This window comes from Hamadaea sp. NPDC050747 (assembly GCF_040654195.1).
Taxonomy (GTDB): domain Bacteria; phylum Actinomycetota; class Actinomycetes; order Mycobacteriales; family Micromonosporaceae; genus Hamadaea.
Window position 1 is genome coordinate 213,212 of record NZ_JBFAHM010000008.1, and the last position, 112,785, is coordinate 325,996.

Here is a 112,785-nt window from a genome sequence, read left to right on the forward strand (position 1 = left end):
CAGCGGGACCACGAACGGCCGCGCACCCCGCCGATGCACCGCCACGAGCACACCGCCCGCGGCGAGCAGGAATTGCGCTGCGCTGACGGCGTCCTGCAGGCGCAGGAACGCCGAACGCCCGCCCGGCAGCAGGCCCGGACCGAGGTCCAGCAGCCAGGCCAGCCGCACCAGGGCCAGGCCTGCCGCCAGGCAAGCCGCACCCCAGGCCAGCGGCACCTGCACGCCGAAAGTCGCCCCGCGCGGCGAGGTGATCGGTCCGCGGAGCACCGGCCCGAAGCGGCGGTACGCCTCCCGCGTCCACGCGACGGCAAGGGCGATGCCCAGCACGATGAAGCTGCCGTAGACGACGCCGTAGACCCAAGGTCGCAGCGTCGGATCGGTCGAGGCGGACTGCGTCGCCGACGGTTCCCACCAGCCCGCCGCCCAGAAGATGCCCGCCAGCGGGATCACCACCACGAACGGGGCGAGCAGTCCGACACCGACCCACATGGGCACCCCGACCATCCAGGCCGGCAGGCGGCGCCCCCAAGGCCGGACGGCGGCCAGCCCGGCGAGCAGCCCCACGACGCCGATCGCGCCGGTCACCACATTGTCGGTACGCCACTGGGCGCTGGTCACCGAGCCGAAATCGGCCACGCCGACCGGCCACCCCGCGATCCAGAGCGCTTTGAGACCTATATAGACAGTCGCCGCCGTGGCGGCCACGTAACCGGCATACTTCGTCATGCGCCCCTCCGTCTCCTGGCGTTTCGTCCATTCGACGCCGCCGGGAGCGCGGCTGTGACATGGGGATCTCGTCGTGTGCCGTACGTCCCTGCGCTTCAGGGAACGAGATGCGCCCACCCGTCCGGTGGCGCGGCGACGATCCGCAGGGCGCCGAACCGGCGGCTCACTGCGGTCGCCATCGCCGGGTGGTCGATCCCGCTGCTGCTCATCGGCGGATGGGCATGGCGCTTCGGGCGAGGAGGCCGCCGACCGCGCCCAGGCCCGCGCCGATGACGGTCAGTGCGGGGATCAGCCCGTACGCCATCTGCACGACCTGGCGGTGCAGGAATGTCCGCATGTCGTCGCCACCGGCCGCAGCCAGCGCGGCGATCTTCTGCTCCTGCCGGCCGATGATGTCGACGTAGACGGTGTCCAGCACGGCGAACGTCGCGACGATCGACGCTCCGACGAGCAGCCCGGCCAGCGCGCCCGCGACGAGGGGCGCGTACCGGCCACTTGGGCGGCGACCCGCCTGCCAACCGGCCAGGCCGAGGACCCCCAGGACGGCGAGCCAGCCGACCAGCACGTTGAGCCCGTCGGTGTCCTTCGTCGTGGCGAAGGTGATGTTGCTGAGGTAGAAGACGACGGCGAGGATTGCGCCGACGGCCAGACCGTAGAGCATGCCGATACCGGCCGCGAACCGATACGAACGCAGCATGGCGACTCCAGAGTGCAGGTGCGCGTCGGCGGCGCCCCGGACGAGGTCGGCCACGATCCGATGGCGCGGCCGTCCGTCGGCCACCAACTGCGTGACCAGATCGCCGAGTTCGGCGCCGTAGCGGTCGCGCCATCGGCGGGGATACAAACGCAGCAGCAGCCGGATCACGCGTATGCCTCCAACCGCCGCAACCCGCGGCGAGCCACGGACTGGGCATGCTCCAGGTACGCCTTCAGCGCGGCCGCGCCGTCAGTCGTGATGCGGTATGGCCGTCGGCGATCCTCGGCGGGCAGCCCCTGGATCAGTCCACGGTGCTCCAGCCGGCTCAATGCGCCGTAGAGGGTGCCCGGCCCCAAGGTGATCCCGGCGAACTCGGCGACGTCCTGGATCAGCGCGTAGCCGTGCTTCGGCCCTTCCGCCAGGCTGGTCAGGATGAGGACCGCCGGGTCGGCGAACCGTCCGAGGCCGCTCAACTCCGTCACCGAAGTCACCTCATTACGTCGGGCGTTATATCGTGCGACGTAATACTAGGACCCGGCTGTCCGCGAACGCAACGGCGGCGTTCACGCTGTGCGTGTGGACCGGCAGCCGGCTAGACGCAGGTCTGGTCGGCGCTGCGCGGATCGTCGACGCGCCGGCTGCGGTAGATCTCGCCGCGGTTGGCCTCGGCGCGCCACGGTCGAGCGCGCTTCATCGCCATCTCGACCGCCGGAGCGTCGCGATCCAGCGTCACGACGGCGGGCACGTCCGCCGACGCCACCGAGACGAGGTGGCCGCCGTCGGGACCGTAGATCGCCGAGCGCATCAGATCGGCGCTCTGCCCCGGAACGGACAGGCTCAGCCAGTAATTGTTGATCGCGGCGTACGCCTGCGCCTTGATCTGGAAGATCGAGTCGACCGGCCAGGCCGACAGCAGCAGGCAGTCCACCCCGAGGCGCTCGTACTCCGAGAACAGGTGCGGAAAGTTGATCTCCACGCAGATCATGCACCCGAACCGGTAGCCGTCGACGTCGAACACCACCGGCTCGAACCCGGGACTGTAGAACCGGGTGATCTCGGTGTTCGAGCAGAAGCGCTTGTCATACCGGGCGACGACGCGTCCCTCGTCCGAGATCACGTAGAGGCTGTTGTGCGGCCGATGCGGGGCGGTCAGCGGGTGCGCCGAGCCCAGCACCACCCACATTCGCAGCTCCGCCGCCAGCGCTGCGACCTCGCCGACCTCCTCCTGAGCCATCGGCCAGTCGACGTCGTCCCAGTCGGCGATCTGCTCCTTGGCGTACCCGGACAGGAAACCCTCGGGGAAGTGGATCAGCCGGACCCCCTCCGCGGCGGCGGCGCGCATCAGCTCGCGGGCCAGGCGACCGTTCGCGCGCGGGTCGGCGCTGCCGGCGGGTTGAGTCGTGGCGATCCGCAACGTCATCCCGGAATCCTGCCACGCTCGCTGGGCGCGCGATCCGGTTCGGCGGTTCGGTTTCTCCCCGTGCACCGGGCGGCCGACCGACGCTGACGACTCCGTGGTCCAACGGGGCGGGCCGGGTGTCCCTCGACGCCACCCGGCGAACTGTGAGGAAAGGTCTCCTAGCTGCTGTTTCAACTCCCAACGTGCCTCGTCGGCGGCGGCCGCGAAGGTCCCGATTCATCGACAATTGTTGGGGACTTCATCGGCGCCGACGAAAGGCTGACCTCTCATGCAAAGGAAGCAGACGCTGCTGTTCGGCGTCGTCATGGCCATCGTGACGACGCTGAACTTCATTCCGGGCACCTCCGTCGTCCGCGACGGCACCAAGCTGCTGTTCGGCATCTTCCAGGTCGGCCCGGGCCTGGAGGTGCTGCACTACGCCATGGCCGCCGCGCTGATCCTGTTCGGTCTGCTCGCCCGCAGTACGCGGGGCGTACTGGTCACGACGGGCACGATCTTCGGGCTCGCCGCGATCATCGGCTGGATCTCCGGCGATCACGTGTTCGGCCTGATGGACGTCAACGTCGCCGACAACGCCTTGCACACGTTCTTCGCGCTCTTCCTGTTCACCCTCGCATTCGCGCTGCGCGACGCACCCCGCGTGCCCGTCGCGGTCCGCGGGTGACCACCCCTGCCGTGGGCCGGTGGGCGACCGCCGGCCCGCGGGCGAGGCTGCTCGCGGTGAGCGATCTGCACGTCGGGTACGCCGAGAACTGGGCACTGGTGCGGCAGCTGCGGCCGTCGTCCGACGAGGACTGGCTGCTGGTCGCCGGAGACGTCGCCGAGCGGCCCAGTGATCTCGAAGCGGTGCTCGGGATGCTGGCCGGCCGGTTCGCCAAGGTCGTCTGGGTGCCGGGCAACCACGAGTTGTGGTGCCGCAGGAACGATCCCGTGCAACTGCGGGGCGAGCAGCGGTACCGCTTCCTCGTCGACCTCTGCCGGACGCTGGGCGTCGTGACGCCGGAGGACGAGTACCCGATCTTCGAGGGCGAGGACGGGCCGGTCCGGATCGTTCCGCTGTTCCTGCTGTACGACTACACGTTCCGGCCGGAGGGCACGACCGCCGCGCAGGCACTGGCCGCGGCGTACGCCAGTGGGGTGGTCTGCTCCGACGAGTTCTTCCTCGATCCCGAGCCGTACGCCGGGCGCGCCGCCTGGTGCGCCGAGCGGGTCCGGCTGACCGAAGGCCGGCTGGCCGCCCTCGACGACACCCCGATGATCCTGGTCAACCACTTCCCGCTGGTGCGGCAGCCCACCGACGTCCTGCGGTACCCGGTGTTCGCCCAATGGTGCGGCACCGTGCGGACGGCGGACTGGCATCGGCGGTTCCCCGTACGCGCCGTCGTCTACGGCCATCTGCACATTCCCCGCCGGGATCTGTTCGACGGCGTGCCCTTCGAGGAGGTGTCGCTCGGCTATCCGCGTGAGTGGCAGGTCCGGGGGCTCCCGCACGGGTTGCTCCGGGACGTGCTCGCGCCGCATCCCGCGCGTACGCCGTGATCGAGCGGATTCTGCCGCCGGACGTCGTCGCCGTGGAAGCCGTCGTCGACACCGTCGCCCAGCCGCATCCCGACGAGGCCGCTCTCGTGGCCCGAGCGGTGCCGAGAAGGCGGCAGGAGTTCGTCACGACTCGGCGGTGTGCGCGGCAGGCGCTGGCCCGGCTCGGCTGCCCGCCGGTCGCGATCGGCACCGGTCCCCGCGGCGAACCGCTGTGGCCGGACGGCGTCGTGGGGAGTCTGACGCACTGCGCCGGATATCGAGCCGCCGTCGTCGCTCGGGCTGTCCGCGTATCAGCTGTCGGCATCGACGCCGAGCCGAACGAACCGCTCGCCCCCGGTGTGCTGGACGCGGTGTCCTCCTCAGCGGAACGCGCGGACCTCGCGCGGTACGCGGGCGTGTGCGTGGACCGGTTGTTGTTCAGCGCGAAGGAGAGCGTCTACAAGGCGTGGTTCCCCGCCGTCGGCACCTTCCTGGACTTCGGGCAGGCGAGTCTGCGGTTCACCGCGGACGGCGCGTTCACGGCGGAGCTGGCGGTGTCCGCGCCCGAGCGGGAGGCGAGCCGGGCGATCTGGGCGGACGGGCGGCCACGCGGGCGGTGGATGGTAGCGGGTGGACTGGTGCTGACCGCGGTCGTGGCCGGCGGACACGCGACAACTCCGCACTTTTGAAGACGCCGCGCGACATCGCCGTCTGTCTACATTCGATACATGAGTGCGATCGTGTCGCCCGGCCAATGGAGCGCGGTCCGGGCCGCCTATGACGCCGCGGGGCAACGCTTCCTCGATCTCGCGGCCACCGTGCCGCCGCAGGCCATGGCCACAAAAGACTGGTCGGTCGCCGACACGGTGGCGCACCTGATGACGCTGTCGCGGATGGCGGTCGACGTCGCGCGGCGGCAGCCGAACCGGGCCGAGCTGATCGCCGCGACCACGGTCGACACGGTCGCCGGGCTCAACGACGCGCTGATGGGCGACTTCGCGACGCGCGATGTCCCGGTGCTGCTCAAGCAGATCCGAGCGGAGATGGACGAGCTGTTGCGGGTGACCGCCGACGCCACGCCGACCGACACTGTGGCGTGGCTGGGCGGCAGCCGGCTCTCGATCGCCGCCGTGCACGCGCACATGATGAACGAGTTCCACATCCACGGCCGTGACGTCGCGCTCGCCACCGGTACGCCGTGGGCGGTGCCGCCGGCGGAGGCGGTGCTGTTCTTCGACCTCTTCATGATCGGCATCGTCCGCACGGGATACGGGATCCTGCTGGAAAACGGCATCGCCCCGCCCAGCGGCCGGGTCGCCGTGCAGTTCCGGTCGAAGTACTCGCAGCCGGTCACGATGGTGGTCACCGACGGCGTGGTCTCGATCGAGGATCCGGGCTGGGACGTCGACGTCCACGTGCGCTTCGATCCGGCGACCCTCAACCAGATCATGTTCGGCCGGGTCACCAAGGTACGCGCCGCGCTCACCGGGAAGATCCAGGTCTGGGGCCGGCGGCCCTGGCTGCTGCTGCCGTTCCTGACCTATGTGCACATGCCGTCCTGATTGGAGCGGATCTGTCCGTTGCCTCCCCTCCGGCTGACCCGTTGACCAGGGTGCCGGAGTGAGGACGCTGGGTGCGTCCCGCCGGTGTTGTCGTTTTCCAACCCCGGAGGAGGATCACCATGCCGAACGAAGACATCTGGCTCACGGTCGCGACGGACGTCATCGGCGGCGGCAAGCTGGACCTGATCGACGAGTTGTTCGCCAGCGACTTCGTGGAGCACCTGCCGCAGCCGCCCGGCATGCCCACCGGCCGGGACGGGTTCCGCCTGTTCTGCTCGCAACTGCACCAGGCGTTCCCCGACCTGAACCTCGACGTGGTGCACAAGTTCGACTCCGACGACAAGCACATCGGGCACGTGCGGCTGTCGGGCACGATGACCGGCGAGTTCTTCGGCATGCCGCCGGCGAACAAGGCCGCCACCTGGGAGGAGATGCACATCGTCCGGGTGGACGGCGGTCAGGTCAAGGAGCACTGGGGCGTCGTCGACCAGTTCGGGATGCTTCAGCAGCTCGGGTTCGTGCCCGCCCCCGGCGGGCACTGATCCGGACGCCTGCCGGGCCGCGGGCGCTCGAGCTGCTTGCCAGACGCTACGCCGCTGAGGGCCGGGCCGGCGGCCCTCAGCGTACGGTCACCGGATCGACCGGTCGGGACGGCGCATCCGCTGCTGCCCGATCCGTTCGAGGGCGGCGGTGCGTACGTCGAGCAGCGCCATGAGTACTGGTGGGTCCATCGACCCCATCGAGCGCAGCTGGACCTCGACGCCTTCGATGGACGCCTCCTGGCGTACGGCGACGGGGCCGAGCGTGGCGGCGGCGAGCTGGTCAGCGCCGGGGGTGCCCGGCCGGGCCGTCTCGGTTCCGGCCGGCACAGAGTGCACCAGCAGGTACCACATGCCCGGTGGCACCTTCTCCAGCAGGAACGGCCCGGCGCCCGCCAGCACCGTGCAGCTGACCGGCCGGCCTTCGGGGATGCGGTCGCGGAACAACCCCGCGAAGATCAGCTCGTCGCGCTCCGGGGTCGCCGAACGGATGACGCCACGCAGGGATCCGGTCGCGACTCCGACGGCGTGGTTGGGACAGGTCGTCTCGATGTACGGCGTGACGCCCTGTTGCCGGCGATAAGTGGTGGGGGACAGGCCGACGCTGCGGGTGAAGCGGGTGCTGAAGGTGCCGACGCTGGTGTAGCCGACGCGCAGGCTGATGTCCGCGATGTTGTACGAGGTGGACACCAGCAACTGCTTGGCCCGCTGCAGACGCAGCGCCGACAGGAACCGGCCGGGCGACAGCCCGGTCACCCGCTGGAAGATGCGGGAGAAGTGGAACTTGCTGAACATGGCGACCTTGGCCATGTCGTCGATGGTCAGCTGTTCGTCCAAATTGTCGCGCATCACCGCGATCACCCGTTCGACGGCTCTTTCCGCCGCATTATCCATGACGCCTCCTTGGCCTTTTAGGCATCCCGACGTGCGGTACCCGTGTACCGGAAACGGAGCGTCCAGAACCAATTCACCGGCGATTTCCCAGCCGCTCCCACCACGGCTGGACAACGCCATTGAAGGCTCTTCCGAGGTCTTATTCCCACCTCTGTTCCGTGTGTCCCCCCGGTAGTGCGCAAAGGTGACCGCAGTTAACCTGCGAGTAGCTTTCGGATCCCGATCGCCGCTCCGCCATCGGTCCAGTGATGGAACCAGATGTTACGGAGCGCGGGCGCGCTTAAGCAACGAGTCAGTGCTACACAGTGGTACGGATGTCCCGTATCATGGGATGAATCGGTGCGGTACTGCTCTGAACTGCTCACTCATGCCTGGTCGTTTGCTCCGCTCTGGAAAGTGAGCAACATTTTGGAGAGGGGATAGCGGGTATCGCAGTTATCCGTTTTCGTCACGCATCGCATCGGCGAATGGGGACAGGCTCCGCTGAATAGACCATTGTGGCTGGTCGGGAGCGCTCCATTCGCCACGCTGAGTGATCCGCGCAAGATGCATATTGCGAATGTGTTGCGACCGGGATCCACCGACCGCCGGGCGCGCCGCAAAAGCGCCTTCTCGCGGTTGCCCGCGGGCGCGATCCGTGCTCTATTCGGCGGACGAGTCCGCCGCCGCTCACATCTCCAGACCGGACGAACCCATGACCGGCCGCACCTCCACGCCGGCCGTGTACGCGTCGGGAAACCACCCCGCGATCTCCGCCGCCCGATCCCGCGACTCGCAGTCGACCACGACGAAGGCGACCAGATGCTCCAGCCCCTGCGGGAACGGGCCCTCCACCGCGGCGAGCACGCCGTCGTGGAGCCGGATCGTCGACGCGGTGACCGGATCGGCCAGCGCGCGGGCGTCGATCAGCTCACCCGACTCCGCGATCTCGCGCAGCAGCGGATCGAACTCGCCGATCCGGCCGTCCCCGGGATTGCCGTAGATCATGATCACGTACTTCACCGCGCTCCCTCCGGTCCGGCCACTCGCGTGAAGTCCTCCCGTAGATAAGTCGGAGCCGGGCGGCCGATCTCGACATCCGCCGCCGGTCCGGTTTGCGAACCCTTGCGCATTCGCGAAGAAGAGCACCCGCGTCAAGCCGCCTACGCTGGCGGCGAACGAGGGAGACGTCGATGAATCAACCCACGCGGCCGCGCCGCGGCCTGCGCGCGATGGCGGATCTGGCCACCCCGATGGCGCTCCGCGTCGCCGCCACGTTGCGGCTCGCCGACCACGTCGCGGCGGGGCGGCGTACGCCGGAGGCCATCGCCACGGCGTGCGGAGTCCACTCCGGCGCCCTCGACCGGCTGCTACGCCACCTCGTCACCATCGGACTGTTCACCCGGGACGGAAGCGGGGCGTACGCCACTACCGAACTCGGCGACCAGCTGCGCGACGACCACCCGGCCGGGCGACGCAAATGGCTGGACATCACCGGTGCGGTCGGCCGCGGCGACCTGAGCTTCGTCGACCTCGCGTACTCGATCCGGACCGGCGAACCGGCGTACCCGGTCCGCTACGGCACGCCCTTCTGGGACGACCTGGCCGCCGACCCGGCCCTGTCGGGCACCTTCGACGAGCTCATGGACCACCACATCGACCTCGACGACGACGGCGTCGCCGAGGCGTACCCGTGGGCGGACCTGGGGCATGTGGTCGACGTCGGCGGCGGCAACGGCAAACTCCTGAGCACGCTGCTGACCCGCCACGGCGGGCTGCGCGGCACCCTCGTCGACCTGCCCGGCCCCGCCGAGCGCGCGCGCAAGACACTGCACGATCACGGCCTCGCCGACCGCGCCGAGGTACGCCCCGGCAGCTTCTTCGATCCGTTGCCACCGGGAGCGGGCGGTTACATCCTCTCGGCGATCATCCACGACTGGGACGACGATTCGGCCGCCGCCGTTCTCCGCCGGTGTGCCGAGGCCGCCACGCTTTCGGCTGCCGCGCCCGGTGTCGTGCTCGTCATCGAGGCGGTGGGCGCCGACGGCGAAACCCCGGACACGGCGATGGACCTGCGGATGCTCACCTACTACGGCGGCGCGGAACGAGGCGTCACCGCGATCGGCGCGCTCGCCGGCCGGGCCGGACTGGCCGTGCGGCGAGTATGGCCGGTGGAACGCGGCTCGTTCATGTCGATTGTGGAGCTCGGCGTTCGCTGACCCGCTCACGCGGACCCCGCGTTTCCCGGGCCGCGCCCGTTTCCCGGGCCGGGCGCGCGTTTTCCCGGGATAACGTGGTTGTGCGGGCGCCGTAAGCCGCGTTATCCCTGGAAGACGTGGACGGGCGGGCCCGTGGTCGCCTCGCAGGCGGGCGGGCCCGTGGTCGCGGGCTATCCGGTGAGGCGGCGGGCGACGTCGGCCCGCAGGGCCTTCTTGTCCACTTTGCCCACTCCGGTCAGCGGCAAGGCGTCCACCACGATCAACCGCTGGGGCAGCTTGAACTTGGCCGCGCCCGCGTCCAGCATCACCGCGTGGATCTCGGCCAGCTGGACGGGCTGCCCGGCGACGGGGACGACGTAGAGACAGACGACCTCGCCGTACTCCGGATCGGGCAGGGCCACCGCGGCGGCTTCGCGTACGGCTGGGACTTCACGCGCGAAGGACTCCACCTCTTCGGCGCTGATCTTCTCGCCGCCCCGGTTGATGAAGTCCTTCTCCCGGCCGACGACGAGGAGGTTCCCGTCCGGCCGGAGCTGGACGACGTCGCCCGTGACGTACCAGCCGTCGCGGAAGGAGCGCGCGTTCACCTCCGGCAGCCGGTAGTAGTTGCGGATCGTGTAGGGGCCACGGGTCAGCAGAATCCCTGGTTCACCGTCGGCCACCGGTACGCCGTCCTCGTCCACGATGAGCAGTTCGTCGTCCGGGCTGACCGGCCGTCCCTGCGTACCGAGGACGACTTCGGCCGGGTCGTCGAGCCGGGTCAGGCAGAGCAGCCCTTCGCCCATGCCGAAGACCTGCTGCAGCTCGCACCCCAGCTCCGGCTTGATCCGGCGGGCCACCTCGGGTGCGAGCCGGGCCGCGCCGACCTGCATGAACCGCAGTGAGCCGAGATCGTCGCCGGGGTGGGCCGCCCGGTGCTCCAGCCACCGGTGCACGATCGTCGGCACGACCGAGGTGGCGGTGACCCGTTCCCGTTCGATCAGCGGGAACGCCGTCTCCGGCGACGGCGAGCGGCCGATCACGACCCGGCCGCCGCTCAGCAGCGCGCCCAGGATGCCCGGCCCGGTGTTGACGAATCCGTGGCCCACCGGCAGCACCGCCAGGTAGACGGTGTCCGGCCCGAAGCGGCAGATCTCGGCCGCCCGCTTCATGAGGTAGCACAAGTCGTCGTTGGTCCGAGGGATCAGCTTCGGCAGACCCGTCGTCCCGCCGGACAGCAACAGGGTGACCACGGCGTCGCCGCCGGGTGGGGCCGCGTCGAACCGCTCCCCGACGCCGGGGTCGTCGGCCTCGGCGATCAGCTCCCGCAGACTCAGGTGCCCTGGCCAGACGTCGTCGCCGGCGACGATGACGTGCTGCGCCGTCCGGGCGGCGGCGACGGCCTTGGCCGCCAGCGCCTGATGGTCGAATCCCCGGTGCGTGTCCGGCACGACGACCGCACGAGCTTCGGTGTGCGCGAGGAGCCCGGAGATCTCGTGCTCCCGATGCTCGGTCAGCGCCCACACCGGCAGTGCGCCGAGCCGGAAACAGGCCACCGTGAAGACCACGAACTCCCAGCAGTTCGGCAACTGGATCAGGATCCGGTCGTCGGGGCGTACGCCGAGCGCCTGCAGCCGCTCGGCGGCGCCGTCGGCGCGCGACAGCAGCTCGCGGAAGGTCAGCCGGACCGAGCCGTCGACGAGGCAGACCGCGTCCGGCGTACGCCGAGCGGTGTCGGCGAGGTGAGAGCCGAGCGAACGGCCCTCCCAGTACCCCTTCGCGACATATCGAGCGGCGGCCTCGGCGGGCCAGGGCACGATCGCGTGACTGGTGGGGGTGACCGTTGGGTCGGGCATGGAGCGCTCCTGACGTCTCGGTGACCGCGAGAGCCCGGCGGGCGCCCGAGGTCGCCGGCGGAAAGACAAAGGCGTGGCGAAGCACGGCCACGAGGGGATTGTCGACGTATTCGAATGCGCCCGGCATCTTCCAGGGTGCGGTGTGCCGAATCGTGCTCGGAACTCGCTGGGAATGTTCGTTTCGGCGTACGGCAGTCATCCTCGCCGCTATCCATTCGGCGGCGCTCCCACGGAGCCGCCCCGGACGGATACGACACGTTGAGAGATGCCCGCACCGGCGGGAACGCGCCAACCTGCTGGAGTGCGGTCGTGCCGTCCATGCCCGCGCGCCGAGAACTCAGCGGATCTGAGAAGGAGCGAGGACTTGAACGAGAATGCGGCATCCAACGAGGCCATCGCCATTGTCGGAATGAGTTGCCGGTTCGCCCCGGACTTGAACTCTCCCGAGAAGTTCTGGGAGTTTCTCGCCGCGGGCCGGAGCTCGGTCCGGGAGATGCCGGAGAAGCGGTGGAAGCCCTATGCGGCCACCAGCCCGCAGGCGACCGCCATCATGCGCGAGACCACCCTGCTCGGCTCGTTCCTCGACGACATCGAGGGATTCGACGCCGACTTCTTCGGCATCTCGCCGCGTGAGGCCGACTATCTCGACCCTCAGCAGCGGTTCATGCTGGAGATGTCGTGGGAGGCGCTGGTCGACGCCGGCATCGCCCCCATGTCGTTGCGGGGCACCGACGCGGGCGTGTTCATCGCCGCGAACTCCAACGACTACGGCCGACGGCTGCTGGAGGACATGCCCACGACCGGCGCCTACGCCGTCAACGGCACGACCTACTACGGCATCGCCAACCGCGTCTCCTACTTCCTCGACCTGCACGGCCCCAGCCTCGCGGTCGACACCGCCTGCGCGGGGTCGCTGACCGCCCTGCACCTGGCGGTGCAGAGTCTGCGCGACGGCGAGACGCCGGTCGCGATCGTCGGCGGGCTCAACCTGATGGCCACGCCCGCCCTCAACGTCGCGCTCGAGGCCACCGGCGCGCTCGCGCCCGACGGGCGCAGCAAGGCGTTCGACGCCGAGGCGAACGGTTACGGCCGCGGCGAGGGCGCCGGCGTCGTCGTGCTCAAGCGTCTCTCCGACGCGGTACGCGACCAGGACCCGATCCAGGCGGTGATCCGGGGCACCGGGGTGTTCCAGGACGGCCGGTCCGACGGGATGATGGCGCCGAACGCCGACGCCCAGGCGCACATGCTGCGTACGGTGTATGACCGGGCCGGGATCGATCCGGCCACTGTGGACTACGTCGAGGCGCACGGCACCGGTACGCCGACCGGCGACGGCAAGGAGATCGAGGCGCTCGCGCAGGTCTTCGGCGCGGTGCGTACGCCGGGCGACGCCTGCCTGATCGGCTCGGTCAAGCCCAACATCGGCCACGTCGAGGGCGGGTCCGGCATCGCCGGCGTCATCAAGACGGTGCTGGCGTTGCGGCACGAACAGCTGCCGCCGAGTCTGCACAGCGAACCGAATCCGGCCGTCGACTGGGCGGGCGCCCGGCTGCGGCTGGTCGAACCGGGGACCACCTGGCCGGCCGCCGAAGGGCGTACGCGTCGAGCCGGCGTCTCCAGCTACGGCGTCGGCGGCACCATCGCGCACCTGATCCTCGAGGAGGGCCCGGCGCCGATCGTCACGGAGGTCGCGGCCGACACCGGCCGGCCCGGCGTCTTCCCGGTCTCGGCGATGTCCGAGGCGGGCACGCTCGCCCTGGCCGACGCGGTGGCGACCTGGGTCGGCGAGCACCCGCAGACCGCGGTGGCGTCCGCTGGGCATACCCTCACCCAGCGGCGGTCGCACCTGCCGCAGCGGGCCGCCGTGGTGGCCCGGTCCGCCACGGAACTCGGCGAGCGGATGCGGGCCGTGGCGGACGGCGTATCCCTGCCGGGCACCGCCAAGGGCCGGGTCGTCTCCGGTGACACCGGCGTGGTGTGGGTCTTCTCGGGCCACGGCGCCCAGTGGTCGGGCATGGGCCGGCAGCTGTTGACCCAGGAACCGGCGTTCGCCGCGATGATCGACCGGCTGGCCGGAGTGTTCGGCGCCGAACTCGGCTGGACGCCGCGCGAGGCGATCGAGGCCGGTGGCCCGTGGACGGCCGCCCACGTCCAGGCACTGACCTTCGCGATGCAGGTGGCCCTGGCCGAAGTGTGGCGGGAGAAGGGCCTCGAGCCGGCCGCCGTCATCGGGCACTCGGTCGGCGAGATCGCGGCCGCCGTCGTGGCCGGGTCGCTGGACCTGCTCGACGCGGCCCGATTCGCCTGCCGCCGCGCCGCCGCCCTGCAGCGGTTGGAGGGCATGGGTCGCATGGCCATGGCCGGGCTTCCGTTCGCCGAGACGAGTCTGCGGCTCGCCGGTCGGGCCGACGTCGAGGCCGCCATCTCGGCGAGCCCGTCGTCGACGGTGATCTCCGGGGACAAGGCCGCGATCGAGGAACTGGTCGCCAAGTGGCGCGAGGACGGCGTCGCCATGTGGATGGTCGACACCGAGATCGCCTTCCACAGCCGCCACGTCGATCACGTGGTGTCCGACGTCGCCGCGGCGGCGGCCGACCTGACGCCGCGCCCGGCCACGCTGCCGCTCTACTCGACGGCGCTGGTCGATCCGCGGTCGACCGCGGCCCGCGACAGCGACTACTGGGCGACGAACCTGCGCAACCCGGTCCGGTTCGCCGAAGCCGTCGAGGCGGCCATCGCCGACGGCCACCGGCTGTTCGTCGAGGTCTCCTCGCATCGGGTGGTGGCCCACTCGATCGGCGAGACGGCCCGCCATCTCGACTCCGACGACGTCACCGTGGTGGGCACGCTCACCCGCAACGCCGACGAACTCGACACCCTGCTGACCAACCTCGCGAAGATCTACTGCGCCGGCGCCGACGTCGACTGGTCCCGGCAGTATCCGGCCGGCGAGCTGCTGCCGATGCCGGGCGCGGTGTGGCAGCACCGTCCTTACTGGATCTTCCCGGAGACGCCGGCCAGCGCCCTCGGCGGCGGCCACGACCCGGCCCGCCACAGTCTGCTCGGCGGGCGGATGACCGTCAGCGGCTCGCCCACCCGGCAGGTCTGGCAGACCTACCTCGACGTGGCCAGCCGCCCTTACCCGCTCTTCCATGGCCTGGTGGGAGTCGAGGTGACGCCGGCCGCGTCCATCCTCAACACGTTCGCCGAAGCCGCCGGGGACAGCAGCAGCGCCTCGCTGAGCGACATCGTGCTGCGTACGCCGCTGGCCGTCGAACCACCGCGCGTCGTGCAGATCGTCCGCGAAGGCCGGAACCTGGCGCTGTCCACGCGGGTGGCCGCCGAGATGTCCGACTCCGACGACGAGTGGCTCACCCACACCACCGCCACCATCGACGTCGGCGTACCGCTGCCGTCGGGTCGCATCGACGTCGACGGGCTGCGTGCTCGCCTCGGCGAGGGCTCTCCGTCGCGGGTCGCCGAGATGTTCGAGCGCATGGGCGTCGGCGGGTACGCCTTCCCCTGGGACCTCGTCGAATTCAAGCGCGACGACGAGGAGCAGCTCGCCATCCTCGACATCGTGCCGCCCCCGGCGACCAGGGCGACGAGCTGGGCGCACCTGATCGACGGCGCGTTGACGATCAGCGCGGTCGTGGTCGCCCCCGGCGACGCCACCACCCTGTGGATGTCCAAGTCCATCGAACGCGTCGCGTTCAGCGGGGAGCCGCCGGCCCAGATCGTCGTGCACAGCAAGCGTTCCCCGCGTTCGCCCCACGACACCGTGGACGTCTGGGTCTCCGGGCTCGACGGCGAGATCATCGCCACCTGCGTCGGGCTGCGGTTCGCCGCGGTCGAGCACCTGGGCAGCGCCGTCCTGCCGCGCGAACTCGTGCACGAGATCGACTGGCGTACGCTGCCCGGCGGCGAGCGCAGCGAATCGGCGGAGTTGCAGAGCGCCGAGCTGCAGCAGGTCGTCCTCCTCGGCGACGCCCAGGTGGCGGCGGTGCTGGCGCAGCAGTTCGAGGCGTCCGGCGTACCGTGCGTGCAGCTCGGCTCCGACCCTGAGGCGCTCACCGCCGACCTGCTGACCCGGCGCGGGGCGGTCGTCGCGATCCCGCCGGTGGCCCGGCCGGGCGAACCGCTGGAGCAGGCCGCCGAGCGGTCCGCCTGGACCCTTGTCCGCACCGTCCAGCGTCTCGTCGCCGTCCGTGACGATTCGGCCGGAAGTATTGCGCCGCAACGCGTCTGGGCCGTGACTCGAGGCGTGCGCTCGGCGTCGCGCGAGCGGGCCGTCGCGCACGGCTCGGTCTGGGGCGTCTCGCGGATCATCGCCGGTGAGCACCCCGAGCTGTGGGGTGGCACGGCCGACGTCGACGACCTCGACCCGCGTGCCATCGCCGGACTGCTCGGATTGCTCCGGGAGTCGGCGGGCAAGGAGGACATCGTCTCGCTGACCCGCGACGGAGTCGTGCAGGCGCCGCGCCTGACCCGCATCGAGCGCAGCGCCGACGGCACGCCGTTGCAGTGCTCGCCGTCCGGCACGGTGCTCATCACCGGCGGCCTCGGAGCGCTGGGCCTGGAAGTCGCCCGCTGGCTGGTCGACCAGGGCGCCCGGCGGCTGCTGCTGACCAGCCGGCGTGGGCTGCCGCCGCGTACGGCGTGGGGGACCGCGACCGATCCGGTGGTCCGCCGCCAGATCGACGGAGTCCTCGCGCTGGAGGCCCTCGGGGTGACGGTGGCCGTCGCCGCTCTCGACATCACCGACGCCGACGCGGTCGCCGAGACGCTGACCCCTGGAAAGCTGGGCCTGCCGCCGATCCGGGGCATCGTCCACGCCGCCGGAGTCGTCAACGACGCCCTCGTGGACAAGGTGGACGTCGCCGGACTGCGGGAGGTGCTCGCGCCGAAGGCCAAGGGTGCGATGATCCTGCACCACCTCTTCCCGCCGGGCAGCCTCGACTTCTTCGTGCTGTTCTCCTCCTGTGGCCAGTTCGCCCGGCTCACCGGCCAGACGAGCTACGCGGCCGCGAACTCGTTCATGGACACGCTCGCGGCATATCGGAACTCCACCGGGCACACCGAGACGCGCAGCCTCGGCTGGACCGCGTGGGAGGGCATCGGCTTGTCCGCCGACATCGGCACCACGATGCTGGAGGGCAACTCGCGCGGACTCGCGGCGGTCACCGCCGCCGAGGCGTTCCAGGCGTGGTCGTTCGGCGACCGCTTCGCCGCCAGTTACCAGGCGATCCTGCGGGTGCTGCCGACCCCGGCCAACTCCCGCCCGCCGATGTTCCGGGACCTGGTGGTCAGCGAGGAGAGCACTGGCACGGCGTCCGGTCAGGGCTTCAGCCTCGACTTCACCGCCCTCAGCGCGGAGGAGGCCCAGCAGAAGATCCTCCTCGACGTACGCGAGCAGGTGGCGGCCGAGCTGAACCTGGATCCGGCGGATGTCGAGATCAAACGACCCCTCGTCGAACTCGGCGTGGACTCCGTCATGACCGTCGCCTTGCGCGTACGCCTTCAGCGCCGCTACGGGCTGGACCTGCCGCCGACGATCCTGTGGGCCAAGCCGACCGTTGCGGCGCTGTCCGACCACATCCTCGAAACCCTGCGGGGCTGAACCGGACAGGGAGGCCGATGATGGCCAACACCGACCGCGCCGCCGTCGCCGGGCTGGCCCAGCGCACCATCGCCGCCTGGTGCCGGCACGACGCCGACGCCTTCGCCGACCTGTTCGTCCCGGACGGCACCATGATCCTGCCCGGCGTCTACTGCTCGGGCCGGGAGGAGATCCGGGCGTACATGACGGCGGCGTTCGACGGGCCGCTGCGCGGGAGCCAGGTCACCGGGCAGCCGCTGCAGTTGAAGTTCCTGTGCGGCGACGTGGCGCTGCTGCTGACCGAAGGCGGCATCGTCGGCCCCGGCGACATCGAGGTCAAGGGCGACCTCGCCATCCGGGGCAGCTGGATCGCCGTACGCGACGAAGCCGAGTGGCGGCTGGCGGCGTACCAGAACAGTCCACGCTCGTAGCAGGCCTGCCGGGAGTGCGCCGCGACGGACCGCACTCCCGGCGGCTCGGGCAAGCCCTCCGGGGCACATGTCGAAATCCGGGCCGTGGTTCCGACTACCCAGATGAAGGTTCCGTTCAGGCAGCTCACATCGAGGAGTAGACGTGACCACGGCAAGTTCGAGCGCTAGCTCGGTGCACGACGCAGCTCAGCCGGCCGATCCGCGGCGCTGGAAGGCCCTCGGCCTGCTCGGTCTGCTCCAGTTCATGCTGGTGTTGGACATCACGATCGTCAATGTCGCCCTGCCGAAGATCGAGGACCGGCTCGGCTTCACCCAGTCCGGCTTGGCCTGGGTGGTCAGCGCGTACGTGCTGATGGCCGGCGGCTTCCTCATGCTCGGCGGGCGGCTGGCCGACCTGTTCGGCCGCCGTCGCCTGCTCGTCATCGGAGTCGTCCTGTTCGCGACGGCCTCGGCGGTCTGCGGCACCGCGATGGCGCCCGGCGTACTGGTCGCCGGCCGGTTCGGCCAGGGTCTCGGCGAGGCGCTCGCCGCACCCGCCGCGCTCGGCCTGATCGCCCTGCTGTTCACCGATCCGGTCGAGCGCACCAAGGCGCTGGGCATCTGGGGCGGGCTGACCGGCATCGGCGGCATCCTCGGCTACATCATCTCCGGCGTGCTCACCACCTGGGTGGAGTGGCGCTGGATCTTCTACATCAACGTCCCGATCGCGATCGTCGTCCTCGCGATCCTGCCCCGGCTGGTGTCGGAGAGCCGGATGGTCCGCGAGAAGGGCCAGCACGTGGACTTCACCGGCGCGGTCACCGCGACGGCCGGCCTGATCGCCATCGTCTACGGTCTGCTGCAGGCGGCCCAGCGGTCGTGGAGCGACGCGCAGGTGGCGATCCCGCTCATCGCGGGCGTTCTGCTGCTCGTCGTGACGGCGATCGTCGAGAGCCGCTCGAAGGCTCCGCTGATCCCGCTGCAGTTCTTCGCCAACCGCACCCGGACCGTCGCCAACGTGGTGGCCCTGCTGTTCATGGCGGCGTTCATCCCGTACACGTTCATGCTGACCCTGTTCGAGCAGCAGGTGCTGCACTTCTCGCCGATGCAGAGCGGGCTGTCCTACCTGCCGCTGGGCATCGGCATCGGCATGGGCATCGGCATCTCGACCGGGCTGACGCCCAAGGTCGGGGTCAAGGCGGTCGGCACCGTCGGCTTCCTGGTCTCGGGGGTCGGCCTGTTCCTCGCGAGCATGCTCGGCCCGGACACGGCGTACTGGGGCGGCATCCTGCCGGGCCTGCTGCTGTTCGGCGTGTTCTCCGGCGCGACCATGCCCGCGATGACCAACGCCGCACTGCACAACGTCACCGGTCAGGACTCCGGGCTCGCGTCCGGCGTGCAGACCACCATGCAGCAGGTCGGCAGCGCGCTCGGCCTGGCCACGCTGGTCACGCTCGCCGTCCGGTACGCCGCCGACCAGACCGCGGCGGGCAGCAGCGCGGCGTCGGCCATGGCCGACGGGTTCGCGCTGTCGTTCCGCATCGGCGCGATCCTGCTCGTCGTGTGTGGTCTGCTCGTGGCGCTCGTCATGGAGAAGGGCATCGCCACCGCGCCGCAGGGTCAGGAGCAGGGCCAAGGTCCAGCCCAGCCCGCTCAGCTCGCCACCGAGGCCGGCTGAGTCACCGAGCCGGCCAAGGCCGGCTGAGCGCGTCCGTCATCGTTCGACCGGTAAGGAGTCCACAGTGGGCAAGTCGTTCGTCGTCAGCTACCAGATGCGTCCCGAGACCGCGGACGAGAACCAGCGCCTCATCGAGGACGTGTTCGCGGAACTGGCCGGGGCGAGCCCCGACGGGCTGCGGTACGCCTCGTTCCGGCTCGCCGACGGCGTGACCTTCGTCCACGTGGGAACCGTCACGGACGAGGCCAACCCGCTGGCCGAGTCGGCCGCCTTCCGGGAGTTCCAGCGCGCGTTCGGTGACCGGGCGGCGACCCCGCCGAAGTTCGAGGACGCCCGGCTGCTGGGCGCGTACGGGTTCGACACATGACCGGCCTGGATCCCGGCGCCTCCCACACGGCGGCGCCGGGATCGAGGCTGTCCGAGGCGGTGCCGCCGGCCGAGGTGGCCCAGCTCGGTGACGCCCTGCGGACCGGGGCGGTCGACGTCGCCTCGGTCGCCGGGGACTTCGGCAATCGCGTACGCCGAGTGCCGTCGGCCGTGCTGCGGCCGCGTACGCCTGCCGACATCGCGACGGCGGTCAGGTTCGGGGCGCGACTGGGGATCCCGGTCGTACCCCGGGGCGCCGGGCACGCCGTCGACGGGCAGGCGCAGACCGGCCGGGGCGTCGTGGTGGACCTGACCGCGTTGGCCGACGTCGGCGTACCCGGATCGGATCGGATCTCGGTCGGCGCGGGCGCTCGATGGGGCGCCGTCCTCGACGCCACACTGCCCGCCGGACTGGTGCCACCGGTGTTGCCCGACTTCCTCGAACTCACCGTCGGCGGAACGATCTCCGCCGGGGGCGTCGGCGGCGCCAGCCACCACCACGGCAGTGTCAGCGACAACGTGCTCGACCTCGACGTGATCACCCCGGCCGGGGACCTCGTCACCTGCTCGCCCGACCGAGACGGGGAGCTGTTCGACCGCGTACGCGGGACGCAGGGCGAACACGGCATCATCGCGCGCGCGACATTGCGCCTGACCGCAGCGCCCGCCAGCGCCCGGCGCTACCTGCTCCGGTACGCCGACCTGGCCGCTTTCGTCGCCGACCAGCGGCGGCTGGCCGCTGAAGGCCGGTTCGCCCATGTTCTCGGTCAGATCGTGTTCGACGCGACCGGCCGGCTGAGCTTCGTCCTGGAAGCGGCCGCCACGTTCACGGCGTCGTCCGCGGCCGACGAGCCGGACGACGAGGCGCTGCTGCGCGACCTGCGCCTGCAGGGCATCGAGGCGATCCAGACCCTCGGCCTGCGGGATTTCCTCGGCCGCCTAGCGCCGCTGACGGCCCAGTTGCGGGCGACCGGCTCCTGGCAGGCCGATCCACATCCCCGGTGCAACGTGATGCTGCCCGGCGACGCGGTCGAGGCGATCGCGGGCGACGTCCTCGCCGGGCTTACGCCGGAACTGCTCGGGCCGGGCGGCAGCATTCTGTTCATCCCCATTCCGAGTGCCAAGACAGCGGCGCCGAATGTGCCCAAGGCGGCGGCCGATGCGTTGACTGTCCTGTTCGGAATCCAGCGCACGGCGCCCGCCGGGGAATGGGACCTCGTCGCGCGTATGCGAGCGGCCAATTCGGCCCTTTACACGGCGGCGGAAGCGGCCGGGGGGACGGCATACACGGCTCTTTCGGCGTACCACCGGATCCGCGCGCGGGGCGACCACGACGACGAGTGAGTGCCGCAGTCTCAGAGATGCGCTCCTACCTGCAGGAATGAACGATGGTAGATAGCCCGATCTCCTCGAGAAAGTGAGCACCGATGACCGCAACCACCACTCCCGCCGCGCCGCCCTCGGCCCAGGACCAGATGGCCATCGCGGCCGTGCCCGCCAAGCTGATCGCGGCCTGGGCGGCCCAGGACGCCGCGGCCTTCGCGGACCTGTTCACCGACGACGGCACGATGATGCTGCCCGGCGTCTACCAGAAGGGCAAGGAGGCCATCCAGGAGTACATGGCGGGCGAGTACGCGGGCCGGTTCGCCGGCACCCGCGTCACCGGCCAGCCCCTGGAGATCAAGCCGCTGGCCGGCGGCGCCGTGGCGCTGCTGACCGAGGGCGGCGTGCTGGCGCCGGGCGAGACCCAGGTGTCGGCCGAGCGGGCCATCCGCGCCTCGTGGATCCTCGTCAAGCAGGGCGGCGACTGGAAGCTCGCGGTCTACCACAACTGCCAGCGCGACTGACCACGAGACAAAGGGGGAGGCGGTCCGATCGGACCGCCTCCCCCTTTGAGGACCCTCGATTACGCGGAGACCGTCACCGGCTTGCTGCTGGTACGCACACCGGTCGGCAGTCCGCCGACGTAGGTGACCGCGACCCCGCGTTCCTGCGCCGCCCGGACGATTCCCGGCATGGCGCGTTCGGCGAGCGCGGAGATGGTCAGCGCGGGGTTCACCGTCAGCGCGCCCGGCACCGCCGAGCCGTCGGTGACGAAGATCCCGGGATGCCCGCGCAGCTCGTGGCGGTCGTCCAGGGCGGAGGTCGCCGGATCGTCACCGATGCGGCAGGACGCCAGCGGATGCACCGTGTACGCCCCGACGAGGTCGTTCGTCCACGGCGCGGCCCGGCCGAGCCCGTCGCGTTCGACGATGTCCTTCACGTCCGCGTCGGACAGCTCCCAGCCCCGCCGGGTGCTGGCGGTCGGCTTGTACTGCAACGTGTTGTGGCCCAGCATCTGCTGCGAGAACCGGGTGGCCGCGCCGGTCTCCGGTGGCGGTCCGAAGACTCCCTCGTTGTCGTCCTCGGACATCGTGAAGATCGTCAGCCACGACTTCCAGCTCCGCAGCATCTCCTTCTTCGCCACCCCGAACCAGCTCGGCGACGGCTCGCCCGGCACCTGCGCCAGGATCGTGCCCAGGCCGGGTGGGAAGTAAAGCTGCTCCAGCGAGTACCGCTCGAACTCCGGCAGGCTGCCGTCGAGCTTGTCCCAGCACGCCACCACCGGACCTCGGCCGATCTGGTAGCCCTCGTAGGGAATCCCGTCCGCCCGAGTGAGACCCAGGACGTCCCGGATCTTGTCCTCGTCGAACAGGACGGTGTTCAGGCGTTCGCCGTTGCCGGAGAAGTAGCGGCCGACCGCGTGCGGCATCGTGCCGAGGGTGGCCTCCGACCGTTGCAGGATCACCGGCGTGGCCGCGGTGCCCGCCGCCAGCACGACGATCTTCGCGTCGATCTCGCCGCTGTCGTGGAGGACCCGGTAGTCCTCCTCGTCGACGATCCGGTAGTGCACGCGGTAACTGCCGTCGTCGTTGCGGGTCAGGTGCTGCACCTCGTGCAGCGGCCGGATCTGCGCACCGTGCTCCAGCGCGCCGGGCAGATAGTTCAGCAGCAGCGACCGCTTGGCGTCGAACTTGCAGCCGGCGTACATCCAGTTGCAGTTCGTGCACATCGACACGTCGACGGCGCTCGGCGCAGCGTTGGCCGTACGCCCGGCGTGGTCGCACGCGGCCCCCCAGAGGCCGCCGCCGTACGGGACCTTGTCCCAGCTCTGCTGGGTGACGGGCAGTGCCTGACTCACCCGGTCGTACCACGGGTCCAGGGCGGCCCGGGTGATCGCGGCCGGCCACATCCGCCGGCCCAGCCCGCCCCGCCGCTCGAACACGAACTCCGGCGCCCGCGGCATGGTCGCGAAGTACACGACGCTGCCGCCGCCGACACAGTTGCCGGCCAGCACGCTCATGCCGTCGCCGACGGTGAAGTCGAAGACCCGGGTGAACGACTTGCCCAGCATGAAGTCGTGATCGAACTCCTCGGCGGTCAGCCAGGGGCCGCGTTCCAGGACGACGACGCGGGCGCCCCCGGCGGCGAGGTGGTACGCCGCGATCGCGCCGCCGAACCCGCTGCCGATCACGACGACGTCGGTGCTCTCCGGTTTCGCTGAGCTCATGCTGGACTCCCGGTGGAGGTGGTGTTCGGGTGCGGCTTGGCCAGCTGCCGCCCGTAGGAGAACTGGGGGAACCGCCACACCCCGTCGGCCTCCGGCGCGGCGTACCCCATCAGGGTCAGGCCGGGATGCCCGGCGGCGAGGGCGTCGGTCGTGGTGAGGTGGGCCGCCGCGTCGAACGCCATGGTGGCGAACATCGCCAGGCCCACCCACATCGCCTTCTCGGCGTGGCCGGGCGCGGTGAGCCGGGTGACCAGGGCGGCCCGATGCTCGTAGGGCAGCGCCACGAAGGCGGGCAGGATCGGATCCAGCTGCAACGCCTGCTCGGCCGCGTACTGCCCGGCGTGCAGGTTCAGCATGAACATGAGCGAACCCAGCGAGTCGGCGAACCCGCCGGAGGGGTGCTCGAGCAGCTCGACGGCGCCGGCGGCGACGGCTCCGCCGCCTTCGGACACCCCGGCGATCGCCAGGTCGTCCGGGTGGCGTTTCTCGCCGGGCAGGATCGTGTCGGCGAACGCCTCCAGGGTCATCGTCCTGGCCTCGTCGGGTCCGGGGGGAGCGGGTGGCACGATGTCGCCTCCTTCGCGGGATAGGCATGCGTAGCGACATCGTGCGCGGGACCGGATACGCCCCGCATCTTCTGCAATGCGTTGCGGAGAGCTATTCGAGAGCGCATTCGAATAGCGCACCGACTTATTCTCTGAGCGTGATCATTGCGCCAGCCATGTCGTTTCGGGTGGCGAAATGTCCGTTGATACAGCATGGCTGACGCGATGATCATGCAGCCGGAGCTGTCAGCTTTCTTCCAGATTGCGGGACTTGCTCCCGATCATCCGTGGTATGCGTCGAAAGATTGTGATATAGCTATATCGACTGTCGGCGACGGCGCCGTCCGGCCAGGCCGAAACACTTCGCGACTTGCCCGCGGTCCATCCTGCGGTCTTCGATTGGTTGGGACAACATGAGAATGGTCAATCCGGGGTCCGGGACCGTCCGATGAAGATCTCCAGTCTCAGCCGCCGCAGCGGCGTCTCCGTCCCGACGATCAAGTTCTACCTTCGCGAGCAGCTGTTGCCGCCGGGTGCGCTGACCGCTCGCAATCAAGCCGAGTACGACGAGACGCACCTGAGCCGGCTGCGGTTGATCCGGCTGCTCACGGGCATCGGCATGATGAGCCTAGCCTCGGTCCGCGAGGTGCTCGCCGCGATCGACAGCAACTGCCTCTCGCCGCACGGTCTGGCGCAGGTGGTGAACCGGGCGCTCATGCCGGAGCATCCCGTGCTGTCGACCGACGCGAAGGCGCGGCTCGACGCAGCCGAACGGGTCGACCGGTTCCTCGACGAGATCGGCTGGGACGTCCAGCCCGAAACGCCCGAACGCGAGAACCTGGTCGCCGTGCTGAGCGCGTTGGCCGGCCTCGGCGTCGCCGACACCCCCGACGTCCTGCGCCCCTATGTCGAGGCCGCCGAACGGCTGGCGACCCGGGAGATCGACGCTCAGACGACCGCCGCCGGCGCGGCCGCCGTCGTCGCGCAGGTGGTCCTCTTCGAGGTGGCGTTCGCCGTCATGCGGCGCATGGCGTACACGCATTATCTGGGCGCGCGGGCCGAGCGGGACGCCGCCTGAGACCCGTCCATCGGGGTACTCCGAAATTGCCGAGGCCCGCCGACCTCGGGCGCAGCGCACGAATTGAGAAGACTTTTCCGCTCGACGGCCGCCACGATATCGAGAGTCGAGATCGACAGCACCCGATAAGCGAGCCACCGCTTATGGGTCGACGGCCCACCGCATTCCTCGTTCTCCGGCGACCCGCTCCGGTCGTCGGACGATGAGACGTGCCTCGATCGAGGGGAACCTATGACATCGAAACCAGGCGCACTCCGCCGACTCCTGCCAGCCACGGTCGTGCTGGTCGTGGTCGCCACGCTGTTCGGCGTCGCGCAGCTACCGGAGGCCTCGGCCGCGGAACGAGCCTCGCTCGCGTCGCGGTTCCACTTCACGAACATGACCATCGCCCTGCCGCCCGGCCTCCCGATGCGGGAGGTACGCCAGGTGAATCCGGCGTACGAGCACATCCGCTCCTGGATCTCCTCGGTCGGCGCGGCGGTGGCGATCAACGATCTCGACGGCCAGAACGTCGCCAACGACCTGTGCCTCGTGGACACCCGCAGCGATTCGGCGGTCGTCACCCCGGCCCCGGGTACGGGCAGCTACGCGCCGTTCGTGCTCAACCCGGCGCCGTTGCCGATGAGCGACACCATGGCGCCGATGGGCTGCACGCCCGGCGACTTCAACCTCGACGGCTGGACCGACCTGCTCGTCTACTACTGGGGGCGTACGCCGGTGGTGTTCCTCAACAACCACGCGTCCGCCACGCTCGCCCTGTCGAACTTCACCCCGACCGAGCTGATCTGGCAGGCGACCGCCCCCGACGGGCGGTACCACGGCCCGGCCTGGAACACCAACGCCGTGGCGGTCGCCGACTTCGACGGTGACGGCAAGCCCGACATCGGCGTGTTCAACTACTTCCCGGACACGGAGGTCCTCAACCCGCAGGGCCAGCCGACCGTCCAGATGAACGACTCGATGTCGTCGGCGAAGAACGCCGGCGGCGCCCACGTCCTGCACTGGAAGTCGGCCACCGACAAGGCGGTCGTCTACGAGGAGCAGTACGCCATCGCGCCCAAGTACGCCACGGGCTGGACGCTCGGCGCGGGCTCCGGTGACCTCGACGGCGACCTGCTGCCCGAGCTCTACCTCGCCAACGACTTCGGCAACGACCGGTTCTTCCACAACGTGTCCACGCCGGGGCAGATCAAGTTCTCCCTCGACCAGGGCACCCGGGGACCGTTCGATCCCAAGTCGCTGGTGGTCGGGCACGACTCGTTCAAGGGCATGAGCATCGAGTTCGGCGACCTGATGTCGACCGGCCGGTTCGACATGTTCGTCAGCAACATCACGACGAGCTGGGGCCTCGAGGAAAGCAACATGGTCTGGTGCAACACCGCCACCAGCCCGGCCGACGCCAAGGCCATGATGGCCGGCGGCGACGCGCCGTTCGAGAACAAGGCCGCCGCGATGAACATGGCCTGGATCGGCTGGGGCTGGGACGCGAAGATGGCCGACTTCGACAACAGCGGGCAGCTGGCCGTGGTGCAGGCGGCCGGCTTCGTCAAGGGCAAGATCAACCGATTCAACTGGCTGCAGGAACTGGCCGCCGCCAACGACCTCATGCTCCAGCAGCCGCAGATGTGGCCGAAGGCCGAACCCGGTGACGACATCGCGGGCTCGCAGCCGTTCGGCTTCTGGGTCAAGGAGACCGACGACGAGCGCTTCGTCAATCTGAGCGCCGATCTCGGGTTTACCGACAGCACCCCGAGCCGGGGAGTCGCCGTCGGCGACGCGGACGGCGACGGCCGTCAGGACTTCGTCGTCGCACGGCAGTGGGGCGCGCCGTCCTACTACCGGAACGACGGCCCGATCGGGAACAACGACTACGTCGGGCTGCGGCTCTACCGGCCGGCGACGTCGGCCGGCGCCACCGCCACCGGCGGCCCGATCGGCACCCCGGCGTACGGGGCGGTCGTGACGGTCACCACCGCCGACGGCAAGAAGCATCTGGCCCAACTCGACGGCGGCGGCGGCCACTCCGGCAAGCGCAGCTTCGACCTGTTCTTCGGGCTGGGGGGCAACGCCGGCAAGCCGGTCTCGGCGCAGGTCCACTGGCGCGACCTCACCGGCGCGGTCCACGTCCAGGCACTGGACCTGACCGCCGGCTGGCACGACATCCTGCTGACCACCGAGGCCAAGGAGGTGCAGGCGCGATGACCCACGTCGAACGGATCAGCACGCCTCCCGTCATCACCAAGACCCCGACCGTCACGACCGCACCGGCGACCGCCGCCGGCTGGGAGCGGCGTACCACGGCCGAACGCCCGCCCAGGGTGGACAACACCGACCCCCGCTACAAGGCGCTGCGCAACTTCGCCATCTCCATGTCCGTCTTCAACATCCTCGGCTACGCCCTCCTCGGCTTCGAACAGCCGTGGACCTGGCCGCTGCTGGCCCTGCTCACCGGCTACACCGCCGAGTTCGTCTTCGAGGCCATCGCGGCCTGGGCGCAACGCCGCGCGCCGGCGTACTCGGGCAACGGCTTCTGGGGCGTCTACACCTTCCTGCTGCCCACGCACATCACCTCGCTCGCGGCCAACATGCTGTTGTACGCGAACACGAAGTTCTGGCCCATCGCGTTCGCCGTCGTGGTCGCGATCGGGCAGAAGTACGTGCTGCAGGCGCCGATCAAGGGCCGGATGCGGCACTTCATGAACCCGTCGAACTTCGGCATCACGATGACGCTGCTGGCGTTCTCGTGGGTCAACGTCGCTCCGCCGTATCACTTCACCGAGAACGTGCCCGACGTGATCCGGGTGATGATCCCGATCATCATCGTCACGGCCGGCACGGTCCTCAACGCGGCGCTGACGAAGAAGGTCGGCCTGATCATGGGCTGGATGGGCTCGTTCGTCATCCAGGCGGTGCTCCGCTGGGCGATCTGGGACGTCGCCATCTGGGGCGCGCTGAGCATCATGACCGGCGTCGCGTTCGTCCTGTTCACCAACTACATGATCACTGACCCGGGTACGACGCCGGGGCCGTTCCGCAACCAGTTCATGTTCGGGGCGAGCGTCGGCACCGTCTACGGCATCCTCATGGTGTTCAACGTCGTCTACACCTTGTTCTTCGCCGTCACCATCGTCTGCCTGCTGCGGGGGGCGTACTGGTGGATCAAGGCGTTGCGGGACAAGCGATCCGGCCGGATGACCTCGATCACCGGCGCCGCGTCCGCCACGGTCTGACACCGGCGATCCCGCGAGCCTGGGTCTGGTCGTCGCCCACGACCAGACCCAGGCCGTACGACTAGTGAGGTTTGGCGAACCGCCACGACAGCCGTCGCGTCACCTCGAGCATGACCAGTGAGCCGACCATCGCGAAGACGGCGATCCACCCGCAGAGGGCGGTCACGATCAGCGTCCCGACCCAGACCGCGGCCAGCGCGGCCGCCGGAATCGAGACGTGCTTTCGCGATCGCATTCGGGTCACGAATTGCGGATCACTGGCGACCAGCTCGTGCTCGATGTCGGCGAGCTGCTGCGCGTCTTTTTCGCTGAGCACTGTGATCACCTCGGTCGGTTGTCCAGTTCGGATAGGCGACTGCGGACTGAAAGAAGCGACGGCACGGCGCCCCTCGCACGGGCGCGGCGCGGTCGACACGGCTCGGTGACCGCATCGAGGCGGTACCAGGGCAACAAACCGTGTTTCCTTATCTGTGCATCATTCCTTTCCGGGGCGTACGCCGTGGTCCATGGAGACCGCAATTACGAAGAAGACCACACCGATTGCGATGCGTATCGTCAGCCGCACCGTGTGGCCTAGTGGAAGGGGAGGGAACGTCATGTCGAACGTGGCCCTGAGTCAGACGGCGCCGGCGGGTGGATTCCTCGCCACACTCAATAGCCGCTATCACCGGATCGGCCTCAACCTGTTCATGGCGATCGTGCTGGCGCACTGGGCAGAACATCTGGTGCAGGCGTACCAGATCTGGGTGCTCGGCTGGCCCCGGCCGCAGTCGCGCGGCGTCCTCGGGCAGTACTTCCCGTGGCTGGTCACCTCGGAGTGGCTGCACTACGGGTACGCGATCGTGATGCTCGTCTTCCTGTTCCTGCTGCGCCCCGGCTTCACCGGCCGGTCGCGTACCTGGTGGACGATCGCGCTGGCGATCCAGTTCTGGCACCACATCGAGCACTTCCTGCTGCTCATCCAAGCGCAGACGCACACGCCGTTCTTCGGCCAGAAGGTGCCGACCAGCATCCTGCAGCTGGTCCTGCCCCGCGTCGAGCTGCACCTGTTCTACAACTCCGTCGTCTTCATCCCGATGATCATCGCGATGTACTTCCACCTCCGGCCCAACCGTGCCGAGCTGGACCGGATGACGTGTACCTGCGCCGTCGAGAAGCGCCGCCCGCGCCGGCTCGCCGAGGTGGGCGCGGCGTGAGGTTCGCCCACCGCGTACGCCGTTTCGCCGTGGTGCTGTCAGCGGGCCTGCTCGTCCTGGCGGCCGCGGGCGGTCCGGCGTACGCGCAGGGACGCCTGACGACGAGCGATCCGCCGGACGGAGCGGCGCTGGCCAGTGCGCCGCGGCAGGTGACCCTGCGCTTCGATGCGCCACCGTCGGCCCCCGATTCCCACGTCGCCGTACGCACCACCGCCGGAACCGATGTGGGCGGCGGCGACCTCGTCGCCACCGGCGACGAGCTGACCCTGCCGGTCTCGATCACCACCGCCGGGGATTACCTGGTCGCCTTCCACGTCGTGTTCGCCGACGGCGGCGAGACCTTCGACGTGGTCCAGTTCAGCGTCGGCACCGGCGCGCCGCCGTCGCCGGCCGCGGCCGCCGTCGTCGAGCAGGCCCGCTACGACGCGTCGGCGCACCAGCACACGGTGGATCCGGTGGGCGCCACGTTTCTGTTCGTGGATCTGCTCGTTCTGTGCTCGGTGCTCGGTCTGCTGTATCTGAAGCGGCCGGGCGCCGTGGGCCGGATCACCGGCCGTGCCAGTGAATCGCCATCGACGCAAGGAGCACACGAATCGTGACCAGTCCCGGAAGAGGCCCGGCGATCAGCTATCCGGCCATCGAGAAGAAGTACGGCAAGTCGATCGACGAATGGATGAAGATCATCGGCACCTCCCCTTTGACGAAGACCGGCGAACTCGTGAACTGGCTCAAGTCGGACCACCAGGTCGGGCACGGCCATGCGATGGCGCTCGTGCACCGCTATCAGCAGGAGACCGCCGGCGCCTAGTGGACGCGGGCCAGACCCGTGCCGCCGGCGGCAGGCTCAAGCCGCTGGCGGCACGGGCAGGCTCGGCACGACCAGTCGCGCAGTCTGCTCGAAGGCGCGGATTCGGGCGGTCTCGCGTACGCGGAGCCAGACCAGCCCCCACTGGAGCGGCGGCGCGTCGTTGAACGGGACGTAGGTGATGTCGGGGCGGGCGTAGTACCGCATCGCCCGGCCACCCTCCGGGTATACGCCCTTTCCCGCGCCGACGAGTGCGAGCATTCCCAGGAAGGTGTCGGCGCCCGGCACGTGAGGGATGGGCCGCCCGCTCGGGGTGTGCCGAGGCGAATGGAACTCGTCCCAACTGTCCAGCATGGCACTGGGGTTTCGCAGCATCCGCACCTCGGCCAAGTCCTCCAAAGACACCGACTCGCGGCGAGCGAAGGGGTGCGCCGCCGGCACTGCGAGCACCTTCGGCTCGGTGAACAGCACTGGACCACCGACGATCTCGGGATGGACGGCCGGCAGGCGGGTCAGCTCCAGATCCACCTGGCCGGTCTGCATCGCCAGGAGGCCGTTGTTGAGCTGAAGCTCCACGATCTCCACGTCGCAGTCGGGGTATCGCAGGCGGAACGTGTCACTCACGGCATGCAGGACGTGGGCCGCGTCGGAGCCGAAATATCCGGCGCGGAGGACTCCGGTGACACCGCGGCCGGCGGCGACGGCGTTCTGGAAGCTCTGCCGGACCAGGTCGTACGCGGGTCGCAGGTCGTCACGCAATTGCCGGCCGATCGGAGTGAGCGTCACTCGGCGGCTGGTGCGGTCGAACAACGGCGCGCCGACCGCGCGCTCCACCTTCCGGATCGTCTGGCTGATCCGGGTGGTGGAGACCGTCAGCCGCTCGGCGGTCCGGCCGAAATGCAGCTCCTCGGCCAGCGTCAGGAATGCCTCGATCTCGTGCCGCTCCAGCATCGGTCACACCTCCCCGCATCGTGAACCATGGCTTCACGATCGTTACACAGGTTCGAGTTGATCAACGACCAGGCCGCGATGGAGAGTAGTGGGGTATTCGTGCGTCTAGGGAGGTTTCATGCCCATCGGCTATGTATTCACCGTGTTCTGCGTCGCGGTGGGCACACTCTTCGCGCTCGCGCCGGTACGCCGCCCGCGGCCGGTCTCCACGGTGAGCTACTTCCTCGGCCTCGCCGTCAACGAGCTGCCGTTCTTTGCCGGCATCTACTGGCTGGGCGTCTCGACGGCGCTGGCGTTCGCCGAGGGGGACATCACCTCGCCGATCGCCTGGGCTGCGGTCGCGTTGGCCGCCATCGCCGCGCTCGGGCTGACCGTCGTCGCGTACCAGGGATGGCGCGACCGCAGCCGCGTCCGGCGCGCGGTGGCCGACGGGCTGGGCGCCGACTGGCGTACGACGATCGACCCCGACCTGGCCGCCAGGCTGCGGCACCGCCTCCCCTGGGCCCGCATCCTGTTCCTGCCCTTCTTCCGGCGCCGGCCGGACGTGCGCCGCGTGGCCAACCTCTCCTACGGCGACGCGGGCCGCCACAACCTGCTCGACGTCTACCATCACCGTTCGCGCCCCACCGGTGCGCCCATCCTGATCCATATGCACGGCGGCCACTACTCCGGCGGCCACAAGAACAGCCAGTCGCTGCCGCTGCTCTACCGGCTCGCCGGCAACGGTTGGGTGTGCATCAGTGCGAACTACCGGCTCCAGCCCCAGCACAAGCACCCGGATCACCTGATCGACTTCAAGAAGGTCATAGCGTGGGCCCGGGAGCACGGCCAGGAGTACGGAGCGGACCCGTCGACGGTGTTCGTCGCGGGCAGCTCGGCCGGCGGGCACATGGCGGCGCTGGCCGCGCTCACCCAGAACGATCCCGCCTACCAGCCCGGCTTCGAGCAGGCCGACACCTCCGTCAGCGCCGCCGTCCTCCTCAATGCCTGGTACGGCACATATTTCGACGATTCGCCGGAGTCCGGACCGGCGAACCACATCACCGCCGACGCGCCGCCGTTCTTCCTGGCCCACGGCGACAAAGACACCCTCGTGCCGCAGGCGGACGCCCGGGAGTTCGCCGACCGTCTGCGCCAAGTGTCGACCGCCCCCATCGTCTACGCCGAGATGAAGGGCGCGCACCACGCCTTCGACTTGTACCACTCACTCCGCTTCGAGGCGGTCGTCGACGCGATCGAGGCGTTCGCGGCCACGGTGAGATCACGGCAGCGGACGCTCCACCGCTGAAGACGACAACCCTGCGCAATCACAGAGATGAAGGCCCGCCGAACCCCCCGCTAGCGTGACAGAGCGATCTTAGTCAATCACTCTGGGAGGCTGTCGATGGTGGAGCGGCGCATTCACACCGAGGATGAGCACGGAATCGCCCCCGACGGGCTCGGTCTCGACGACGACTACGCCGGCGAGCGTGATCTGCCGGTTCAGCAGGTGCGGTCGGCCGACGGCACGCTCATCGCCTATGAGAGGTCGGGCCGGGGTGAGCCGGTCGTCGTCCTCGGCGGGGGCCTGAACGACCGGGGGATGTTCTACCCGTTCGCGAACCTCATGTCCGAGAACTTCACCGTGTACAACTGCGACCGGCGCGGGCGCGGCGACAGTGGCATGGGCGACCTCGACGGCTATGTGATCGAGCGCGAGGTCGAGGACCTCGCGGCGGTGGTCGAGGCGGTCGAGAAGGACACTGGGCAGACGCCGTACGTGTTCGCCAACTGCACCGGCGGTCAGATCGTCATCCTCGCCGCCGCGGCCGGGGTGCCGATGAAGAAGCTGGGCCTTTACGAGCCCCCGTACTGGTCGCGTCCGGCCACCACCGAGCAGATCGAGGAGATCCGGCGGCTCAACGAGGCCGGGGACCACGACGGCGCGGTGGCCTTGTTCGGCCGCGACGTCGTCGGCTTCGTCACCGACGAGACGATCGACGGCTTCCGTCAGCATCCGGCGTGGCAGGCGTTCCTGGCCAACGCGCCGTCGACCTACTACGACGCGATCATCAGCCGCGACCACACGCAGATACCGCACGAGGCACTGGCGAAGATCAGCGCGCCGACCCTCATCATCCGGGGCGAGCTGACCGTGCGCGGCATCTTCGACGCGATGGAGAAGGTCGTCGACGAGCTGGCCGACGCGAAGCTCGTCACGATGGAGGAGGTCGGGCACCTCTACGACCAGAAGCGGGTCGCGCCGATCATGACCGAGTTCTTCCAGTCCTGAGGCGAAGCGATGACCGACACGACTGCAGAGCCGGCGATCCGCTGCCCGATGGCCCTGTCCCGGACCCGGTCCGGGCTGGACGTCTCCGACGAGCTGTCCCGCGTCCGCGACTCGGGCGAACTCGCGCAGGTCACCACCGCCTTCGGTCAGGAGGCGACGCTGATCAGCCGGTACGCCGAAGTCCGCGCGCAGCTCGCCGACACCGAGGGGTTCTTCGTCGGCACCGTGCCGCCGCCGCCGGCGTTGACCGACGCCGGATTCGACCCGGAGAAGATCCGCCGCCGGCGCAAGGTCGGCAACCTGATCTTCCTCGACCCGCCGGAGCACACCCGGCTGCGCAAGATGGTCCACGCCTGGTTCACCACCCGCCGCGTCGAGCGACTGCGACCGCGGGTCGTCGAGATCATCCACACCGCCCTGGACGCCATGGAGAAGGCCGGTCCGCCGGTCGACCTCGTGACCATGTTCGCCAAGACCGTGCCGGTCATGGTGATCTGCGAGCTGATCGGCGTGCCGGAGGCCGACCGGGAACGCTTCCGCAGCAAGGCCTCCCGGGTCTCCGACGACTCGTCGCCGCTGGCCGAGCTGCGCCGGCTCGGCGACGCCGGCTGGGTGACCCGGGAACTCATCAACCACCATCGGGCCAACCCGAGCGACGACATCCTCGGCATGCTCCTTCGTGAGCACGGTGCGGGCAGCGAGGCCGACGACATCACCGACGACGAACTCGTCGGCCTGGCCAACGCGCTGCTCATCGCCGGGCACGAGACGACGACGCAGATGCTGTCCCTGGGTACGCTCGCCCTCCTGCGCCATCCCGACCAGCTGGCCATGATGCGGGACGACCCCGACGTCGTGCCCGGCGCGGTCGAGGAACTGCTGCGCTACCTGGGCGTGCTCCACGGTGGCTTCGTCCGTCAGGCCACCCGCGACACCGTCATCGGCGAGCACACCTTCCGCGAAGGCGACCTCGTCGTCCCGGCCCTTGCGGCGGCGAACCGGGATCCGGAGTACATCCAGGACGGTGACCGGCTCGACATCACCCGGGTGCCGTCGGGTCACCTCGCCTTCGGCCACGGCGTGCACTTCTGCATCGGTGCGCCGCTGGCCCGGATGGAGCTGCGGGAGGCGTACCCGGCGTTGCTCAACCGGTTCCCGGGGCTGCGCCTGGCGGTGCCCGAGTCCGAACTCCAGTTCAGCGACGACACCACCGTGTACGCCTTGAAAAGCCTGCCCGTCACCTGGTGAAGAAGGGGGAACCATGTCGGAGTACGACAACCAAGTGGGGGAGGGCGTGCAGCCCCCGGCGAAGGTGCTCGTCATCGGCGCCGCCGGGTACGCCGGCACGCATACCGCGCGCGCCTTCCTCCAGGCCGGTTACCAGGTCACGTGCCTGCAGCGGCCAGGCGGCAAGACCATCCCCAGCCGTTATCCGACGGTGCCTGGGGATCTGACCGACCCGGCGTCGCTGACCGAGGCCGCACGCGGCTTCGACCTCGTCGTCAACCTCGGCGCGATCCTCGACGAGGACCAGGATCTCGCCTCGGTCGACGGCCTGCTCGCGTCGGGCGTACCGCTGATCTACACCTCCGGCTCGGACGTCTCCGGTGAGGGCTACACCACCGAGGACACCGTCCCGATCCCGCATCCGTTCGTCGGCTGGCGGGACAAGGTGGAACGGCGCGTCATCGACGGCGGCGGCATCATCGTGCGGCCGGGCCTCATCTACGGCAACGGCGGCGGCGTCGTGGGCGATCGCTGGATCCCGCTGCGTGACCGGGTCGGCGCCGGCGTCTACCTCGGTGAGCCCGGCGTACGCTGGGGCGCCGTCCACGTCGAGGACCTGGCCTGGTTGTACGTGGCGATCGCCAAGCGGGCCGCGCCGCGCACCTACTGGTACGGCGTGTCCGAGAACATCGAGGTCGACGTCATCGCCGACGTCGTCGGCGGAGGCAAGACGATGTCCTGGTCGCTTGACGAGGAACCGCCGCCGGAGATCGCGATCTTCGCCGGGCTGTTCCGGCTCGACCAGGAATGCTCGGCGGTGAAGACGCGGCACGCGCTCGGCTGGAATCCGGTGCACACCTCGCTCGTCGAGGCGCTGCGCCACGAACTGCGCCGCGAGCCGAAGACGGACTGGCGCCGGGAGATGCTCGACGCGTGACCGCCCGGCTCACTGTGTCCGATCGCGATATCCGGGATAACGTTGCCTTCCCGCCCGTCGAGGGGACGTTATCCCGGATATCGCGAGACACGAGCGCCGTCAGGCCGGGTAGCGGTCGTGGTAGCGCACCGCGACGCTGTCCGGGCCGTCCATCTGCCGCCCCAGCGGCGTCAGGTCCAGGTAGTTGAACGTGTTGTGCAGGATGTCGTTCTCCCACCCGTACGACGAATAGGTGTGGAACACGTCCGCGCCGTCGCGCAGGAACACGCTGACCGCGCCCTGCTCGCCCTCGGTGAAGAAGGACTGGCCCTCGGCGAGCAGCGTCGCCTTGTCCTTGTAGTTGTACTCGACCGGGGCGATCGCCTCGTCGAGGGTGACGTGGAAGTCGTAGTTGAAGTCCGAGCCGAACGACGAGTACCACGGCATCGGCCAGCCCATGCGCTCGCGATGCCGCTGCAACTTCTCCAGCGGCGCGCGGGACACGATGGCGAACGTCGTGTTCCGCGCGTGCAGATGCGCGAGGTGTCCGACGTTGTCCATGAGGAATGAGCAGAACCGGCAGCCCTCGTCCCAGGCCGGGTCGAACATCATGTGGTAGACGATCAGCTGCCGCCGGCCGTCGAACAGCTCGGCCAGCGACACGGTGCCCTGGTCGCCCTCGAAGACGTATTTCTTGTCGACCCGCACCATCGGCAGCTGCTGCCGTTCGGCGGTCGCGGCCCGCCGGGCCTCGTTCGCCGCCGTCTCGGCGGCCAGCAGAGCCTTGCGGGCGGTCAGCCACTTCTCGGGGCTGACGACAGTCGGTAGACGCATGAAACCTTCCCTTTGGTTCGGCCCGATGATCCGGTTTTCCGCCTCATTAGTGAGTCGGAGCCGGATGCCGGATTTCGACATCCGGGCGGATCCATCGACCCGCGTGGCACCGTTGCCCACCCCTGGAGGATGCTCTAGCCTCGGTCGGGTGGCCGGACCCGTGGAGGGTCAGCTCGCTGGATGTCGAAATCCGCCTCTTTGTTCCGACTTATTTGATGAGAGGCGCCGACACCGGCGCCGGAGCGTAGGGGTGAAGCATGAAGTATGTCGTCCTGATCCACAGCAACCCGGCCAGCTGGGTCCACCCGATGTTCCTGCACCAGCACGAGCCGCTGGAGCCGGAGGCGCGCGAGACCAAGCTCAAGGAGTTCGCCGCCCTCATGACGGAGATCCACCAGTCCGGCGAACTGGTCGAGTCGGCCGCCCTCGACGCGCCGTCGACCACCAAGACGCTGCGTATCCGCGACGAGCAGCTCACCGTCACCGACGGCCCGTTCGTCGACGTCAAGGAGCACCTGGCCGGATTCTTCCTGATCGACGTGGCCAGCGAGGAGCGGGCGATCGAGATCGCGTCGCGGATGCCCGACGCCCGGTACGGGACCGTCGAACTGCGGCCGCTCGCGGATCTGTCCGACATGGAGAGGTGATGGTCCCGGAGGACCTGCTGCGCGGACTCGTGCCGCAGGTCCTCAGCGTACTCGTCCGTCGGTACGGCAACTTCGACGCGTGCGAGGACGCGGTCCAGGAGGCCCTGCTCGCGGCCGTGGTGCAATGGCCGGAGCAGGGCATACCCGACTCTCCGGCGGCCTGGCTGATCACCGTCGCCGGCCGCCGCCTCACCGACCTCCAGCGCAGTGAGGCCGCGCGCCAGCATCGCGAGGCGACCTCAGCCGCGTTGACGCCCCGCGACGAGTTCGTCACCATCGGCCCGGGTGACGACCAGTCCCGCGGCGACGACACGCTCGTCCTGCTGCTGCTCTGCTGCCATCCGGCGCTGTCCCGGCCGTCGGCGATGGCGCTCACCCTCCGGGCCGTCGGCGGCCTCACCACCACCCAGATCGCCCACGCGTTCATGGTCCCGGACGCCACCATGGGCCAGCGGATCAGCCGGGCCAAGCAGCAGATCAAGGCGGCCGGGGCGAGCTTCCGCCTGCCGACCGGCCCCGATCTGCACGACCGGCTCCGCGTGGTGCGCCACGTCCTGTACCTCATCTTCAACGAGGGCTACACCGCCACCTCCGGCCCCGACCTGCGCCGGCCCGACCTGACCGCCGAAGCCATCCGGCTCACCCGCGAACTGCACCGGCTGCTGCCCGACGACGGCGAAGTCGCCGGGCTCCTCGCGCTCATGCTGCTCACCGACGCGCGCAGCTCCGCGCGTACCGGGCCGGACGGCACCCTGATCGCGCTGGCCGACCAGGACCGGACAAAGTGGAATCAGGACCAGATCGCCGAGGGCACGGCACTGGTCACGCAGACCCTCAGCGCGGCGCCCATCGGCCCCTACCAGCTCCAAGCCGCGATCGCCGCGGTCCACGACGAGGCGGCGCGCGCCGAGGACACCGACTGGCCCCAGATCCTCGTCCTCTACGAACTGCTCGAACAGGTCTGGCCCAACCCCATGGTCCGGCTCAACAAGGCGGTCGCCCTGGCGATGGCCGACGGCCCCGCGGCCGGCCTCGAGCTGCTGGCCACGCTCGACTCCGACGAGCGCATCGCGGGTGGTCACCGTCTTCAAGCGGTACGCGCACATCTGCTGGAACTGGCCGGCGACGTGCCGGCGGCGCTGACGGCGTACGAGGAGGCCGCCCGGCGCGCGACGAGTCTGCCGGAGCGCCGCTATCTGGAGGACCGAGCCGCCCGCCTCCACGAATGAGCCCCGGCCGACGGAGATGGCCGGGGCTGGAGAAGCAGATCAGAAGTGGGTGAGGACGGGGGTCTGCTGCTGCTGTTCGGCCCGCAGCCCCGCCTCGGTGGCCTGCTTGCTGCGCATCATCGCGAGCGTGAAGACGAAGCCGACGACGGCGAACACGACGCAGGCGACGAACGCGGACTGGAAGCCGCCGGTGCCCGAGCCTGTGTAGGACGCCAGCACGGTCAGCACGACGGCGACGCCGAGACCGCCGCCGACTTGCTGCGCGGCCGTGTTGAAGCCGGAGGCGAGGCCGGATTCGGACGCGGCGACTCCGGACAGGGCGGCGGCTGACGCCGCGGTGGTGCCGAGTCCGATGCCGACGCCGAAGGGGATCAGCGCGACGAAGGTGGCGCCGTAGGAGAGCGAACCGGTCGCGGTCAGCGCCATGATGAGGCTGCCCGCGCCGAGCATGACCAGGCAGGCCGCGGCCACCGGGCGGAACCCGAGCCGGGTCACGAACGCCTGCCCCACGTACGCGCCGACGAACGCCATCGCGGGCATGATGGCCTGGCGTACGCCGAACTCGAAGGGCGTGAGCCCGAGCACGATCTGCGAGTACTGCGAGATCGTGACGGAGAAGCCGAAGGCCAGCATGCCCATGGTCACCATGGCGAGGTTGCCGCCGTTGAGGTTGGGCTTACGGAAGATGCGCAGCGGCACCAGGGGGGCGCTCGACCGGCGTTCGATGGCGACGAAGACCACGAACAGCAGGATCGAGCCGGCGAACAGGCCCAGCGTGATCGGGCTGAGCCAGCCCGCCATCGGGGCGATCGCGACGGCGTACACCAGGAGGACCAGGGCGACGGTGCTGCTGAGCGCGCCCGCGACGTCGTATTTGCGGGGCAGGCCGGCGTCCCGGCTCTCGCGCAGGAGACTCGGGCTGATCACCAGCATCAGCAGGGCGACCGGCACGTTCACGAAGAACACCCACTGCCAGCCGAGGTTGGCCAGCGCGCCGCCGATCAGCAGTGCGGTGACCGCGCCGATGCCGGCGATGCCCGCCCAGCCCGCCAGCGCCTTGTTGCGTTCGGAGCCCTCAGGGAACGTCGTGGTGAGAATCGACAGTGCGGTCGGCGCCATCAGCGCGGCGGACACTCCGTGCAGCGCTCGGGCGGCGATCAGGACCTCGGCGTTCGGCGCGAGCCCGGAGGCGATCGACACCAGCAGGAACAGCGCGGTGCCCAGCATGAACATGCGCCGGCGGCCGAGCAGGTCGGCCGCGCGCCCGCCGAGCAGCAGCAGGCCGCCGAAGGTGAGCAGGTTGGCGCTGAGCACCCATTGCGCGGCTTCGGGCGACAGGTGCAGCGCCTCCGACATCTTCGGCAACGCGAGGATGACGATCTGCGAGTCCAGGATGACCATGAAGTTCGCGGTGCACAGGAGGATGAGGGCCAGCCAGCGCCGAGGATCGAGCGCCTGGGCCGACGGAGGGGCCGACAGGGTAGACGGAGAGGCCATGACGGGTCCTTTGACGACGTTGAGGGGTGAGGGGTAAACAGAGGGCTCTCCCGGCTGAGCGGAAGAGCCCGAGGGCGGAGCGCGGCGTCAGGCCGCAGCCGGCACGGGCGCCTTCAGGTACACGGGCAGCGCCGCGTGGCCGTTCATGATGAACGTCCCCTGCGGTTCCAGGTCTTCGCGGCTGACCGCGAGTCGCATGTCGGGGAAGCGCTCGAAGATCGCCGGGAGGGCGATCGCCGCCTCCAGCCGGGCCAGCGGCGCGCCGAGGCAGTAGTGCACGCCGTGGCCGAACGACAGGTGCGTCTTGTCGGCCCGGGTGATGTCGAACTCCGCCCGGGTCTCGCCGTGCACCTCCGGGTCGCGGCCGATCCCGGCGAAGCCGATCATCACCGGATCGCCCTTCTGGATCAGGACGTCGCCGAGCTGGACGTCCTCGGTGGGGAACCGGAACGGCAGCTGGGCCACCGGCGACTGGACCCGCAGCGTCTCCTCGACGACCGCGTCCCAGCTGATCTGGCCGCTGCGGACCAGGGCCAGCTGGTCGGGGTGGGTGAGCAGGTTGAGGATCGCGTGGCTCAGGACGTTCATCAGCGTCTCCGAGCCCGCACCGAGCATCAGGTGCAGCGTGCCGACCATCTCCTCGTCGGTGAGGATCTCGTCGTCGACGCTCTTCTTGGCGATCAGGAGGCTGGTGAGGTCGTCGCCGGGGCGTACGTGCTTCTCGGCGACCAGGTCCTCCATCGCCTTGTGCCACTGCTCGACGTTGGCCTCGGCCTCTTCCGGGCTGATCGTGGTGCTGACGTTGACCTCGCCGCCCTTGAGCGCGTCGGCCCGGGCCTCCTCCGGCACACCGAACAGGTCGCACACGACCGACGCGGGCAGCGGATAGCAGTACGCCTTCTTCAGGTCGATCGCCGTACCCGCCGGAACCTGCTCCAGCCCGTCGAGGAGCCGCTTGGCGATGCCTTCGATGAGCGTACGGGCGGACTCGATGCGCCGAGCCGAGAAGCCCTGCGAGATGACCCGGCGCAGCCGGTCGTGGTCGGGGTTGTCGCGGGTGGTCATGTTGTCCATGACGACCCAGGTGATCATCGGCCAGTCCGGCGGGATCTCGCCGTTGATCAGCGCCGGCCAGTGCTGCCGCGGGTCCTTGGCGAACCGCTCGTCGCCGAGCACCTGCTTGGCCAGTTCGTAGCTGGTGATCGACCAGGCCAGCACCCCGCCGGGCAGCTCGACCTGGGCGACCGGGCCCTGCTTGCGCAGCTCCTCGGTCTCGGCGTGGATGTCTTGACCGGTGCGGTCCATCAGATGCGGACAGCGCCTCTCCATGGGATGCCTCCTTCTTGTCGATCGATGGCGACGGGTCACCGCTTGCCGCGGAACACCCGGGAGATCACGCCCGGCTTCATCAGCGCCGTGAGCGGATCGACGAGCCCGGCGGTACGCAGGAAGGCGGCGGACAGCACGCCGTCGTGGGCGGCCGCCGCCTGGAGCCGGGGGATGTAGGTGTTGCCGATCTTGGTCTTGAGCGACCGTTTGCCCTCGACGCCGGGGAACCCGAGGTCGGCGCCGGCCGCCATGTCCCACGGCCCGTCCACGACCTTGGCCAGATCCCGGAAGTACGCCTGCGGCTGCGGCACGCCCATCGCGAGGTGCTTGCCCAGCACGGTCGCGCCGATCGCGGCGACCGTCATGCCCTGGCCGTAAACGGGGTTGAAGACCGCGGCGGCGTCGCCGACGACCAGCAGCCCGTCCGGGAACCGGCTCATCCGCTCGTAGCGACGGCGGATGCTGGCAGGGAAGTGGAAGGTCTGCGGCTGCCCCATCGGCTTGGCGTCGCGTACCGCCTTGTAGATCTCGGGCACCGGCAGGGTCTTCACGTACTCCATGAACCCGTGCATGTCCGTCGGCGGCTTGTCGCCGAGGATGCCGGTCAGGGAGATGGCGTACCGGTCGGGCAGGCGGGCGAAGATCGCGCCGCGCGGCATGTCCGGTGTGGCCACCGGCAGCAGCGCGATGTCGTCGCCGATCGGGTCGAACGTCAGCGGGCCGTAGAAGTCGCAGGTGGTGTAGGTCAGCTCCATCTTGACCCGCTCCTCCGGCACGCGCGGGTAGCCCAGCTGCTCCAGCCACTTGGGCGTACGCGTGCCGCGGCCGGTCGCGTCGACGACGAGGTCGGCCTGCAGCACTTCGGGTTCGCCGGCGTCGTGCCCCTGGACGCGTACGCCGACGATCCGGCCGTTGTCAGGCGAGGGGACCAGATCGAGGATGTCCGTCCGCTCCCGGTAGGTCACATTGGGCAGCGCGTTGACCCGGCCGCGCAGCCTGGCCTCCAGCAGCGGCCGTCCCGCCGCGACACAGATCAGGCCGGTCTCCGCCTTCTGGATCATTTCGCCGTTGAAATACCAGCTCAGGCTCGTGCCGAAGTCGCCGATCGGCACTCCGATCGAGACGAGCTCGTCGGTGAACCCGGGAAACAGCTCGTCGAGGATCTGCTGACCACGGGCCAGGAGGGCATGGATGTGGTGGCCCTGGGGCACGGCGTGCCGGGGACCATCCGGACCGAAGAGGGTGTCGCGGTCGATCAGCGTCACCTTCCGGTAGTGGTCCGACAGCTGGCGGGCGGCCAGCGAACCGGCGACGCTGCCCCCCAGAATGACCGCGTGGTCACCGAGTTGATTGGCCATCCACGTGTCTCCCATCGGGAAATGAATTGAGGGAATGATCGGGGCCATCGTATCGATTTGCCATTGATGAACTTCTCGTAGATTGCTCGATCTCTGCAGCCAGTGAGCGCTAGCATCGGCGTACGACATGCTTTGCGGCGCGCTGCGGCAAAGCATGTCGCGGCCTATTCGGCAACTCCGAAATTGCGCAGTCATAGAAGAGGTCCAGAGTGGACGAAGCAAAGGAGACCCCCGTGGACGTCAGCCAGAAACCCACCCGTGACGAGCTGCGCCGGCGCGCGGCCGACCTCGTCCCGGTCCTGCGGGCCAACGCCCAGGCGTCGGAGAAGAACCGGCGCCTCGCCGACGAGACCGTGCAGGCGATGACCGACGCCGGGATCTTCCGGCTGCGGACCCCGGAACGCTTCGGCGGCTACGCCTGCGACACCGGGACCCTGGTCGACGTCGGCATCGAACTCGGCCGCGGCGACGGTTCGGCCGCCTTCAACACGGCCGCCTGGTGGATCATGTCCTGGAACATCGGGATGTTCCCCGACGAGGTGCAGGAGGAGGTCTTCACGACTCCGGACGTGCGCATCTGCGGCACCCTCGCGCCGACGGCGATGGCGGTGCCCAAGGACGGCGGCGTCGTGGTCTCCGGGCAGTGGAACTTCAACAGCGGCGCCGCGCACAGCCAGTGGAAGCTGCTGTCGGCGATCCTGCCCGACGGCGAGGGCGGCGCCGAGCCGATCCTGGCGCTGGCGCCGATCAGCGCCTTCGAGGTCGTCGACGACTGGGACGTCTCGGGGTTGCGAGCGACCGGCAGCGTCACGCTCCGGGTGCAGGACCTGTTCATCCCGACCGTCAAGTACCTCAAGATCAGCGCGCTCATGCAGCAGCAGTACGCCTCCGAGACCAACCGGGACCTGCCGATCTACCGTGGTCCCATGGTCGGCGCGGTCTCCGCCTCCACCACGGGCAAGATCGTCGGCCTGGCCCGGGCCGCCCGGGAGGCGTTCTTCGAGCGGCTGCCCGGACGGGCCATCACCAACACCGCGTACGCGAGCCAGATCGAGGCGCCGGTGACGCATCTGCAGGTCGCCGACGCGTCGTTGAAGATCGACGAGATGGAGTACCACGCCCGCCGGCTCGCCGAGATGGTCGACGGCAAGGGAGTGCGGAACGAGGAGTGGAGCCTGCCGGACCGGGCGTACGCGCGCATGGCGGTCGGCCGGATCTGCCAGCTCGGCCTCGACGCGGTCAACACGTTCACCATGGCCAGCGGAGCGTCGTCGATCTACTCGTCGATCCCGATCCAGCGGATTCAGCGGGACATGCAGACGATCGCCCTGCACGCGCTCAACCTGCCGAGCACCAACCTCGAGCTCTACGGCCGGATCCTGTGCGGTCTGGAGCCCAACACCTTCTTCGTCTGACGAGCGCACGAAGCGGCCGCCCGTCCAGCTGCGACGGGCGGCCGATCGTCGTGCCGGTCAGGCCGCGGCCGTGGCGAACTGGCCCGGACGGCGGCCCGGCCCGGCCGGACCCCGGTACGCCTGCGCGACGGTGAGCCACTCGGTGGCCTCCTTGCCGACGGCGGTCAGCTGAAGGTCGTCGGAGTGCCGGCGGCGTGTCACGAGCAGGCAGAAGTCGACGGCCGGACCGGAGATCGTCTGCGCGGCGTCGGCCGGGCCGAAGACCCACTCGCGGCCCGACGGGGCGGTGAGCACGAATCGGAAGGCGACGTCGGGGGTGGCCAGCCCGCGCGCCTGATACCCGAAGTCCCACGTACGCGTCCCGAAGAACGCCACATGCCCGACGCGATCGGTGTACTGCCGCTGGACGCCCAGGCCGTCGTAGACGTCCTGGCCGTGGCCGAACAGCTCCATCATGCCGGCCGCCGCGAGCACGGTTGCGGGCAGCGGACGGACCAGCCACGGCACCGGCTGCCCCTCGGGGACGGCGGCGAGCGCCTTGTCGGCCGCGACCCGCTCCTCGTGGAACCGTGCGAGCAGGGCGGCCGGGGTCAGCGCCAGATAGGGCGCCATCGCCAGGTCGACATTGGTCTGGAAGTCCGGGCTGAGCCGGGACTTGAGCGCCTCGAAGCGCTCGGCGTCCGCGGCGGCCAGACCGGCGAGTTTGAAGGTGGCGGCCAGGTGGGCGATCTGATGCGCCACCGTCCAGCCCTCCGCCGGGGTCGGCGTGTCCCACGCCTGGTCCGGCAGGGTGGCCAGGAGGTTCTCGAGTTCCTCGCCGTCGGCCGTGAGGTCGGTGAAGGCGTCGCTGATGGTCACGGGCTGGTCCTTTCGGTCGTCATCGGAATCGGAATCGGAGTCGAAGTCGAGGTGGCGCTGCGGGCGGAGGCGGCGTGCAGGCGGGCTCCTAAGTGCCGAGCGGCCAGCAGGGCGGCCCACGCGGTGACCTCGATCAGGGCGGCGTCACTGGGCCGGCCGTCGCGGAACTCGGCGATCACCTTGGGCGTCACCCGATACGGGGCGAACATCGTCAGGAGGACGAGCCGGCCGGCCGGCCGATCGACCTCGGGCAACGGCGCGACCGCCGCCGCCAGCCAGTCCGACGTGGCCCAGCCCGGGTCGCCGCCGCCCAACTCGACCGCCTTGGCCCGCGCCATTCGGCGTACCCCTGGGGGCAGAAAGGTCTGGTCCACGGCGCGGACGGCGGCCCCGAAAGCCGCAGCGACGGCGGGACTGCCCGCGGCCCACGACAGGTCGGCGGGCAGCGGCGCGGCGGGCAGGAGCCCGGCCGACAGACCGGGCGTGACGGTACGGCGGGCCAGCGAGCCCAGCAGCCGCGACGCGACGCGCTTGGCGGTCGGCGCGGCCGCCCCGCGCAGAAACGGCGGCAGCGGCGACTCGGGCAGGAAGATCGTGACCATCCGATTGAGATAGTGGAAGGCGACCGCGACCCCGATCAGCTCGGCCGCCGCCCGATCGCCGAACGGGGCGGGCAGCGGATCGGCGGTCGCGCTGGAGCGCGCCCAGGCCGACAACGCGGGCATCTCGTCGCGGGTGAGCCCGGCGAGCGCGGCGCCGTGCACATCGACGCAGTAGGGACAGGCGTTGGCCGCCGAGACCGCCGCGGCGACCGCCTCGCGCTCCGCACGGCCGGTCGTGTCGGCGGCGAGCAGCGTCTCGCGCAGCATGACCCAGGCCGCGGCCAGCGCGCGGGGCGCGGGGGAGTGCAGGCTGACCGGCGGCGCGAGCATGCCGAAATCCCGCTCGACCTGGTGGTAGACCTCGGCGACCAGCCCGCGGGCCGACCGGGGTGCGACGGGGGTGACGTGACGGATCTGGCGGAGCGTGCCGGCACGCGTGCCGCGCGCGATGAGGTCGGCCATGCGCTCATCGTCAAGAGCGGCCCATCGGGTACGCATCTTCCGCGATGCGCTGCCTCAGGTCCTTTATGGACCTAATGTGGACGGAGCTGCTGAGACGATATCGGGGCTCTTTGATATTGCGCTTCCGCCGTCGCCATCGCCGCTCCGGCCGCCGCCGGATCAATACTGAGGAACATGGGAATCAGGCGTATCGCGTCATCGGTCGCACAACGTCAGATCAAATACGTGACCCCGGTGCCGGTCAACGCGGCGCGCGGCGTCCTGGCCGAGGTCTACGACCAGGTGCTCGACGAGATGGGCCTCGTCGTCCCGCCGGTGCAGCTGCACTCGCCCGTCCCCGACCTGGCGGCGGCATACTGGACGCTGCTCCGCGAGCCGCTCCTGCCGACGGCCAACGTGAACCGGACGGTGAAGGAAGCGGTCGCCACCGCCGTGTCGGTGGCCAACGTCTGCCCCTACTGCGTGGACATGCACAGCGTCGGGATGTACGACCTCGCCTCGGAGTCCGCCGCCGAGGCGCTGATCGCCGACCGGCCGTCGGACATCGGCGACCCGGAGCTGGCCGCGGTCGCCACGTGGGCGCGGCACGCTGCCTTCCCTGCGGCCTCGTCGGAGCGGGTCGCGTCGGAGCGGGTCGCGTTGGAGGGGGTCGCGTCGGAGCGGCTCGTGTCGCGGCCGCTCCTGTCGGAGCCGTTCGCTGAGGCGGAGCGGGCCGAGCTGGTGGGCGTCGTCGTCGCGCTGCACTACCTGACCCGCATGGTCAATGTGTTCCTGTCGAGCTTCCTGCTGCCGCCGGGGCTCGGCCCGGCCTCCCGCCGCCGGTTCAAGCACGGCGTCGCCCGGATCCTGCGGCCCACCCTGCGCGATCCGCGTACGCCGGGCCGAGCGCTCCCGTTGCTGCCGGAGGCGGCGCTGCCGGCGGACGCCGCGTGGGCGCAGGGCAACCCGTCGATCGCCGCGGCCATCGGCCGGGCGTACGCCGCCTTCGAAGCCGCCGGTGCGCGGTCGGTTCCCGTCGGCGTCCGGGAGCTGCTGGCCTCTCGTCTGCACAGCTGGCAGGGCGAGGACACCGGGCTCAGCCGAGCCTGGTGCGAACGGCTGGTCGCCCGGCTCCCCGAAGCGCAGCAGCCGATGGCCCGGCTCGTGCTGCTGACCGCGATCGCCTCCTACCAGGTCGACGACGAGGTCATCGGGGCGTTCCAGGCGGTTCACCCGGACGACCGGACGCTGGTCGACGCCGCTTCGTGGGCGAGCTACCAGGCCGCGCGGAAGATCGGGAGCCGGCACCTGCCCGTCGCCGCCGTCGCCGCGCGCTGAACTCGGCGGCTGCTCCCCCCGCGCTTTCGGGTAGTGCTGCGCCTTCGGCCGTGCTGCGCCTTCGGCGGGTGCCGCCGGCTCGGTGGAACACCATGGACCTGATCTTGTGTCGGTGACGTCCGTGACGTTCCACCCGTGCGTCTGGATCCGGCGGGCGCCCGGACTCCGCACGCTCGGAGACGCGCCGCCGCCCATCGACAGATCACGATAGGGGTGCGCCCGGCCCCGGGCGCGGCGAGGAGCGGAGGACTCCATGGCGACCCTGACCGGTGCGGTGCGGAACCTGCTGATGACGCCCAAGCTGGCCGACGTCAGCTTCGCCGGGCGCGGCTTTCCCGTACGCGAGACCGAGGCGACCCGCCGGCTCGAGGCGATCCCGCAAGCGGTGATCTGCGGGTTCGAGTGGGCCATCGACGCCAGGTCGCTGTGGGAGGTCGAACGGCGGCTGGAGCTCGTCGAGGCGGAGCACCGGGGCTTCGCGTACGAGGGGGCGACGATGGCCTACACCGTGCGCGACGCGATGGCCGGCGGCCGGGGCGTACGCGCCAAGGAGTTGCTCAGCGGCTCGGGCCAGCCGCACATCTTCCTGACCTACATCGGCATCGGCTTCGCGATGGCCCGGTTGCCCCGGCCCTTGTGGCGCACCGTGTTGCCAGACCTCCCCGGTACGCCCTACTACCCGACGATGAGCTGGCTCGCCGTCGACGGCCTCGGGTTCGACCGGGCGTACTTCCACACGCGCAAGTGGGTCACTGAGCAGGCCCGTCCCAAGCCGTACCCGTGGCAGGGTTATCCGAAGTACTTCGCCCGAGCGTGGGATCAGGGCGTCGGCCGGGCGCTGTGGTTCATCCACGGTGGACAGGTGTCCGACGTCGCGGCGGCGGTCGACCGGTTCGCCGCCGACCGGCAGTCCGACCTGTGGAGCGGGGTCGGGCTGGCCGCCACCTTCGCCGGGGGCACCGACGGCAACGGGTACGCCCAGCTCCGGGCGTTCGCCGGGCCGTTCGCAGCCGACGTCGCGCAGGGCGCAGTCTTCGCCGCCAAGGCCCGGTCCTTCTCCGGCTGCGAACCGGCGCACACCCAGCTCGCCGTCAAGACGCTGGCCGAACTGGACATCGCCGCGGCCGCCGCCCTCGCCGACGACGTGGCCGCCGACGGGCTCCCGGCCAGTGCCGAACCCGATTACGAGACCTGGCGGCGGCTGGTCCGCGACTCAGTCCCCGTCTCCTGAAACGCACACCCAGTCGGCCCACCCGCTTCCCGGCGCTGGCCCCTGTCCGGCGCTGGCCCCGTTGTGCGGCGCTGGCCCCGTTGTGCGGCGCTGGCCCCGTTGCGCGGCGCTGGCCCCGTTGTGCGGCGCTGGCCCCGCGGCGCTGGCCCCCTGTCCGGCGCTGGCCCCGTTGCGCGGCGCTGGATCACGGATCCGGGTCGAATCTTGACTCAAGATTCGACCGGCATCTCTGATCCAGCGGTGTCGAGCGAGTCGCAATGCATGCGCATATGTAGGCACGCCAGAAGAAGAATCCGGGCCATCGCGCTGAGACGATTCCAGCAGCGCCGCCCGTGGCATCCCGAGACGATTCGGAGCGCTTTCATGAGCCTTTACCGAGCAATGCGACGCCGTATCCTGACGCCGTCGGTCGCCGAGACGCGGATGGACGTCCGCGGCTTCCACGTCAAGTCCGACGCCGGCCGCGAACTGCTGGAGACCGTCGGCGCCAGCTTCCTCGCCGGGTACGCGTACGCCGCCGAAGCGCGTACCGGACGGGACGCCGAACCTCGGCTGGAGCAGGTCCCGACACGGTTTCGCGGCTTCGCGTACGAGGGGGCCGCGATGGCTCTCGCGGTCCGGGAGGGGCTGCCGATCGGGCGGAAGACCTTGGTCGCCGAGTTTCTGAGCGGGCGCGGCGACGACCACGTCTACATGGCGTACGTCGGGGTCGGCTGGGCGATGGCGCGGCTGCCCCGGTTCCGCTGGGGCACCCTGCACGCGCCCGATCCGTTGCTTCGCTGGCTCGTTCTGGACGGCTACGGCTTCCACCAGGCGTACTTCCGCACCGAGAAGTACGTGGGCCGGCACTTCCAGGAGCTCGACTTCCCGTGGCCGGCGGGTCCGGCGGGCGGCCAGTTCCAGTGGTACGCCAACCACGCCATCGACCAGGGCATCGGCCGGGCGATGTGGTTCGTCGGCGGCACGGATCCCGAGGAGGTCGTCCGGTTGATCAACCGGTTCCCGGCCGAGCGTCACGCCGACCTGTACGCCGGAGCCGGGCTGGCCGCCACCTACGCCGGTGGCGTGGACGAGTCCGAACTGCGCCGCTTCTGGGAGCTGGGAGCGCACTTCCGGCCGCAGATCGCGCAGGGCGCGGCCTTCGCCGCCGGCGCCCGCGCCCGGGCCGGGCTGACCGTGCCGCACAACGAACTGGCCACCCAGATCTTCTGCGGCACCTCCGTCGACGCCGCCCGGAAGGTCACCGACGAGGCGCTCGTGGGGCTGACCGACTCCGGACGCCTGCCGGCCTGGGAGGTCTGGCGCCGCCGCATCTCGGCCGCCTTCGCGGCCCACATCACCGCTTGACCAGCCGATCCCGCCCACCTCATGGAGGCCGCTGAGCATGACCAGAATCGCCATAGTCGGGATGGCCTGCCGCTACCCGGACGCCACCTCGCCGAGAGAGCTGTGGGAGAACGCGGTCTCGGGTAGGAGGGCCTTCCGCCGCCTGCCCGACGTCCGGATGCGGCTGGCCGACTACTACGACCCCGATCCCTCCACCCCTGACCGGTTCTACGCCCGCAACGCCGCGGTCATCGAGGGTTACGAGTTCAACCGGGTCGCGTACAAGGTCGCGGGCAGCACCTACCGGTCCACCGACCTGACGCACTGGCTCGCGCTGGACGTGGCCGCGATGGCGCTGGCCGACGCCGGTTTCCCGATGGCCGAAGGGCTGCCGCGGGAGCGTACCGGTGTCGTCGTCGGCAACAGCCTCACCGGCGAGTTCTCGCGGGCCAACCAGCTGCGCCTGCGCTGGCCGTTCGTCCGCCGCATGGTCGCCGCGGCGTTGAAGGAGCAGGACTGGAACGACGACCAGCTGGGCACCTTCCTGGACGAGTTCGAGGCGACCTTCAAGAGTCCGTTCCCCGAGATCGACGAGGACACCCTCGCGGGCGGTCTGTCGAACACCATCGCCGGGCGTATCTGCAACCACTTCGACCTCAAGGGCGGCGGCTACACCGTGGACGGCGCGTGCTCGTCGTCGCTGCTGTCGGTCGCCACCGCCTGCAAGGGCCTGGTCGACGGCGAACTGGACGTCGTCGTCGCGGGCGGCGTCGACCTGTCCATCGACCCGTTCGAGATCATCGGCTTCGCCAAGACCGGCGCGCTCGCCACCGGCGAGATGAAGGTCTACGACAAGGGCTCCAACGGCTTCTGGCCGGGCGAGGGCTGCGGCATGGTCGTGCTGATGCGGGAGGACGACGCCCGCAAGGCCGGCCACCGGATCTACGCCACCGTCGCCGGGTGGGGCATCTCCTCCGACGGTAAGGGCGGCATCACCCGGCCCGAGGTGAGCGGCTACCAGCTGGCGCTGCGCCGGGCGTACGCGCGGGCCGGGTTCGGCATCGAGACCGTTCCGCTGTTCGAGGGGCACGGTACCGGCACCGCCGTCGGCGACTCCACCGAGCTGCGGGCGCTCACCCTGGCCCGGGACACCGCCGGTGCGACCGGTCAGCCGGCCGCCATCAGCTCCATCAAGGCGATGATCGGGCACACGAAGGCGGCCGCCGGAGTCGCCGGGCTCATCAAGGCGGCCATGGCGGTCCACCACCACGTGCTGCCGCCCGCGATCGGCTGCCCCGACCCGCACGAGCTGCTCGTCGAGGACGGTGCCCAGTTGCGCGTACTGCGCAAGGCGGAGCCGTTCCCCGAGGGCTCGGCCATCCGAGCCGGCATCACGGCGATGGGCTTCGGCGGGATCAACACCCACATCGTCCTGGAGAACGACGGCCACCGTCGCCGCCGGGTCGGGCTCGACACGCGTACCAAGGCTTTGGCGTCGTCGTTGCAGGACGCGGAGCTGCTCACCGTGGACGCCGCGTCCGCCGCCGAGCTGCGCGACCGGCTCGTCCAGCTCGCCGAGTTCGTGCCCACCGTCGCGTACGCCCAGCTGGCCGACGTCGCCGTGACCCTCCACAAGGAACTCCGCGAGTTGCCCTACCGCGCGGCGGTCGTGACCTCGTCGCCGGAGGACGCGGAGCGGCGGTTGCGGGGCCTGATCGAGAAGCTGGACGCGGGGGAGACCACGGTGTTCGCCGCGGACGGCCGGTCTTTCCTGGGCCACGCCGCCGGGCCGGGCCGGATCGGCTACCTGTTCCCTGGCCAGGGTTCGGGCCGCACGATGGGCGGCGGCGCGTTGCGGCGCCGGTTCGCCGAGGCCGACGAGGTGTACGCGCGATCAGGGCTCCCGGAGGCGGCCGACCTCGTCGCCACCGAGGTGGCCCAGCCGCGCATCGCCACCGGCACGCTGGCGGGTCTGCGGGTCCTCGCCACGCTGGGGCTGGACGCGACCGTCGCGGTCGGGCACAGCCTCGGTGAGCTGAGCGCCCTGCACTGGGCGGGGGCGTTCGACGAGCAGACGCTGCTCGACGTCGCCAAGGTACGCGGCGCGGCGATGTCCCAGCACAGTCAGCGCGGCACGATGGCGAGCGTCGAGGCCGGGGCCGAGACGGTGGAGCGGCTGATGGCCGACCTGCCTGTCGTCGTCGCCGGATTCAACGGGCCGAAGCAGACCGTGATCGCCGGTACGCATGACGCCGTCGACGAGGTGTGCTCGCGCGCCCGCGACGCCGGCTTCGCCGCCGCGCGCCTGCGCGTCTCGCACGCGTTCCACTCCCCGCTCGTGGCGCCGTCGGCCGAGGCGTTCGCCACGGCGATCGCCGAGGAGACCTTCGCTCCGCTCGGCCGCCGAGTCGTCTCCACCGTCACGGGGGAGCCGCTGGCCGCCGACGCCGACCTGCGGGCGCTGCTCGGCCGGCAGATCACCGAGCCGGTGCAGTTCAGCCAGGCGGTGGCGATCGCGGCCAAGGAGGTCGACCTGTTCGTCGAGGTCGGGCCGGGCCGGGTGCTCAGCGGGTTGGCTTCGTCCGCTGTGGACGTACCGGCCGTCGCGCTCGACACCGACGACGAGTCGCTGGCGGGCGTACTGCGGGTGGTGGCCGCCGCCTTCGTGGTCAACGCCGCTCCGGTGGACGCCGCTCTCTTCCACGGCCGGCTGAGCCGTCCGCTGAAGATCGGGGCGGAGTTCTCGTTCTTCGCCAGCCCGTGCGAGTCGGCGCCCCAGGTCTCGATCACCGCCACCAAGCGTGCGGCCGTGGTGGAGCGGGCCCCGGTGGAGCAGGTCGAGGGCGAGTCCATTATGGACATGCTGCGGCGGATGGCCTCCGAACGCGCCGAACTGCCGCTGGACCTGGTCCGTGAGGACAGCCGGCTGCTGGACGACCTGCACCTCAGCTCGATCACCGTCGGGCAGGTCGTCAACCAGGTCGCCGGGCAGCTCGGCATCGCCGCCGCGCAGACCCCGACCAACTTCGCCACCGCCACCGTCAAGGAACTGGCCGAGGCACTGGCCGAGCTGGAGCAGACCGCGTTGTCCGGAGACGCCGCCGCTCCCGTCGTCGCCGGAGCCGCGCCCTGGTCCCGGCCGTGGGCGGTGGACCTCGACGAACTGGTCCGGCCTGCGCGTACGGCGGTGGAGGAGAACGGTTCGTGGCGGGTCTACTCCGACGCGGACCACCGGCTCGCCGAACCTCTCCGGTACCGGCTCGAACGGGCCGGCGTCGGCGGCGGCGTCCTGGTCTGCCTGCCGGAGAACTGCACGGAACAGCAGCTCGAACTGGCTCTGCTCGGGGCCAAGGCGGTGTTGTCCGGCAAGCTCGGCAACCGCTTCGTCCTCGTCCAGCACGACCGCGGCGCGGCCGGGCTGGCCAAGACGCTGCGGCTGGAGGCGCCCGACCTCCGCGTGACGATCGTCCACGTGCCGGCCGCCGCGGAGCTGTCGGAGCAGACCGTCGACTGGATCGTGGCCGAGGTCGCCTCGACCGCCCGGTTCGCGGAGGCGTTCTACGACGAGCAAGGGGTACGCCGGGTGCCGACGCTGCGCGTCCTCCCGTACGCCCCCGAGCGTACGCACCAGCTCCTGGGCGAGCCGGACGTGCTGCTCGTGACGGGTGGTGGCAAGGGCATCACCGCCGAGTGCGCCCTGGCCCTCGCCGGGGACAGCGGGGCGAAGCTGGCTCTGCTCGGCCGCTCCGATCCGGCGCAGGACGCCGAACTCGCCGCCAACCTCGACCGGATGCGGAGCCAGGGCGTCACCGTCGAGTACGCCCGGGCCGACGTCACCGACGCCGGTCAGGTCGCAGCGGCGGTGGCGGAGCTGACGGAGAAGCTGGGACAGGTCACCGCGGTGCTGCACGGCGCCGGCCGGAATGAACCGGCGTCGCTGACCACTGTGGAGATGAGCCACTTCGAGTCCACGTTCGCGCCGAAACTCGGCGGTCTGCGCGCGGTGCTGGCCGCCGTCGACCCGGCGAAGCTGAAGCTGCTGGTCACGCTCGGCAGCATCATCGGCCGGGCCGGGCTGCGGGGCGAGGCGCACTACGCGACCGCGAACGACTGGCTGGCCGAGCTGACCCGCCAAGTCGGCCGCGACAACCCGGGGTGCCGTGCGCTCTGTCTGGAGTGGTCGGTCTGGTCCGGCGTCGGCATGGGTGAACGGCTGTCCGTCGTCGAGTCGCTGGCCCGCGACGGAGTCACCCCGATCACGCCGGAGCAGGGGATCGCCATCCTGCGGCGGCTCGTCGCCGACCCGGACGCGCCGACGGTGACCGTCATCTCCGGGCGTACCCAGGGCATCGACACCGTGCGCTACGACCTGCCGGACCTGCCCCTGCTGCGGTTCCTCGACCGGCCGCTGGTCCGGTACCACGGCGCCGAGCTGGTCAGCGAGGCCGAGCTGAGCGCCGGGTCGGACCTCTACCTGGCCGATCACCTGCTGGACGGCAACCTGCTGTTCCCGGCGGTGTTCGGGATGGAGGCGATGGCCCAGGTCGCCGCGGCTGTGACCGGACGGACCGGTACGCCGGCCTTCGAGCAGGCCGAGTTCCTGCGGCCGATCGTGGTGCCCCCGTCGGGCCGTACGCGGATCCGCGTCGCGGCCGTCGTGACCGGACCGGACATCGTGGAAGTCGCCATCCACAGCGAGGAGACTGGGTTCGCCGCCGACCACTTCCGGGCCCGATTGCGCTATGACGCGCCGCCCATCCCGGACGGGCCGCCCGAGCAGGTCACCGGACTGCCGGTGGTGCCGCTCGACCCGGCGTCGGAGTTGTACGGGCCGGTGCTGTTCCAGGGCGACCGGTTCCAGCGGCTGCGGGCGTACCACCGGGCCGCCGCCCGGCACGTCGACGCGGATGTCGCCGCCGACCGCGGTACGCCGTGGTTCGCCGGGTTCCTCCCGGCCGACCTCCTGCTCGGCGATCCCGGCGTACGCGACGCGCTGATGCACGGCAACCAGGTGTGCGTACCGGATGCGACTCTGTTGCCGCAGGGCATCGAGCGGATCTGGTCGGCCGGGCCGGTGATGTTCGACGCCGAGGCGTTGCGGTTCGCCGCGACCGAGCGGTCGCGCGACGGCGACACCTACGTCTACGACATCGCCCTGCGGACGCCCGACGGCACGGTGATCGAGCGGTGGGAGGGCTTGCGCCTGCGCGCCGTACGCAAGAACGACGGCTCCGGGCCGTGGGTCGCGCCCCTGCTCGGCCCGTACTTGGAGCGGTCGCTCGGTGACCTGCTGGGGGCCGAGATCGCGGTGACCGTCGAACCTGACGAGGCCGACGCCTACCCCGGCGATCTGATCGCCCAGCGGCGAGCCCGGACGGCGTTGGCGGCGAGCCGGTCGCTGGGCCGCCCCGTCAAGATCGCTTATCGCACGGACGGTCGTCCGGAACTGGCCGGCGGCGACCGGGTCTCCAGCGCGCACAAGGCCGGTCTGACCCTGTGCGTCAGCGGCAGCGGCCCGCTCGGTTGCGACGTCGACCTCGCCTCGGCCCGGTCCGACGAGGACTGGCAGCGGCTGCTCGGCTCGCTGAAGATGCTGGCCGACCTCGTCGCCCAGGAGCCGGGGGAGACCGCCGACACCGCGGGCGTCCGCGTCTGGGCGGCGATCGAGTGCCTGCAGAAGGCGGGGCAGCCGCCACGCGGCCCGCTGACCCTGCTGCACGCGCAGCGGTCCGGGTGGGTCGTCTTCTCCTACGGCGAGCTGCGGATCGCGACGTTTGTCACCAAGGTGCGCGGCGTCACCGAGCCGGTGGTGTTCGCCGTGCTGACGGAAGGGCGGAACTGAGGTGGAGCGCTACTACGAGTACAGGCACGTCGTCGGGTTCGAGGAGACCAACCTCGTCGGCAACGTGTACTACGTGAACTACTTGCGCTGGCAGGGCCGCTGCCGGGAGATGTTCCTCAAGGAGCGCGCCCCCGCGGTGCTGGCCGACGTGCGCGACGACCTGAAGCTGTTCACGTTGAAGGTCGACTGCGAGTTCTTCGCGGAGATCACCGCGTTCGACGAGCTGTCGATCCGGATGCACCTGCTCGAACTCGCCCAGACGCAGGTCCACTTCGGATTCGACTACGTCCGGCTGGGACCGGACGGCGCCGAGACCCTCGTGGCCCGCGGATCGCAGCGGGTGGCCTGCATGCGGGGGCCGAACACGCGCACTGTGCCGTCGCGCGTCCCCGAGGCGCTCGTGCAGGCGCTGGAACCGTACCTGCTCGCCTCGGCGCGGAGCTGACGGTGAGCGTACACGCGGGATCGGCCGAGCTGGCCGACACGAAATCGCTGCGGCGGGCCTTCGGGACGTTCGCCACCGGCGTCACGGTCGTGACCGTCGGTGGCGACATCCCCCACGGGATGACCGCCAACTCCTTCACCAGCGTCTCGCTCGACCCGCCGCTCGTGCTGGTCTGCGTCGACCGGGGCGCGGTGATGCACAGTGTCCTGTGCGACGCGGGGCAGTTCGCGGTGTCCGTCCTGGCCGAACGCCAGGCCGGGCTGGCCCGCTACTTCGCCGACAACCACCGGCCGCTCGGCGCCGACCAGTTCGACGCGGTCGACTGGGTCCCCGGCCCGGTCACCGGCGCGCCCCTCATCACGGACGCGTTGTGCCACTTCGAGTGCGAGGTGCAGCGGGCGTACGCCGGCGGGGATCACACGATCTTCCTCGGCCGCCTGGTCTGGCTCAGCCGGACCGACGAGGAGGAGGCCCTGCTCTTCCTGCGGGGCCGCTTCCGGCAGCTGGAACCGGCCCGGAACGAGGTGACCTCATGACCGGCCTTCGGCCGGGCATCGGCCAACTCAGTCTTAGTCGTGCGAGCGCCGGCCGCAGGTCGGTGATCGCATGACCACCGCCGCCGTGCATCCGCCGACCTCGCCGTGGCATCTCGCGATGCGGATGCTGGTCGTGATGACCCAGGACCGGATCGGCATGATGTCGTCGGCCGCCGAACAGTACGGCGACGCGTCCCGGCTGCGGGTCGGGCACAAGACGCTCTACTTCTTCAACCATCCCGACTATGCCAAGCATGTGCTGGCCGACAACGCCGCCAACTATCACAAGGGCATCGGCCTCGTGCACGCCCGGCGGGCGCTCGGCGACGGGCTGCTCACCAGCGAGGGAGACCTCTGGCGCAAGCAGCGCAAGGTCATCCAGCCCGCGTTCCAGAGCCGCCGCATCGCCGCCCAGGCGGGGGTCATCGCCGTCCAGGCTCAGCAGCTCGTCGACCGGCTCAAGGCGTACCAGGGGCGGGGGCCGGTCGACGTCGTCCGCGAGATGACCGGCCTCACCCTCGGCGTCCTCGGTCAGACGCTGCTCGACGCGGATCTGGGGGCGTACGGGGACATCGGGTCGCACTTCAGCGCGGTCCAGGACCAGGCCATGTTCGAGCTGGAGACGCTCAGCATGGTCCCGACCTGGATTCCGCTGCCACGCCAGCGGCGGTTCCGCCGGGCGCGCGGTGCGCTGGAGGAGATCGTCCGCCGGCTGGTCGCGGCCCGCGGCGACACCGTCGACCGCGACGACGTGCTGTCCCGGCTCATCATCTCCACCCGCGCCGAGCCCGACCCCAAGGTCGGTCGCGAGCGCCTGCGCGACGAGCTGGTCACCCTGCTGCTCGCCGGTCATGAGACCACCGCGAGCACGCTCAGCTGGGCGCTCCATCTGATCGACAAGAACCCAGGGGTACGCGAAAAGCTGCACGCGGAGGCGGTGGAGGTCCTCGGCGACCGGCTGCCCGACTTCGACGACCTGGGCCGGCTGCGCTACACAGCAACGGTGGTGGACGAGGTCATGCGCCTGTTCCCGCCGGTGTGGCTGTTGCCGCGCAAGGCGTTGGCCGACGACGTCGTCGGCGGTTATCACGTGCCGGCCGGGGCGGACGTGGTGATCAGCCCGTTCACGATGCACCGCCATCCGGCGTTCTGGCGCGATCCGGAGCGGTTCGATCCCGAACGGTTCGATCCGTCGACGCCGACCGACCGCCCCCGGTACGCGTACATCCCGTTCGGCGCCGGACCCCGGTTCTGCGTCGGCAACCACCTCGGGCTGATGGAGGCCACGATCGTGCTCGCCATGCTGGCCCGGGACCTGCGGCTGGAGCAGGCCCCCGGCTACGAGGTCGTGCCCGAGCCGATGCTGTCGCTGCGGATCCGGGGTGGCCTGCCGATGACCGTCCACAAGCCGGGGAGCCGCTAGGGCGAGCCGCCGGGAGTGCGGTCGGCTCGATGAGCCGGCGGCCTGGGTTCGCCGACCCGGGCCGCCTTCGTCTCAGACCTGTTCCAGCGCGACTTCCAAGGCCGCCGTACGCACGTCCAGCAACGCCAGCAGCACCGGCGGATCGAGGTGCCGGGCCGGTTGCAGCAACGCGTCGCAGCCCTCGACGGCGGCGCCGGGGCGCACGGCGATCGGGCCGCAGGTGGCGACCTCGGTCAGGTCGTCGTTGCGGGCCGTCTCGGCGCCTTTGGGCACCGAGTGCATCAGCAGGTACCACATCCCGGCCGGGACCTGTTCGATGAGGAACGGCCCCGGTTCCCGCAGCACCGCGCAGGCGACCGGACGCCCTTCCGGGAGGCGATCCCGGAAGAGCCCGGCGAAGATGAGCCGCCGGCGCGGGCTCGGCTTGGCGTGCCGGATGATGCCGCTGACCGTGGCCGGCGGGGCGCCCGTGGCGTACCCGGGGGTGCCGGTGCGGATCTCGGCGGTGACCCCGCGCTGCCGCCGATACGTCGTCGGCGACAGCCCGACGCTGCGGGTGAACCGGGAACTGAAGGTGCCGACGCTGGTGTAGCCGACCCGCAGGCTGATGTCCGAGACGTTGTACGACGTCGAGATCAGCAGCCGTTTGGCCTGCTCCAGGCGCAGTGCCGAGAGGAACCGGCCGGGGGAGACCCCGGTGACCCGCTGGAACATGCGGGAGAAGTGGAACTTGCTGAACATCGCCGTCCGGGCCATGTCGTCGACCGTGAGCTGTTCGTCGAGGTTTTCGCGCATCAGCGTGATGACCCGCTCGACTGCTCGCTCCGCGGTGTGGTCCGCCATCGGTGCCTCCCCCTTGGCCGTCGCATCACTGTCCCCGCTGGTCGGTGATGCTAGGGAGGGGGTATCGGCCGATCAATCACGACGCCGACGGCTGGCGTCCACACCGGACGATTGCGGATCAGGGCTGAGCTGCTGTGATGGCGTGCTCACGGACCGGAGTGGGACTGCGGAAAGAGCAACAATATGGAAAGGGGCGGGTGGTGATTTCCACTATCCATGTGCGGGGAGATTATCCCGGAATTCCCGCGATCGTCGTCCTGTTCCTGACACTACACTTGCGATCGTCGAGCGGTCGAGCTATGGCCGGACAATAGAATTCTCCGGGCCGGGATCTGCTTGCCGGAAAAAGATCAAGCATGCAACTATGAGGCATGGCTCAGCGGACACCGATGGCACCGTAAGTATGAAGATCTCGCACCTCAGCCGGCGCAGCGGAGTCCCGGTCCCGACGATCAAGTTCTATCTGCGGGAGCAGCTGCTGCCACCGGGCATCCCGACCGCCCGCAACCAGGCCGAGTACGACGAGACCCACCTCAACCGCCTGCGCCTGATCCGGCTGCTGGCCGGGGCCGGCATGATGAGCCTGGCCTCGGTGCGCGAAGTGCTCGCCGCCATCGACAGCCGCTGCCTGTCGCCGCATCACCTGGCCCAGATCGTCAGCCGGGCGCTGCTGCCCGAGCAGTCGGTGCCGCCGAGCTGCATCGAGGCCGAGGACTTCGCCGCCCGCCAGGTCGACCGGATCATCACCGACGCCGGCTGGTGCATCCGCGGCGAGGCGCCGGAGCGCGAGAGCCTCGTGCGCGTCGTCGCGGCGCTGGAGGCGCTGGGTGTGCCGATCCGCTCCGGCTGGTTCCAGCCCTACATGGAGGCCGCCGGGCGGCTGGCGATCCGGGAGATCGACCAGCAGCTTTCCGGGGACAACGGGCCGACGGTGGTCGCCCGCGTCGTCCTCTTCGAAGTCGCGTTCGCCATCATTCGCCGGATGGCTTACACGCATCATCTCGGAATGCGTACGGCAATGGAGGGTCCGGACACTTAGCGAATTGTGGTGGAGCACTTTTCGAGAAGACACGAGAATGGCGTACGCGGGACCATTGCGCTGGCCGGAACGGCGTGTCTTTCGAGAGGACGATCCCCGTGACATCCACCCTCATCCGTCTGTCCGAAGCACCCCAGCCCAGTTCCCTCTTCGTCAACGGCGCGTTCCCGCGCCGCCGCTGGCTGATCGCCGCGATCGGCCTCGTCGTGGGCTTCCTGCTCACCTGGCTCTGGAACGCCGAACTCGTGGACCGGACGATCGGATTCTCGGTCGCCGACTCCGTGCTCGGCCACGACGCCCACAACACTCCGATCGCGAGCATCGGCAGCGGCATCCTGTTCGCTCTCGTGACCGGTGTCGCCGGCTCGTTCACCGCGTGCAACGTCGCCGCGTTCGGTGCGGTCGGACCCATGCTCGGGGCGTCGCACACCCGCCGGGAGCGAATCGTCGCGGTGCTGAAGCCGCTCGGCTGGCTGACCGTCGGCATGGTGACCGTCTCGGCGGTCTACGGGGTCGTCGTCGGCCTCGTCGGCACGAAGATGCCCCAGTTCTCGACCGCCTCCTCAGTGCCGGGTCACCTGTCCGCCCGATCCATCCAGTCGATGATCGCGTTCGGGACGATCGGACTGGTGATGATCGTGCTCGGCCTGGCCGCGCTCGGCATCGTCCCCGACCCGCTGCGGGCGATCTCCCGCCGGCTCCCCAACGCGCCGATGGTCCTGATGGGCGCCCTCATCGGCGGTTTCCTGATCGGCCGGCCCTACCCGCTGTTCCGCGACATGTTCCGGCACGCGGCGTCCACTCACAACCCGTTCTACGGGGCGGCGGCGTTCGTCCTGCAGTCGGTCGGCAACATCCTCATCATGGCCGTGCTCTTCCTCCTGATCGCGCTGCTCTCCGGCGGCCGGCTCCAGCGCTGGCTCGCCGCCAAGCCGTCCCGGGCGGCGACGCTGACCGCGTTGGCCTTCCTGATCGCCGGCGTCTTCACCGTCCTCTACTGGGACGTGCGCCTGCTCAGCCGGATCGGCCTGATCTGGTTCCCGGCCTCTCCCTGGACCTGATCCGCGTAGGGAGTCATAGCGGATCGTCGGGATCCGGCGTACGTGGCGCCGGATCCCGACGAAGCCCGGACCCGGCTCAGTCGTGTGTGGACGTCGCTGACGGGGATCTTGCCGCAGGGGTAGATCGGCACGCCGCGCCAGGCGAGGACCTTGTGCCCGTTCACGATGGGGACGTCGGGATGGATCCGGCGGCGGGTGCATTCGCGGAAGAACGCGGAGATCGCCTTCGCGGAGCGCCTCGACGGTGAGCCGCAGCTGCTGCTCGGTCTGGCTCATCGGATCGTTGTAGAGGTCCGCCATGTGGACGCGTAGCACCGTCTGGGCGACGCTCAGCTCGTACTCCCGAGGGCTCAGCTCGTAGTCGACGAAGGTCGCGGGCGGCATGGGCTCCCCGACATGCCCGCGGCCAGGGCAATCTCGGCCTCACCGTAATGATTCTGGGGCCGTTCGGCGGCGCTTCGTCTCGCCGCCAAGTGGGTGCGCAACGGTTCGGTCTGGTCACGGAATCGGGCGAACTCCTGGGCGGTGAGGACCAGCACGGTCACGGGCGTGACGGCCCGGGCGGTGTAGTCCCAGATGTCGTCGGCTCCGGTGAGGGTCGTCGCCGACCGGATCTGAGCCGCCGCCCGGTAGTCCGTAGCGCCCTCCCCGCTGGGTCCCGGCCGGGGGAGGGCGCTACTCGCCGCGCAGCTCCAGGACGATCTCAGCCGACGCCGCGAGGTCGTGGTCGATCCAGGACAGATAGGCCAGCGCCGCCTGGTCCACTCGCGACTTGTCCGGGCACAGAAGCGTGAACAGCCAGATGTGGGCCGACCGATGCCGTTCCGACAGCGTCGCCCAGTCGGCGGCGCACGCCGCGGCCAAGGCTTTCACGCTGTACGCCAAGGCGAGCGCCTCGTCGCCGGCGAAGTCGAGCCGGACCCACTGTTCGAAGTTCGCCTGCACCCGGCTGAGGTCCTCGGCCGTCGCCTGACCCTTCAGGGCACGATCGACGATGGCGAATTGGGACTCCGGCATCCGGACATTGTCATGGTCGACTACCGGGCCGGGCAATGTCGTAGATGCGACTGACGGTCGCGTTCGGTGCGACTGATCTCCCGGAGCCCAGCCCCAGCCCTAGCCCGTAGGCTGTCCGGCCATGGGAGACCTCGTCAGCACGGTCGCGGTGGCCGCCGGGCTCTTCGCCGGCACCAACGTCGACGACCTCGTCGTGCTGACGGTGTTGAACCTGTCGGCCAACGCCCTGGGCCGCCCTCGTCCGTGGCAGATCTGGACCGGTCAGTACCTCGGCGTAGGGGCGCTGGTGGCGATCTCGGCGGTGGCGGCGCTGGGGCTCGCCGTCGTCCCCGACCGCTGGGTCGGGCTGGCCGGGCTCGTGCCGTTCGCGATGGGCGTACGCGGGCTGGTGAAGGCGGTTCGCGGTGGCGACCGGGAGGGGCCGGTGATCGCCGCCGGGCTGGCCGCCATCGTGGGAGTGACAGTCGCCAACGGCGCGGACAACATCTCCGTTTACACGCCGCTGTTTCGCACCATCGGCGTCGGCGACAGCCTCGTCACGGTGACCGTGTTCGCCGTCGGCATCGCGGTGTGGTGTGTGGCCGCCCGCTGGCTCGGCTCACACAAGAAGATCATCGCCGTCGTCGAACGGTGGGGTCATTGGATCGTGCCCGTGGTATTCATGACGATCGGGGCGGTGATCCTCGTCGAGTCCGGCCTGTTCGGGTGACCGGCTCAGTGGGACGCCGACTTCAGCAGCGCCGCCGCCTCCCCCGTACGCTGCATGCGCTGCCACCGCAGCCGGTTGCCGAGCAACGCGGTCACCGTGGACTGCACCACCACGAGATACATGAGCTGCCGGTACACGATCTGCTGGAACGCGATGCTCCACAGCGGCCCGTACTTCTCCCGGTCCAGGCGTAAGGCGTACCAGGCGGTGAAGATCTGGATGGCGAGCAAGCCGCACCAGGCCACCAGCATCTGGATCCACGGCAGGAAGATGAACCCGTAGACCGCGAAGATGTCGACGGCCGGTGCCGCGAGCGGCAGCGCGATCTGGAAGATCAGCAGATAGGGCAGCCCCCGGCGGCCGAGTCGCCCGCCGCCGCCGCGCTCGGCGACCGCGTGGCGGTGCTTCCACATCGCCTGCATCGTGCCGTAGCACCAGCGGTAGCGCTGGCGCCAGAGCTGGCGGAGCGACGACGGCGCCTCGGTCCAGGCGATGGCGTGCTCGGCGTAGACGACCTGCCAGCCCGCCCGCAGGACCGCCATGGTCAGGTCGGTGTCCTCGGCGAGCGTGTCGGGGGAGACGATCCCGGCGGCGGAGGCGACGTCCTGGAGCACTTCGCGGCGGAAGGCGCCGATCGCGCCGGGGATGGTCGGCATGCAGCCGGCGAGGTCGAACAGGCGGCGGTCGAGGTTGAAGCCGATCACGTATTCGAGGTGCTGCCAGCGGCCGAGCAGGCCCTTGCGGTTGGCCACCTTGGTGTTGCCGGCGATCGCCCCGACGCGCGGGTCGGTGAAGCCCTGCACGAGGTTGTAGACGGTGTCGCGCTGGAAGACGGTGTCGCCGTCGACGAGGACCAGCAGGTTCGCGCGAGCGGCCCGGATGCCGGTGGTCAGCGCGGCCGGCTTGCCCGCGTTGGCCTGCCGGATGACCCGTACGCCACGCAGCCGCAGCCCTTCGACGATGTCGGCGGTGCGGTCGGTGGAGCCGTCGTCGACGACGATGACCTCGAGGTACGGATAGTCGCTGGTGACCAGGGAGCGAACAGTCGCGGCGATGTTGGCCTCTTCGTTGTACGCCGGGACGATGATCGACACCGGATCGAGCACTTCGAAGGGTCGTTCCCGCCACCGTCGCCGGGCGACGCGGACGTGCCGTTGCGCGGCGACGATCTGGACGAGCAGCCGGACGATCGCCAGCACCAGCGCGACGGCCATGAGGAAGCCCATCGCCTCGGTCGCGAAGCCGCTCGCCGTCTGCACCGTACGCAGCACGTCGCCCCGGAGTTGTACCGAGCGCGGAGCGGGCGCCGCGGCGGGCAGTCCGAGCCCCTCGGAGATCGTGGTGAACTTGTAGCCCTTCGCCTGCAACGCCGGGATGAGCTTGTCCAGCGCCTGCACCGTCTGGCTGCGATCGCCGCCGCTGTCGTGCATCAGCACGATCGCCCCGGCGGCGCCCTTCGGCTGGACGGCCCGGACGATCGCGTCCACGCCCGGCCGCCGCCAGTCCTCGGTGTCCAGGTCGTTGAGGACGATCAAGGCGTCCGAGGGCAGGACGGCCACCTCGTACTCGTGCAGCGCGTCGGCCGTCGACGAGAAAGGCGGCCGGAACAGGGTCGTCTCGCGCCCGGTCGCGCCGGCGATCGCGTTCCGCGTCATGCCCAGTTCCAGGTCGCGCCGCCAGCCGGGGACGCGGGCGATCTCCACGTGGGTGAAGGTGTGCGAGCCGACCTCGTGACCCTCCGCCGTCATGCGGCGTACCAGGTCGGGGTATTCGTTCACCCGGGAGCCGATTGGGAAGAACGTCGCGTGCGCCCGGTACTTCGCCAAGATGTCCAGGACCTTCGGCGTCCACTCCGGGTCCGGCCCGTCGTCGAAGGTCAACGCGATCGTCTTGGCCGGCATCCGCCGCGACTCGACCTTGCCGTCGTCCGCCCGGAGCACGGGTCCGCCGTTCAGCACCTGCTCCGGGGCGGCGGCCGCGCCGGCGATGGGCCGTGGCAGTTCCGCGCCGCCCGCGATGCCGTGCGCGTACCCGTTGAACGCCAGCGCCGCCAGCAGGAACACGAGCGACAGCAGCAGGAGGATCCAGTGCGCCCGCGGCTCGCGAGCCGGTGCGCGACGGGTGCCGCTCATTTGCGGGACCGGCTCGGCTTCGCGGTCGGTCGATGCGTGTTGGTCTGCCCCGGCGGCGCCGAGGTCGCCGCGGTCCGCGGGGTCGCGCTGGGCGAGACGCTCCCGGTCGGGACACTCGTCCGGGTGGTCGCGGTGCTCGAACTCGGCTCACCGCTCGGCTCGGCCACCACCGACGGCTTGGGCTCCGCGGCCCCGCCATGCCCGGGCCACCCGGGTAGTTGCGCGGGTCCGCCGCCCAGCAGGCTCGCGCCCAGTCCGATCAGCCCCAGCAGCAGGGATACGCCGAGAGCAGCGCCGAGCACGGTGATCAGCCGACGGCGGCGCCCCGACCGGTCGACGAAGACGGGCCGGGTGCTCGGGTCGGTGTGCTCCCGGCCGGGCTCGCCGGGCGGGCGCAGACTGTGCGAGGGCATCGGCAGCGAGGTTACCCACCGCCATCTGTGCTGGTCGAGTCGAGTCGCCCCCGTCACAATCCATGACAAGGCATCGGCCGAACGGTCAGTCGTGGCCCGGGAGACCGGGGGGCCCGGCCCGGCGGTTCAGCCGGATCGGGCCCCCCGGTGCGATCGGGGTCGGCTCGAACGGGGTCGATCAGAGGATAGTCACGCCGTACTTGTTCGCCGCTTCGCGGACCGGCTGGAAGAAAGTGGTGCCGCCGGTGGAGCAGTTGCCGCTGCCGCCCGAGGTCAGGCCCAGCGCCTTGTTCCCGTCGTACAGCGGGCCGCCGGAGTCGCCGCCCTCGGCGCAGACGGTGGTCTGGATCAGGCCGCTGACCTTGCCGCCCGGGTGGCCGGAGTAGCGGACCGACACGTTGAGCGCGGTGACCTTGCCGGAGTGCACGCCGGTGGTCGAGCCGTCGCGGGTCACCGACTCCCCGACGAACGCGTCGGCGAGGGTGTAGCCGCCCGAGTGCGACAACGAGGTGTTGTCGTAGCGGACCAGCGCGTAGTCGTCGCCCGGGAAGCTGTAGCCGACGTTGCCGCCGATCAGCGTCGTGTGCGACGAATTGGTGTACCACGTGCTCGCCAGGGACGCGCAGTGCCCGGCGGTCAGGAAGTAGTAGGTGCTGCCGCTGACGACGTTGAACCCGAGCGAACAGCGGTAGCTGCCGCCGTAGATCGCGTCACCGGCCGCCAGCAGCGGGCTGAAGACGCCCGAAGTACGTTCGATCTTCAGGGCCGACGCGTTGACGCCGGCCGCCCGCTTGAGCGTCGCCAGTTCGGCGGCGTCGACGGACTTGTCGGCGGTGACGACGACGCGGCCGGAGGTCTCGTCGACATACCAGGAGATGCCGTCGACTCCCGAGGCGTCGACCGCGGCGTACGCCGAAGCCAGCTGAGCTGCGCTGAAGTGTGGCGCGGCCGAGGCGGCCGCCGGGATCGCGACCACGCCGAGCGCGAGCGCGCCGATCATCGCGGCCAGCCGCCGGGCGGCCTGGTCGAGCTGGATTCTCATGTTTCCTCCCCACGAGGCGATCGGATCTGTAGACCCGCTGGGGCCAGTATTTAGATCAATCGATCACTGTTCAAGGGGTGGGGGTTCGTCCGAAAGGCCGCATCTGTTCACCGCCGGAGACAGCCGCAGCGTGACATCGATGCCGTTGTATCGTCAGCCGACCGGGCTCGGGCGGCAGAAGCTGACGAGGACGCCTTGCCAGACGCTGCGGGTCAGGCGGCGAAGGCGCCGACGACCCAGGTGACGGCGATGATGAGCGCGGCGGCGAGTTCGATCAGCATCGAGAGGCCGACGGCTTTGACGGCGTGCCAGGTCGCGGTCCACGCGGGCTTGAAGTCGCGTTGACGTGCCCACTCGGCGAGCAGGATGCCGACGACGAAGCCGAGCGGCAGGCCCACGATGGGGACGACGAAGAAGCCGACGATCCCGAGCAGGCCACCCACCACCAGCGACCAGTTCGGCACACCGCTCTGCTTGAGGCGGCGGCCGGGCCAGGCGTACTTGGCGGCGGTGCCGGCCAGGGCGACGAAGGTGGCGATGAACAGCACCAGCCAGCGTCCCCAGCCCGCGTCGGAGAACAGCGCCCAGACGAGGACGGCGCCCCAGCTCAGGATCAGGCCGGGCACGACGGGGACACCCGTTGCGGGATTGTGACACATACCGACTTCGTGCTCTTCGAATCGGCCCTAGATCCCGGCTGCTAGCCGTTAGGAGCTGCTTGCAATTCCGGAATGTCACGCCGACCCCGAGCTATTCCGCGAGCGGGTCTGTCCGAGTAGCTGCGCTCGATGACCCCAATGCGTAGGTGGGCTCGCTAGATACTGTTATCTATTTGAGACCGTTACGTGCTGTGCGCCAGGTTCACGATACGCGCTCGCGCCCTAATCCAAGTGGGCTGCCTGAGCAGCCACGAAGCTTGGCCGTTAGTGACACACAGTATGAAGGAGGTACGCGTGAAACGCAGGACAGTCTGGCTCGGCGGCGGTGTCGTCTTGGTGCTCGTCGCTGCCGCGACAGGAGCAGCCATCGCGCGGGGCTGGTTTGGCTGCCGGCCACCGGCCGATCAGCGTTCGGCGCTGCACGCGTACCTCGACGATCCCATGATGGCGTCCGCGCCGAGCGATGCCCGGCTGCTTCAGGAGATCACCAGAACCGCGGCGTGCGACTCGCACGAACCGCAGACCAGGGAGGACAGCGGCGGACCGGACTTCGTGGACGTCAGCCGGATCTACGCAGTCGGCCAGGCGTACTCCGAGAGCGAGCTGACTTCGATGTTTCGGTCGAAGGCAGAGGCGGCGGGCTGGCGCTTCGAGCAGGCAGGCTCCGGTGAACAGCCGGGCAGCTTGTGGTTCTGCCGCCGGTATGGTGACACCGTCGCCGTGCTGTCGATCCAGAGTACGGTGCAGCCGCAGAACCAGGGCGATCCCAGATTGGCCCTGACGATCCGGGGCGTGCCGAGCCGGTCGAGCTGCTGATCAGGCGGCGATCACGCCGACCACCCAAACGACGGCGACGCCCAGGGCGGCACTCAGCTCGATGAGCATGGACAAGCCGACGGCCTTCACAGCGTGCCAGGTCGCGGCCCACGCCGCTCGCATCTGCTTGAGCCGGGCCAATTCGGCGAGCAAGATGCCGAGGACGAACCCGAGCGGCAGCCCCACGACGGGTACGACGAAGAAGCCGACGATGCCGAGCAGGCCACCCGCGATCAACGACCAGTTCGGCACGCCGCTCTGCTTGAGGCGGCGGCCGGGCCAGGCGTACTTGGCGGCGGTGCCGGCCAGGGCGACGAAGGTGGCGATGAACAGCACCAGCCAGCGTCCCCAGCCCGCGTCGGAGAACAGCGCCCAGACGAGGACGGCGCCCCAGCTCAGGATCAGGCCGGGCACGACGGGGACGACGACGCCGACCGTCCCGACCAGGATCGCCAGCGCGCAGACGAAGACGAGGGTGCTCTGCGTGTCGGTCAGGTCCACGCCGTCCAGGTTCGCACGTTCCCGCCACCCCCGCTCGCGGCGACCGTGATCACGTTGCCCACGGCGGCGGGAACTGGCTCACGTACGCGCTGGCCCGGGGACGCGGGTCCTGCCAGTACTGATGCGGCATCCGATGGATGTGCGCCCGGCAGAACTCCGCCAGCTCCACCGAGACTTCGACGCGACGCACCGGGCGGCCCTCGAAGTCCGCGTTGACCTTCAGGAGGTCCGCCTCCGGATGCCAGCCCGAGGAGTCGAACGCCCAGCCGTCCCAGCAGGCGTAGACGTGCAGCGGATGCTCCTCGCCCGCCAGGAACATCGCCGCCAGGTCGATCGATCGCTCCGGGTACGCCTCGCGGCACGCCCAGGCGAGGATGTGGCAAGCGCCCGAGGCGAAGAAGGCCCGATCCGTGCGCTCCCATGAGACACGCTGGTCTGATCGTTCGATCGGCGTCCGGCGGAACACTCCGGAGGCCGTCAGCGGCAACTGCATGCCCGACAGGGTCTCACGCGGATGCCGGGGCGGCATCCGCGTGAGAGACCGTCAACGGTTCGGCCGCTCCGGGATCGCCATGCACGACGGCAGGGTCCGCACGACCGCCGGTACGACGATGGTGGTCGGCCCGTCGGGGTCGGAACGCATGGCGTATCCGAAGGAGAGGGTGTCGGCGGCCGGGATCTTCTCCGGCCGGATCGTGATGATCACGGTGCCGTCGGCGACTCTGAAGGTGACCGGGTAGCGTTCCAGGTCCTCGGGCGTGGCCGTGGTGAGGAACGGGAACGCCGGATCCATGTCGAGCTGCTCCGCGCAGCGGGCGGCCGAGACCATCCGCATGACGACGGTACGCGCTCCAGCCCGGTTGAGCTCGGCGTTGAGCTTGGCCGTGTCCTTCAGCCGTTCGGCGCGGAACGAGACCGCCACCGACCCGTCGGCACGTTTGTCCACAGTGAACGCCGCCGCTGGGGTGGCGACGAAGAAGGCGGCCCCGGTGGCGGCCACGGCCACGGCGGCCAGTCCGGCGACGAGGCGACGCCGGCTGCGCTTGCGTGCGGGATGAGCCGGTGCCGGATCAGCCGGTGTGTCGAGGATCCGCTCCAAGAGCGCGAGCGCCTGTGGGCTACGCGGATCGGGGTCGGTGTGCGTACGGGCGGGATCGGCGGCGCGCAGCCGGTCCAGGGGATCGGTCATGAGGTGGTGCTCCCTCCGGGAACGATGGTCGACCGGGGGCGCCGGGTCGGCGTGGCGTCTCGTTCCTCCGTCGCCAGCAGCCGCTGGGCGAACCGCTTCCGGGCACGGTGCAGCCGCACCTTGAGCGCGGTACGCGTACAACGCAGGACGAGCGCCGCCTCGGCCACGTCCAGCCCCTCCCACTCGACGAGCCGCAGGACTTCCTGGTCGGCCGGGGACAGTTCGGCGAGCACCGCGCGTACGCGAAGTCGCTCGTCGACGAGTCCCGACGGGTCCGCCCCCTCGGCGTCGTGGCCGGTAGCCGCCTTGGCGGCCAGCTTCTCCCGGCGCGTACGCCCCCGCAGTTCATTGGCGATGACGTGCCTCGCCGTCGAGTAGAGCCAGGCTCGGGCGTGATCGGGCGGTAGTTCGGCGAACCGGCGCCAGGCGATCAGGAACGTGTGGGCGACGATGTCGCCTGCCGCGTCGGCGCCTACCCGACGGGTCGCGAAACGCGTCAACTCCGCGTAGTGGGCGTCGAAGAGAGCTTCGAAGCGCCTTCGAGCGGTCGCGTCGTGAAGTTCCATACCTAGGAGATGTCCGCCTGACGGCTGCCGGTTACCGCCGTCGGCGAGCATAACGGCCGGGGGAGACCCCGACGTGCCGGACGAAGTGCCGGTGCAGGTGCGCCTGGTCGAAGAAGCCGGCCTCGATCGCCGCCTCCGCCGGCCGGCGGCCGTCCAGCAGCAGCGTCCGGGCCAGCGCGATCCGCCGCCCCATCAGGTACGCGTGCGGCGGCAGGCCGAACGCGCCGGTGAAACTGCGTACCAGATGGGTCGGATGCGCGAACAGCGCCGCCGACGCCTCCTGGAGCGTCACCCCGGCCGTGACCCGGCTGTCGAGCAGTTCCCGCAGGTCGGCCGCGAGCCTCGGGGGCGCGGGCCCCGCCGGCGCGGGCGCGCCCAGATGGCTGAGCAGCCGCTCGGCGACGAACGCCAGCCGGCTCTCCGCCTCCAGCGTCTCCGGCCCGGACAGGCTGCGGTGCAATTGATCCAGCCGCGCCCGCAGCAGCGGATCGCCGAACTCCGGCCGGCCGACGGCCGCCCCGATCAGCTCGTCGCCCAGGACCGCCCGATCGAGGTAGAGGACCCGTTTGCGGAAACCGCCCTCGGTCGCGGACTGGCCGTCGTGCGGCACGTCCGGCGGCAGCAGCGTCACCGTCGCGCCGACCGCACCGTGCTCGCTGCGGTCCAGGTCGTAACGGATCGCGCCGTCGTCCACGATCAGCAGCGTCCAGGTCTCGTGCGTGTGCATCGGGTACGCGTGCCGCTCGAACCGGGCGTGGAAGACCTCCGCGATCCCCGGCACCGGTGGGCGCCACGCCGACACCGCCTGCATGCCAAGAACGTACAAGACCGACGTCGTGCGGTCCGACAGCCTGTAGGCATGAAGTTCGACACGAAGATCGCCGTTCTGCTGCGGGACGAACTCGCCACCTGGCAACGGCTGAACGTCACGGCGTTCCTGGTGAGCGGTGTCGCGGCGCACGAGCCGTCGCTGATCGGCGAGGCGTACGCCGACGCAGACGGAACGCCGTATCTGCCGATGTTCCGGCAGCCGGTGCTGGTCTACGCCGGTTCGGCCGCGCTGATGAGTCAAGCCCACCGCCGGGCGCTGGAACGCGGTGTGGCGATCACGGTCTTCACCGAGGACCTCTTCAAGACCGGCAACGACGTGGACAACCGGGCCGCCGTCGCCGCGGTGCCGCGCGAGGAGCTGCGTTTGGTCGGCATCGGCATGCACGGGCCGCGGTCGGTTGTGGACAAGATCCTCAAGGGGGCGGCCCTCCACCCGTGAGCTGCGGTCGGGTAGGTTTCGCCCATGGCCGAGGTGAATGCGCGAATCGTCGAGATCTACACCGACGGCGCTTGCAGCGGCAACCCCGGCCCCGGGGGCTGGGGAGCGATCCTGCGCTGGGGCGACCACGAGAAGGAGATCTGGGGCGGCGACGGCGGCCAGACCACCAACAACCGGATGGAGCTGATGGCGGCTATCCAAGCGCTGGAACTGCTGTCCCGGCCGGTGACCGTACGCCTCCACACCGACAGCTCCTACCTGCGCAACGGCATCCTGTCCTGGCTGCCGAACTGGAAACGCAACGGGTGGCAGACCTCGGACAAGAAACCCGTGAAGAACGCCGACCTGTGGCAGCGCCTCGACTCGGCGGTCAAGGCGCACCAGATCGAATGGGTCTGGGTGAAGGGCCACGCCGGCGACCCGGGCAACGAGCGGGCGGACGCGCTCGCCAACCGAGGCATGGCGGAGTCCCGCGCCAGCTGACCCGCCTCACCTCGCCGCCGCTGATCAGCCGGGCGTTGGCACCGCGGGACATCCGCTGATCATGGTCAATTTCGTGGTGCCATGGCAACGCAGAATTGACCCTGATCATGGAGCGCTCCTGAAGCGCCCCGTTAGGTCCAGTGGGCGGGGTGGTGGAGGGCGGCGGGGAGTCGCGTACGGGCGTCGCCGCGGGCGGCGTCGAGCTGGGCCTGGGTGAGGTAGAGCGCCCCGGTCAGGTCGGCTCCGCGCAGGTCGGCTCCGCGGAAGTCCGCCCCGATGACGTCTGCTTCCCGGAGGTCGGCTTGCCGGAGGTCGGCCCCGACCAGCGTCGCCCCGCGCAGCGACGCCCGCCGGAGGGAAGCACCTCGAAGTGAGGCGCCGAACAGCGCGGCGCCCCGGTGGTCCGGCCCGGCCGGGCGGCGTACGAGTGAGCTGGCTTCGAGCAGCAAGGGATTCGCCTCGGCCCGCAGCGCGCCCGGGTCCACGCCGGCGACGTCACCCGACGCGATCGCGTCGATCTTGTCGGACATCGCGGTGAGCTGGGCGTACAGCGGCGCGGCGGCGGGCATGCTCCGGGCTTCGGCGAGGAAGTAGAGCAATTCGTGCAGGTCTCGCATGATCGGGAAGGCGGCGAGCATCCCGGGTTCCTCCCGCCAGCTCCGGCCGCCGAAGGCCGCGGTGATGCGCTGACCGGCGCCGAAGCAGTCGAACACCGTACAGCCGGGGAAGCCCGATTCCCGCAGCCGCGAATGGATGCCACAGCGGGAGTCGGCGCGCAGGTTCGGGCAGGGTTTGCCGGCCGGCTTGGTGATCGCGAAGTCCGCCGACTTGGCGAAGGCGGGTGCGACGCAGCAGAGGCCGACGCACGAGGCGCAGTCGGCGTGCAGACGCTCCCGGAAACTCATTCCGACCAGCGTAGCGGGCCGGAGATCATGGGCGGGCTAGGGTGGGTGCGTGACTGCGCTCGACGGCCCCTGGACCATGCATGGAGACGCGCTCGATGGGCCGGTTCCGGCGACCGTGCCGGGGTGCGTACACACGGATCTGCTCGCGGCGGGCCGCATCGACGATCCGTTCGTCGGGGAGAACGAGGCGAAGACCGCCTGGATCGGGCGCAGCGAGTGGGCGTACCAGCTGGATTTCGCCTGGAGCGAGGCCGGTGACCAGCGCGCGGACCTGGTGTGCGCGGGACTGGACACGGTCGCGACGGTGATCCTGAACGGCGTCACGCTGGGTGACACCCGGAACATGCACCGGTCCTACCGGTTCGACGCTCGTGCGGCGCTGCGCGACGGGCCCAACCGCCTGGAGGTGCGCTTCGGCGACGTCTACCGGTACACCGACGAACTGCGTGAACAGCTCGGCGATCGGCCCAACTCGTATCCGGAGCCGTTCAACTTCGTCCGCAAGATGGCCTGCAACTTCGGTTGGGACTGGGGTCCGACGCTGGTCACCGCCGGGATCTGGCGGCCGATCGAGCTGCAGACCTGGTCGGTCGCGCGGTTGGCCGAGGTCCGCCCGCTGGTTACGCTGCGTGACGGCGTCGGCGTCGTCGAGGTCCATGTTCGCGCCGACCGGGCGGCCGACGCGCCGCTCACGGTGACCGCCGCCGTGGGCGGCCACCGCGCCGAGGTCCAGCTGATCGACTCCGATCAAGGACTTGTACGCCTGGAGGTGCCGGACCCGGCCCGGTGGTGGCCCCGCGGCTACGGCGAGCCGACGCTGCACGACCTCACGGTCACGCTCGCCGCCGACGGCCGGGAGCTGGACGTGTGGCAGCGGCGGATCGGTTTCCGGGACATCCGCCTCGACACCACGCCGGACGCCTCGGGCAGCGCGTTCACCCTGGTCGTGAACGACGTGCCGGTCTTCGTGCGGGGCGTCAACTGGATCCCGGAGGACGCGTTCGTCACCCGCCTCGACCGTTCCCGGTACGCCGATCGCCTGGCCGACGCGTGCGCGGCGAACGTCAACCTCATCCGGGTGTGGGGTGGCGGGATCTACGAGTCCGAGGGCTTCTACGACGTGTGCGACGAGCTCGGGTTGCTCGTCGAGCAGGATTTCCTGTTCGCGTGCGCGGCGTACCCGGAGGAGGAGCCGCTGCGGAGCGAGGTCGAGGCCGAAGCCCGGGAGCAGGTCGCCCGGCTGACGCCGCACCCCAGTCTGGTGATGTGGGTCGGCAACAACGAGAACGTCTGGGGCTGGCGGGACTGGGGCTGGCAGGCCGACCTCGGTGATCGGACCTGGGGGAGCGGCTACTACTTCGAGCTGCTGCCGTCGATCGTCGCCGACCTCGACCCGACTCGCCCGTACTGGCCGGCCAGCCCGTACTCGGGTGGCCCGTTCACCGGCGCCACCGATCGGCATCCGAACGATCCGGCGTACGGGTCGACGCACATCTGGGACGTGTGGAACACCCACGACTACACGCACTACCGCTCCTACAAACCCCGGTTCGTGGCCGAGTTCGGCTTCCAGGCGCCGGCGGCATACTCCACTTTGGAGCGTGCGGCGGCGCTGAGCGGGTCGGCGCTGGCGGCGCACCAGAAGGCCGGCGGCGGGGACGGCAAACTCCAGCGTGCGTTGGACGAGCACTTCGGCGAGGTGCACGGCTTCGACGACTGGCACTACCTGACACAGGTGAACCAGGCGCGGGCGATCCAGCTCGGGGTGGAGTGGTTCCGCTCGCTGCGGCCTTACTGCATGGGCACGATCGTCTGGCAGCTCAACGACTGCTGGCCGGTCGTCTCCTGGTCGGCCGTCGACGGCGACGGGCGCCGCAAACCGCTCTGGTACGCGCTCCGGCGCTCCTACGCCGATCGGCTGCTGACCTTCCAGCCCGGCGTCCTGGCCGCCGTCAACGAGTCGCCGGCCGAGTGGGCGCTCCGGCTGCCCGTACGCCGCATGTCGTTCGCGGGGGAGCAGCTGGCCTCCTTCGACGTGGACGTCGTGGTGCCCGCAGGTGGTTCGGTGACGATCCCGCTCCCCGGCTCGCTGGGCGAACCGGGGCCGGATGAGTGCCTCGTCGCGGGGAACGCGTGGTGGTTCTCCCGGCGCGACAAGGAGCTGGCCTACCCGCCGGCCGCGTACGAGGCGACCGCGTCGCGGGTGGAGGACGACGTGCTCGTCACGGTCATCGCCGAGACCTTCCTGCGCGACCTGTGCCTGTTCGCCGACCGGGTCGACCCGGCCGCCACCGTGGACGAACAGCTCGTCACGCTGCTGCCCGGCGACAGCTTCACCTTCCGGGTCAGCGGACTGCCGCTGGACGCCCCGCTGGCGGCGCTGACCGCCGCGCCGGTGCTGCGCTGCGTCAACGACCGGCTCGGCTGACGTCAGGCGGCCGCCTCCCACCACCCGTCCACCGGCGGCGGCAGGTCGACGTCGACCCGTTCGCCCGGCCGGGGGACGGCGAGGCGTACGCCCCGGGCCTTGGCCTCCCGCCAGACCCGGTCGACCGGTTCGGACCAGTCGTGGAAGGCGAGGTTGAAGGTCGCCCAGTGCACCGGGATCATCAGGTCGCCCCGGACGTCGAGATGGGCGGCCACGCCCTCCTCCGGGAACATGTGGATGTGCGGCCAGGCGTCGCCGTACGCCCCGATCTGGATCAGCGTCGCGTCGAACGGGCCGTGCCGCTCGCCGATCTCGGCGTACCCGTCGAAGTAGCCGGAGTCGCCGGTGTAGAACACCTTGCGAGCACCCGCCTCGACGACCCACGAGGCCCACAGGGTGCGGTCCCGCTGGAGCCCGCGGCCGGAGAAGTGCCGCGCGGCGGTGCACACCAGACGCACCCGGTCGAGCGTCACCTCCTCGTTCCAGTCCAGCTCGATGATCCGGTCGGCCGGGACGCGCCAGGCCTCCAGGTGCGTGCCCACGCCGAGCGGGACCACGAACGGCGCGTCCTGCGACCGGGTCAGCTCCTGCACGGTGGCCATGTCGAGATGGTCGTAGTGGTCGTGGGAGATGAGGATCGCGTCCAGCTCCGGCAGCATGTCGACCGCGATCGGCGTCCGGTGCAGGCGCTTGGGGCCGATCTCCTGCGAGGGCGAGCAGCGGTCGCTCCAGATGGGATCGATCAGCACCCGGGCGCCCTCGATCTCCACCAGCGTCGAGGCGTGCCCGTACCAGGTGATGTGCAGCCCGCCGGCGTCCGTCGACGGAGCGGCGTCCACGATGGGGATGTCCCGCTTCGGGCGGCGTACCTGGCCGCCGAAGAAGGCGTCGTGCGCCATCTTCGCCGTGCTCGACGGCATCGTCAGGGTCGGGATCGTGTTCTGGAACCGGCCGTCCCGCCACTGCGGCGACCGGCGTACGCGGTCCTGCCGCTCGCCGGAGATCCGGCCGCCCATCGCCCGTGGGACCTCCCGGCCGAACCAGGCCACCGCCGCTCCACCGGCCAGGGCGGCCAGACCGACCAGGCCCCAGCCCTTGCGCGCACCACTCATGGCTCGACCCTACCCAGGCTGGGCCAAGCGCATTCGTGGAAGTCCGGGACTCGGCGCTCGCCGAACGCCGTGACGCCTTCGGCGTACTCAGGACTGTGGTAGGAGGCGGTGTAGAGGTCCCGGGTCCACGAGTCGTCCGTCTCCTGCCCGGCCAGCACCCGGTCGATCAGCGCCTTGGCCCCGGCGACCGAGATCGGCGCCCGGCCCGCCAGCATCCGGGCCAGCGCGTATGCCCGCCGCTCCACCGCGTGCGGGGCGCACACCTCGTCGGCCAGTCCCATCCGGAGCGCCCGCTGGGCGTCCACGACCTCGCCGGTCATCAGCAGGAAGCGCGCGGCCGCGTGGCCGACAGTGTGGACCAGCCGGGCGGTCGAGGTCAGGGGATAGACGATGCCCAGCTTCGCCGGGGTGATCCCGAACGACGCCCCGTCGGCGGCGATCCGGAGGTCGCAGGCGAGCGCGAGCTGGCAGCCGCCCCCGACGCACCAGCCCTCGATCAGCGCCACGACCGGTTTGGACAGCCCCGACACCGCCGCCTCGGCCCGCTGCACGACCTCGGTGTACGCCGCCGCGTCGGCCGGGTCCCGGCGTACGGTGGCGAACTCGTCGATGTCCGCGCCGGTGGAGAACGGGCCGCCCGAGGGACCTCGGATCACCAGTACGCGTACCCCCGGGTCTGCTTCGACGGCGGCGACCGCCTCGGGCAACGCGGCCCACATCTGGAGGGTGAAGGCGTTGAGCCGGTCCGGCCGGTCGACGACCAGGGTCGCTACCGGCCCTTCGGCGCTCAGGCGCAGCTGCGGCGGGAGCGCGGGAATCCTCATGGGATCACGCTAGCGGACCAGGGTTGACCCGGCGCCGATCTTGGTGGCATGCTGAGTCCCGATCGGCGTACGGGCCGGTCCCGATTTCTCCAAGGGAATGAAGTCCATGATCTCGGCGAGCCACAGCGGCCGCCGCGCGCACCTCGCCTGATCGTTCAGGCGCGCGCCTTCATCTGCGGCGGTCCAACGCTCTTCTTCGCGCTTGTGTGCGCGACTTTTCCGCAGAGTCTTTCTCATCAGATGAGGTCTTGAAGTTGATCATGGACATGAACGTTCAGCGTTCCGTCGTCGCCCAACTCTCCGCCCGTCCGCAGGTCGTCGAGGCGGGACCGTTCGTCCTCGGCTGGGATCCCACCAGTCCGAGCAAGTACATCAGCTACGCCACGCCCCGGCCGGGAGCGGCGATCACCTCGGCCGACGTCGCCGCCCTGGTGGCGGCGTTCCGGGAGATCGACCGCATCCCGCGCCTGGAGTATGTGGTCAGCGCCGCCCCGGACCTGGAGCGGCAGCTCCTCGCGGCCGAGTTCACCGTGGAGGCCCGGCACGAGTACCTGGTCTGCACGCCGGACACGTTCGCCGACGTGCCCGCCCCGGACGGCGTCGAGGTCGCCGAACCGGTCAGCGACGCCGACTTCTGGGGCATGATCTCGGCGCAGGGCGCCGCCTTCGGGGACGCCTTCGAGGTCGGGCCGGCCGACGTGGACCGCTCTCGGCGTACCGTCGCCCGCGGCGGCGTGGTGCGGATGGCCCGCAGCCGCCCCGACGACCTGGTGGTCGGCGGCGGCCAGGCGTCACCGCCGAGCGAGGGCGTCGCCGAGGTGGCGGGCATCGCGGTCACCGAGCCGTTCCGGCGGCGCGGCATCGCCGGTGCGATCACCGCGGCGATCACGCGTGAGGTCTTCGCGCGCGGCGTCGAGGGCGCGTGGCTGGAGGCGTCGGGCGACGAGTCCTGGCGCGTCTACGAGCGCGTGGGCTACGTGCCGACCGGCAAGCGCCTCTATATCGCCCTGGACTGACCAGCATGATCATTGCGTCACCCACGCTGTTTCGCGCGGCGAAATGCCCGTTCAAACAGCATGGGTGACGCAATGATCACGTACGGAGCAGTTGGAAGGCGGTCGCCCGCCGTCCGCCGAAGGACGGCGCGACCTGGTCGGCGAGGAACTCCAGGAAGCCGCGGGCCGAGGCCATCGGGTGCTCGCCCAGCCCTTCCAGGTACGCCCGATGCGCCTCCAGCGAGGCGACGGCCCGATCGAGCGTGCCCGTGATGTCGACCGCGTGGGTCGGCTGAGGCGACCCGCCGACGGCGACATAGCGGACGCCGTTCCACGGCTGGAGGCCCGCCTCGGTCAGCTCGGGGAAGATCCAGCGGTTCCCGGCGTCGGCGACCGCGTCCAGCACGGCCCGGCCGACGTGGCGGTGGTCCGGGGTGTTCCAGCCGCCGCCCGGCCAGCTGTCGTGGTAGTTGCCGGTGATCACCAGCTCCGGCTGGTGGCGGCGGATCGCCGCGGCGAGGTCCCGGCGCAGCGGTACGCCGTACTCGATGACGCCGTCGCGATGGTCGAGGAATTCGACGATCTCCACGCCGACCAGGTCGGCGCCGGCCCGTTCCTCGGCCTCCCGCAGGGGAGCGCACTCGGCGGGCGTGATCCCGTCGATCCCCGCCTCGCCCCGCGTCACCATCAGATAGCGGACGTCCTTTCCCACGGCGGTCCACCGGGCGACAGCTCCGGCCGCGCCGTACTCCAGATCGTCGGGGTGCGCCGCGATGGCGAGCGCGCGCGTCCAGTCCTCGGGCATCGGGTCCAGTTGCTCCACAGCGTGAGCCTAACGTGACGTCCACCACCGCCGAGCGAGGCGAGCTGGACCGGCCAGGCATCCTGGAAGGCGTGACCTTGGCCGCGGTGCTCTTCGACATGGACGGAACGCTCATCGAGTCGGAGCAGCTCTGGGCGATCTCCCTGCGACAGCTCGCCGGGGAGTACGGCGGGGTGCTGTCCGACGCCGCCCGGCTGAGCATGGTCGGCACCGACATGCCCACGTCGATGGGGATCTTCCACGCCGACCTGGGTCAGGAGCACCGGGATTACGCGCTCAGCGCCGAACGCCTCGTGCAGCTGACCGGCGAGTTGTTCGCCCAGGGACTGCCCTGGCGGCCCGGCGCGCAGGAACTGCTCGCCGAGGTACGCGCGGCGGGCGTACCGGTGGCCCTGGTGACCTCGACCGAGCGGCGGCTGGTCAAGATCGCGCTGGACACGCTCGGCCCGTTCGACGTGGTCGTCTGCGGCGACGAGGTCGGCCGGGCCAAGCCGCATCCCGAGCCCTATCTGACGGCGGCCCGGCTGCTCGGCGTACCGATCGAGCGGTGCGTCGCGATCGAGGACTCCGCGACCGGCGTACGCAGTGCGATCGCGGCCGGCGCCCGGGTGATCGGCGTACCGTGCGAGGTGGAGCTGCCCGGCGATCTCGGGGCGCACCTGCTGCCGACGCTGTCGGGGGTCGACCTGGCGTACCTGCGGGGCTTCTAGACGGGCTGCCGTTCGCTCAGTTCCGCGCGCAGCTCCCGCAGTTCGGCCCGCAGTGCGCGTACCTCGGCCAGCACCGCCCGGTCCTGGGCCGGGATCGGCGTCGGCCCCTCAACCGATTCCGCGGCCGACTGCTCGGCTCGGTGCTCGGCCTCCATGGCGCTGACCGCGACCGCGATGAACAGGTTGAGCACGGTGAACGCGGAGACCACCAGGAAGCCGACGAAGAAGATCCAGGCGAGCGGCTGCTTGGCCATGACCTCGCGGGCCACTTCGGACCAGCTGTCGCCGGTCATGATCTGGAACAGCGTGAAGATCGACTGCCCGAGCGAGCCGAACCACTCCGGCGCGGTGTGCGCGAACAGCTTCGTGGCCATCACGCCGGCGACGTAGAGCACGAGGACCAGCAACCCGGCGATGGAGACCATGCCCGGCATCGCGGTCAGCAGTGCGGACACGACCCGCCGCATGCTCGGCACCACCGAGACCAGGCGGAGCACCCGCAGGATTCGCATCGCCCGCAGCACCGTGAACGCCGACGACGCCGGGGCCAAGGCGACCGAGACGATCGCGAGGTCGAACACGTTCCATGGATCGCGGAAGAATCGCAGCCCGTGAACGAACAGGCGCAGCAGCAGCTCGACGACGAAGATCGTCAACGCGGTGACGTCGATGACGTGGAGCGCCGAGCCGTACCGCTCGTGCAGAACAGGCGAGGTCTCCAGGCCGAGGGTCGCCGCGTTCCCGAGGATGACGGCGGTGATGAAGTACTGGAAGGCCCGGGACTCGACCAGCTGACGTGATCTCTCCCGCAAACTCACCCGCGGAAAATACCAAACCGGTCCCCGGTGATCCGTGATCAACACGTCACCGGGGACCGGACCCTCCCGTGCAGAGGGGTCTACTGGGGACTCACTCGTAGGCGATCGCCTTGAGCACGTCCGTGCGGGCCGCCTTGATCGAGGGCAGGACCGCGGCGAACACGCCGACCAGCGCCCCGGCCACGAGGTACGCGGTCAGCTGCGACCACGGCACCGCGAAGTCGGTGATGCCCTCGCCCTTGAGCGACCGCACGACCGCCGCGCCCATCCCGACGCCGGTGGCGAGGCCGAGCAGCGTCCCGAAGAGCGTGATGACGACGGCCTCCACTGTGATCATCCGCATGGTGGCCGCCCGGCCGAGCCCGATCGCCCGGAGCAGGCCCAGTTCCCGCGTACGCTCCAGGACCGACAGCCACAGGGTGATGATGACGCCGAGGACCGCGATCAGGATGGCCAGCGCCAGCAGGATCGTGACCATCGTCAGCAGCGTCCCGATCTGGCCCGACGCCTGGTCCAGGTACTCGCCCTTGGTCATCACGCTGACCTCCGGGTTGTCGGCGATTAGCTTGGCGACCTGGTCGCGTACCGCCGACTCGGCAGCGCCGTCGGCCAGCGTGATGGTGGCGATGGCCGGATCGGGGCTCACGAGGTGCTCCAACGCGGCCACACCGAGCAGGTAACCGCCGTAGAAGTCGTTCTCGGCGTAGATCGCGGCGATGCGGAACTCGACCGGATCGCCCTTGGGCAGCACCACGCGGACGGTGTCGCCGACGCGTACGCCTTCCTCGACCGCCGTGTCGGCGTCCACGATGGCGTCGGCCGGGCCGAGGGCGGTGAGCGTGCCCGCGTTCGGGCCGGACGGCTTCAGGCTGAACTGTGCGGCCATCGCCGGCAGGTCGTCCACGATCGACACGCCGTGGCCGTGCTTGCCCACCATCGCCCGCGCGTAGACCTCGCTCGTGGCGCTCGCCACGCCCGGGATCTTGCGGATGTCGTCCATCGTGGACCTCGCGAAGGTCGGCATGACGTCGGTGCTGTTCTGGCCGGTGACCAGCAGATCGGCGTGGACCTCCCGGTTGGCCGCGCCGCGCAGGCTCTCGTCGCCCGAGGTGAGCACCGTGCTCGCCGCGGTGATCAGCGCGATGCCGATCATGAGCGCCGCCGCGGTGATCGCCGTACGCCGTGGGTTGCGGCCGGAGTTGAGCCGGCCCAGCTTGCCCGCGACCGACCAGGAGAAGAGTCGGCCGAGCGCGGCCACCACGGGCTTGCCCACCAGCGGGCTGAGCAGCGCCACCCCGATGAAGGCGAACATCACGCCGCCGAGCATCGGCCACAGGTGACCGTCGCCGGTCAGGCCGTACCCCATGAGGGCCACGCCGGCTGCGGTCACCAGCCCGCCGCTCACCGACAGCTTCGTCAGCGGCCGGTCCGGCGTCGCGACCTCCTGCAGCGCCGCGATCGGCGGCACCCGGCTGGCCCGCAGCGCCGGCAGCAGCGCCGCCAGGACGGTGATCACGAGGCCGACCGAGAACGCCGCGATCACGGCCGAGGCCGGGAGCGCGATGGGGGCGAGGATCAGCCCGGAGACGTTGGCCGCGACCATCGCCAGCACCCAGCCCACGCCGAGGCCGGCGGCCAGGCCCAGCAGCGAGCCGGTCAGGCCGACGACGATCGCCTCGGCCAGCACCGAGCCGATCATCTGGCGGCGGCTGGCGCCGAGCGCCCGGGTCAGCGCCAGCTCCTTGGTCCGCTGGGCGACCGTGATCGAGAAGATGTTGAGGATCAGGAAGGTCCCGACGAACAGGGCGACCGCGCCGAACCCGAGCAGCACCTTGTTCAGCCCGTCCAGCACCGACTTGAACTGGTCGGCGATGGTCTTGGCCAGCTCGGCCCCCGTCTTGACCTCGTACGCCCCGCCGGTCCGGGCGGCGATCGCGTCGCGTACCGCCTCGGGGCTCTGACCGGGCGCGGCGTCCACGTCGAACGAGGTGTACGCCCCGGCCTGGCCCAGCATCAGCTCCTGGGCTACCTTGTCGGTGAACCGGACCTCCAGTACGCCACCGCGCCCGTCGAGGCCGCCGGCGTACCCGAAGGTGCCGGCCAGCTCGAAGGTGCGCTTGCCGCCCGGCGTCAGCACCGTCACCTGGTCGCCGACCTTCAGACCGGCCTTCTTGGCCTGCTCGACGTTGAGCACGACCTGGTTGTCGTTCTGTGGGGCGTGCCCGTCGCGGATCTCCGCGCCGCCGACGCCGTCGAGCCAGTTGCCGCCGAGGCGGGGCGGGCCGACCGTCGTGACGACCTTGCCGTCGCTGCCGACCACGCGAGCACCCTCGCCGTCGGCGATGGCGTGCACGGCGGCGACCCCGGGGATCGCCTCGATCGCCTTCTTGTCGTCGGCCGTCAGCACACCGGGGACGGGCGAGTCGCCACCGGCGATCTGGCCGTCCACCTTCGGCTTCGGCTGGACGACCACGTCGGTGTGCGCGTACGCCGAGTCGAACATGTTCTCGAAGGAGCGCCCGAGCGTGTCGGTGAGCACGAAGGACCCGGCGACGAACATGACGCCGAGGATGACCGCCATGGCGGACAGAGCGAGCCGCAGCTTGCGGGCCAGCAGGCTCTTCAGGGTGGCGCGCAGCATCAGGACTCCGCCCCGGCGGTCTCGGCCACGAGCCGGTCCAGCGACTGCATCGCGTCCAGCACCTTCTGCGGCGTCGGCTCGGTCAGCTCGCTGACGATGCGCCCGTCGGCGAGGAACACGACCCGGTCCGCATAGGACGCGGCGGTCGGGTCGTGCGTGACCATCACGATCGTCTGCCCGTGGTCGCGTACCGACGCCCGGAGGAAGGACAGCACCTCGGCGCCGGAGCGCGAGTCGAGATTGCCCGTCGGCTCGTCCGCGAAGACCACCTCGGGCCGTGACACGAGCGCGCGGGCGCAGGCGACGCGTTGCTGCTGGCCGCCGGAGAGCTGGCTCGGCCGATGGCCGAGCCGGTCACGCAGCCCGACCGTGTCGATCACCGTGTCGAACCATTCGCGGTCGGGCTTGCGCCCGGCGATCGCCAGCGGCAGCAGGATGTTCTCCTCGGCGGTCAGCGTGGGCAGCAGGTTGAACTGCTGGAAGATGAAGCCGACCTGCTCGCGGCGCAGCTTGGTGAGCCCGGCGTCGCCGAGGCCGGTCAGCTTCGTGTCGCCGACGTGGACCTCGCCCCGGGTGACCGCGTCCAGCCCGGCGAGGCAGTGCATCAGCGTCGACTTGCCGGAGCCGGACGGCCCCATGATCGCGGTGAAGCGGCCGGCGGCCACCTCCATGCTGACCCCCCGCAGCGCCACGACCTGAGCCTCGCCGGAGCCGTAGACCTTCCAGACGTCCACCGCCCGCGCGGCGACGGCCACGCGGACGGGCGGGTGTGCGGTGATTGTCATTGGAGTTCCCCCTGCACGGATTCGATGTGGTCCGGCCGGGCAAGGCGGTGCCCGGCCGGCGACTCTCATCGTTCCGGCCGGGCACGTGGGAAACGTCAGACCACGGGTGGAAAGGGACCCCAGATCCGCGCCAGGGGCCGTCCCCGAGACGATCTCGGGGAAGCCCCTGAGTCACGCCTGGCCGGACGCCCCGTTCGTGGGCACCGCACTGGATCAGGGATCTAGGTCGAATCTCGGCCCGAGATTCGACCTAGATCCCTGATCCAGAGCCGAGAACTCACTCGTACGCGATGGCCTGCAGCACGTTGAGGCGGCCGGCCCGGATCGCCGGCAGGACGGCGGCCAGGATGCCGGCCACGATCGCGAGGATCAGCGTCGCGATCAGGTAGCCCCACGGGATCGTGAGCTTCAGGTAGTCGCCGCCGAAGATCTGCACCGCGGCGACGCCGAGGCCCACCCCGACGACCATGCCGAGCAGCGCGCCGAACACGGAGATCAGGATCGACTCGACGGTGATCATCCGCGCGGTGGAGCCGCGGCTGAGCCCGATCGCGCGGATCATGCCGATCTCCCGGGTCCGCTCGTAGATCGACAGCAGCAGGGTGTTCACCACGCCGAGCAGGGCCACGACGATCGCGAGGCCGAGCATGATGTTGAGGATGACCAGGACGATGTCGAGGACGCTGGTGACCGTGTCGAGCAGCTGGCTCTGGTCGACGACCGTGACTTCCTTGTTGTCGGCGAACAGCGACTCCAGCTGCGTACGCACCGGTTCGACCTGATCGTCCGAGGCGACCTGCACATAGGCCGCCTGGGCGTTCGGCGAGGTGAACCCGGCCGCGTCGGCCTCGTTGAGCAGCGGGCCGGACCAGGCGCTGGAGGGTTCCAGGGTGGCGACGACCTTTTCCTGTTTCGGCCCGCCCCGGGCGGTGATGATGTCGACCGTCGACCCGGCCGTCGCGGCGAGCCGCTTCGCGGTCGCGTCGTCGAGGATGATCTCCCCGGCCGCCAGGGGCCGGATGTCGCCCGAGGCCGCCTTCAGCGTGAAGATCTCCGCCGCCGCCACCGGATCGCCGGAGAGCACCTGGGCGGTCTGCCCGCCGACGCGCGCGCCGTCGGCCCGGAACGCGACCGCCTGAGAAACCCCCGGGATCTCCCTGATCTGCTTCTGCATCGCCGGGTCGAATCCGGCGGTGGCCCCGGCCGCGAAGTCGACCTGCACGATCAGCTGCGCCTTGACGTCGTTGGTGAAGACGTCGGTGAGCCCGGCCTTTGCCGACGAGGCGAAGACGCCGCCCGCGGTCGCCAGGGTCACGCCGATCATCAGCGCCGCCGCGGTCAACGCCGTACGCCGAGGGTTGCGCCCGGTGTTGCGGGTGCCGAGCCGGGCCGGGACCGAGGTGCCGAACACCGCGCCGAGCGCCCGGGTCACCGGCCGGCTGAGCACGGGAGCCAGCATGATGACGCCGATGAACACCAGCAGCGCCCCACCGCCGAGGATCAGCCAGAGCGGGTCCTCCCACACCTTGGTCAGCCGCAGCACGAGGAAGGCGGTGCCGGCGAGCAGCACGATCAGTCCGGCGATGGTGAGCTTGCGCAGCGGCTTGTCCGGCACTGCGGCGTCCCGCATCGCCGCGATCGGCGGTACGCGCGACGCCCGCAACGCCGGAACCAAGGCCGAGACCACTGTGACGAGGACGCCCACGAGCAGCGTCACGATGACGACGTAGGGCTTCACCACGATGCCGCTCACGGGAAGGTTGGTGTTGGACGCCGCCTCCAGGCCCTTCTTGCCCAGCCAGCCGACGCCGCAGCCGACGATCAGCCCGACGAGCGCCGCGACCAGGCCCAGCAGCGCCGACTCGGTCAGCACCGAGCGGAGGACCTGCTGCTTCGAGGCGCCGAACGAGCGATAGAGCGCCAGTTCACGCGTACGCTGCGCGACCAGGATCGAGAAGGTGTTGAAGATCAGGAAGATGGCGACGATCAAGGCGATCAGCGCGAAGACGGTGAGCCCGGTCTTGAGGACCGTGATGAAGGGCTGGATGCCGTCGTCGGCCGCGTCCGTCGCCTCCTTGTTGGTGCGTACGTCGTAGCCCGGGCCGACCACCGCAGCGATCCGGTCGCGCAGCTCGGCGTCGCCGACCCCGCTCGCAGCCTTGACGTCGACGCTGGTGTACTCGCCGGGCTTGCCCAGCATGAGCTCCTGGGCGACCGGCATCGTGAAGGCGACCGTCATCTCCCCGGCCAGCGAGTCGCGGCCGCCCTCGTAGCCGAAGATCCCGGCGACGGTGAAGGTCTTCTCCGGCTGCAACGTGATGACCTGGACCTGGTCGCCGACCTTCTTGCCGGCCTGCTCGGCGAGGTTCGCCGACAGTGCGACCTGGTCCGGCCCGGTCGGCCCGGTCCCGTCGCGCAGTTTCAGGAGACCGTCCTCGCCGGTCCAGCCCACGCCCAGGCGCGGCGGCCCGGAGGTCGGGATCACCTTGCCGTTGCTGCCGATCACCCGGGCGCCGTCCGAGGCGACCTGCGGCGTCGCCTTCTCTACCCCGTCGACCTGGCCGACGGCGTCCGCGACGCGCTGCGGCACCGTCGCGGTGACCACTCCGGACTGCTGATCGCCGACCTCCGACTTGCCGGTGACCTGGACGTCGAGGTCGGAGTTGATGGTCGAGAACAGCCCGGTGAAGCCTTGGGCGATGGTGTCCCCGGCGATGAACGCGCCGGACATGAACATCGTGCCGAGGATGATGGCCAGCGCCGACAGCAGCAGCCGCAGTTTGTGCGCGAGCAGGCCGCGCAGCATCGCCTTAAACATCGGCGCCACCGGTCGCGGCGTCCAGATCGGCCCGCCCCGGCGAGTCGGTCTCCGGCCGGGTCGCCAGGAGTTCGGCCGGGTCGAGGCTCTTCATCTTGTCCAGCACGCTGCCCTCGGTCGGCTTGGCCAGCTCATCCACGATGGAGCCGTCGGCGAGGAAGATCACGCGGTCGGCGTACGAGGCGGCCCGCGGATCGTGGGTGACCATCACGATGGTCTGCCCGAAGTCGTGCACCGAGCTGCGCAGGAAGTGCAGGACCTCGCCGCTGGACCGGGAGTCGAGGTTGCCGGTCGGCTCGTCGGCGAAGATCACCTCGGGCCGGGCGACGAGCGCGCGGGCGCACGCCACCCGCTGCTGCTGGCCGCCGGACAACTCGGTGGGCCGGTGACTCAGCCGGTCACCCAGGCCGACCGTCTTGATCACCAGGTCGTACCACTGCGGGTCGGGTTTGCGCCCGGAGATCGCCATGGGCAGCAGGATGTTCTCCTCGGCGGTCAGCGTCGGGAGCAGGTTGAACTGCTGGAAGATGAACCCGACCTTCTCTCGCCGCAGCTTGGTCAGCCCGGCGTCGCCCAGTCCGGTCACCTGGGTGTCGCCGATGAACACCTGCCCGGCGTCGACCGTGTCCAGGCCGGCCAGGCAGTGCATCAAGGTCGACTTGCCCGAGCCGGACGGCCCCATGATCGCGGTGAACCGTCCCCGGTCGAACGCTGTGGTCACGCCGCGGAGCGCGTGCACCTGCGCCTCGCCGTGCCCGTACACCTTCCAGATGCCCTCGGCGCGTGCGGCGGCCGGCTGAGTGGGTTCGCTGCTCATAGGCCAGATATTGCCGCAGAAGCCCGGCGAAACGGGCAAACTCCGCTAAATTGCCCGTGCTTCTCGCGGCTCGCGGGCCGGTCGAGCTACTCGCCCGGTTTCACCAAGCCCGACTCGTACGCGTAGACGACCGCCTGGACGCGGTCACGCAACTTGAGCTTGGTGAGCACATGCCCCACATGCGTCTTCACGGTCGTCTCGCTGACGGTGAGAACCCGGGCGATCTCGGCGTTCGACAAGCCCCGGGCGACCTGGGTCAGCACCTCCCGCTCCCGATCGGTCAGCCCCGGCAGTCCCTCCGGTACGCCGTCCGCCGCGGCGACCGGCAGCGCGGCGAACTGGGCCAGCAGTTGCCCCAGCAGCACCGGGGAGATCGCGGCGTGCCCTGCGGCCACCGCGCGTACCGCCCCGACCAGATCCTCGGCCGGAGCGTCCTGTGCCACCAATCCCCGGGCGCCCGCCCGCAAGGCTCCGACCGCGTGATCGCCGACGGGTTCGCCGGTCAGCACGAGCACGCCGACCGGCAGGCGTGCCACGGCGACCTCCCGGGCCACGGCGACTCCGTCGCGCCGGGGCAGCCGCGCCTCGACCAGCAACACGTCCGGCAGAAGTCGCCGGGCCAGCTCGACCGCCTCGACGCCGTCCCCCGCCTCGCCGACGACATGGATGTCGGCGTACGCGCCGAGCACGCTGCGCAGGCCGCTGCGGAGCATCGGCTGATCGTCGGCGAGCAGCACCCGCACCGGCCCGGACGTCACGAGGGCAGACTACCGGGCTCGCGCCAGCGCATTCCCCGTACTCGGGGCGTTACAGGACGTCGGCGAGGCGTTCGCCGTCGACGCCACGCTGGGCCGCCAACCTGGCGGTACGCGCGTCGATGGCGGCGGTGATCGCGGCTTCCTCCGGGAACGGCGGCGGGGTGCCGCCGAACGACGGGCACAGCGCCTGGTGCGAGCACCAGTTGCACAGCCGGCTCGGCTTCGGCCGGAAGTCGCGGGCCTGCGCCGCCTGCTCGATCGCCCGCCACAGGGCGACCAGCGTCTTCTCGAACCGCTCCAGCTCCTCGGAGTCGGGCGTGTAGTCGCAGACCTCCCGGTCCTTCAGGTAGACCAGACGCAGCACGCGCGGCACGATGCCCCGCGTCCGCCACAGCACCAGCGCGTAGAACTTGAGCTGGAACAACGCCCGCGCCTCGAACGCCTCCCGCGGCGCGCCGCCGGTCTTGTAGTCGACCACCCGCAGGTCACCGGCGGGGGAGACGTCGAGCCGGTCCACATAGCCCCGGATGAGCAGCTGGTCGTCCAGGGTGGCCTCGATCAGGGTCTCCCGCTCGGCCGGTTCGAGCCGGGTCGGATCCTCCACTGTGAAGTAGCCCTGCAGCAGCTGGGTGGCCTCGTCGAGGAAGCCGTCGTCGACGGCGAGCGTGCCCAGCTCGGGCGCCTCCGCCAGCAGCGCCTCCCAGGCCGGCCGGACCAGCAGCGCCGCCTCCGCCAGCGTCCGGCTGGTGGCCGGCAGGTCGAACAACCGCTCCAGCACCGCGTGCACCAACGTCCCCCGGGCCTGGTCCACTGTCGGTTGCTCGGGCAGCCGGTCGATGCTGCGGAGCCGGTAGAGCAGGGGACAGGTCTTGAAATCGGCGGCCCGAGAGGGGGAGAGGGTGGGCAGCGGCGTTGTCATGGCCCTCACCGTAAGGCAGGGGTACGACGTTCGGTCGCAGCGGATCTTCGGGCGTGCCGCCCGGCGGTGCGTACGCGGTGCGTAGCATTGCGGCGATGGAGAAGCGCCATGGCCGCGCTGGCGCGGGCATCACGATGCTCAGGACACATGCGGGCGCTGACCGAAGCGAGGTGACCGCATGAGTCAGGAGACAGAGCAGCGCGCGTCCGAGCCGCCGCCGGTGCCGGTACGCCCCGGGGTGAGCCTCGGGCGGTTCTTCGGCTTCCCGGTCCGGCTGAGCCCGTCCTGGTTCCTCATGGCGCTGCTCATCATGGTCAGCTGGGGTTCGCAGCTGGCCGGGACGCACGGGTCGATCGGCTACGCCCTCGCCGCCGCGATGGCGTTCTCGCTGCTGGTCTCGGTGCTCCTGCACGAGCTGGGGCACGCCCTGGTGGCCCGGTGGCGCGGGGTCGGCGTCCGCGGCATCACACTGGACCTGCTCGGCGGCTACACCGAGATGGAGTCCGATCCCCGCAAGCCCTCCACCGAGCTGCTGTTCTCGCTGGCCGGGCCGTTCGTCTCGTTCCTGATCGGCGCCGTCGCCACGGTGGCCGGTCTGCTCATGCCCCCGTCGCTGCTGCGCATCCTGGTCTGGCAGGTGGCCTTCAGCAACCTCGTCGTCGCCGTCTACAACGCGCTGCCCGGGCTCCCGCTCGACGGCGGCCGGGCGCTGCGCGCCGCGGTCTGGGCGATCAACGGCGACAAGACCGCCGGAACGGTCGTCGCCGGCTGGTCCGGCCGGGTCGTGGCGGTGCTGACCGTCGTGGTCGCCTTCGTCCTCTACGCGACCGGTCTCTACAGCGCGGTGGGGCTGATCATCGCGGCGCTGATCGCGTTCACCCTGTGGCAGGGCGCCACCGCCTCCATCAACCAGGCGAAGGTGATGGCCCGATTCCCCCTGATCGACCCGGTACGCCTCGCCCGCCCCTTGTTCGTCGTGCCGACCGGCACCTCCCTGGCCGAGGCGCTGCGCCGGGCGACCGAGCAGGGACGCCCGGCGGCCGCGCTGGGCGTCGCCGACGCCTCCGGCCGGCTCGTCGCCCTCGTCAAGCGGGAGGCCGCCGCGGCCGTCCCCGAGCAGCGCCGGCCCTGGGTGCCGGTGGAGTCGGTCGCCCGCGACATCGACAGCGTCGGCGTCATCCCGGCCGGGCTACGCGGCGAGGATGTGATCCGGGCGGTCCAGCAGCACCCGGCCGACGAGTTCCTCGTGACCACAGGGGAGGATGTCGTGGGGGTCCTGCACCTGGCGGACCTCGTTCAACTGCTCGACCCGCGTGCCCGAAGGAGTGCTCCGTGAGCCAGATGCCCGATTTGAACGTCCCCGCGATGCCCGCCCGCCGCGGGCCGTTCGCCGTGGGCGACCGGGTGCAGCTCACCGACCCCAAGAACCGGATGCACACGATCGTCCTGGAGCCCGGCAAGGCCTTCCACACCCACCGGGGCATCCTGGAGCACGACGCGCTCATCGGGCAGCCCGACGGATCCGTCGTGACCTCGTCCGGGGGGACGGCGTACCTGGCGCTGCGGCCGCTGCTGGCCGACTATGTGCTGTCCATGCCCCGGGGCGCCCAGGTCATCTACCCGAAGGACGCCGCCCAGATCGTCTCCATGGGCGACGTCTTCCCGGGCGCGAAGGTGCTCGAGGCCGGAGTCGGCTCCGGTGCGCTCACCTGTTCGTTGCTGCGCGCTGTCGGCGAGCACGGCGAAGTCCACTCCTACGAACTGCGCGAGGAGTTCGCGGCGGTGGCCAAGAAGAACGTGACCGCGTTCTTCGGCGCGGAGCAGCCCAACTGGCGGCTGACCGTCGGTGACGTCGCCTCCTGCGACCAGACGGGGTTCGACCGGATCATCCTGGACATGCTGACCCCGTGGGAGGCCCTCGACATGGTCGAGAAGGCGCTGCTGCCGGGCGGGGTGTTCATCGGCTACGTCGCGACCACCCCGCAGTTGTCGGAGCTGGTGGAGGCACTGCGGGAGAAGGGCTCCTTCACCGAGCCGTACGCCTGGGAGTCGCTGGTCCGCGACTGGCACGCCGACGGTCTCGCCGTACGCCCGGATCACCGGATGATCGCGCACACCGCCTTCCTCGTGCGATCCCGGAAACTCGCCCCCGGGGTGACACCGCCGCCACGACGTCGCAAGCCCAGTAAGGGCGCTGAGGCGTACCAGTTGAAGAAGGCGGGACGGATCGCGGCCCGGGAGGCGGCGGCGGACGGTGACCCGACGGACGGTGACCTGGCGTGACCGAGGCCGTCTTCCCCGACTGGGCGCCGTTCAAAGAGCTGGACGCGGCCGCGCGAGCCTATCTGCGCGACCCGGAGGTGGCGCTGGACTGTCTGAACAGCGCGCTGGCCGGCGCGCAGATTCTCGGCTTCACCCTGGAACGGTTCGTCAACGAGTACAACGGCGTGTGGCAGGAGGTCGTGGTCTGCGACGGCTCGCGGCTGCTGCTGTGGCACGGCGAGGACACCGCGCCCGGTGAGGGCCCGGCCGGATCCATGATCTCGTCGCTCCGGGTGGTGCCGTTGTCGGCGGTGACGGAGATCGGCTGCCGGCGCCGGCTGATCCGCACCGCCACGAGCCACCGGGTCGACGCGGTGGACGTCTACCTGCTGCTCAGCTCGGTGGAGGAGGCCACGGACGGCCCGGGAATCCGGCACGACGCGTTGCGCTTCGGCAAGACGCTGACCGATGGCGGCGTGGCTCAGATCGGCCGGCTGGAGGAGTTCGCCGAACTCCTCGCCGGATTGATCGGCCGGCCGCTGCTGTGATTTTTCAGACCGCTCCGGCGGCGAGCTGAGACCGGATCTCGTCGCGCTCGTCCTCGGTCAGCGGCTCGGCCGACGCGTCGGCGGCCCGGCGCACGTGGATGCACTCGCCGGGGCATTCCTTGGCCGCGTCGAGGATCTCCAGCCGCAGGTTCGCGGGCACCGCGACGCGGGCGTCCTTGGCCAGCTGCAACTCACCGGCCTCGTCCTTGACGTAGGCCAGCCCGTCGACGTCGAACTCGAAGACCTCCGGGGCGTATTGCACGCACAAGCCGTCACCGGTGCACAGATCCTGATCCACCCAGACCTGAAGTTCGCTGTCTGCCACGCCTCGACGGTACTCCACGGTCGCGGAGGCCGTCGCAGCCGGTGAGATCACGATTGCGTATGGCCGTGTCGGGAGGGTTTCATCGGGGCATACAGCGGCTAGTGTTAAGGCACAACCTGGCTCAACCCCCGGGGAGGTGGGACGTGGCACGCAGCGACGACGCGGATGCGCGCGCCGCACGGTGGGAGAAGGAGGCCAACGATCTCTCCACGCAGGTCGCGTTCCTTCAAGAGGAACTCGCCCTGCTGCGGCGCAAGGTGTCTGAGAGCCCTCGTCATGTTCGCCAGCTGGAGGAGCGGCTCGCCGCGACTCAGGCTCAGCTGGCCAGGCTCACGGAGAACAACGAGCGACTGGTCGCCACGCTCAAGGAGGCGCGGGCCCAGATCGTGACCCTCAAGGAGGAGATCGACCGGCTGGCGCAACCGCCCAGCGGCTATGGGATCTTCCTGACCCGGCATGAGGACGGCACGGTCGACGTCTTCACCGGGGGACGCAAGCTGCGTGTCGCCGTCTCGCCCTCGCTGGACGTGTCGGCCCTGCAGCGTGGTCAAGAGGTGCTGCTCAACGACGCCTTGAACATCGTCGACGCGCTCGGCTTCGAGCGCAGCGGTGAGGTCGTCATGCTCAAGGAGCTGCTCGAGGGCGGCGACCGGGCACTGGTCATCTCGCACGCCGACGAGGAGCGCATCGTCTTCCTGGCGGAGGGTCTCATCGACGCCCCGCTGCGAGCCGGCGACTCGCTCATGATCGAGCCCCGTTCGGCCTACGCGTACGAGCGGATCCCGAAGAGCGAGGTCGAGGAGCTCGTCCTGGAGGAGGTGCCCGACGTCGACTACACCGACATCGGCGGCCTCTCCAACCAGATCGAGCAGATCCGCGACGCCGTCGAGCTGCCCTTCCTGCACGCCGAGCTGTTCCGTGAGCACCACCTGCGCCCGCCGAAGGGCGTGCTGCTCTACGGCCCGCCCGGGTGTGGCAAGACGATGATCGCCAAGGCGGTCGCCAACTCCCTGGCGAAGAAGATCGCGGAGAAGCGGGGCGAGGAGCGGCAGACCAGCTACTTCCTCAACATCAAGGGCCCCGAGCTGCTCAACAAGTATGTCGGCGAGACCGAGCGGCACATCCGGCTGATCTTCCAGCGGGCCCGGGAGAAGGCCTCCGAGGGCACGCCGGTCATCGTGTTCTTCGACGAGATGGACTCCGTGTTCCGCACCCGTGGTTCCGGTGTCTCCTCCGATGTGGAGAACACGATCGTCCCGCAGCTGCTGTCCGAGATCGACGGTGTGGAAGGTCTGGAGAACGTCATCGTCATCGGCGCCTCCAACCGCGAGGACATGATCGACCCGGCGATCCTGCGCCCCGGGCGCCTGGACGTCAAGATCAAGATCGAGCGGCCGGACGCCGAGGCGGCCCGGGACATCTTCACGAAGTACATCGTCGAAGGCCTGCCGTTGCACCCGGACGACCTGGCCGAGCACGGCGGTTCGGCCGAGGCGTGCGTGCACGCGATGATCAGCGCGGTCGTCCTGCGCATGTACTCCGAGACCGAGGAGAACCGCTTCCTCGAGGTCACCTACGCCAACGGTGACAAGGAAGTCCTGTACTTCAAGGACTTCAACTCCGGGGCGATGATCCAGAACATCGTGGACCGGGGCAAGAAGATGGCCATCAAGGAGTTCCTCTCCTCCGGGCGCAAGGGCATGCGGCTCCAGCACCTGCTGGACGCCTGCGTCGACGAGTTCCGGGAGAACGAGGACCTGCCCAATACCACCAACCCCGACGACTGGGCCCGGATCTCCGGCAAGAAGGGCGAGCGGATCGTGTACATCCGCACGCTCGTCTCCGGCGGCAAGGGCACCGAGGCCGGCCGGTCGATCGAGACCGCCACCAACACCGGCCAGTACCTGTAAGGCGCACCTGTCCGGCCCGGCCGCCCGCGTGGCGGCCGGGCCGGATTTTTTGCGTGCGCAGTGCCACGGACCGGTAGCGGGGAGTGCGATCGCCTGGACACCGTCTAGGCTCAGTCATATGACAGTGCGCCGGATCATGGGGACTGAGGTCGAGTACGGCATCAGCGTGCCCGGACAGCCTCAAGCCAACCCGATGGTGACCTCCTCTCAGGTAGTCAACGCCTACGGCGCACGACCCGAGCTGACCAAGGGCGGCCGCGCCCGCTGGGACTACGAGGAGGAGTCGCCGCTGCGCGACGCCCGCGGCTTCACCTACACCGGCGCCGTCTTCGACCCTGCCGAGGCGCTCGCCGACGAGGACCTGGGCCTGGCGAACGTCATCCTCACCAATGGCGCCCGCCTCTACGTCGACCACGCCCACCCGGAGTACTCCACGCCCGAGGTGACCAACCCGCTCGACGTCGTCCTCTGGGACAAGGCCGGTGAGCGCGTGATGGCCGAGGGCGCCCGCCGGGCCGGCACGATCCCCGGCGCGCCGCCGATCCATCTCTACAAGCACAACACCGACAACAAGGGCGCGAGCTTCGGCGCGCACGAGAACTACCTCATGAAGCGGCAGACGCCGTTCGCCGAGATCGTCACCTACCTGACGCCGTTCTTCGTCACCCGGCAGGTGGTCTGCGGCGCCGGTCGGGTGGGCATCGGCGCCGATGGCTCGCAGGCCGGCTACCAGGTCTCCCAGCGCGCCGACTTCTTCGAGGTCGAGGTCGGTCTGGAGACCACCCTCAAGCGGCCGATCATCAACACCCGCGACGAGCCGCACGCCGACGCCGACAAGTACCGGCGGCTGCACGTGATCATCGGTGACGCCAACCTCTCGGAGATCTCCACCTACCTGAAGGTCGGCACGACCGCCCTCATCCTCACGATGATCGAGGAGAAGGCGCTCACCCCGGACCTCAGCATCGCCGACCCGGTGGCCGAGCTGCGCGCGGTCAGTCACGACCCGTCGCTGACCCATCGCGTACGCCTGCGCGACGGCCGTCGTCTCACCGCCCTGGACGTCCAGTGGGCGTACTACGAGCGGGCACGGGCCTTCATGGACAGCCGCGGCCTGGACGACCAGACGGCGGACGTCCTGGACCGGTGGGAAGCCGTGCTGGACAAGCTCGGCCGCGATCCGATGCTGTGCGCCGACGAACTCGACTGGGTCGCCAAGCTCCGGCTCCTGGAGGGCTACCGCGAGCGGGAGAACCTCGGCTGGGCCTCGCCGAAGCTGCACCTCGTCGACCTCCAGTACGCCGACGTCCGCCAGGAGAAGGGTCTCTACCACCGGCTGGTCGCCCGGGGCGCGATGAAGACGTTGCTCCGCGAGGAGGACGTCCGCCGCGCCATGACGGAGCCGCCGGAGGACACCCGGGCCTACTTCCGGGGCCGCTGCCTCGCCCAGTACGCGTCCGAAGTGGTCGCCGCCAGCTGGGACTCCGTCATCTTCGACGTCGGCCGCGAGTCGTTGGTCCGCGTGCCGATGCTCGAGCCCGAGCGGGGCACCAAGCGTGTCGTCGGCCCGCTCTTCGACCGCTGCGCCAGTGCGAAGGATCTGCTCGAGGCGCTGACGGCCGCGTCCTGACACCGAATCGCGTTGAGCTTCCAGCTGATCGCAATTGTCGGTCGGGCGGGGTAGGTTTTACCTAAGACGGACGGCCGGGACCCTACAAGTCCCGGCCTTGCCATCAGGGAGGGGCGCAATGGCCAGCCAGGACACAGGTGGGCAGGGTCAGGCCGGTCGCCGGCGCGAGAACGAGGTCGACGAGGCGGTAGCGCCCGAGGTCGACCCCGAGATCGCCGAGCGGGTCGAACAGATCGGCGAGGACGTGGACGACCTGCTGGACGAGATCGACTCGGTGCTCGAGGAGAACGCCGAGGAGTTCGTCCGGGGATACATTCAAAAGGGCGGCGAATAGTCGCCGATGTCCGTTTCACGCCGCGTCACGGACGCAGGTGTTTCTTTCAGATGCCGTCGAGAGGTGAAGGGGACGACGTGACGTCCGGAGCAGAGTGGAACCGGGGCTTTCCGGCGGCGTACCACGCCGTGGGCATCAGTTCGTTCACGGAGTTCTTGAGCATGGCCGCGCCTGACCTGCTGCCGGGACGTCGCCCGCTGCCGGCCGGGGCGCACGCGGAGATCGCTCCGCACGCCACCACCATCGTCACGCTGAGTTGCAGCGACGGGGTCGTGATGGCCGGTGACCGGCGCGCGACCATGGGCAACCTGATCGCCAGCCGCGACATCGAGAAGGTGCACGAGGCCGATCCCTACTCGCTGATCGGCATCGCGGGCACCGCCGGCATCGGCATCGAGCTGATCCGGCTGTTCCAGGTGGAGCTGGAGCACTACGAGAAGATCGAGGGCGCGATGCTCTCGCTCGACGGCAAGGCCAACCGGCTCGCCGCGATGATCCGGGGCAACCTCGGCGCGGCGCTGCAGGGCCTGGTCGCGATCCCGATCTTCGCGGGCTACGACCTCGACGCGAAGGACCCGGCCAAGGTCGGCCGGATCTTCAGCTTCGACGTGGCCGGCGGGGTCTACGAGGAGACGGGCTACGACGCGATCGGCTCTGGTTCGCTGTTCGCCAAGTCGGCGTTGAAGAAGCGGTTCCGGCCGGGCCTGACCACCACCGAGGCGGTCCGGTTCGCCATCGAGGCGCTCTACGACGCGGCCGACGACGACACCGCGACCGGCGGTCCCGACGTCATCCGGCGCATCTTCCCGGTCGTCATGACGGCGACCGCCGAGGGCACGCATCGGCTGCCCGACGCGGAGACCGGCACGATCGCCGAGGAGATCATCGCGGCGCGCCACGAGAACCCGGGCGGCTGACCGCCGCGGCCAGAGTGCTGTCAGTCCACTGAGGATTCACCTGGAAGGGAGCAGGCCGCGTGGCCATGCAGTTCTACGCCTCGCCCGAGCAGATCATGCGGGATCGCTCGGAATACGCGCGCAAGGGGATCGCGCGCGGCCGCAGCGTGGTCGTGCTCACCTACGAGCAGGGCGTCCTGTTCGTGGCGGAGAACGTCTCGACCACGCTGCACAAGGTGAGCGAGATCTACGACCGGATCGGGTTCGCCGCCGTCGGGCGGTACAACGAGTTCGAGAACCTGCGCTCGGCCGGCGTCCGGATGGCCGACATGCGCGGCTACTCCTACGACCGCCGCGACGTCACCGGGCGGGCCCTGGCCAGCGCATACGCGCAGACCCTGGGCAACCTGTTCGGCGAAAGCGGCAAGCCGCTGGAGGTGGAGATCTGCATCGCCGAGGTGGGCGCCAGCCCGGCCGACGACCAGCTCTACCGGCTCACCTACGACGGCTCCGTCCAGGACGAGCCGGGCTTCCTCGTGATGGGCGGCCAGGCCGACGCGGTGGCGACGGTGCTGAAGGACCGGCACAGTGAGGCGCACTCGCTCGGCCAGGCGTTGACCCTCGCGGTCGAGGCGCTCGGCAGTGTCGGCGGCGAGGGCGGGGCGACCCGGCAGATCTCGGCCGACCAGCTGGAGGTCGCCGTCCTGGAGCGGGCTCGCCGGGGCCGGGCGTTCCGCCGGATCACCGGGAACGCGTTGAAGGCCCTGCTGGCCCCGGCTCCTGCTGCCGCCGCTGCGGCGGCCGAGCCCGAGCCGGCGGCCGAACCGGCCGGCGAGGGTACGCCCGAGGAATCCGGCGACACCGAGAGCTGAGCACTACACGAAAAGCGCCCCGAGCCGGTCGGTTCGGGGCGCTTTCCATTCGCGTCGCCTCCGACGCCGGTTGTTCCCAGCGCTGGATCAGGGATCCGGGTCGAATCATGCACCAAGATTCGACAGAGAACCCTGATCCGGCGGTGAGGAAGGCGAGCGTCAGCGGACGAAGCGGCGTACCAGGCTCCACCAGGCACGCACGAACGCGTTGTAGAGCCCGATCCCGGGCGGAGCCTCGACATTGGACGGGGTGAAGTCCGGCGTGAGCGGCAGCGCCGCGTCGCCGACCACGCGCTCCGCCTGCAACTGCCGCCGCCGCGTACGCAGAAAGCCGCGGTTGCGCCAGATCCAGCCCCAGCCGCGTACCTTGGGCCGCAGCCACCCTCCGGCGACCGCCGTCGCGAGCATGGCGAGTTCGGTCAGGGCCAGGACGGGCAGCAGGAGCAGGATCGTGCGCATCCGGTAGACCGTGAGAACGGTCAGCAGCCGGTTGCGTTCGAGCAGGTAGAACTTGAGGTCGTTGCGGGAGAACTCGTAGTGGTGACCCACGACCGCGTCCGGCACATACGCCGGGGTCAGCCCACGCTGCCACAGCCGGACGCTCAGCTCGGTGTCCTCGTGGTACGCGAAGTACTCGGTGGGGAAGCCGCCGAGTTCCCGCCACAGGTCGGCCCGGATGACGAAGGTGCAGCCGCTGAGGGTCGGCACCGCAGTCCGGGCGGCATGACGGTCGGCGGGCTCCTCGTTGCCGCCCGCCCAGGACAGTCCGGCCAGGTGCAACGGGTTGCCCGAGGTGTTGACGACGTCGAGGCGGTCGGCGTACCGGATCGAGGCCATCGCCGCGCCCACCCCGGGCTCCAGGGCGACCGCCCGCACCTTCGCCAGCGCATCCGGCGTGACGACGGCGTCGGAGTTCACGAAGGCGATCGCGTCGGACTGGGCGTCGGCCGCGCCGAGGTTGCAGCCCCCGGCGAATCCAGTGTTCTCCGTCGGCTTCAGAACGCGCAGCCCCGGCCGAGGTGTGATCGCCGCGACCGACTCGCTGCCGTTGTCGACCAAGGTCAGCGTCACGTCGACGCCGGCGGAGGCGAAGACGGCGTCGACGGCTTCGGCCAGCCACGGCTCCTTGCCGTACGCCAGCATGACGACGTCCAGGCGAGCGCCGCCGGTGGAATCGGTCATGTCAGCGCCGGACCAGGGCGAGCAGGAGCACCGCGAAGGACCGCCCGAGGTAGACCGTCGCCTTGACGGGAGAGTGGCTCGCCTTGCCCGCGACCCGGGCGCGCATGGCGACCGGGACCTGGCGTACGGTCAGCCCACCCCGGACCGCCTGCACGATCGTCTCGACCGTGTCGCCGAGGTACTCGACGGGGAACCACTGGGCGTACAGGTCGATGCCCCTGCGGTTGGCTGCCCGGAACCCCGACGTCGTATCGGTCAACCGGGACTTCGCGACCCGGGAAAGTACCGCCGACAGCAACGACATCGCCCAGGCCCGCGGCCCGCGTACGCGATAGTCGCCTTCTCCGGCGAAGCGGGCGCCGATCACCACGTCGGCGGAGTCGAGGGCGTCGACGAGCTGCGGAATGTAGCGGGGATCGTGCTGGCCGTCGGCGTCGAACTGGATGACCACGTCGTAGTCGTGGTCCAGCCCGTAGCGGAAACCGAGCCGCCGGGCACCCCCGACGCCGAGGTTGTAGGGGAGCCGGGCGACGAGCGCGCCGGCTTTGCGCGCCTCGACGACGGTGGTGTCGGCCGAGCCGTCGTCGACCACGAGGACGTCGATTCCGGGCAGTTCGCCCCGGACTTCGTCGATGACTCCGGCGATGGCCCCCGCCTCGTTGAACGCCGGGATGACGACCAGGACACGCTTACCGCTGATCATCGTGGGCGCCCACCTTCTCGGTGCCGTCGATCTTGATCTTGATCAGGGCGATCTCCTCGGCGAGCGTCCGCGTCTCCTCCTCCAGCCGGCTGACCTCCCAGCTCAGATGCAGGCAGACCAGCAACAGGAAGAGGATCGCGGCGAACAGCACCAGACTGACGCCGCTGGCTACGCCGACGAAACCGGCGACCCGGTCCATCAGGCTCGGGAAGATCGACAACGGCACGATGACCAGCGCCACGCCGATCCACAAGATGCCGTACTTCTCGCGGAGCTGCCGCCGCCGCAGCAACTCGAGGATGCCTACGAGCAGCACCAGCCCGCAGATCATCGTGGTGACATTAAGGCTCATGCGTTCACCGTCCTGCGGCCGGCGACCGCATGAGGGGGACTGTATTTGATGATGATCGACCTGCGGTCGCTCATGCGTTCACCGTCCTCCGGTCAGGACGTCGCGCAGTTCGTCGCGCCAGTCGGGCTGGGAGGTCAGCCCCGCCGATGCCCAGCGGCGGTGACCGAGCACACTGTACGCCGGTCGCGGGGCCGGGCGGGGAAAGCGGTCGGTGGTCGTGGGGCGTACGCGGTCGGGGTCGAGCCCGGCCTCCGCGAAGATCGCCCGCGCGAACCCGAACCAGGTCGTCTCGCCGCCGGCGGTGCCGTGGTAGATCCCGGCCGGGGCCTGTCCCGCGACCGCCGCCCGGGCCAGCTCGACCAGCTGCGCGGCGAGGAAGGGCGCCCCGGTCGGCTGCCCCCGCTGGTCGTCGACCACCTCGAGGGTCTCCCGATCGGCGGCCAGTCGCAGCATCGTGGTCAGGAAGTTCCGGCCGTCTCGGTCGTAGAGCCACGCCGTGCGGACGACATAGCCGCGATCGGGCAGCGCCCCCAGGACGGCCTGCTCACCGGCCAGTTTGCTGCGCCCGTACGCGTTGACGGGTGCGGTGGGGGCGTCTTCCGGATACGGCGAGGTCCCGGTCCCGGCGAAGACGTAGTCGGTGGAGACCTGCAGCAGCGCGGCGCCGCTGGCGGCGCAGGCCGCCGCGAGGTTCGCCGGGCCGGCGCCGTTGAGCGCCGTCGCCTCGGCCTCCCGAGTCTCGGCCCCGTCGACGTCCGTCCACGCCGCCGCGTTGATCACGGCGTCGTAGCCGGTCACGGCGTAGGCGACGGCGGAACGGTCGGTGATGTCCAGGGCAGCCCGGTCCAGCCCGACACAGCCGGGAAGAGCGGACAGGCGCCGGCCGAGCATGCCACCGGCGCCGGTGATCAGGATCTTCACTTGAGCAGCGCGGCCTTCGCCTGCAGCGGCTCCCACCAGGACCGGTTGTCCCGGTACCAGGCCACCGTGGCGGCGAGCCCGTCGGCCAGCGTGACCTGCGGTTCGTAGCCCAGCTCGTCGCGGATCTTCTCGATGGACAGCGAGTAACGCCGGTCGTGGCCCTTGCGGTCGGCGACCGGCTCGACCGACGACCAGTCGCGCCCGGTGGCGGCGAGCAGCATCTCGGTCAGCTCCCGGTTGGTCAGCTCGGTGCCGCCGCCGATGTGGTAGACCTCGCCCGCTCGGCCCTTCTGCAGCGCCAGGTGAATGCCGAGGCAGTGGTCGGAGACGTGCAGCCAGTCGCGGACGTTCAGGCCGTCGCCGTACAGCGGGACCTTCTTGCCGTCGAGCAGGTTCGTCACGAACAGCGGGACGACCTTCTCCGGGAACTGGTAGTGCCCGTAGTTGTTGGAGCACCGGGTGACCACGACGTCCAGCTCGTGCGTCTTGAAGTAGGACAGCGCCAGCAGGTCCGAGCCCGCCTTGGCGGCCGAATACGGCGACCGGGGGGCCAGCGGCCAGTCCTCGGTCCAGGAGCCCTCGTCGATGGAACCGTAGACCTCGTCGGTCGACACGTGCACGAAACGCCCCACCCCGTGCCGGTACGCCGCGTCCAGCAGCACCTGCGTGCCCAGGACGTTCGTCCGGACGAACGCGGCGGACCCGGTGATCGACCGGTCGACGTGCGTCTCGGCGGCGAAGTGCACCACCGCGTCGTGTCCACGCATCAGCTCGTCGACCAGCTCGGCGTCGCAGATGTCGCCGTGCACGAAGGTCAGTGCGGGGTCGCCCGCGACCGGGTCCAGGTTCGCCCGGTTGCCGGAGTAGGTCAGCGCGTCGAGGACCGTGACGGCCGTCTCAGCGGGGCCGTACACGCCTCGGAGGAGGTTCCGGACATATTCCGAGCCGATGAAGCCGGCACCGCCGGTGACGAGGAGTCTCACGGTCCGGGAGTCTAGCCGACACGCTGGCTAGTACCCTGTCCCCTCATGCGCGGAATCCTGCTCGCCGGAGGCACCGGCTCGCGGCTGTGGCCGATCACCCGGGCGGTGTCGAAGCAGCTCATGCCGGTGTACGACAAGCCGATGATCTACTACCCGCTCACCACCCTGGTGATGGCGGGCGTACGCGAGGTCCTCGTCATCACCACTCCGGAGGACTCGACGCAGTTCCAGCGACTGCTCGGCGACGGCGGCCAATGGGGTCTGAGCATCGGATATGCGACACAGCCGAAGCCGGAGGGCATCGCCCAGGCGTTCGTGATCGGGGCCGACTTCATCGGCGACGAGCCGGTGGCGCTCATCCTCGGCGACAACATCTTCCACGGCGTCGGTCTCGGCCGGCAGCTCGCCGAGCACGGGAAGCTGGAAGGCGGCCGGATCTTCGCGTACCAGGTCGCCAATCCGAGCGACTACGGCGTGGTCGAGTTCGCACCGGACGGGCGCGTCCTGTCGATCGAGGAGAAGCCGGTCGAGCCGAAGTCCCGGTACGCCGTCCCCGGCCTGTACTTCTACGACAACCAGGTCGTGGAGATCGCGGCCGGGCTCAAGCCCAGCGACCGCGGCGAACTGGAGATCACCGCGGTCAACGACGCGTACCTGCGAGCCGGTCAGCTGTCGGTCACCGCGCTCGACCGAGGCACCGCCTGGCTCGACACCGGCACCTTCTCGTCGATGATGCAGGCGGCCGAGTTCGTCCGGGTCATCGAGGAACGGCAGGGTCTCAAGATCGGCTGCGTCGAGGAGGCGGCCTGGCGGGCCGGCTTCATCGACGACAACCGTCTCGCCTCGCTCGCCCAGCCGCTGCGCAAGAGCGGCTACGGCGACTACCTGCTGCGGCTGTTGTCCGACCGCTGACCCAGACCCGTCGGACGGCTTATCCCAGACGCCGGCCACCCGCGCGATTCCGGGAAATTGCGGCTTGGACGACGAACGAAGCCGCGCTATCCCGCATGACGCGATGAGCTATCCCGGATAACGCGATGATCAAGGCCGCTCCGGGGAAGAGGTTCAGTCCGCCGCCGCGCGGCGGAGCACGGCGTACATGAATGCGACGGTCGCCACCGCCGACACGAGCTGGGCCGTCAGCCCGGCCGCGACCGGTTCCATCGGGAGCAGGAAGCAGGCCAGGAAACTGACCATGCCCACGGCGTACGCCGCGGTCACCGCCCGGTGTCGGGCCAGCGCCAGCAGGGCCGACTGCAGGACGGCCATCCCCATGCCGAAGACCGCGCTGAGGGCGAGCAGCGCCAGGTCCAGGGCGCCGATCCCATGGGCGTCGCCGAAGATCATCCGCAGCACGAAACCGCCCAGCGCCGCCGTCCCCAGGACGCCCAGCACGCCGAGTCCCGAAACCAGGTAAGCCGCTTGGCGTACCCCTTGGCGCAGGAGACGGTGATCACCGGTGGCCGCGGCCCGCGAGAGGACCGGGAGCAGCACGGTCTGCGCGCTGGTGAAGAGGAATTGCGGGATGCGGGCCAGCACGAAGGCGAACGCGAAGACCCCGGCCCGGCCGGGGTCGTCGCTGAGCAGGGCCTTGACCATGACCGGGCCGAGGTTCGCGAGGCCGAGCGAGAGCAGGTTGGAGGCGGCGAGCCAGCCGACGGCCAGGAGCAGGCCGCGCCACGGCACGTGCTCGCCGACCGGGCCGAGGCGCACCCAGGGCAGGCAGGCGACCGCCGCGAGCAGCAGACCGACGCCGATGCCGATGCCGTAGGCGGAGGCCAGGTGGACTCCGGCGACGACCAGGACGACGCACGGCAGCAACCGCCCCAGCCCTTCCCCGCCGATGGTGGCCGCGTAGCGACGCAGTTGACCACGCCCCGCGAAGGTGCCGCGCGGCAGACTGATCACCGCGTAGCCCACGCAGGCGGCGGCCAGCCCGAGCACCAGCCAGTGGTTGCCGTCGAAGACCCGGTCGGACAGCGGGTTCGCGATGGCGGCCAGCAGGAGCAGCAAGCCGGCGAGCATCCCGGCCGCGATGAGCCGCAGCTGCCGCACGGCGGTGCCGGTCGGTCGCCCCTGAGCGATGCCGCGGCTGACCAGCCGGCTGATCTCCAGCTCGACGCTGTTGAACACGCCCGCGCCGAACACCACGATCAGCAGGTACAGCGAGGCCAGCGTGGCGTATTCCGCCGGGGTGACCATTTTCGCGGTGATGGTGAGGAACGCGTAGCCGGCCGCGCCGAGCACCGCCAGCCCGGCGATGATCGAACTCGCGCCCCGGGCCACGCTCTGCGCGGAGACCGCGGACTCGTCGGCGAGCTGCGTCTGGCTCACCGTTTCACCGCCTGGGGAAGGTAGGGCATAGTAGGCGCCAGCGTAGACGACGCCCGGGGGCCCGGCCGCTGGTCGCCCGCACACCAGGCTCGGCCGCGCGCGAATCGGACATCTCGCGTTCGCTCAGCGGAGACATCATGGCTGACCAGGAGGGGACGACCGGCGATGAAGGTCAACGAGCTGAAGATCGAGGGCGCGTGGGAGTTCGTCCCGGTGCAGCACGGTGATCCGCGCGGGGTCTTCCTGGAGTGGTACCGGTTCGAGGAGGTCGAGGCCGCGGTCGGGCATCCGCTGCGCCTCGCGCAGGCCAACCTCTCGACGTCCGTCGGGGGCACGGTCCGCGGGATCCACTTCGCCCAGGTGCCGCCCGGCCAGGCGAAATACGTCACTTGTGTACGCGGGGCGCTGCTGGACGTCATCGTCGACCTGCGGGTGGGGTCCCCGACGTTCGGCGAGTGGACCTCCGTCCGGCTGGACGAGACCGAACGGAACGCGGTCTATGTCGCCGAAGGCCTGGGACACGGCTTCTGCGCGCTGACCGAGGACGTCACGATCACCTACCTGTGCTCGGAGGTCTACAACCCGGCGCGGGAGTTCGCGGTGAACGCCCTGGACCCGGAGCTGGGCATCGTCTGGCCGGCCGAAACGCCGTTGCTGTCGGCGCGCGATTCCGCCGCGCCGTCGCTCGCCGAAGCCGCCGCTCAGGGCCTGCTTCCGTCCTATGCGGACTACCGAGCGTACGTCGATGCGCTACGTGCGTGACCTTCGCAGGTGATCTCGCGTACTGTTTGGGGATGGACCGGCGCATCTACGGCATCGAGACGGAGTACGGCGTCACCTGCACGTATCGGGGGCAGCGTCGGCTGTCCCCGGACGAGGTGGCCCGTTACCTGTTCCGGCGGGTGGTCTCCTGGGGCCGTTCTAGCAACGTCTTCCTGCGCAACGGCGCCCGCCTCTACCTGGACGTGGGCTCGCACCCCGAGTACGCCACCCCCGAGTGCGACTCGCTGCTCGACCTGGTCGCCCACGACCGGGCCGGCGAGCGCATCCTCGAGGGCCTGCTGGTCGACGCCGAGAAGCGACTGCACGACGAGGGCATCGCGGGCGAGATCTACCTCTTCAAGAACAACACCGACTCCGCCGGCAACTCGTACGGCTGCCACGAGAACTATCTCGTCAGCCGGCACGGCGAATTCGGCCGCCTGGCCGACGTCCTGATTCCGTTCCTGGTCACCCGCCAGCTCATCTGCGGAGCCGGGAAGGTCCTGCAGACGCCGCGCGGAGCGGTCTACTGCCTGTCGCAGCGCGCCGAGCACATCTGGGAGGGCGTGTCCAGCGCGACCACCCGCAGCCGGCCCATCATCAACACCCGGGACGAGCCGCACGCGGACGCCGAGCGCTACCGGCGCCTCCACGTGATCGTCGGCGACTCCAACATGAACGAGATGACGACCCTGCTCAAGGTGGGCTCGGCCGACATCGTCCTGCGGATGATCGAGGCCGGGGTCGCGATGGCCGACCTGTCGCTGGAGAACCCCATCCGGGCTATCCGGGAGGTCTCCCACGACATCACCGGCCGTCGGCGGATCCGGCTGGCCAGTGGCCGGGAAGCCAGCGCGCTGGAGATCCAGCAGGAGTACTTCGCCAAGGCCGCCGAGTTCGTCGCGAAGCGTACGCACGACGACGTCTCCAAGAAGGTGATCGACCTCTGGGGCCGGGTGCTCACAGCGGTCGAGAGCGGCGACCTGGAACCCGTCTCCCGGGAGATCGACTGGGTCACCAAGCTACGCCTGATCGAGCGTTACCAGGCCAAGCACGACCTGCCGCTGGCGCATCCCCGAGTCGCCCAGCTCGACCTCGCATACCACGACCTGCGCCGAGGGCGGGGGCTCTACCCGCTCCTGGAGAAGCGCGGCCAGGTCGAGCGGGCCGTGCACGACCTGCGGATCTACGAGGCCAAGGAGACGCCGCCGCAGACGACCCGCGCCCGGCTGCGGGGCGAGTTCATCCGGCACGCCCAGGAGAAGCGCCGCGACTTCACGGTGGACTGGGTGCACCTCAAGCTGAACGACCAGGCCCAGCGGACCGTCCTCTGCAAGGACCCGTTCCGGGCGCACGACGAGCGGGTGGACCGCCTGATCGCCAGCATGTGATCGGAACACCCGCCCCCCGCATCCCGTTCGGGGTGCGGGCGGCGAGGTGTAGGCTTCGGCGCACCATGAGCGAGAACGAAACCCCGCCCACCGACTCCGAGCGGCGAATCCAGCGTGACCTGTTCGGCCGCCGGATGGACGAAGTCCAGCCCCGGTGGGAGCGCCGCAAGGCCAGGATCCGCGCCGAGATCGAGCGGAACCGGCGCGGCGAATACACGGTGCCGACCTGGGTCCTGGTCGCCCTCCTCGTGGCGATCGTGGTCGGCTTCACCCTTTTCGTCATCCTCGCCTGACCTCCCCACCCTCTCCGCGCGCACCCCGCCCTCTTCCGCGTGATCATGAACTTTATGGTCGTGATCGACCGGCGTGTCGAGGCCGGAAACGCCATGATCAACAGGAGCGGCGTCGGCAGCGTCGGGTAGCGGATCCGGGCGCGACCGGGCGTGATCAAGTGCCCGTGGTCAGCGGGTGGCGGCCCATTTCGAAGATCAAGTGCCGAGGGCATGCGCAAAAGGGCCGCTCCAGCGCATACGACGGGAACTTGATCTCCGAATCGAGCCGTGAATCGCTCACGTAGGGCACTGGATCAAGCCGGATCGGGCGAGCGCGTCAGAGCAGTCCAGCCGCGTGGCGTCCGGCCGCCGCGGCGGCGAGGAAGTACCCATGGTCGGCGTCGAGTCCGCGCCCCATGGTGGACAGCTTGACCGGCGAAGCGCGCAGCGCCTCGTCCAGTCCGGCGCAGTCCACCTCGACGATCCGATGCCGGTCCCGCAATGCCGCCAGCTCGGCGGACAACGATGGCAGCAGGGGAGCGGGGACCGGCAGGTCGGCTGGGACCAGCGCCACCCGCCCGTACGCGGTGAGGCTGTGGTGCGACACACCCCGGTGGCGTTCCCGAGCGTCGGCCTCCGAGATCCGCAGCGACCCGACCGGCCGCCCGCCCAGGGTGGCGACGGCGTTGACCGCCTCGCCGACGGCGACTCCGGAGTACCCCCAGATCGTGCCGGTGCCGAGGTTCCCCGGACCCTGCGCCACGATCGTGAGCTCGGCGTCGAGGGCGTACCGGGCGGCCAGGAGCGCGCTGTGGACGTTGACCGCCTCCAGGTCACCCCCGTACGCCTGCCCGGCGGTCACCGTCCCGAGCAGTCGCCCGCTCAACTCCGACAGCGATCGGGAGAACCAGGCCGGCAGGGCGCCCCCGTCGGTCATGACGTACGCCACGCGAGTCCCCGGCCGGGTGGCGTCGACGCCGGCCAGGATCGCCGGGAGGGCGGAGTGCAGATCCGCCAGGACGACCGGCATACCGCCGAGGTCGTCGGCGCGCTCCAGCGAAGGACGGAAGGGAGAGTCCTCTTCGTCCGCAGCGAGCGTCACCGTCTGTAGCGGGGTGTAGCGGGATTTGACGATGTGCCCGGGGCCGGACGGGTCCGGCGGCAGCCGGTCCGGCAGGGCCACGACCAGGGCGTACCCGCCGGTTCCCAGGCCAAGGGCCAAGGCGTTGGCGTTCAGCAACACTCGGTCACCGGGCTCCGGTTCCCCGACGAGCGCGGGGTACGCCAGCGCCCGCACCGACGAAGGATCGTCCGGCGTGCGCTGGGAGAGGCGTACCGCCAGCTCGACTGCGCCGTGCCACCGCCGGCCCACCGATTCCACCGACCCCTGCCGCCACCTGATCACCACGACACCCTAGCGGCCCAGGAGTCGCTGCGATCGCAGCGCTCGCACACGGATTGTCACTCTTCCGAACGTTAGTTCGATCTTTTCGGGAGCCGGGGGCGACGCCGGACGCGGACGCTGCTAGCGTTGCTCTGTGTCGCGCAGCCGGACCGAACGCCTCGTCAACTTGGTGATCTGCCTGCTCTCTACGCGCAGGTTCCTCACGGCTGCCCAGATCGCCGCGACCGTTCCCGGTTACGAGCACGATTCCGACGATCCCCGCGAGCACGAGGCCTTCCAGCGAAAGTTCGAACGCGACAAGGCTGAGCTGCGGGAGCTGGGCGTACCCCTGGAAATCGGCACGGCGAGCGTGTTCGACGCGGAGCCGGGCTATCGCATCGCCCGCCGGGATTACGGCCTGCCCGAGATCCCGCTGGCGCCGGATGAAGCGGCCGCCGTGGGCGTGGCCGCGCGCCTGTGGCGGCACGCGGGCATGGCCGCCGCGGCCAGCTCGGGCCTCGCCAAGCTGAGAGCCGGCGGCGTCGAGGTCGACGGCGAGGCCACTCTCGGCGTCGAGCCGGTCGTCGCGGTCGACCCGGCGTTCACCCCGCTGGCCAACGCGGCCCGCGAGCGCCGCGCGGTCACCTTCAACTACCGCGTCCCCGAGCAGGACGCGTCCGCGACCCGCCACGTTCAGCCGTGGGGCGTGGTCTGCTGGCGCGGCCGCTGGTACGTGGTCGGTCACGACACCGACCGTGGCGCCACGCGCTGCTTCCGGCTGTCCCGGATCTCCGGCACCGTGCGGCTGGTCGGTCCCGCCGGCGCGTACACGCCGCCGGCCGATCTCAACCTGATCAGCCATGTCGCGCGCTGGTCCGGCCCGCACGAGCGCACCCGGTCCGCGCGGGTCCTGGCCCGTCCAGGACGAGCAGCAGGGGTACGCCGCTGGGCCGAGCAGGTCGAGGAGACGCCGGACGGCGACATCCTGACCCTGCGATACGCGGAGCCGCACGGGCTCGCCGCGTGGCTGGTCCGCTACGGGCCGGACGTCCTCGTGCTCGAGCCCGAGGAGGTCCGCGAGGCGATCGTGTGCCGTCTGCGGGACATGGCCGGACTGGCCGAGAAGCTCGGCGCGACCGAACTGCCCGAGCAGACTCGTTCCGAACAGGGTGTGGCCGCGTGACGCGCCCGGGGACCACTTCGTCGGAGCGGCTGGCGCGGCTGCTCAACCTCGTGCCTTACCTGCTGGCGCGGCCCGGTGTGGAGGTCGCGCAGGCCGCCGCCGACCTGGGCGCCACCGAGGCCCAGGTCCGCGACGACTTGGAACTGCTGTGGGTCTGCGGGCTGCCCGGCTACGGTCCCGGCGACCTGATCGACATGGCGTTCGACGGCGACCGGGTGACCATCACCTATGACGCCGGCATCGACCGCCCGCTGCGGCTGCGGCCCGACGAGGCGACCGCGCTGGTGGTGGCGTTGCGGATGCTGGCCGAGACGCCCGGCATCGCCCAGCGCGACGCCATCTTGCGGGCGCTGGCCAAGATCGAGAGCGCCGCCGGCGATGTCGCCGACGCCCCGATCGCGGTGCAGTCGCCCGACGGCGGTTCGGCCGACGACCGGCTCGCCACCGTACGCGCGGCGGTCGAGCGTGGGCGCGCGCTGCGGATCACGTACTACACGGCGACCCGCGACGAGTCGACCGAGCGGGTCATCGACCCGATGCGCGTCATCGTGGTGGCCGACCGCTCCTATGTAGAGGCATGGTGTCGCCGGGCCGGGGCGGTCCGGCTTTTCAAGATCGATCGCATCGACGCCCTGACCGAATTGGACGAGCCGGCCGCGCCGCCGCCGCAGGCCCAGTCGACCGTCGTCGACGAGCAGGTCTTCCGGCCCTCGCAGGAGCTGCCGAGCATCACCATCCGGATCGGCCGTGGCGACCGGTGGATCACCGAGTACTACCCGGTCGAGTCGGTCGACGAGATCACCCCGGAGGAATGGCTCGTCACCTTGCGGGTGAGCGATCTCGACTGGGCCCGGCGGTTCGTCCTCGGGCTCGGCCCGGGTGTGGACGTCATCGCCCCGAAAGAACTCGCCGAATCGGTACGCGGTGCCGTCCTGGAGGCTCTCGCGGCGTACGCCTGAGTCGCCTAACGTCTGCGCCGTGGAGATCCCCCTCGGCGTTCAGGCGGCCGTTGCCGTCGTTGGGCTTTCGGCGTACCTGGTGCTCTCGATCGTCTACCGGCGACGATGGGACAAGGCTTTGCGCGTGGCCTTGGGCCGCCGGCTCGGGCTGGACGTGCAGTGGCGCCGGGTCGCCGACTCCGGTGACATCCCGATCGACGCCTGGTACGCCGAGACCGACGGCCCGCTCGGCAAGCAGCTCGGCCAGCATCTGGCGATCCGGTTCGCCGACATCGCGGCGCTGGTGGTGATCGGCGTACTGCCCCCGCTCGCGCTGCTGGGCCTGGAGTTCCTCGGCCACTTCCATGGCGCGGTCATCGGCTTGACCGCCTTCGCGGTGATCCCCGTCTTCGGGGTGTACTGGAGCCGGCGGCGCGCCGCCTAGTGAGAGCGCCCCGATCCGGGGGTAAGGTGCGGACGTGGTCGGCTGGATCGTGCTAGCGCTCGTAGTGGTCAGTGTCGCCGTGCTCGCCTTCGCGGCCCGCTCGGTCGTAGGCCGGCTACCCGCTCTTCAGCAGGCCCAGGCCGATCTGCAGGGCCGGGTGGCGGACGCCCAGCGTCTTCAGGAACGTCTCAGCGGGCTCCAAGCGCAATCGGCCGCCTTGCAGCAGAAGATTTCGCTGGTCCAGGCGGGCGTCGCGGAAATAAAGGCCAAACGCGCCCAAAAGGAGCAGGGAGTCGGTTGACGTTGCTGCCGTGATGGTCAACACTTCACCAGCCGGAGCGGACGTGGCCACCGAGGGACGTGGCGATCCGGGGAAACGCACGTAGGATGGGGCCGAAACACCAGCCCCTCAACTTGATCACACTTGGAGCACGACATGGGCGCCCTCAAGCCGTGGCACATCATCCTTCTGGTTGTTGTGATCGTGGTCATCTTCGGCTCGAAGCGGCTGCCGGACGCGGCCCGTTCGCTCGGCCGGTCGATGCGGATCATGAAGGCCGAGACCAAGGGTCTGATGGACGACGACAAGGACAAGGCCAAGGACGACTTGGTCGAGAAGGCCGACGCGCAGTCGGGCCGTGCGCCGCTGACCGGTGAGGTTCAGCAGAACGCCGACCCGGTGCAGCGCGAGCGCGTCGCCGACCGCTGAGGTCGGCACCGGCGTGACTACCCCGGCACGTCGGCAGAAGAAGCCGACCCAATTCGAACGGGCCTCCGACGGCTCGATGACCCTCATCGAGCACATCCGGGAGCTCCGTAGCCGCTTGACCAAAGCGGTTCTGGCGATCGTGGTCGGCTTTTTCGTCGCCTTCTACTTCTCGGACACCATCTTCAGCTTCATCGAGAAGCCCTACTGCGACCTGGACCTGGCCGGTAACGGCACGTGCAACTTCACGGTCCTGAAGGCGACCGACCCGCTCCTGATGAGCATGAAAATCGCCCTGTGGGGTGGTTTGATCGTCGCCGCACCGTTCTGGCTCTACCAGCTCTGGGCGTTCATCGCGCCCGGTCTGCACAAGCATGAACGCAAGTGGGCGTACATGTTCGGCGCGATCGCGGTGCCGCTGTTCTTCGCGGGTGCGGTGCTCGCCTCGCTGGTGGTCAGCAAGGGCCTCGAGTTCCTGCTCACCCACGGCGCGGTCAAGGCGACCTCGCTCGAAGCCAGCAGTTATCTGTCGTTCGTCACGAACCTCGTCTTACTCTTCGGGCTCTCGTTCGAGTTCCCGGTGTTGTTGTTGCTCCTCAACTTCACTGGCCTGGTGTCCGGCAAGCGGATGATCGGTTGGTGGCGGGTAGCCATCATCGTGTTCTTCGCGTTCGCCGCGATCACCACGCCGGACCCAGGCCCGTTCGGCATGACGCTGCTCGCCTGCGCGCTGATGGTGCTCTACTTCATCGCCTGCGGGATCGCGATCCTCAACGACAAGCGGCGTGACCGCAAGCATCGCCGCGAGTTCCCGGATCTCGGTGACGACCAGGCCTCGCAGCTCGAATACGACCCCGAGCCGATCGAAGGCGCGGAGCCGGTCGCGGCCCCGTCCGTGATCGACGAGCCGGCCCCGGTCGAGCAGCCGGAGCGGATCGAGCGTCAGCCGAACCGCTGGGACGACATGACCTGATAAGCCGGAATCTCGGTCGGTCCGACCGTCGCTGAGCCCCCGCCTCTCGTGGAGAGGCGGGGGCTCACGCATACTTCCACCACAGTCTGCCGAGAAGTCGATCAGCCGCTCGCGGGAACGATCACGGCACCGGGGACGCGACACGCCGGTCGATCATGGCCGATAGCTCATGATCGCGCGGAAAGGGCAGCGGCGGGAGAGGAGGGGCGGGCATGGGGTCGGTGGCGGTGCTGATGAACCCGACAGCGGGTCGGGGTCGCCATGCGCATCTGCGTGATCAGGTCACGAAGGTGCTGGGCGCCGATGCCGAGCTGCTCGCTGTGCGTACCGCTGAGGAGGCGGAAGCCGCGTGCCGGGCCGCGGTCGCCGACGGCGCGCGAGCTGTGATCAGCGTGGGCGGGGACGGCACTTTGCACCGCGCGGTGCAGGCGGTGGCCGGGACGGGCGTGCCGCTGGGCATCGTGCCCGCCGGGACGGGCAACGACGTGGCCGCGTGCCTGGGCGTGCCGGCTGACCCGCACGAAGCGCTGGCCAGGGCTGCCGCCGCGCTGGAGAGCGGGCAGACCCGGGACGTCGATCTGGCGCGGATGGAGCGCGACGGTGTCGCGCGCTGGTCCGCCGGGGTCATCGGACTGGGCTTCGACACGCTCGTCAACGAGCTGGCCAACCGGATGCGCTTCCCCCGCGGCCCGCGGCGCTACGACGTGGCGATCGTGCTGGAGCTGGCCCGCATGCGGCCCCGGCGGTACCAGATCACCGTCGACGGCGTCCGCGAGGAGCTGGAGGCCGTGCTGGTCGCGGTCGGCAACACCGCGCGGTACGG

The 112,785-nt window shown here is 70.2% G+C and carries 108 protein-coding genes and 2 pseudogenes (2 of these 110 only partly in view); 60 read left to right on the plus strand and 50 right to left on the minus strand.

From position 1 onward, the window contains the following. The 4 genes from AB0H43_RS20745 to AB0H43_RS20760 form a co-directional block, all read right to left on the minus strand. Positions 1-726, minus strand: partial view of a hypothetical protein gene (locus tag AB0H43_RS20745; RefSeq protein ID WP_360001287.1) — the 5' portion only. It extends 222 nt beyond the left edge of the window; only the first 726 of its 948 coding nucleotides appear in the window; it begins with the start codon at positions 724-726; the stop codon falls past the left edge of the window. 205 nt (positions 727-931) lie between these two features. Continuing rightward, complete coding sequence (locus AB0H43_RS20750) at positions 932-1,591, minus strand: hypothetical protein (RefSeq protein ID WP_360001289.1); 660 nt, start codon at positions 1,589-1,591, stop codon at positions 932-934. Next, complete coding sequence (locus AB0H43_RS20755) at positions 1,588-1,905, minus strand: PadR family transcriptional regulator (protein ID WP_360001291.1); 318 nt, start codon at positions 1,903-1,905, stop codon at positions 1,588-1,590. Before AB0H43_RS20755 ends, AB0H43_RS20750 begins: the two co-directional genes overlap by 4 nt. A 110-nt stretch (positions 1,906-2,015) precedes the next feature. Continuing rightward, positions 2,016-2,843: a carbon-nitrogen hydrolase family protein gene (locus tag AB0H43_RS20760; protein ID WP_360001293.1), complete on the minus strand. Its 828-nt coding sequence runs from the start codon at positions 2,841-2,843 to the stop codon at positions 2,016-2,018. Positions 2,844-3,111: 268 nt separating this feature from the next. Between AB0H43_RS20760 and AB0H43_RS20765 the strand changes: the two genes are divergently transcribed. The 5 genes from AB0H43_RS20765 to AB0H43_RS20785 all read left to right on the plus strand — a co-directional run bounded on the left by AB0H43_RS20765 (position 3,112) and on the right by AB0H43_RS20785 (position 6,465). Further along, a complete protein-coding gene (locus AB0H43_RS20765; protein WP_360001294.1) occupies positions 3,112-3,507 on the plus strand; it encodes a DUF4383 domain-containing protein in 396 nt (131 codons plus the stop codon). Next, positions 3,504-4,382: a metallophosphoesterase gene (locus AB0H43_RS20770; protein ID WP_360001296.1), complete on the plus strand. Its 879-nt coding sequence runs from the start codon at positions 3,504-3,506 to the stop codon at positions 4,380-4,382. Before AB0H43_RS20765 ends, AB0H43_RS20770 begins: the two co-directional genes overlap by 4 nt. Further along, positions 4,379-5,050 carry a 4'-phosphopantetheinyl transferase superfamily protein gene (locus AB0H43_RS20775; protein WP_360001298.1) on the plus strand — a complete coding sequence of 224 codons (672 nt, stop codon included), beginning with the start codon at positions 4,379-4,381 and terminating at the stop codon, positions 5,048-5,050. Before AB0H43_RS20770 ends, AB0H43_RS20775 begins: the two co-directional genes overlap by 4 nt. A gap of 39 nt (positions 5,051-5,089) precedes the next feature. Then, entirely contained in the window at positions 5,090-5,923 is an 834-nt protein-coding gene (locus tag AB0H43_RS20780; RefSeq protein ID WP_360001299.1) for a maleylpyruvate isomerase N-terminal domain-containing protein, read from the plus strand. Between the two features lie 119 nt (positions 5,924-6,042). Next, positions 6,043-6,465 (plus strand): ester cyclase, encoded by a 423-nt coding sequence (locus AB0H43_RS20785; protein ID WP_360001301.1) that lies wholly within the window; start codon positions 6,043-6,045, stop codon positions 6,463-6,465. Between the two features lie 87 nt (positions 6,466-6,552). Here the strand turns inward: AB0H43_RS20785 and AB0H43_RS20790 are convergent, their stop codons facing one another. Further along, positions 6,553-7,356, minus strand: coding sequence for an AraC family transcriptional regulator (locus AB0H43_RS20790; RefSeq protein ID WP_360001303.1), 804 nt, complete (start codon positions 7,354-7,356; stop codon positions 6,553-6,555). A gap of 669 nt (positions 7,357-8,025) precedes the next feature. Further along, positions 8,026-8,358, minus strand: a complete 333-nt coding sequence (locus tag AB0H43_RS20795) for a YciI family protein (protein WP_360001305.1) — start codon at positions 8,356-8,358, stop codon at positions 8,026-8,028. 170 nt (positions 8,359-8,528) lie between these two features. Here AB0H43_RS20795 and AB0H43_RS20800 point away from each other — a divergent pair, with 170 nt between their 5' ends. Next, the gene (locus AB0H43_RS20800; protein ID WP_360001307.1) at positions 8,529-9,554 is read left to right on the plus strand and encodes a methyltransferase; all 1,026 of its coding nucleotides are present in this window, start codon (positions 8,529-8,531) and stop codon (positions 9,552-9,554) included. Between the two features lie 170 nt (positions 9,555-9,724). On the opposite strand, the gene AB0H43_RS20805 is transcribed toward AB0H43_RS20800, so the two are convergent. Then, positions 9,725-11,389 (minus strand): AMP-binding protein, encoded by a 1,665-nt coding sequence (locus tag AB0H43_RS20805; RefSeq protein ID WP_360001309.1) that lies wholly within the window; start codon positions 11,387-11,389, stop codon positions 9,725-9,727. A gap of 364 nt (positions 11,390-11,753) precedes the next feature. Here AB0H43_RS20805 and AB0H43_RS20810 point away from each other — a divergent pair, with 364 nt between their 5' ends. The 6 genes from AB0H43_RS20810 to AB0H43_RS20835 all read left to right on the plus strand — a co-directional run bounded on the left by AB0H43_RS20810 (position 11,754) and on the right by AB0H43_RS20835 (position 21,289). Continuing rightward, the gene (locus AB0H43_RS20810) at positions 11,754-17,009 is read left to right on the plus strand and encodes a beta-ketoacyl synthase N-terminal-like domain-containing protein (RefSeq protein WP_360001311.1); all 5,256 of its coding nucleotides are present in this window, start codon (positions 11,754-11,756) and stop codon (positions 17,007-17,009) included. 20 nt (positions 17,010-17,029) lie between these two features. Further along, positions 17,030-17,419 (plus strand): SgcJ/EcaC family oxidoreductase, encoded by a 390-nt coding sequence (locus tag AB0H43_RS20815; protein ID WP_360001313.1) that lies wholly within the window; start codon positions 17,030-17,032, stop codon positions 17,417-17,419. A gap of 142 nt (positions 17,420-17,561) precedes the next feature. Beyond that, positions 17,562-19,076: an MFS transporter gene (locus tag AB0H43_RS20820; protein ID WP_360001315.1), complete on the plus strand. Its 1,515-nt coding sequence runs from the start codon at positions 17,562-17,564 to the stop codon at positions 19,074-19,076. A gap of 64 nt (positions 19,077-19,140) precedes the next feature. Further along, the gene (locus tag AB0H43_RS20825; protein WP_360001316.1) at positions 19,141-19,443 is read left to right on the plus strand and encodes a hypothetical protein; all 303 of its coding nucleotides are present in this window, start codon (positions 19,141-19,143) and stop codon (positions 19,441-19,443) included. Further along, positions 19,440-20,786 (plus strand): FAD-binding protein, encoded by a 1,347-nt coding sequence (locus AB0H43_RS20830; RefSeq protein WP_360001318.1) that lies wholly within the window; start codon positions 19,440-19,442, stop codon positions 20,784-20,786. The genes AB0H43_RS20825 and AB0H43_RS20830 overlap by 4 nt, the downstream gene beginning before the upstream one ends. An 83-nt stretch (positions 20,787-20,869) precedes the next feature. Then, the gene (locus tag AB0H43_RS20835) at positions 20,870-21,289 is read left to right on the plus strand and encodes an SgcJ/EcaC family oxidoreductase (RefSeq protein WP_360001320.1); all 420 of its coding nucleotides are present in this window, start codon (positions 20,870-20,872) and stop codon (positions 21,287-21,289) included. A 59-nt stretch (positions 21,290-21,348) separates the two neighbouring features. Here the strand turns inward: AB0H43_RS20835 and AB0H43_RS20840 are convergent, their stop codons facing one another. Next, on the minus strand, positions 21,349-22,992 hold the full coding sequence (locus AB0H43_RS20840) for a GMC family oxidoreductase (protein ID WP_360001322.1): 1,644 nt from the start codon (positions 22,990-22,992) through the stop codon (positions 21,349-21,351). Continuing rightward, positions 22,989-23,519, minus strand: a complete 531-nt coding sequence (locus AB0H43_RS20845) for a DUF5987 family protein (protein ID WP_360001682.1) — start codon at positions 23,517-23,519, stop codon at positions 22,989-22,991. Before AB0H43_RS20845 ends, AB0H43_RS20840 begins: the two co-directional genes overlap by 4 nt. Positions 23,520-23,985: 466 nt before the next feature. Between AB0H43_RS20845 and AB0H43_RS20850 the strand changes: the two genes are divergently transcribed. The 3 genes from AB0H43_RS20850 to AB0H43_RS20860 all read left to right on the plus strand — a co-directional run bounded on the left by AB0H43_RS20850 (position 23,986) and on the right by AB0H43_RS20860 (position 27,845). After that, entirely contained in the window at positions 23,986-24,615 is a 630-nt protein-coding gene (locus AB0H43_RS20850; protein WP_360001324.1) for a MerR family transcriptional regulator, read from the plus strand. Between the two features lie 231 nt (positions 24,616-24,846). Next, the gene (locus AB0H43_RS20855) at positions 24,847-26,817 is read left to right on the plus strand and encodes a CRTAC1 family protein (protein ID WP_360001326.1); all 1,971 of its coding nucleotides are present in this window, start codon (positions 24,847-24,849) and stop codon (positions 26,815-26,817) included. Further along, positions 26,814-27,845 (plus strand): enediyne biosynthesis protein, encoded by a 1,032-nt coding sequence (locus tag AB0H43_RS20860; RefSeq protein ID WP_360001328.1) that lies wholly within the window; start codon positions 26,814-26,816, stop codon positions 27,843-27,845. The genes AB0H43_RS20855 and AB0H43_RS20860 overlap by 4 nt, the downstream gene beginning before the upstream one ends. Positions 27,846-27,906: 61 nt before the next feature. Here the strand turns inward: AB0H43_RS20860 and AB0H43_RS20865 are convergent, their stop codons facing one another. Beyond that, on the minus strand, positions 27,907-28,161 hold the full coding sequence (locus tag AB0H43_RS20865) for a DUF3040 domain-containing protein (RefSeq protein ID WP_360001330.1): 255 nt from the start codon (positions 28,159-28,161) through the stop codon (positions 27,907-27,909). A 280-nt stretch (positions 28,162-28,441) separates the two neighbouring features. Here AB0H43_RS20865 and AB0H43_RS20870 point away from each other — a divergent pair, with 280 nt between their 5' ends. From AB0H43_RS20870 to AB0H43_RS20880, 3 genes are read left to right on the plus strand one after another with little or no spacing between them, the layout of a single operon-like run. Further along, on the plus strand, positions 28,442-29,041 hold the full coding sequence (locus AB0H43_RS20870; protein WP_360001332.1) for a hypothetical protein: 600 nt from the start codon (positions 28,442-28,444) through the stop codon (positions 29,039-29,041). After that, positions 29,038-29,640 carry a copper resistance CopC family protein gene (locus AB0H43_RS20875; RefSeq protein WP_360001334.1) on the plus strand — a complete coding sequence of 201 codons (603 nt, stop codon included), beginning with the start codon at positions 29,038-29,040 and terminating at the stop codon, positions 29,638-29,640. The genes AB0H43_RS20870 and AB0H43_RS20875 overlap by 4 nt, the downstream gene beginning before the upstream one ends. After that, entirely contained in the window at positions 29,637-29,849 is a 213-nt protein-coding gene (locus AB0H43_RS20880; RefSeq protein WP_360001336.1) for a DUF4287 domain-containing protein, read from the plus strand. Before AB0H43_RS20875 ends, AB0H43_RS20880 begins: the two co-directional genes overlap by 4 nt. A gap of 36 nt (positions 29,850-29,885) precedes the next feature. Here the strand turns inward: AB0H43_RS20880 and AB0H43_RS20885 are convergent, their stop codons facing one another. Further along, a complete protein-coding gene (locus AB0H43_RS20885; RefSeq protein ID WP_360001338.1) occupies positions 29,886-30,797 on the minus strand; it encodes a LysR family transcriptional regulator in 912 nt (303 codons plus the stop codon). Positions 30,798-30,915: 118 nt separating this feature from the next. Here AB0H43_RS20885 and AB0H43_RS20890 point away from each other — a divergent pair, with 118 nt between their 5' ends. The 4 genes from AB0H43_RS20890 (at position 30,916) to AB0H43_RS20905 (ending at position 35,233) form a co-directional block, all read left to right on the plus strand. After that, positions 30,916-32,085, plus strand: coding sequence for an alpha/beta hydrolase (locus AB0H43_RS20890; protein WP_360001340.1), 1,170 nt, complete (start codon positions 30,916-30,918; stop codon positions 32,083-32,085). Positions 32,086-32,184: 99 nt separating this feature from the next. Then, on the plus strand, positions 32,185-33,069 hold the full coding sequence (locus AB0H43_RS20895; RefSeq protein ID WP_360001342.1) for an alpha/beta hydrolase: 885 nt from the start codon (positions 32,185-32,187) through the stop codon (positions 33,067-33,069). Between the two features lie 9 nt (positions 33,070-33,078). Beyond that, positions 33,079-34,317 (plus strand): cytochrome P450, encoded by a 1,239-nt coding sequence (locus AB0H43_RS20900; protein ID WP_360001344.1) that lies wholly within the window; start codon positions 33,079-33,081, stop codon positions 34,315-34,317. 13 nt (positions 34,318-34,330) lie between these two features. Beyond that, positions 34,331-35,233 (plus strand): NAD-dependent epimerase/dehydratase family protein, encoded by a 903-nt coding sequence (locus AB0H43_RS20905; protein WP_360001346.1) that lies wholly within the window; start codon positions 34,331-34,333, stop codon positions 35,231-35,233. Between the two features lie 99 nt (positions 35,234-35,332). Here the strand turns inward: AB0H43_RS20905 and AB0H43_RS20910 are convergent, their stop codons facing one another. Beyond that, positions 35,333-36,046, minus strand: coding sequence for a DUF899 domain-containing protein (locus AB0H43_RS20910; RefSeq protein WP_360001348.1), 714 nt, complete (start codon positions 36,044-36,046; stop codon positions 35,333-35,335). 257 nt (positions 36,047-36,303) lie between these two features. On the opposite strand from AB0H43_RS20910, the gene AB0H43_RS20915 reads away from it, so the two are divergent. Further along, the gene (locus tag AB0H43_RS20915) at positions 36,304-36,693 is read left to right on the plus strand and encodes a YciI family protein (RefSeq protein ID WP_360001350.1); all 390 of its coding nucleotides are present in this window, start codon (positions 36,304-36,306) and stop codon (positions 36,691-36,693) included. After that, positions 36,693-37,922 carry a DUF6596 domain-containing protein gene (locus AB0H43_RS20920; protein ID WP_360001352.1) on the plus strand — a complete coding sequence of 410 codons (1,230 nt, stop codon included), beginning with the start codon at positions 36,693-36,695 and terminating at the stop codon, positions 37,920-37,922. The genes AB0H43_RS20915 and AB0H43_RS20920 overlap by 1 nt, the downstream gene beginning before the upstream one ends. Before the next feature lie 39 nt (positions 37,923-37,961). On the opposite strand, the gene AB0H43_RS20925 is transcribed toward AB0H43_RS20920, so the two are convergent. From AB0H43_RS20925 to AB0H43_RS20935, 3 genes are all read right to left on the minus strand, one after another. After that, positions 37,962-39,419, minus strand: coding sequence for an MFS transporter (locus AB0H43_RS20925; protein WP_360001355.1), 1,458 nt, complete (start codon positions 39,417-39,419; stop codon positions 37,962-37,964). 87 nt (positions 39,420-39,506) lie between these two features. Then, positions 39,507-40,748 (minus strand): cytochrome P450, encoded by a 1,242-nt coding sequence (locus tag AB0H43_RS20930; protein ID WP_360001357.1) that lies wholly within the window; start codon positions 40,746-40,748, stop codon positions 39,507-39,509. A 35-nt stretch (positions 40,749-40,783) separates the two neighbouring features. Next, entirely contained in the window at positions 40,784-42,106 is a 1,323-nt protein-coding gene (locus AB0H43_RS20935) for an FAD-binding monooxygenase (RefSeq protein WP_360001684.1), read from the minus strand. 233 nt (positions 42,107-42,339) lie between these two features. Between AB0H43_RS20935 and AB0H43_RS20940 the strand changes: the two genes are divergently transcribed. Beyond that, on the plus strand, positions 42,340-43,521 hold the full coding sequence (locus tag AB0H43_RS20940; RefSeq protein WP_360001358.1) for an acyl-CoA dehydrogenase family protein: 1,182 nt from the start codon (positions 42,340-42,342) through the stop codon (positions 43,519-43,521). A 57-nt stretch (positions 43,522-43,578) separates the two neighbouring features. Here the strand turns inward: AB0H43_RS20940 and AB0H43_RS20945 are convergent, their stop codons facing one another. Next, positions 43,579-44,379 carry a TIGR03084 family metal-binding protein gene (locus AB0H43_RS20945; protein ID WP_360001360.1) on the minus strand — a complete coding sequence of 267 codons (801 nt, stop codon included), beginning with the start codon at positions 44,377-44,379 and terminating at the stop codon, positions 43,579-43,581. Then, on the minus strand, positions 44,376-45,443 hold the full coding sequence (locus tag AB0H43_RS20950) for a carboxymuconolactone decarboxylase family protein (RefSeq protein ID WP_360001362.1): 1,068 nt from the start codon (positions 45,441-45,443) through the stop codon (positions 44,376-44,378). Before AB0H43_RS20950 ends, AB0H43_RS20945 begins: the two co-directional genes overlap by 4 nt. 174 nt (positions 45,444-45,617) lie before the next feature. On the opposite strand from AB0H43_RS20950, the gene AB0H43_RS20955 reads away from it, so the two are divergent. The 7 genes from AB0H43_RS20955 to AB0H43_RS20985 all read left to right on the plus strand — a co-directional run bounded on the left by AB0H43_RS20955 (position 45,618) and on the right by AB0H43_RS20985 (position 57,563). After that, complete coding sequence (locus AB0H43_RS20955; protein ID WP_360001364.1) at positions 45,618-46,760, plus strand: carboxymuconolactone decarboxylase family protein; 1,143 nt, start codon at positions 45,618-45,620, stop codon at positions 46,758-46,760. A gap of 253 nt (positions 46,761-47,013) precedes the next feature. Continuing rightward, complete coding sequence (locus tag AB0H43_RS20960; protein ID WP_360001366.1) at positions 47,014-47,991, plus strand: DUF1702 family protein; 978 nt, start codon at positions 47,014-47,016, stop codon at positions 47,989-47,991. 363 nt (positions 47,992-48,354) lie between these two features. After that, positions 48,355-49,338, plus strand: coding sequence for a DUF1702 family protein (locus AB0H43_RS20965; protein ID WP_360001368.1), 984 nt, complete (start codon positions 48,355-48,357; stop codon positions 49,336-49,338). 37 nt (positions 49,339-49,375) lie between these two features. After that, positions 49,376-55,159 (plus strand): type I polyketide synthase, encoded by a 5,784-nt coding sequence (locus tag AB0H43_RS20970; RefSeq protein WP_360001370.1) that lies wholly within the window; start codon positions 49,376-49,378, stop codon positions 55,157-55,159. 1 nt (position 55,160) lies between these two features. Beyond that, the gene (locus AB0H43_RS20975; protein ID WP_360001372.1) at positions 55,161-55,604 is read left to right on the plus strand and encodes an acyl-CoA thioesterase; all 444 of its coding nucleotides are present in this window, start codon (positions 55,161-55,163) and stop codon (positions 55,602-55,604) included. A 2-nt stretch (positions 55,605-55,606) separates the two neighbouring features. Continuing rightward, on the plus strand, positions 55,607-56,140 hold the full coding sequence (locus tag AB0H43_RS20980) for a flavin reductase family protein (RefSeq protein WP_360001374.1): 534 nt from the start codon (positions 55,607-55,609) through the stop codon (positions 56,138-56,140). Between the two features lie 70 nt (positions 56,141-56,210). Continuing rightward, the gene (locus AB0H43_RS20985; RefSeq protein ID WP_360001376.1) at positions 56,211-57,563 is read left to right on the plus strand and encodes a cytochrome P450; all 1,353 of its coding nucleotides are present in this window, start codon (positions 56,211-56,213) and stop codon (positions 57,561-57,563) included. Between the two features lie 72 nt (positions 57,564-57,635). On the opposite strand, the gene AB0H43_RS20990 is transcribed toward AB0H43_RS20985, so the two are convergent. Continuing rightward, the gene (locus tag AB0H43_RS20990; RefSeq protein ID WP_360001378.1) at positions 57,636-58,406 is read right to left on the minus strand and encodes an AraC family transcriptional regulator; all 771 of its coding nucleotides are present in this window, start codon (positions 58,404-58,406) and stop codon (positions 57,636-57,638) included. Between the two features lie 403 nt (positions 58,407-58,809). On the opposite strand from AB0H43_RS20990, the gene AB0H43_RS20995 reads away from it, so the two are divergent. Beyond that, on the plus strand, positions 58,810-59,445 hold the full coding sequence (locus AB0H43_RS20995) for a MerR family transcriptional regulator (protein ID WP_360001379.1): 636 nt from the start codon (positions 58,810-58,812) through the stop codon (positions 59,443-59,445). A 98-nt stretch (positions 59,446-59,543) separates the two neighbouring features. Continuing rightward, on the plus strand, positions 59,544-60,506 hold the full coding sequence (locus AB0H43_RS21000) for a hypothetical protein (protein WP_360001381.1): 963 nt from the start codon (positions 59,544-59,546) through the stop codon (positions 60,504-60,506). Here the strand turns inward: AB0H43_RS21000 and AB0H43_RS21005 are convergent. The 3 genes and pseudogenes from AB0H43_RS21005 to AB0H43_RS21015 form a co-directional block, all read right to left on the minus strand. Continuing rightward, positions 60,440-60,670, minus strand: coding sequence for a hypothetical protein (locus tag AB0H43_RS21005; RefSeq protein ID WP_360001383.1), 231 nt, complete (start codon positions 60,668-60,670; stop codon positions 60,440-60,442). The genes AB0H43_RS21000 and AB0H43_RS21005 overlap by 67 nt on opposite strands. 118 nt (positions 60,671-60,788) lie before the next feature. Further along, positions 60,789-60,890, minus strand: a pseudogene (locus AB0H43_RS21010) (hypothetical protein); the annotation flags it as partial. 291 nt (positions 60,891-61,181) lie between these two features. Next, positions 61,182-61,523, minus strand: a complete 342-nt coding sequence (locus AB0H43_RS21015) for a hypothetical protein (protein ID WP_360001385.1) — start codon at positions 61,521-61,523, stop codon at positions 61,182-61,184. Positions 61,524-61,644: 121 nt separating this feature from the next. On the opposite strand from AB0H43_RS21015, the gene AB0H43_RS21020 reads away from it, so the two are divergent. Then, positions 61,645-62,232 (plus strand): cadmium resistance transporter, encoded by a 588-nt coding sequence (locus AB0H43_RS21020; RefSeq protein ID WP_360001386.1) that lies wholly within the window; start codon positions 61,645-61,647, stop codon positions 62,230-62,232. Between the two features lie 5 nt (positions 62,233-62,237). On the opposite strand, the gene AB0H43_RS21025 is transcribed toward AB0H43_RS21020, so the two are convergent. From AB0H43_RS21025 to AB0H43_RS21040, 4 genes are all read right to left on the minus strand, one after another. Then, positions 62,238-64,364: a bifunctional polysaccharide deacetylase/glycosyltransferase family 2 protein gene (locus tag AB0H43_RS21025; RefSeq protein ID WP_360001388.1), complete on the minus strand. Its 2,127-nt coding sequence runs from the start codon at positions 64,362-64,364 to the stop codon at positions 62,238-62,240. Further along, a complete protein-coding gene (locus AB0H43_RS21030; protein ID WP_360001390.1) occupies positions 64,361-64,777 on the minus strand; it encodes a hypothetical protein in 417 nt (138 codons plus the stop codon). Before AB0H43_RS21030 ends, AB0H43_RS21025 begins: the two co-directional genes overlap by 4 nt. A 178-nt stretch (positions 64,778-64,955) precedes the next feature. After that, the gene (locus AB0H43_RS21035; RefSeq protein ID WP_360001392.1) at positions 64,956-65,819 is read right to left on the minus strand and encodes a S1 family peptidase; all 864 of its coding nucleotides are present in this window, start codon (positions 65,817-65,819) and stop codon (positions 64,956-64,958) included. Between the two features lie 212 nt (positions 65,820-66,031). Next, positions 66,032-66,445, minus strand: a complete 414-nt coding sequence (locus tag AB0H43_RS21040; RefSeq protein WP_360001394.1) for a DUF456 domain-containing protein — start codon at positions 66,443-66,445, stop codon at positions 66,032-66,034. A gap of 327 nt (positions 66,446-66,772) precedes the next feature. On the opposite strand from AB0H43_RS21040, the gene AB0H43_RS21045 reads away from it, so the two are divergent. Next, positions 66,773-67,294, plus strand: coding sequence for a hypothetical protein (locus tag AB0H43_RS21045; protein WP_360001396.1), 522 nt, complete (start codon positions 66,773-66,775; stop codon positions 67,292-67,294). Here AB0H43_RS21045 and AB0H43_RS21050 read toward each other — a convergent pair whose 3' ends face one another. The 5 genes from AB0H43_RS21050 to AB0H43_RS21070 are packed head-to-tail and all read right to left on the minus strand — an operon-like array spanning position 67,295 to position 70,361. Then, positions 67,295-67,795 carry a DUF456 domain-containing protein gene (locus tag AB0H43_RS21050; protein WP_360001398.1) on the minus strand — a complete coding sequence of 167 codons (501 nt, stop codon included), beginning with the start codon at positions 67,793-67,795 and terminating at the stop codon, positions 67,295-67,297. A gap of 49 nt (positions 67,796-67,844) precedes the next feature. Next, entirely contained in the window at positions 67,845-68,288 is a 444-nt protein-coding gene (locus AB0H43_RS21055; RefSeq protein WP_360001399.1) for a hypothetical protein, read from the minus strand. Between the two features lie 51 nt (positions 68,289-68,339). After that, positions 68,340-68,984, minus strand: a complete 645-nt coding sequence (locus tag AB0H43_RS21060) for a hypothetical protein (RefSeq protein ID WP_360001401.1) — start codon at positions 68,982-68,984, stop codon at positions 68,340-68,342. Next, a complete protein-coding gene (locus tag AB0H43_RS21065) occupies positions 68,981-69,550 on the minus strand; it encodes a sigma-70 family RNA polymerase sigma factor (RefSeq protein ID WP_360001403.1) in 570 nt (189 codons plus the stop codon). Before AB0H43_RS21065 ends, AB0H43_RS21060 begins: the two co-directional genes overlap by 4 nt. 31 nt (positions 69,551-69,581) lie before the next feature. Next, on the minus strand, positions 69,582-70,361 hold the full coding sequence (locus AB0H43_RS21070) for an AraC family transcriptional regulator (RefSeq protein WP_360001405.1): 780 nt from the start codon (positions 70,359-70,361) through the stop codon (positions 69,582-69,584). A gap of 48 nt (positions 70,362-70,409) precedes the next feature. Between AB0H43_RS21070 and AB0H43_RS21075 the strand changes: the two genes are divergently transcribed. Continuing rightward, positions 70,410-70,820, plus strand: a complete 411-nt coding sequence (locus AB0H43_RS21075; RefSeq protein WP_360001406.1) for a DUF2000 domain-containing protein — start codon at positions 70,410-70,412, stop codon at positions 70,818-70,820. 24 nt (positions 70,821-70,844) lie between these two features. After that, positions 70,845-71,303 (plus strand): ribonuclease HI, encoded by a 459-nt coding sequence (gene rnhA / locus AB0H43_RS21080; RefSeq protein WP_360001408.1) that lies wholly within the window; start codon positions 70,845-70,847, stop codon positions 71,301-71,303. A gap of 131 nt (positions 71,304-71,434) precedes the next feature. On the opposite strand, the gene AB0H43_RS21085 is transcribed toward rnhA, so the two are convergent. After that, positions 71,435-72,208 carry a pentapeptide repeat-containing protein gene (locus AB0H43_RS21085; protein WP_360001410.1) on the minus strand — a complete coding sequence of 258 codons (774 nt, stop codon included), beginning with the start codon at positions 72,206-72,208 and terminating at the stop codon, positions 71,435-71,437. 49 nt (positions 72,209-72,257) lie between these two features. On the opposite strand from AB0H43_RS21085, the gene AB0H43_RS21090 reads away from it, so the two are divergent. Beyond that, the gene (locus tag AB0H43_RS21090) at positions 72,258-74,636 is read left to right on the plus strand and encodes a glycoside hydrolase family 2 protein (RefSeq protein ID WP_360001412.1); all 2,379 of its coding nucleotides are present in this window, start codon (positions 72,258-72,260) and stop codon (positions 74,634-74,636) included. A 2-nt stretch (positions 74,637-74,638) separates the two neighbouring features. On the opposite strand, the gene AB0H43_RS21095 is transcribed toward AB0H43_RS21090, so the two are convergent. Genes AB0H43_RS21095 through AB0H43_RS21105 form a run of 3 tightly spaced genes read right to left on the minus strand, consistent with a single transcriptional unit; the run spans position 74,639 to position 76,809 of the window. Next, positions 74,639-75,748: an MBL fold metallo-hydrolase gene (locus AB0H43_RS21095; RefSeq protein WP_360001414.1), complete on the minus strand. Its 1,110-nt coding sequence runs from the start codon at positions 75,746-75,748 to the stop codon at positions 74,639-74,641. Next, on the minus strand, positions 75,745-76,572 hold the full coding sequence (locus AB0H43_RS21100) for an enoyl-CoA hydratase/isomerase family protein (RefSeq protein WP_360001416.1): 828 nt from the start codon (positions 76,570-76,572) through the stop codon (positions 75,745-75,747). Before AB0H43_RS21100 ends, AB0H43_RS21095 begins: the two co-directional genes overlap by 4 nt. Before the next feature lie 9 nt (positions 76,573-76,581). Next, positions 76,582-76,809, minus strand: coding sequence for a hypothetical protein (locus AB0H43_RS21105; RefSeq protein WP_360001417.1), 228 nt, complete (start codon positions 76,807-76,809; stop codon positions 76,582-76,584). A 23-nt stretch (positions 76,810-76,832) separates the two neighbouring features. On the opposite strand from AB0H43_RS21105, the gene AB0H43_RS21110 reads away from it, so the two are divergent. After that, on the plus strand, positions 76,833-77,588 hold the full coding sequence (locus tag AB0H43_RS21110) for a GNAT family N-acetyltransferase (RefSeq protein WP_360001419.1): 756 nt from the start codon (positions 76,833-76,835) through the stop codon (positions 77,586-77,588). A gap of 76 nt (positions 77,589-77,664) precedes the next feature. Here the strand turns inward: AB0H43_RS21110 and AB0H43_RS21115 are convergent, their stop codons facing one another. Next, the gene (locus tag AB0H43_RS21115) at positions 77,665-78,390 is read right to left on the minus strand and encodes a PIG-L deacetylase family protein (RefSeq protein ID WP_360001421.1); all 726 of its coding nucleotides are present in this window, start codon (positions 78,388-78,390) and stop codon (positions 77,665-77,667) included. Positions 78,391-78,476: 86 nt separating this feature from the next. Here AB0H43_RS21115 and AB0H43_RS21120 point away from each other — a divergent pair, with 86 nt between their 5' ends. After that, complete coding sequence (locus AB0H43_RS21120; protein WP_360001686.1) at positions 78,477-79,100, plus strand: HAD family phosphatase; 624 nt, start codon at positions 78,477-78,479, stop codon at positions 79,098-79,100. Here the strand turns inward: AB0H43_RS21120 and AB0H43_RS21125 are convergent. From AB0H43_RS21125 to AB0H43_RS21155, 7 genes and pseudogenes are all read right to left on the minus strand, one after another. Continuing rightward, positions 79,097-79,918 carry an ion transporter gene (locus tag AB0H43_RS21125; protein ID WP_360001423.1) on the minus strand — a complete coding sequence of 274 codons (822 nt, stop codon included), beginning with the start codon at positions 79,916-79,918 and terminating at the stop codon, positions 79,097-79,099. The two genes, AB0H43_RS21120 and AB0H43_RS21125, sit on opposite strands and share 4 nt — an antisense overlap. A 91-nt stretch (positions 79,919-80,009) precedes the next feature. Continuing rightward, positions 80,010-82,559: an FtsX-like permease family protein gene (locus AB0H43_RS21130; protein ID WP_360001425.1), complete on the minus strand. Its 2,550-nt coding sequence runs from the start codon at positions 82,557-82,559 to the stop codon at positions 80,010-80,012. Then, positions 82,559-83,344, minus strand: a complete 786-nt coding sequence (locus tag AB0H43_RS21135) for an ABC transporter ATP-binding protein (protein ID WP_360001427.1) — start codon at positions 83,342-83,344, stop codon at positions 82,559-82,561. The genes AB0H43_RS21130 and AB0H43_RS21135 overlap by 1 nt, the downstream gene beginning before the upstream one ends. A gap of 277 nt (positions 83,345-83,621) precedes the next feature. Beyond that, a complete protein-coding gene (locus AB0H43_RS21140) occupies positions 83,622-86,162 on the minus strand; it encodes an FtsX-like permease family protein (RefSeq protein WP_360001429.1) in 2,541 nt (846 codons plus the stop codon). 79 nt (positions 86,163-86,241) lie between these two features. Beyond that, positions 86,242-86,979: pseudogene (locus tag AB0H43_RS21145) on the minus strand (ABC transporter ATP-binding protein); the annotation flags it as partial. 86 nt (positions 86,980-87,065) lie between these two features. Further along, positions 87,066-87,737, minus strand: a complete 672-nt coding sequence (locus AB0H43_RS21150; protein ID WP_360001431.1) for a response regulator transcription factor — start codon at positions 87,735-87,737, stop codon at positions 87,066-87,068. A gap of 49 nt (positions 87,738-87,786) precedes the next feature. Then, on the minus strand, positions 87,787-88,656 hold the full coding sequence (locus tag AB0H43_RS21155; RefSeq protein ID WP_360001433.1) for a PD-(D/E)XK nuclease family protein: 870 nt from the start codon (positions 88,654-88,656) through the stop codon (positions 87,787-87,789). 178 nt (positions 88,657-88,834) lie between these two features. On the opposite strand from AB0H43_RS21155, the gene AB0H43_RS21160 reads away from it, so the two are divergent. The 3 genes from AB0H43_RS21160 to AB0H43_RS21170 are packed head-to-tail and all read left to right on the plus strand — an operon-like array spanning position 88,835 to position 91,466. Then, on the plus strand, positions 88,835-89,992 hold the full coding sequence (locus AB0H43_RS21160) for a site-2 protease family protein (protein WP_360001435.1): 1,158 nt from the start codon (positions 88,835-88,837) through the stop codon (positions 89,990-89,992). Positions 89,993-89,997: 5 nt separating this feature from the next. Then, positions 89,998-90,939, plus strand: a complete 942-nt coding sequence (locus tag AB0H43_RS21165; RefSeq protein ID WP_360001688.1) for a tRNA (adenine-N1)-methyltransferase — start codon at positions 89,998-90,000, stop codon at positions 90,937-90,939. Continuing rightward, positions 90,936-91,466: a hypothetical protein gene (locus tag AB0H43_RS21170; protein ID WP_360001437.1), complete on the plus strand. Its 531-nt coding sequence runs from the start codon at positions 90,936-90,938 to the stop codon at positions 91,464-91,466. Before AB0H43_RS21165 ends, AB0H43_RS21170 begins: the two co-directional genes overlap by 4 nt. A 4-nt stretch (positions 91,467-91,470) precedes the next feature. Here AB0H43_RS21170 and AB0H43_RS21175 read toward each other — a convergent pair whose 3' ends face one another. Then, on the minus strand, positions 91,471-91,791 hold the full coding sequence (locus AB0H43_RS21175) for a ferredoxin (protein WP_360001439.1): 321 nt from the start codon (positions 91,789-91,791) through the stop codon (positions 91,471-91,473). 143 nt (positions 91,792-91,934) lie between these two features. On the opposite strand from AB0H43_RS21175, the gene arc reads away from it, so the two are divergent. The 5 genes from arc (at position 91,935) to prcA (ending at position 97,433) form a co-directional block, all read left to right on the plus strand. Beyond that, positions 91,935-93,701 (plus strand): proteasome ATPase, encoded by a 1,767-nt coding sequence (gene arc / locus AB0H43_RS21180; protein ID WP_360001441.1) that lies wholly within the window; start codon positions 91,935-91,937, stop codon positions 93,699-93,701. A 118-nt stretch (positions 93,702-93,819) separates the two neighbouring features. Then, positions 93,820-95,331 carry a depupylase/deamidase Dop gene (gene dop / locus AB0H43_RS21185; protein ID WP_360001443.1) on the plus strand — a complete coding sequence of 504 codons (1,512 nt, stop codon included), beginning with the start codon at positions 93,820-93,822 and terminating at the stop codon, positions 95,329-95,331. 118 nt (positions 95,332-95,449) lie between these two features. Next, positions 95,450-95,665 carry a ubiquitin-like protein Pup gene (locus AB0H43_RS21190; protein WP_360001445.1) on the plus strand — a complete coding sequence of 72 codons (216 nt, stop codon included), beginning with the start codon at positions 95,450-95,452 and terminating at the stop codon, positions 95,663-95,665. 161 nt (positions 95,666-95,826) lie between these two features. Beyond that, on the plus strand, positions 95,827-96,582 hold the full coding sequence (gene prcB, locus AB0H43_RS21195) for a proteasome subunit beta (protein ID WP_360001690.1): 756 nt from the start codon (positions 95,827-95,829) through the stop codon (positions 96,580-96,582). Between the two features lie 59 nt (positions 96,583-96,641). After that, positions 96,642-97,433, plus strand: coding sequence for a proteasome subunit alpha (prcA, locus tag AB0H43_RS21200; RefSeq protein ID WP_360001447.1), 792 nt, complete (start codon positions 96,642-96,644; stop codon positions 97,431-97,433). Between the two features lie 159 nt (positions 97,434-97,592). Here the strand turns inward: prcA and AB0H43_RS21205 are convergent, their stop codons facing one another. The 5 genes from AB0H43_RS21205 to rfbB all read right to left on the minus strand — a co-directional run bounded on the left by AB0H43_RS21205 (position 97,593) and on the right by rfbB (position 101,574). Further along, complete coding sequence (locus tag AB0H43_RS21205; protein WP_360001449.1) at positions 97,593-98,615, minus strand: glycosyltransferase family 2 protein; 1,023 nt, start codon at positions 98,613-98,615, stop codon at positions 97,593-97,595. A gap of 1 nt (position 98,616) precedes the next feature. Next, positions 98,617-99,318 (minus strand): glycosyltransferase family 2 protein, encoded by a 702-nt coding sequence (locus tag AB0H43_RS21210; RefSeq protein WP_360001451.1) that lies wholly within the window; start codon positions 99,316-99,318, stop codon positions 98,617-98,619. After that, the gene (locus AB0H43_RS21215; RefSeq protein ID WP_360001453.1) at positions 99,305-99,670 is read right to left on the minus strand and encodes a DUF2304 domain-containing protein; all 366 of its coding nucleotides are present in this window, start codon (positions 99,668-99,670) and stop codon (positions 99,305-99,307) included. The genes AB0H43_RS21210 and AB0H43_RS21215 overlap by 14 nt, the downstream gene beginning before the upstream one ends. Before the next feature lie 78 nt (positions 99,671-99,748). Further along, complete coding sequence (gene rfbD, locus AB0H43_RS21220; RefSeq protein ID WP_360001455.1) at positions 99,749-100,591, minus strand: dTDP-4-dehydrorhamnose reductase; 843 nt, start codon at positions 100,589-100,591, stop codon at positions 99,749-99,751. After that, on the minus strand, positions 100,588-101,574 hold the full coding sequence (gene rfbB, locus AB0H43_RS21225; RefSeq protein WP_360001457.1) for a dTDP-glucose 4,6-dehydratase: 987 nt from the start codon (positions 101,572-101,574) through the stop codon (positions 100,588-100,590). Before rfbB ends, rfbD begins: the two co-directional genes overlap by 4 nt. Before the next feature lie 45 nt (positions 101,575-101,619). Here rfbB and rfbA point away from each other — a divergent pair, with 45 nt between their 5' ends. After that, the gene (gene rfbA / locus AB0H43_RS21230) at positions 101,620-102,486 is read left to right on the plus strand and encodes a glucose-1-phosphate thymidylyltransferase RfbA (protein WP_360001459.1); all 867 of its coding nucleotides are present in this window, start codon (positions 101,620-101,622) and stop codon (positions 102,484-102,486) included. A 153-nt stretch (positions 102,487-102,639) separates the two neighbouring features. On the opposite strand, the gene AB0H43_RS21235 is transcribed toward rfbA, so the two are convergent. Continuing rightward, positions 102,640-103,908 (minus strand): lipopolysaccharide biosynthesis protein, encoded by a 1,269-nt coding sequence (locus AB0H43_RS21235; protein WP_360001461.1) that lies wholly within the window; start codon positions 103,906-103,908, stop codon positions 102,640-102,642. Positions 103,909-104,073: 165 nt separating this feature from the next. On the opposite strand from AB0H43_RS21235, the gene AB0H43_RS21240 reads away from it, so the two are divergent. From AB0H43_RS21240 to AB0H43_RS21250, 3 genes are all read left to right on the plus strand, one after another. Then, complete coding sequence (locus tag AB0H43_RS21240) at positions 104,074-104,670, plus strand: dTDP-4-dehydrorhamnose 3,5-epimerase family protein (protein ID WP_360001464.1); 597 nt, start codon at positions 104,074-104,076, stop codon at positions 104,668-104,670. A gap of 32 nt (positions 104,671-104,702) precedes the next feature. Next, positions 104,703-106,061 carry a Pup--protein ligase gene (gene pafA, locus AB0H43_RS21245; protein WP_360001466.1) on the plus strand — a complete coding sequence of 453 codons (1,359 nt, stop codon included), beginning with the start codon at positions 104,703-104,705 and terminating at the stop codon, positions 106,059-106,061. Between the two features lie 65 nt (positions 106,062-106,126). Further along, the gene (locus tag AB0H43_RS21250) at positions 106,127-106,354 is read left to right on the plus strand and encodes a hypothetical protein (RefSeq protein WP_360001715.1); all 228 of its coding nucleotides are present in this window, start codon (positions 106,127-106,129) and stop codon (positions 106,352-106,354) included. Positions 106,355-106,670: 316 nt separating this feature from the next. On the opposite strand, the gene AB0H43_RS21255 is transcribed toward AB0H43_RS21250, so the two are convergent. Continuing rightward, positions 106,671-107,738 (minus strand): DUF3866 family protein, encoded by a 1,068-nt coding sequence (locus AB0H43_RS21255; RefSeq protein ID WP_360001468.1) that lies wholly within the window; start codon positions 107,736-107,738, stop codon positions 106,671-106,673. 133 nt (positions 107,739-107,871) lie between these two features. On the opposite strand from AB0H43_RS21255, the gene AB0H43_RS21260 reads away from it, so the two are divergent. The 7 genes from AB0H43_RS21260 to AB0H43_RS21290 all read left to right on the plus strand — a co-directional run. Then, positions 107,872-108,900: a WYL domain-containing protein gene (locus tag AB0H43_RS21260; protein ID WP_360001469.1), complete on the plus strand. Its 1,029-nt coding sequence runs from the start codon at positions 107,872-107,874 to the stop codon at positions 108,898-108,900. Next, positions 108,897-109,859: a YafY family protein gene (locus AB0H43_RS21265; RefSeq protein WP_360001470.1), complete on the plus strand. Its 963-nt coding sequence runs from the start codon at positions 108,897-108,899 to the stop codon at positions 109,857-109,859. The genes AB0H43_RS21260 and AB0H43_RS21265 overlap by 4 nt, the downstream gene beginning before the upstream one ends. Before the next feature lie 19 nt (positions 109,860-109,878). Next, a complete protein-coding gene (locus AB0H43_RS21270; protein ID WP_360001472.1) occupies positions 109,879-110,283 on the plus strand; it encodes a hypothetical protein in 405 nt (134 codons plus the stop codon). Between the two features lie 34 nt (positions 110,284-110,317). Next, positions 110,318-110,584: a hypothetical protein gene (locus AB0H43_RS21275; protein WP_360001473.1), complete on the plus strand. Its 267-nt coding sequence runs from the start codon at positions 110,318-110,320 to the stop codon at positions 110,582-110,584. Between the two features lie 135 nt (positions 110,585-110,719). Further along, a complete protein-coding gene (gene tatA, locus AB0H43_RS21280) occupies positions 110,720-110,992 on the plus strand; it encodes a Sec-independent protein translocase subunit TatA (protein WP_360001475.1) in 273 nt (90 codons plus the stop codon). Between the two features lie 76 nt (positions 110,993-111,068). Beyond that, on the plus strand, positions 111,069-111,962 hold the full coding sequence (gene tatC / locus AB0H43_RS21285; protein WP_360001692.1) for a twin-arginine translocase subunit TatC: 894 nt from the start codon (positions 111,069-111,071) through the stop codon (positions 111,960-111,962). 212 nt (positions 111,963-112,174) lie between these two features. Continuing rightward, on the plus strand, positions 112,175-112,785 hold the 5' portion of the coding sequence (locus AB0H43_RS21290; protein WP_360001477.1) for a YegS/Rv2252/BmrU family lipid kinase. It continues 271 nt past the right edge of the window; 611 of the gene's 882 nt are visible here — the first part of the coding sequence; the start codon lies at positions 112,175-112,177; its stop codon lies beyond the right edge, outside the window.

Coding starts and splice junctions, on each gene's coding strand:
- AB0H43_RS20860 (WP_360001328.1), top strand. CDS start 26,814: ATGACCCACGTCGAACGGATCAGCACGCCTCCCGTCATCACCAAGACC.
- AB0H43_RS20935 (WP_360001684.1), bottom strand. CDS start 42,106: ATGGCCAATCAACTCGGTGACCACGCGGTCATTCTGGGGGGCAGCGTC.
- AB0H43_RS21190 (WP_360001445.1), top strand. CDS start 95,450: ATGGCCAGCCAGGACACAGGTGGGCAGGGTCAGGCCGGTCGCCGGCGC.
- AB0H43_RS20905 (WP_360001346.1), top strand. CDS start 34,331: ATGTCGGAGTACGACAACCAAGTGGGGGAGGGCGTGCAGCCCCCGGCG.
- AB0H43_RS20990 (WP_360001378.1), bottom strand. CDS start 58,406: ATGGCGGACCACACCGCGGAGCGAGCAGTCGAGCGGGTCATCACGCTG.
- AB0H43_RS21160 (WP_360001435.1), top strand. CDS start 88,835: ATGAGTCAGGAGACAGAGCAGCGCGCGTCCGAGCCGCCGCCGGTGCCG.
- AB0H43_RS20780 (WP_360001299.1), top strand. CDS start 5,090: ATGAGTGCGATCGTGTCGCCCGGCCAATGGAGCGCGGTCCGGGCCGCC.
- AB0H43_RS21070 (WP_360001405.1), bottom strand. CDS start 70,361: ATGCAGGCGGTGTCGGCGTGGCGCCCACCGGTGCCGGGGATCGCGGAG.
- pafA (WP_360001466.1), top strand. CDS start 104,703: ATGGACCGGCGCATCTACGGCATCGAGACGGAGTACGGCGTCACCTGC.
- AB0H43_RS20885 (WP_360001338.1), bottom strand. CDS start 30,797: ATGCTGGAGCGGCACGAGATCGAGGCATTCCTGACGCTGGCCGAGGAG.
- AB0H43_RS20815 (WP_360001313.1), top strand. CDS start 17,030: ATGGCCAACACCGACCGCGCCGCCGTCGCCGGGCTGGCCCAGCGCACC.
- AB0H43_RS21130 (WP_360001425.1), bottom strand. CDS start 82,559: ATGCTGCGCGCCACCCTGAAGAGCCTGCTGGCCCGCAAGCTGCGGCTC.
- AB0H43_RS20765 (WP_360001294.1), top strand. CDS start 3,112: ATGCAAAGGAAGCAGACGCTGCTGTTCGGCGTCGTCATGGCCATCGTG.
- AB0H43_RS20965 (WP_360001368.1), top strand. CDS start 48,355: ATGAGCCTTTACCGAGCAATGCGACGCCGTATCCTGACGCCGTCGGTC.
- AB0H43_RS21055 (WP_360001399.1), bottom strand. CDS start 68,288: ATGCAGTTGCCGCTGACGGCCTCCGGAGTGTTCCGCCGGACGCCGATC.
- tatC (WP_360001692.1), top strand. CDS start 111,069: ATGACCCTCATCGAGCACATCCGGGAGCTCCGTAGCCGCTTGACCAAA.
- AB0H43_RS20890 (WP_360001340.1), top strand. CDS start 30,916: ATGCCCATCGGCTATGTATTCACCGTGTTCTGCGTCGCGGTGGGCACA.
- AB0H43_RS20985 (WP_360001376.1), top strand. CDS start 56,211: ATGACCACCGCCGCCGTGCATCCGCCGACCTCGCCGTGGCATCTCGCG.
- AB0H43_RS21215 (WP_360001453.1), bottom strand. CDS start 99,670: ATGAGCCTTAATGTCACCACGATGATCTGCGGGCTGGTGCTGCTCGTA.
- AB0H43_RS21095 (WP_360001414.1), bottom strand. CDS start 75,748: ATGAGTGGTGCGCGCAAGGGCTGGGGCCTGGTCGGTCTGGCCGCCCTG.
- AB0H43_RS20800 (WP_360001307.1), top strand. CDS start 8,529: ATGAATCAACCCACGCGGCCGCGCCGCGGCCTGCGCGCGATGGCGGAT.
- AB0H43_RS21075 (WP_360001406.1), top strand. CDS start 70,410: ATGAAGTTCGACACGAAGATCGCCGTTCTGCTGCGGGACGAACTCGCC.
- AB0H43_RS20970 (WP_360001370.1), top strand. CDS start 49,376: ATGACCAGAATCGCCATAGTCGGGATGGCCTGCCGCTACCCGGACGCC.
- rnhA (WP_360001408.1), top strand. CDS start 70,845: ATGGCCGAGGTGAATGCGCGAATCGTCGAGATCTACACCGACGGCGCT.
- AB0H43_RS20950 (WP_360001362.1), bottom strand. CDS start 45,443: ATGGCCGACCTCATCGCGCGCGGCACGCGTGCCGGCACGCTCCGCCAG.
- AB0H43_RS21085 (WP_360001410.1), bottom strand. CDS start 72,208: ATGAGTTTCCGGGAGCGTCTGCACGCCGACTGCGCCTCGTGCGTCGGC.
- AB0H43_RS20840 (WP_360001322.1), bottom strand. CDS start 22,992: ATGAGCTCAGCGAAACCGGAGAGCACCGACGTCGTCGTGATCGGCAGC.
- AB0H43_RS21015 (WP_360001385.1), bottom strand. CDS start 61,523: ATGCCGGAGTCCCAATTCGCCATCGTCGATCGTGCCCTGAAGGGTCAG.
- AB0H43_RS20845 (WP_360001682.1), bottom strand. CDS start 23,519: ATGACCCTGGAGGCGTTCGCCGACACGATCCTGCCCGGCGAGAAACGC.
- AB0H43_RS20855 (WP_360001326.1), top strand. CDS start 24,847: ATGACATCGAAACCAGGCGCACTCCGCCGACTCCTGCCAGCCACGGTC.
- AB0H43_RS20830 (WP_360001318.1), top strand. CDS start 19,440: ATGACCGGCCTGGATCCCGGCGCCTCCCACACGGCGGCGCCGGGATCG.
- AB0H43_RS21155 (WP_360001433.1), bottom strand. CDS start 88,656: ATGACAACGCCGCTGCCCACCCTCTCCCCCTCTCGGGCCGCCGATTTC.
- AB0H43_RS21060 (WP_360001401.1), bottom strand. CDS start 68,984: ATGACCGATCCCCTGGACCGGCTGCGCGCCGCCGATCCCGCCCGTACG.
- AB0H43_RS20760 (WP_360001293.1), bottom strand. CDS start 2,843: ATGACGTTGCGGATCGCCACGACTCAACCCGCCGGCAGCGCCGACCCG.
- AB0H43_RS21020 (WP_360001386.1), top strand. CDS start 61,645: ATGGGAGACCTCGTCAGCACGGTCGCGGTGGCCGCCGGGCTCTTCGCC.
- AB0H43_RS20960 (WP_360001366.1), top strand. CDS start 47,014: ATGGCGACCCTGACCGGTGCGGTGCGGAACCTGCTGATGACGCCCAAG.
- AB0H43_RS21035 (WP_360001392.1), bottom strand. CDS start 65,819: ATGAGAATCCAGCTCGACCAGGCCGCCCGGCGGCTGGCCGCGATGATC.
- AB0H43_RS21240 (WP_360001464.1), top strand. CDS start 104,074: ATGAAGGTCAACGAGCTGAAGATCGAGGGCGCGTGGGAGTTCGTCCCG.
- AB0H43_RS20850 (WP_360001324.1), top strand. CDS start 23,986: ATGAAGATCTCCAGTCTCAGCCGCCGCAGCGGCGTCTCCGTCCCGACG.
- AB0H43_RS20925 (WP_360001355.1), bottom strand. CDS start 39,419: ATGGCCTCTCCGTCTACCCTGTCGGCCCCTCCGTCGGCCCAGGCGCTC.
- AB0H43_RS20785 (WP_360001301.1), top strand. CDS start 6,043: ATGCCGAACGAAGACATCTGGCTCACGGTCGCGACGGACGTCATCGGC.
- AB0H43_RS21105 (WP_360001417.1), bottom strand. CDS start 76,809: ATGAGAAAGACTCTGCGGAAAAGTCGCGCACACAAGCGCGAAGAAGAG.
- AB0H43_RS20910 (WP_360001348.1), bottom strand. CDS start 36,046: ATGCGTCTACCGACTGTCGTCAGCCCCGAGAAGTGGCTGACCGCCCGC.
- AB0H43_RS21205 (WP_360001449.1), bottom strand. CDS start 98,615: ATGACCGATTCCACCGGCGGCGCTCGCCTGGACGTCGTCATGCTGGCG.
- AB0H43_RS20995 (WP_360001379.1), top strand. CDS start 58,810: ATGAAGATCTCGCACCTCAGCCGGCGCAGCGGAGTCCCGGTCCCGACG.
- AB0H43_RS20870 (WP_360001332.1), top strand. CDS start 28,442: ATGTCGAACGTGGCCCTGAGTCAGACGGCGCCGGCGGGTGGATTCCTC.
- AB0H43_RS21065 (WP_360001403.1), bottom strand. CDS start 69,550: ATGGAACTTCACGACGCGACCGCTCGAAGGCGCTTCGAAGCTCTCTTC.
- AB0H43_RS21030 (WP_360001390.1), bottom strand. CDS start 64,777: ATGCCCTCGCACAGTCTGCGCCCGCCCGGCGAGCCCGGCCGGGAGCAC.
- AB0H43_RS21100 (WP_360001416.1), bottom strand. CDS start 76,572: ATGAGGATTCCCGCGCTCCCGCCGCAGCTGCGCCTGAGCGCCGAAGGG.
- AB0H43_RS21110 (WP_360001419.1), top strand. CDS start 76,833: ATGGACATGAACGTTCAGCGTTCCGTCGTCGCCCAACTCTCCGCCCGT.
- prcB (WP_360001690.1), top strand. CDS start 95,827: ATGGCCGCGCCTGACCTGCTGCCGGGACGTCGCCCGCTGCCGGCCGGG.
- AB0H43_RS20920 (WP_360001352.1), top strand. CDS start 36,693: ATGGTCCCGGAGGACCTGCTGCGCGGACTCGTGCCGCAGGTCCTCAGC.
- AB0H43_RS21165 (WP_360001688.1), top strand. CDS start 89,998: ATGCCCGATTTGAACGTCCCCGCGATGCCCGCCCGCCGCGGGCCGTTC.
- AB0H43_RS20805 (WP_360001309.1), bottom strand. CDS start 11,389: ATGCCCGACCCAACGGTCACCCCCACCAGTCACGCGATCGTGCCCTGG.
- AB0H43_RS21250 (WP_360001715.1), top strand. CDS start 106,127: ATGAGCGAGAACGAAACCCCGCCCACCGACTCCGAGCGGCGAATCCAG.
- AB0H43_RS20915 (WP_360001350.1), top strand. CDS start 36,304: ATGAAGTATGTCGTCCTGATCCACAGCAACCCGGCCAGCTGGGTCCAC.
- AB0H43_RS21140 (WP_360001429.1), bottom strand. CDS start 86,162: ATGTTTAAGGCGATGCTGCGCGGCCTGCTCGCGCACAAACTGCGGCTG.
- AB0H43_RS20900 (WP_360001344.1), top strand. CDS start 33,079: ATGACCGACACGACTGCAGAGCCGGCGATCCGCTGCCCGATGGCCCTG.
- dop (WP_360001443.1), top strand. CDS start 93,820: ATGACAGTGCGCCGGATCATGGGGACTGAGGTCGAGTACGGCATCAGC.
- AB0H43_RS20835 (WP_360001320.1), top strand. CDS start 20,870: ATGACCGCAACCACCACTCCCGCCGCGCCGCCCTCGGCCCAGGACCAG.
- tatA (WP_360001475.1), top strand. CDS start 110,720: ATGGGCGCCCTCAAGCCGTGGCACATCATCCTTCTGGTTGTTGTGATC.
- AB0H43_RS21025 (WP_360001388.1), bottom strand. CDS start 64,364: ATGAGCGGCACCCGTCGCGCACCGGCTCGCGAGCCGCGGGCGCACTGG.
- AB0H43_RS20790 (WP_360001303.1), bottom strand. CDS start 7,356: ATGGATAATGCGGCGGAAAGAGCCGTCGAACGGGTGATCGCGGTGATG.
- rfbA (WP_360001459.1), top strand. CDS start 101,620: ATGCGCGGAATCCTGCTCGCCGGAGGCACCGGCTCGCGGCTGTGGCCG.
- AB0H43_RS20930 (WP_360001357.1), bottom strand. CDS start 40,748: ATGGAGAGGCGCTGTCCGCATCTGATGGACCGCACCGGTCAAGACATC.
- AB0H43_RS21210 (WP_360001451.1), bottom strand. CDS start 99,318: ATGATCAGCGGTAAGCGTGTCCTGGTCGTCATCCCGGCGTTCAACGAG.
- AB0H43_RS20955 (WP_360001364.1), top strand. CDS start 45,618: ATGGGAATCAGGCGTATCGCGTCATCGGTCGCACAACGTCAGATCAAA.
- AB0H43_RS21135 (WP_360001427.1), bottom strand. CDS start 83,344: ATGACAATCACCGCACACCCGCCCGTCCGCGTGGCCGTCGCCGCGCGG.